At 37.6% G+C, this 115,343-nt stretch carries 118 protein-coding genes and 2 pseudogenes; 50 read left to right on the forward strand and 70 right to left on the reverse strand.

Annotated elements, in window-relative coordinates:
- Positions 1-113, reverse strand: a pseudogene (gene prpB / locus ACK1JC_RS08665) (methylisocitrate lyase); the annotation flags it as partial.
- A 239-nt stretch (positions 114-352) separates the two neighbouring features.
- Between prpB and ACK1JC_RS08670 the strand changes: the two are divergent.
- The 3 genes from ACK1JC_RS08670 (at position 353) to ACK1JC_RS08680 (ending at position 2,873) form a co-directional block, all read left to right on the forward strand.
- Positions 353-1,006 carry a TetR/AcrR family transcriptional regulator gene (locus tag ACK1JC_RS08670; RefSeq protein WP_409511470.1) on the forward strand — a complete coding sequence of 218 codons (654 nt, stop codon included), beginning with the start codon at positions 353-355 and terminating at the stop codon, positions 1,004-1,006.
- Positions 1,007-1,128: 122 nt separating this feature from the next.
- A complete protein-coding gene (gene argF, locus ACK1JC_RS08675) occupies positions 1,129-2,049 on the forward strand; it encodes an ornithine carbamoyltransferase (RefSeq protein WP_409511471.1) in 921 nt (306 codons plus the stop codon).
- Positions 2,050-2,402: 353 nt separating this feature from the next.
- Complete coding sequence (locus tag ACK1JC_RS08680) at positions 2,403-2,873, forward strand: hypothetical protein (RefSeq protein ID WP_409511472.1); 471 nt, start codon at positions 2,403-2,405, stop codon at positions 2,871-2,873.
- A 13-nt stretch (positions 2,874-2,886) separates the two neighbouring features.
- Here ACK1JC_RS08680 and ACK1JC_RS08685 read toward each other — a convergent pair whose 3' ends face one another.
- The 5 genes from ACK1JC_RS08685 to argC all read right to left on the reverse strand — a co-directional run bounded on the left by ACK1JC_RS08685 (position 2,887) and on the right by argC (position 7,918).
- Positions 2,887-3,240 (reverse strand): YnfA family protein, encoded by a 354-nt coding sequence (locus ACK1JC_RS08685; protein WP_409511473.1) that lies wholly within the window; start codon positions 3,238-3,240, stop codon positions 2,887-2,889.
- Positions 3,241-3,329: 89 nt separating this feature from the next.
- Positions 3,330-5,606, reverse strand: coding sequence for an ATP-dependent Clp protease ATP-binding subunit ClpA (gene clpA, locus ACK1JC_RS08690; protein WP_409511474.1), 2,277 nt, complete (start codon positions 5,604-5,606; stop codon positions 3,330-3,332).
- A gap of 12 nt (positions 5,607-5,618) precedes the next feature.
- Complete coding sequence (clpS, locus tag ACK1JC_RS08695; protein WP_409511475.1) at positions 5,619-6,032, reverse strand: ATP-dependent Clp protease adapter ClpS; 414 nt, start codon at positions 6,030-6,032, stop codon at positions 5,619-5,621.
- Between the two features lie 19 nt (positions 6,033-6,051).
- The gene (locus ACK1JC_RS08700) at positions 6,052-6,789 is read right to left on the reverse strand and encodes a DUF6776 family protein (RefSeq protein ID WP_409511476.1); all 738 of its coding nucleotides are present in this window, start codon (positions 6,787-6,789) and stop codon (positions 6,052-6,054) included.
- Between the two features lie 79 nt (positions 6,790-6,868).
- Positions 6,869-7,918: an N-acetyl-gamma-glutamyl-phosphate reductase gene (argC, locus tag ACK1JC_RS08705; RefSeq protein WP_409511477.1), complete on the reverse strand. Its 1,050-nt coding sequence runs from the start codon at positions 7,916-7,918 to the stop codon at positions 6,869-6,871.
- 223 nt (positions 7,919-8,141) lie between these two features.
- On the opposite strand from argC, the gene ACK1JC_RS08710 reads away from it, so the two are divergent.
- Positions 8,142-8,894 carry a hypothetical protein gene (locus ACK1JC_RS08710; RefSeq protein ID WP_409511478.1) on the forward strand — a complete coding sequence of 251 codons (753 nt, stop codon included), beginning with the start codon at positions 8,142-8,144 and terminating at the stop codon, positions 8,892-8,894.
- A 3-nt stretch (positions 8,895-8,897) separates the two neighbouring features.
- Complete coding sequence (locus tag ACK1JC_RS08715; protein ID WP_409511479.1) at positions 8,898-9,713, forward strand: alpha/beta fold hydrolase; 816 nt, start codon at positions 8,898-8,900, stop codon at positions 9,711-9,713.
- A 115-nt stretch (positions 9,714-9,828) separates the two neighbouring features.
- On the opposite strand, the gene ACK1JC_RS08720 is transcribed toward ACK1JC_RS08715, so the two are convergent.
- From ACK1JC_RS08720 to rpiA, 3 genes are all read right to left on the reverse strand, one after another.
- Positions 9,829-10,245, reverse strand: coding sequence for a bleomycin resistance protein (locus tag ACK1JC_RS08720; protein WP_409511480.1), 417 nt, complete (start codon positions 10,243-10,245; stop codon positions 9,829-9,831).
- A 115-nt stretch (positions 10,246-10,360) separates the two neighbouring features.
- On the reverse strand, positions 10,361-11,035 hold the full coding sequence (locus ACK1JC_RS08725; RefSeq protein ID WP_409511481.1) for a SprT family zinc-dependent metalloprotease: 675 nt from the start codon (positions 11,033-11,035) through the stop codon (positions 10,361-10,363).
- Positions 11,036-11,216: 181 nt separating this feature from the next.
- Entirely contained in the window at positions 11,217-11,888 is a 672-nt protein-coding gene (gene rpiA / locus ACK1JC_RS08730) for a ribose-5-phosphate isomerase RpiA (RefSeq protein ID WP_409511482.1), read from the reverse strand.
- Between the two features lie 116 nt (positions 11,889-12,004).
- On the opposite strand from rpiA, the gene ilvA reads away from it, so the two are divergent.
- Positions 12,005-13,543: a threonine ammonia-lyase, biosynthetic gene (gene ilvA / locus ACK1JC_RS08735; RefSeq protein ID WP_409511483.1), complete on the forward strand. Its 1,539-nt coding sequence runs from the start codon at positions 12,005-12,007 to the stop codon at positions 13,541-13,543.
- A gap of 410 nt (positions 13,544-13,953) precedes the next feature.
- Positions 13,954-14,370, forward strand: coding sequence for a hypothetical protein (locus tag ACK1JC_RS08740; protein WP_409511484.1), 417 nt, complete (start codon positions 13,954-13,956; stop codon positions 14,368-14,370).
- 75 nt (positions 14,371-14,445) lie between these two features.
- Here ACK1JC_RS08740 and ACK1JC_RS08745 read toward each other — a convergent pair whose 3' ends face one another.
- Genes ACK1JC_RS08745 through ACK1JC_RS08760 form a run of 4 tightly spaced genes read right to left on the reverse strand, consistent with a single transcriptional unit; the run spans position 14,446 to position 18,221 of the window.
- Positions 14,446-15,474, reverse strand: a complete 1,029-nt coding sequence (locus ACK1JC_RS08745; RefSeq protein ID WP_409511485.1) for an alpha/beta hydrolase — start codon at positions 15,472-15,474, stop codon at positions 14,446-14,448.
- On the reverse strand, positions 15,475-16,653 hold the full coding sequence (locus tag ACK1JC_RS08750; RefSeq protein ID WP_409511486.1) for a YdcF family protein: 1,179 nt from the start codon (positions 16,651-16,653) through the stop codon (positions 15,475-15,477).
- Between the two features lie 9 nt (positions 16,654-16,662).
- A complete protein-coding gene (gene murB / locus ACK1JC_RS08755; protein WP_409511487.1) occupies positions 16,663-17,697 on the reverse strand; it encodes a UDP-N-acetylmuramate dehydrogenase in 1,035 nt (344 codons plus the stop codon).
- Positions 17,697-18,221, reverse strand: coding sequence for a low molecular weight protein-tyrosine-phosphatase (locus ACK1JC_RS08760; RefSeq protein WP_409511488.1), 525 nt, complete (start codon positions 18,219-18,221; stop codon positions 17,697-17,699). Before ACK1JC_RS08760 ends, murB begins: the two co-directional genes overlap by 1 nt.
- 120 nt (positions 18,222-18,341) lie before the next feature.
- On the opposite strand from ACK1JC_RS08760, the gene ACK1JC_RS08765 reads away from it, so the two are divergent.
- Both ACK1JC_RS08765 and ACK1JC_RS08770 read left to right on the forward strand, forming a co-directional pair.
- Entirely contained in the window at positions 18,342-19,499 is a 1,158-nt protein-coding gene (locus ACK1JC_RS08765) for an iron-containing alcohol dehydrogenase (protein WP_409511489.1), read from the forward strand.
- A gap of 264 nt (positions 19,500-19,763) precedes the next feature.
- Positions 19,764-20,201, forward strand: a complete 438-nt coding sequence (locus ACK1JC_RS08770) for an acyl-CoA thioesterase (protein ID WP_409511490.1) — start codon at positions 19,764-19,766, stop codon at positions 20,199-20,201.
- A gap of 18 nt (positions 20,202-20,219) precedes the next feature.
- Here the strand turns inward: ACK1JC_RS08770 and dnaX are convergent, their stop codons facing one another.
- Positions 20,220-22,343 carry a DNA polymerase III subunit gamma/tau gene (dnaX, locus tag ACK1JC_RS08775; RefSeq protein ID WP_409511491.1) on the reverse strand — a complete coding sequence of 708 codons (2,124 nt, stop codon included), beginning with the start codon at positions 22,341-22,343 and terminating at the stop codon, positions 20,220-20,222.
- Positions 22,344-22,573: 230 nt separating this feature from the next.
- Here dnaX and ACK1JC_RS08780 point away from each other — a divergent pair, with 230 nt between their 5' ends.
- The 6 genes from ACK1JC_RS08780 (at position 22,574) to ychF (ending at position 28,614) form a co-directional block, all read left to right on the forward strand.
- Positions 22,574-23,473, forward strand: a complete 900-nt coding sequence (locus tag ACK1JC_RS08780; RefSeq protein ID WP_409511492.1) for a LysR family transcriptional regulator — start codon at positions 22,574-22,576, stop codon at positions 23,471-23,473.
- A 127-nt stretch (positions 23,474-23,600) separates the two neighbouring features.
- Positions 23,601-24,686, forward strand: a complete 1,086-nt coding sequence (trmA, locus tag ACK1JC_RS08785; RefSeq protein WP_409511493.1) for a tRNA (uridine(54)-C5)-methyltransferase TrmA — start codon at positions 23,601-23,603, stop codon at positions 24,684-24,686.
- A gap of 251 nt (positions 24,687-24,937) precedes the next feature.
- Positions 24,938-25,165, forward strand: coding sequence for a hypothetical protein (locus ACK1JC_RS08790; protein ID WP_409511494.1), 228 nt, complete (start codon positions 24,938-24,940; stop codon positions 25,163-25,165).
- Positions 25,166-25,480: 315 nt separating this feature from the next.
- Positions 25,481-26,728, forward strand: a complete 1,248-nt coding sequence (locus tag ACK1JC_RS08795; RefSeq protein WP_409511495.1) for a transporter — start codon at positions 25,481-25,483, stop codon at positions 26,726-26,728.
- 238 nt (positions 26,729-26,966) lie between these two features.
- Entirely contained in the window at positions 26,967-27,212 is a 246-nt protein-coding gene (locus ACK1JC_RS08800) for a hypothetical protein (RefSeq protein ID WP_409511496.1), read from the forward strand.
- Positions 27,213-27,522: 310 nt separating this feature from the next.
- Positions 27,523-28,614 carry a redox-regulated ATPase YchF gene (gene ychF, locus ACK1JC_RS08805; RefSeq protein ID WP_409511497.1) on the forward strand — a complete coding sequence of 364 codons (1,092 nt, stop codon included), beginning with the start codon at positions 27,523-27,525 and terminating at the stop codon, positions 28,612-28,614.
- A gap of 88 nt (positions 28,615-28,702) precedes the next feature.
- Here the strand turns inward: ychF and ACK1JC_RS08810 are convergent, their stop codons facing one another.
- Positions 28,703-29,185, reverse strand: a complete 483-nt coding sequence (locus tag ACK1JC_RS08810; RefSeq protein WP_409511498.1) for a hypothetical protein — start codon at positions 29,183-29,185, stop codon at positions 28,703-28,705.
- A 101-nt stretch (positions 29,186-29,286) separates the two neighbouring features.
- Between ACK1JC_RS08810 and ACK1JC_RS08815 the strand changes: the two genes are divergently transcribed.
- The 6 genes from ACK1JC_RS08815 (at position 29,287) to ACK1JC_RS08840 (ending at position 37,098) form a co-directional block, all read left to right on the forward strand.
- Positions 29,287-30,027, forward strand: coding sequence for an AzlC family ABC transporter permease (locus tag ACK1JC_RS08815; RefSeq protein ID WP_409511499.1), 741 nt, complete (start codon positions 29,287-29,289; stop codon positions 30,025-30,027).
- Positions 30,027-30,368: an L-valine transporter subunit YgaH gene (ygaH, locus tag ACK1JC_RS08820; protein ID WP_409511500.1), complete on the forward strand. Its 342-nt coding sequence runs from the start codon at positions 30,027-30,029 to the stop codon at positions 30,366-30,368. Before ACK1JC_RS08815 ends, ygaH begins: the two co-directional genes overlap by 1 nt.
- Positions 30,369-30,650: 282 nt before the next feature.
- Positions 30,651-31,859, forward strand: coding sequence for a formate-dependent phosphoribosylglycinamide formyltransferase (gene purT, locus ACK1JC_RS08825; protein WP_409511501.1), 1,209 nt, complete (start codon positions 30,651-30,653; stop codon positions 31,857-31,859).
- 26 nt (positions 31,860-31,885) lie between these two features.
- Positions 31,886-34,552, forward strand: coding sequence for a [protein-PII] uridylyltransferase (gene glnD / locus ACK1JC_RS08830; protein WP_409511502.1), 2,667 nt, complete (start codon positions 31,886-31,888; stop codon positions 34,550-34,552).
- Positions 34,553-35,082: 530 nt separating this feature from the next.
- On the forward strand, positions 35,083-35,733 hold the full coding sequence (locus ACK1JC_RS08835; RefSeq protein WP_409511503.1) for a potassium channel family protein: 651 nt from the start codon (positions 35,083-35,085) through the stop codon (positions 35,731-35,733).
- A gap of 12 nt (positions 35,734-35,745) precedes the next feature.
- Positions 35,746-37,098: a TrkH family potassium uptake protein gene (locus ACK1JC_RS08840; RefSeq protein ID WP_409511504.1), complete on the forward strand. Its 1,353-nt coding sequence runs from the start codon at positions 35,746-35,748 to the stop codon at positions 37,096-37,098.
- A gap of 94 nt (positions 37,099-37,192) precedes the next feature.
- Here ACK1JC_RS08840 and ACK1JC_RS08845 read toward each other — a convergent pair whose 3' ends face one another.
- The 4 genes from ACK1JC_RS08845 to ACK1JC_RS08860 all read right to left on the reverse strand — a co-directional run bounded on the left by ACK1JC_RS08845 (position 37,193) and on the right by ACK1JC_RS08860 (position 43,091).
- Positions 37,193-38,347, reverse strand: coding sequence for a phospholipase A (locus ACK1JC_RS08845; protein ID WP_409511505.1), 1,155 nt, complete (start codon positions 38,345-38,347; stop codon positions 37,193-37,195).
- Positions 38,348-38,487: 140 nt separating this feature from the next.
- Positions 38,488-41,427: an insulinase family protein gene (locus ACK1JC_RS08850; RefSeq protein ID WP_409511506.1), complete on the reverse strand. Its 2,940-nt coding sequence runs from the start codon at positions 41,425-41,427 to the stop codon at positions 38,488-38,490.
- A 163-nt stretch (positions 41,428-41,590) separates the two neighbouring features.
- Positions 41,591-42,385 carry a hypothetical protein gene (locus ACK1JC_RS08855; protein ID WP_409511507.1) on the reverse strand — a complete coding sequence of 265 codons (795 nt, stop codon included), beginning with the start codon at positions 42,383-42,385 and terminating at the stop codon, positions 41,591-41,593.
- 253 nt (positions 42,386-42,638) lie between these two features.
- Positions 42,639-43,091: a GNAT family N-acetyltransferase gene (locus ACK1JC_RS08860; RefSeq protein WP_409511508.1), complete on the reverse strand. Its 453-nt coding sequence runs from the start codon at positions 43,089-43,091 to the stop codon at positions 42,639-42,641.
- A 140-nt stretch (positions 43,092-43,231) separates the two neighbouring features.
- Here ACK1JC_RS08860 and ACK1JC_RS08865 point away from each other — a divergent pair, with 140 nt between their 5' ends.
- The 8 genes from ACK1JC_RS08865 to ACK1JC_RS08900 all read left to right on the forward strand — a co-directional run bounded on the left by ACK1JC_RS08865 (position 43,232) and on the right by ACK1JC_RS08900 (position 49,118).
- A complete protein-coding gene (locus tag ACK1JC_RS08865; RefSeq protein WP_409511509.1) occupies positions 43,232-44,236 on the forward strand; it encodes an adenosine kinase in 1,005 nt (334 codons plus the stop codon).
- 15 nt (positions 44,237-44,251) lie between these two features.
- Positions 44,252-44,563, forward strand: a complete 312-nt coding sequence (locus tag ACK1JC_RS08870) for a Rieske (2Fe-2S) protein (RefSeq protein ID WP_409511600.1) — start codon at positions 44,252-44,254, stop codon at positions 44,561-44,563.
- Positions 44,564-44,614: 51 nt separating this feature from the next.
- Positions 44,615-45,229 carry an OB-fold-containig protein gene (locus ACK1JC_RS08875; protein WP_409511510.1) on the forward strand — a complete coding sequence of 205 codons (615 nt, stop codon included), beginning with the start codon at positions 44,615-44,617 and terminating at the stop codon, positions 45,227-45,229.
- Positions 45,230-45,770: 541 nt separating this feature from the next.
- Positions 45,771-45,962, forward strand: a complete 192-nt coding sequence (gene cydP / locus ACK1JC_RS08880; RefSeq protein WP_409511511.1) for a cytochrome oxidase putative small subunit CydP — start codon at positions 45,771-45,773, stop codon at positions 45,960-45,962.
- Positions 45,962-47,551 (forward strand): cytochrome ubiquinol oxidase subunit I, encoded by a 1,590-nt coding sequence (locus ACK1JC_RS08885; RefSeq protein ID WP_409511512.1) that lies wholly within the window; start codon positions 45,962-45,964, stop codon positions 47,549-47,551. Before cydP ends, ACK1JC_RS08885 begins: the two co-directional genes overlap by 1 nt.
- Positions 47,548-48,693, forward strand: coding sequence for a cytochrome d ubiquinol oxidase subunit II (gene cydB / locus ACK1JC_RS08890; RefSeq protein WP_409511513.1), 1,146 nt, complete (start codon positions 47,548-47,550; stop codon positions 48,691-48,693). The genes ACK1JC_RS08885 and cydB overlap by 4 nt, the downstream gene beginning before the upstream one ends.
- Before the next feature lie 23 nt (positions 48,694-48,716).
- Complete coding sequence (gene cydX / locus ACK1JC_RS08895; protein ID WP_004653762.1) at positions 48,717-48,818, forward strand: cytochrome bd-I oxidase subunit CydX; 102 nt, start codon at positions 48,717-48,719, stop codon at positions 48,816-48,818.
- A 3-nt stretch (positions 48,819-48,821) separates the two neighbouring features.
- The gene (locus ACK1JC_RS08900) at positions 48,822-49,118 is read left to right on the forward strand and encodes a cyd operon YbgE family protein (RefSeq protein WP_409511514.1); all 297 of its coding nucleotides are present in this window, start codon (positions 48,822-48,824) and stop codon (positions 49,116-49,118) included.
- Between the two features lie 53 nt (positions 49,119-49,171).
- On the opposite strand, the gene ACK1JC_RS08905 is transcribed toward ACK1JC_RS08900, so the two are convergent.
- The 8 genes from ACK1JC_RS08905 to ACK1JC_RS08940 form a co-directional block, all read right to left on the reverse strand.
- The gene (locus ACK1JC_RS08905; protein ID WP_409511515.1) at positions 49,172-49,519 is read right to left on the reverse strand and encodes a GNAT family N-acetyltransferase; all 348 of its coding nucleotides are present in this window, start codon (positions 49,517-49,519) and stop codon (positions 49,172-49,174) included.
- Positions 49,483-49,704, reverse strand: a complete 222-nt coding sequence (locus tag ACK1JC_RS08910; RefSeq protein ID WP_409511516.1) for a hypothetical protein — start codon at positions 49,702-49,704, stop codon at positions 49,483-49,485. The genes ACK1JC_RS08905 and ACK1JC_RS08910 overlap by 37 nt, the downstream gene beginning before the upstream one ends.
- Before the next feature lie 147 nt (positions 49,705-49,851).
- Positions 49,852-50,547, reverse strand: a complete 696-nt coding sequence (locus ACK1JC_RS08915; protein WP_409511517.1) for a DUF2057 family protein — start codon at positions 50,545-50,547, stop codon at positions 49,852-49,854.
- A 184-nt stretch (positions 50,548-50,731) separates the two neighbouring features.
- Positions 50,732-51,325: a nitroreductase family protein gene (locus ACK1JC_RS08920; RefSeq protein ID WP_409511518.1), complete on the reverse strand. Its 594-nt coding sequence runs from the start codon at positions 51,323-51,325 to the stop codon at positions 50,732-50,734.
- Between the two features lie 227 nt (positions 51,326-51,552).
- Positions 51,553-52,245, reverse strand: a complete 693-nt coding sequence (locus tag ACK1JC_RS08925) for a nitroreductase family protein (RefSeq protein WP_409511519.1) — start codon at positions 52,243-52,245, stop codon at positions 51,553-51,555.
- A 216-nt stretch (positions 52,246-52,461) separates the two neighbouring features.
- The gene (gene ftsY / locus ACK1JC_RS08930; RefSeq protein WP_409511520.1) at positions 52,462-53,559 is read right to left on the reverse strand and encodes a signal recognition particle-docking protein FtsY; all 1,098 of its coding nucleotides are present in this window, start codon (positions 53,557-53,559) and stop codon (positions 52,462-52,464) included.
- Positions 53,560-53,798: 239 nt separating this feature from the next.
- Positions 53,799-54,122: a hypothetical protein gene (locus tag ACK1JC_RS08935; RefSeq protein ID WP_409511521.1), complete on the reverse strand. Its 324-nt coding sequence runs from the start codon at positions 54,120-54,122 to the stop codon at positions 53,799-53,801.
- A 146-nt stretch (positions 54,123-54,268) separates the two neighbouring features.
- Positions 54,269-54,622, reverse strand: a complete 354-nt coding sequence (locus tag ACK1JC_RS08940) for a hypothetical protein (protein WP_409511522.1) — start codon at positions 54,620-54,622, stop codon at positions 54,269-54,271.
- Between the two features lie 243 nt (positions 54,623-54,865).
- Here ACK1JC_RS08940 and ACK1JC_RS08945 point away from each other — a divergent pair, with 243 nt between their 5' ends.
- The 3 genes from ACK1JC_RS08945 (at position 54,866) to ACK1JC_RS08955 (ending at position 56,391) form a co-directional block, all read left to right on the forward strand.
- Positions 54,866-55,099: a hypothetical protein gene (locus tag ACK1JC_RS08945; protein ID WP_409511523.1), complete on the forward strand. Its 234-nt coding sequence runs from the start codon at positions 54,866-54,868 to the stop codon at positions 55,097-55,099.
- A gap of 302 nt (positions 55,100-55,401) precedes the next feature.
- The gene (locus tag ACK1JC_RS08950) at positions 55,402-55,779 is read left to right on the forward strand and encodes a DUF2750 domain-containing protein (protein ID WP_409511524.1); all 378 of its coding nucleotides are present in this window, start codon (positions 55,402-55,404) and stop codon (positions 55,777-55,779) included.
- Positions 55,780-55,959: 180 nt separating this feature from the next.
- Positions 55,960-56,391 carry a CBS domain-containing protein gene (locus tag ACK1JC_RS08955; RefSeq protein WP_409511525.1) on the forward strand — a complete coding sequence of 144 codons (432 nt, stop codon included), beginning with the start codon at positions 55,960-55,962 and terminating at the stop codon, positions 56,389-56,391.
- A gap of 84 nt (positions 56,392-56,475) precedes the next feature.
- Here ACK1JC_RS08955 and trpB read toward each other — a convergent pair whose 3' ends face one another.
- The 9 genes from trpB to ACK1JC_RS09000 all read right to left on the reverse strand — a co-directional run bounded on the left by trpB (position 56,476) and on the right by ACK1JC_RS09000 (position 64,266).
- A complete protein-coding gene (gene trpB / locus ACK1JC_RS08960; RefSeq protein WP_409511526.1) occupies positions 56,476-57,684 on the reverse strand; it encodes a tryptophan synthase subunit beta in 1,209 nt (402 codons plus the stop codon).
- A 55-nt stretch (positions 57,685-57,739) separates the two neighbouring features.
- Positions 57,740-58,927: a vWA domain-containing protein gene (locus tag ACK1JC_RS08965; protein WP_409511527.1), complete on the reverse strand. Its 1,188-nt coding sequence runs from the start codon at positions 58,925-58,927 to the stop codon at positions 57,740-57,742.
- Positions 58,928-58,942: 15 nt separating this feature from the next.
- The gene (locus tag ACK1JC_RS08970; RefSeq protein WP_409511528.1) at positions 58,943-59,794 is read right to left on the reverse strand and encodes an AAA family ATPase; all 852 of its coding nucleotides are present in this window, start codon (positions 59,792-59,794) and stop codon (positions 58,943-58,945) included.
- Positions 59,795-59,814: 20 nt separating this feature from the next.
- Positions 59,815-60,231: a hypothetical protein gene (locus ACK1JC_RS08975; protein WP_409511529.1), complete on the reverse strand. Its 417-nt coding sequence runs from the start codon at positions 60,229-60,231 to the stop codon at positions 59,815-59,817.
- Positions 60,224-60,526, reverse strand: a complete 303-nt coding sequence (locus tag ACK1JC_RS08980) for a YcgL domain-containing protein (protein ID WP_409511530.1) — start codon at positions 60,524-60,526, stop codon at positions 60,224-60,226. Before ACK1JC_RS08980 ends, ACK1JC_RS08975 begins: the two co-directional genes overlap by 8 nt.
- A gap of 153 nt (positions 60,527-60,679) precedes the next feature.
- Complete coding sequence (locus ACK1JC_RS08985) at positions 60,680-61,822, reverse strand: ribonuclease D (protein ID WP_409511531.1); 1,143 nt, start codon at positions 61,820-61,822, stop codon at positions 60,680-60,682.
- Between the two features lie 290 nt (positions 61,823-62,112).
- Positions 62,113-62,709 (reverse strand): recombination mediator RecR, encoded by a 597-nt coding sequence (gene recR / locus ACK1JC_RS08990; RefSeq protein ID WP_409511532.1) that lies wholly within the window; start codon positions 62,707-62,709, stop codon positions 62,113-62,115.
- Positions 62,710-62,721: 12 nt separating this feature from the next.
- Positions 62,722-63,051, reverse strand: a complete 330-nt coding sequence (locus tag ACK1JC_RS08995) for a YbaB/EbfC family nucleoid-associated protein (protein ID WP_409511533.1) — start codon at positions 63,049-63,051, stop codon at positions 62,722-62,724.
- A gap of 27 nt (positions 63,052-63,078) precedes the next feature.
- Positions 63,079-64,266, reverse strand: a complete 1,188-nt coding sequence (locus tag ACK1JC_RS09000) for an O-succinylhomoserine sulfhydrylase (RefSeq protein ID WP_409511534.1) — start codon at positions 64,264-64,266, stop codon at positions 63,079-63,081.
- A gap of 140 nt (positions 64,267-64,406) precedes the next feature.
- Here ACK1JC_RS09000 and ACK1JC_RS09005 point away from each other — a divergent pair, with 140 nt between their 5' ends.
- The 5 genes from ACK1JC_RS09005 (at position 64,407) to ACK1JC_RS09025 (ending at position 68,642) form a co-directional block, all read left to right on the forward strand.
- The gene (locus ACK1JC_RS09005) at positions 64,407-65,498 is read left to right on the forward strand and encodes an alpha/beta fold hydrolase (RefSeq protein WP_409511535.1); all 1,092 of its coding nucleotides are present in this window, start codon (positions 64,407-64,409) and stop codon (positions 65,496-65,498) included.
- 72 nt (positions 65,499-65,570) lie between these two features.
- Entirely contained in the window at positions 65,571-66,446 is an 876-nt protein-coding gene (locus ACK1JC_RS09010; protein ID WP_409511536.1) for an NAD(P)-dependent oxidoreductase, read from the forward strand.
- Between the two features lie 147 nt (positions 66,447-66,593).
- Entirely contained in the window at positions 66,594-66,860 is a 267-nt protein-coding gene (locus tag ACK1JC_RS09015) for a YARHG domain-containing protein (protein ID WP_409511537.1), read from the forward strand.
- 32 nt (positions 66,861-66,892) lie between these two features.
- Positions 66,893-67,306, forward strand: coding sequence for an HIT family protein (locus ACK1JC_RS09020; protein WP_409511538.1), 414 nt, complete (start codon positions 66,893-66,895; stop codon positions 67,304-67,306).
- A 256-nt stretch (positions 67,307-67,562) separates the two neighbouring features.
- Positions 67,563-68,642, forward strand: coding sequence for a porin (locus tag ACK1JC_RS09025; RefSeq protein WP_409511539.1), 1,080 nt, complete (start codon positions 67,563-67,565; stop codon positions 68,640-68,642).
- Between the two features lie 90 nt (positions 68,643-68,732).
- Here ACK1JC_RS09025 and ACK1JC_RS09030 read toward each other — a convergent pair whose 3' ends face one another.
- From ACK1JC_RS09030 to ACK1JC_RS09045, 4 genes are all read right to left on the reverse strand, one after another.
- Positions 68,733-69,074, reverse strand: coding sequence for a hypothetical protein (locus tag ACK1JC_RS09030; protein WP_409511540.1), 342 nt, complete (start codon positions 69,072-69,074; stop codon positions 68,733-68,735).
- A 50-nt stretch (positions 69,075-69,124) separates the two neighbouring features.
- A complete protein-coding gene (locus ACK1JC_RS09035; protein WP_409511541.1) occupies positions 69,125-70,402 on the reverse strand; it encodes a serine hydrolase domain-containing protein in 1,278 nt (425 codons plus the stop codon).
- A gap of 76 nt (positions 70,403-70,478) precedes the next feature.
- Positions 70,479-71,336 carry a MaoC family dehydratase gene (locus ACK1JC_RS09040; RefSeq protein WP_409511542.1) on the reverse strand — a complete coding sequence of 286 codons (858 nt, stop codon included), beginning with the start codon at positions 71,334-71,336 and terminating at the stop codon, positions 70,479-70,481.
- 254 nt (positions 71,337-71,590) lie between these two features.
- Entirely contained in the window at positions 71,591-72,982 is a 1,392-nt protein-coding gene (locus ACK1JC_RS09045; RefSeq protein WP_409511543.1) for a 3-oxoacyl-ACP reductase, read from the reverse strand.
- Between the two features lie 241 nt (positions 72,983-73,223).
- On the opposite strand from ACK1JC_RS09045, the gene ACK1JC_RS09050 reads away from it, so the two are divergent.
- Together ACK1JC_RS09050 and ACK1JC_RS09055 are read left to right on the forward strand one after the other, a co-directional pair.
- A complete protein-coding gene (locus ACK1JC_RS09050; protein ID WP_409511544.1) occupies positions 73,224-74,753 on the forward strand; it encodes an acetyl-CoA C-acetyltransferase in 1,530 nt (509 codons plus the stop codon).
- A 182-nt stretch (positions 74,754-74,935) separates the two neighbouring features.
- A pseudogene (locus tag ACK1JC_RS09055) lies at positions 74,936-75,459 on the forward strand (hydrolase).
- A 115-nt stretch (positions 75,460-75,574) separates the two neighbouring features.
- Here the strand turns inward: ACK1JC_RS09055 and aceI are convergent.
- Positions 75,575-76,006, reverse strand: coding sequence for a chlorhexidine efflux PACE transporter AceI (aceI, locus tag ACK1JC_RS09060; protein ID WP_409511545.1), 432 nt, complete (start codon positions 76,004-76,006; stop codon positions 75,575-75,577).
- Between the two features lie 121 nt (positions 76,007-76,127).
- Here aceI and ACK1JC_RS09065 point away from each other — a divergent pair, with 121 nt between their 5' ends.
- The 4 genes from ACK1JC_RS09065 (at position 76,128) to ACK1JC_RS09080 (ending at position 80,324) form a co-directional block, all read left to right on the forward strand.
- Entirely contained in the window at positions 76,128-77,018 is an 891-nt protein-coding gene (locus ACK1JC_RS09065) for a LysR family transcriptional regulator (RefSeq protein ID WP_409511546.1), read from the forward strand.
- Positions 77,019-77,106: 88 nt separating this feature from the next.
- On the forward strand, positions 77,107-78,096 hold the full coding sequence (gene tal, locus ACK1JC_RS09070) for a transaldolase (protein ID WP_409511547.1): 990 nt from the start codon (positions 77,107-77,109) through the stop codon (positions 78,094-78,096).
- A 156-nt stretch (positions 78,097-78,252) separates the two neighbouring features.
- Entirely contained in the window at positions 78,253-78,912 is a 660-nt protein-coding gene (gene leuE, locus ACK1JC_RS09075; protein ID WP_409511548.1) for a leucine efflux protein LeuE, read from the forward strand.
- Positions 78,913-79,151: 239 nt separating this feature from the next.
- Entirely contained in the window at positions 79,152-80,324 is a 1,173-nt protein-coding gene (locus tag ACK1JC_RS09080; RefSeq protein ID WP_409511549.1) for a benzoate/H(+) symporter BenE family transporter, read from the forward strand.
- Positions 80,325-80,986: 662 nt separating this feature from the next.
- Here the strand turns inward: ACK1JC_RS09080 and map are convergent.
- Positions 80,987-81,781, reverse strand: coding sequence for a type I methionyl aminopeptidase (gene map / locus ACK1JC_RS09085; RefSeq protein ID WP_409511550.1), 795 nt, complete (start codon positions 81,779-81,781; stop codon positions 80,987-80,989).
- Positions 81,782-82,103: 322 nt separating this feature from the next.
- Between map and brnQ the strand changes: the two genes are divergently transcribed.
- Together brnQ and ACK1JC_RS09095 are read left to right on the forward strand one after the other, a co-directional pair.
- Positions 82,104-83,396 carry a branched-chain amino acid transport system II carrier protein gene (gene brnQ / locus ACK1JC_RS09090; RefSeq protein WP_409511551.1) on the forward strand — a complete coding sequence of 431 codons (1,293 nt, stop codon included), beginning with the start codon at positions 82,104-82,106 and terminating at the stop codon, positions 83,394-83,396.
- 422 nt (positions 83,397-83,818) lie between these two features.
- Complete coding sequence (locus ACK1JC_RS09095; protein ID WP_409511552.1) at positions 83,819-84,061, forward strand: hypothetical protein; 243 nt, start codon at positions 83,819-83,821, stop codon at positions 84,059-84,061.
- 108 nt (positions 84,062-84,169) lie between these two features.
- On the opposite strand, the gene ACK1JC_RS09100 is transcribed toward ACK1JC_RS09095, so the two are convergent.
- Positions 84,170-84,628, reverse strand: a complete 459-nt coding sequence (locus ACK1JC_RS09100) for a hypothetical protein (RefSeq protein ID WP_409511553.1) — start codon at positions 84,626-84,628, stop codon at positions 84,170-84,172.
- Between the two features lie 144 nt (positions 84,629-84,772).
- Between ACK1JC_RS09100 and ACK1JC_RS09105 the strand changes: the two genes are divergently transcribed.
- Positions 84,773-85,630, forward strand: coding sequence for an alpha/beta fold hydrolase (locus ACK1JC_RS09105; protein ID WP_409511601.1), 858 nt, complete (start codon positions 84,773-84,775; stop codon positions 85,628-85,630).
- A gap of 131 nt (positions 85,631-85,761) precedes the next feature.
- Here the strand turns inward: ACK1JC_RS09105 and ACK1JC_RS09110 are convergent, their stop codons facing one another.
- Entirely contained in the window at positions 85,762-87,315 is a 1,554-nt protein-coding gene (locus tag ACK1JC_RS09110; RefSeq protein WP_409511554.1) for a TerC family protein, read from the reverse strand.
- Between the two features lie 453 nt (positions 87,316-87,768).
- Between ACK1JC_RS09110 and ACK1JC_RS09115 the strand changes: the two genes are divergently transcribed.
- Both ACK1JC_RS09115 and ACK1JC_RS09120 read left to right on the forward strand, forming a co-directional pair.
- Positions 87,769-88,086: a hypothetical protein gene (locus tag ACK1JC_RS09115; RefSeq protein ID WP_409511555.1), complete on the forward strand. Its 318-nt coding sequence runs from the start codon at positions 87,769-87,771 to the stop codon at positions 88,084-88,086.
- Positions 88,087-88,230: 144 nt separating this feature from the next.
- The gene (locus tag ACK1JC_RS09120; protein ID WP_409511556.1) at positions 88,231-88,695 is read left to right on the forward strand and encodes a MarR family winged helix-turn-helix transcriptional regulator; all 465 of its coding nucleotides are present in this window, start codon (positions 88,231-88,233) and stop codon (positions 88,693-88,695) included.
- Between the two features lie 138 nt (positions 88,696-88,833).
- Here ACK1JC_RS09120 and ACK1JC_RS09125 read toward each other — a convergent pair whose 3' ends face one another.
- The 3 genes from ACK1JC_RS09125 to ACK1JC_RS09135 all read right to left on the reverse strand — a co-directional run bounded on the left by ACK1JC_RS09125 (position 88,834) and on the right by ACK1JC_RS09135 (position 93,656).
- On the reverse strand, positions 88,834-90,996 hold the full coding sequence (locus tag ACK1JC_RS09125) for a malate synthase G (RefSeq protein ID WP_409511557.1): 2,163 nt from the start codon (positions 90,994-90,996) through the stop codon (positions 88,834-88,836).
- A gap of 385 nt (positions 90,997-91,381) precedes the next feature.
- Positions 91,382-92,536, reverse strand: coding sequence for a cell division protein ZapE (gene zapE / locus ACK1JC_RS09130; protein ID WP_409511558.1), 1,155 nt, complete (start codon positions 92,534-92,536; stop codon positions 91,382-91,384).
- Between the two features lie 79 nt (positions 92,537-92,615).
- Positions 92,616-93,656, reverse strand: coding sequence for a helix-turn-helix domain-containing protein (locus tag ACK1JC_RS09135; protein WP_409511559.1), 1,041 nt, complete (start codon positions 93,654-93,656; stop codon positions 92,616-92,618).
- Positions 93,657-93,884: 228 nt separating this feature from the next.
- On the opposite strand from ACK1JC_RS09135, the gene ACK1JC_RS09140 reads away from it, so the two are divergent.
- Together ACK1JC_RS09140 and ACK1JC_RS09145 are read left to right on the forward strand one after the other, a co-directional pair.
- The gene (locus ACK1JC_RS09140) at positions 93,885-95,408 is read left to right on the forward strand and encodes a flavin-containing monooxygenase (protein ID WP_409511560.1); all 1,524 of its coding nucleotides are present in this window, start codon (positions 93,885-93,887) and stop codon (positions 95,406-95,408) included.
- A gap of 42 nt (positions 95,409-95,450) precedes the next feature.
- Positions 95,451-96,359, forward strand: coding sequence for a lysine exporter LysO family protein (locus tag ACK1JC_RS09145; protein WP_409511561.1), 909 nt, complete (start codon positions 95,451-95,453; stop codon positions 96,357-96,359).
- Between the two features lie 685 nt (positions 96,360-97,044).
- Here the strand turns inward: ACK1JC_RS09145 and pyrF are convergent.
- The 23 genes from pyrF to ACK1JC_RS09260 all read right to left on the reverse strand — a co-directional run bounded on the left by pyrF (position 97,045) and on the right by ACK1JC_RS09260 (position 115,328).
- A complete protein-coding gene (pyrF, locus tag ACK1JC_RS09150) occupies positions 97,045-97,725 on the reverse strand; it encodes an orotidine-5'-phosphate decarboxylase (RefSeq protein ID WP_409511562.1) in 681 nt (226 codons plus the stop codon).
- A gap of 180 nt (positions 97,726-97,905) precedes the next feature.
- Entirely contained in the window at positions 97,906-98,271 is a 366-nt protein-coding gene (locus ACK1JC_RS09155; RefSeq protein ID WP_409511563.1) for a lipopolysaccharide assembly protein LapA domain-containing protein, read from the reverse strand.
- Positions 98,272-98,289: 18 nt separating this feature from the next.
- On the reverse strand, positions 98,290-98,595 hold the full coding sequence (locus tag ACK1JC_RS09160; RefSeq protein WP_409511564.1) for an integration host factor subunit beta: 306 nt from the start codon (positions 98,593-98,595) through the stop codon (positions 98,290-98,292).
- A 159-nt stretch (positions 98,596-98,754) separates the two neighbouring features.
- On the reverse strand, positions 98,755-100,437 hold the full coding sequence (gene rpsA / locus ACK1JC_RS09165; protein ID WP_409511565.1) for a 30S ribosomal protein S1: 1,683 nt from the start codon (positions 100,435-100,437) through the stop codon (positions 98,755-98,757).
- Between the two features lie 121 nt (positions 100,438-100,558).
- Positions 100,559-101,248 (reverse strand): (d)CMP kinase, encoded by a 690-nt coding sequence (gene cmk, locus ACK1JC_RS09170; RefSeq protein ID WP_409511566.1) that lies wholly within the window; start codon positions 101,246-101,248, stop codon positions 100,559-100,561.
- Between the two features lie 12 nt (positions 101,249-101,260).
- The gene (locus ACK1JC_RS09175; RefSeq protein WP_409511567.1) at positions 101,261-101,692 is read right to left on the reverse strand and encodes an SRPBCC family protein; all 432 of its coding nucleotides are present in this window, start codon (positions 101,690-101,692) and stop codon (positions 101,261-101,263) included.
- Between the two features lie 69 nt (positions 101,693-101,761).
- Positions 101,762-102,313 (reverse strand): tRNA adenosine(34) deaminase TadA, encoded by a 552-nt coding sequence (gene tadA, locus ACK1JC_RS09180; RefSeq protein WP_409511568.1) that lies wholly within the window; start codon positions 102,311-102,313, stop codon positions 101,762-101,764.
- Between the two features lie 61 nt (positions 102,314-102,374).
- Complete coding sequence (locus tag ACK1JC_RS09185) at positions 102,375-103,496, reverse strand: enoyl-CoA hydratase/isomerase family protein (protein WP_409511569.1); 1,122 nt, start codon at positions 103,494-103,496, stop codon at positions 102,375-102,377.
- On the reverse strand, positions 103,493-104,206 hold the full coding sequence (gene ung, locus ACK1JC_RS09190) for a uracil-DNA glycosylase (protein ID WP_409511570.1): 714 nt from the start codon (positions 104,204-104,206) through the stop codon (positions 103,493-103,495). The genes ACK1JC_RS09185 and ung overlap by 4 nt, the downstream gene beginning before the upstream one ends.
- Positions 104,207-104,343: 137 nt before the next feature.
- The gene (locus ACK1JC_RS09195; protein ID WP_409511571.1) at positions 104,344-104,940 is read right to left on the reverse strand and encodes a 6-pyruvoyl trahydropterin synthase family protein; all 597 of its coding nucleotides are present in this window, start codon (positions 104,938-104,940) and stop codon (positions 104,344-104,346) included.
- A 187-nt stretch (positions 104,941-105,127) separates the two neighbouring features.
- Positions 105,128-106,126 (reverse strand): type II secretion system minor pseudopilin GspK, encoded by a 999-nt coding sequence (gspK, locus tag ACK1JC_RS09200; protein ID WP_409511572.1) that lies wholly within the window; start codon positions 106,124-106,126, stop codon positions 105,128-105,130.
- Positions 106,127-106,867 (reverse strand): type II secretion system minor pseudopilin GspJ, encoded by a 741-nt coding sequence (gene gspJ, locus ACK1JC_RS09205; protein WP_409511573.1) that lies wholly within the window; start codon positions 106,865-106,867, stop codon positions 106,127-106,129.
- A complete protein-coding gene (gspI, locus tag ACK1JC_RS09210; protein ID WP_409511574.1) occupies positions 106,864-107,253 on the reverse strand; it encodes a type II secretion system minor pseudopilin GspI in 390 nt (129 codons plus the stop codon). Before gspI ends, gspJ begins: the two co-directional genes overlap by 4 nt.
- 21 nt (positions 107,254-107,274) lie before the next feature.
- Positions 107,275-107,850, reverse strand: coding sequence for a prepilin-type N-terminal cleavage/methylation domain-containing protein (locus ACK1JC_RS09215; protein ID WP_409511575.1), 576 nt, complete (start codon positions 107,848-107,850; stop codon positions 107,275-107,277).
- A 7-nt stretch (positions 107,851-107,857) separates the two neighbouring features.
- Positions 107,858-108,478: a TetR/AcrR family transcriptional regulator gene (locus ACK1JC_RS09220; RefSeq protein ID WP_409511576.1), complete on the reverse strand. Its 621-nt coding sequence runs from the start codon at positions 108,476-108,478 to the stop codon at positions 107,858-107,860.
- 71 nt (positions 108,479-108,549) lie between these two features.
- A complete protein-coding gene (locus ACK1JC_RS09225; RefSeq protein ID WP_409511577.1) occupies positions 108,550-109,323 on the reverse strand; it encodes a TatD family hydrolase in 774 nt (257 codons plus the stop codon).
- A gap of 30 nt (positions 109,324-109,353) precedes the next feature.
- Complete coding sequence (locus ACK1JC_RS09230) at positions 109,354-109,698, reverse strand: PilZ domain-containing protein (protein ID WP_409511578.1); 345 nt, start codon at positions 109,696-109,698, stop codon at positions 109,354-109,356.
- Between the two features lie 32 nt (positions 109,699-109,730).
- Positions 109,731-110,711: a DNA polymerase III subunit delta' gene (locus ACK1JC_RS09235; protein WP_409511579.1), complete on the reverse strand. Its 981-nt coding sequence runs from the start codon at positions 110,709-110,711 to the stop codon at positions 109,731-109,733.
- A gap of 14 nt (positions 110,712-110,725) precedes the next feature.
- Positions 110,726-111,487, reverse strand: coding sequence for a 3-deoxy-manno-octulosonate cytidylyltransferase (gene kdsB / locus ACK1JC_RS09240; protein WP_409511580.1), 762 nt, complete (start codon positions 111,485-111,487; stop codon positions 110,726-110,728).
- 11 nt (positions 111,488-111,498) lie between these two features.
- Positions 111,499-112,515 carry a tetraacyldisaccharide 4'-kinase gene (lpxK, locus tag ACK1JC_RS09245; protein WP_409511581.1) on the reverse strand — a complete coding sequence of 339 codons (1,017 nt, stop codon included), beginning with the start codon at positions 112,513-112,515 and terminating at the stop codon, positions 111,499-111,501.
- Between the two features lie 6 nt (positions 112,516-112,521).
- Entirely contained in the window at positions 112,522-114,246 is a 1,725-nt protein-coding gene (msbA, locus tag ACK1JC_RS09250) for a lipid A export permease/ATP-binding protein MsbA (RefSeq protein WP_409511582.1), read from the reverse strand.
- 3 nt (positions 114,247-114,249) lie between these two features.
- Positions 114,250-114,675 (reverse strand): ExbD/TolR family protein, encoded by a 426-nt coding sequence (locus ACK1JC_RS09255; protein WP_409511583.1) that lies wholly within the window; start codon positions 114,673-114,675, stop codon positions 114,250-114,252.
- Positions 114,676-114,689: 14 nt separating this feature from the next.
- The gene (locus ACK1JC_RS09260) at positions 114,690-115,328 is read right to left on the reverse strand and encodes a MotA/TolQ/ExbB proton channel family protein (RefSeq protein WP_409511584.1); all 639 of its coding nucleotides are present in this window, start codon (positions 115,326-115,328) and stop codon (positions 114,690-114,692) included.
- Positions 115,329-115,343: the final 15 nt, after the last annotated feature.

The raw sequence follows: 115,343 nt of genomic DNA on the forward strand, positions 1-115,343 counted from the left end.
ATCATGGCTGCATAAGCATTGACCGTTCCAATGATTTGTAATGGTTTTTCTACTTCCAGTGCTTGTCTAAATCTTAAGCCTGCAGATGTTTGTTCTGTCATATCCCTTTCCACAGTAATTACTATATTTATCGAGCTTCGAGTATATCCGTAAGTTTTTCGTCAACGCTATGACCCTTTAGGCAAAATACTCTAAAACTTTAGTCCAAGAAAAATGAATATCAATTCATTTTTTAGACCCTTTGTACAAAAAAAATGCATCCTTTGCAATTCTTTTCTAAACGGAATTTTCTATTGCAATTTGCTATAATCACTGTCACCCAATTATTATTGACGCTAAATACCCCTCATTTATGAATAAGCATTCGGATCAGTTTGAAGCATCAGCTTGTGACACTCCACAGACAAAGAGAGGTCATGAGCGTCGTATTGCCCTTTTACTTAGCGCAAATCAGCTATTTCTTGAGCGTGGTTATGATGCAGTCTCACTTGATGATATTGTTCATCATGCTGGAGGTTCTAAAGCCAGTATTTATAAGTATTTTGGCAGTAAAGATGGTTTATTTACGGCCATTTGTGATTATCGATGTGAAATCTTTTTTAAAGACATTTGCAACCAGTTTGATTGCCAACAAGATCAATTACGTCACTATCTCATTCAAACGCTTAAGAATTTTTACCAACATCTTATTCAGCCCGAAAATGCTGCCTTTTTACGCCTTATTGTTGAACAAGCTCAACGTAGTCCTGAACTTGCTCGTTATATTATGGAGCAAGGACCTCGCCATATTCAAAAAGCTATTGAAAATGCCTTAACCAGAGCACATCAAAATAAGTTAATTCATTGCACACAACCTGAATATTCTGCACAACTTTACTTTGGTATTATTCGTGATCTGGAATGGCATATCATCATGAACACCCCTATTGAAAAAACAGAACAAGAAATAAGCAATTACATTCAATATTGTGTCGATCGCTTTCTAGATGCTCATCAAAAGCACTAGTTTTTTTGCATTTCATTTGACTTATAGTATATTAGACCATTCCCTATCTTTTTTATCTCATCAACCAACAATGAATTGTGAGTCAATTTGTTTATTGACTGAGCAATTATTGTGGAGTAACCATGACTCTACGACATTTTCTAACTTTACGTGATCTTTCTACCGCTGAGTTAAATCGCATTATTGAACGTGCGCAGGAATTAAAACGTAAACAACACAACAATGAAGTGTTCCAACCTTTCGTTGGCAAAGTCATGGGAATGATTTTTGAAAAATCAAGCACTCGTACTCGCGTTTCATTTGAAGCAGGAATGACTCAGTTTGGTGGTAGCGCAATTTTTCTATCTTCGCGCGATACTCAATTAGGGCGTGGCGAGCCAATTGAAGATTCTGCTCGTGTCATTTCAAGCATGCTTGATGTCGTAATGATTCGTACTTTTGGTCATGATATTGTTGAACGTTTTGCAGAATACTCAAGCGTCCCTGTCATCAATGCATTAACTGATGATCATCACCCTTGCCAACTCCTTGCAGATGTACAAACTTTTGTTGAACACCGTGGCTCAATTGAAGGCAAAACAGTGGCTTGGATTGGCGATGGCAACAATATGTGTAATTCATATATTGAAGCAGCACACATGTGGGGCTTCAATCTTAAAATTGCATCACCAAAAGGCTATGAACCAAAACCTGAATTTCTATCTGAATTTGCACACTGTGTAGAATTGGTTGATTCAGCAGAAGATGCTGCCGTAAATGCTGATTTAATCGTGACTGACGTTTGGGCAAGCATGGGGCAAGAAGAAGAGCAAAAAATTCGCGAAAAAGCATTTGCTGATTATCAAGTGAATGAAAAATTAATGGATTTAGCACATGCAGATTGTTTATTTATGCACTGCTTACCTGCACATCGTGGTGAAGAAATTTCAATGAGTTTACTTGATCATAAAAACTCAGTCGTTTGGGATGAAGCTGAAAACCGTTTACATGCTCAAAAAGCATTGGTTGAATTTTTAATCAATGAAAATCTCAAAAAATATTAATATTTTTTAATCAGTTATTAAAAAGGCTTTGTTAATCAAGGCCTTTTTAATAACTAAATATCATGACCAAAGCTAAAAATACAATCTATAATTTTACTAAGTTTAATCATAATATCGATCAAATTCCGAGCCGACCTACAGATCAGTACTCTTAAAAATTATTATTGATAATCAATATAATGGATATTTTTTATCATTCTCTCATCACCCAAAAATATTAGTATCTTCATAATATTTCCCCCAAATATTTCATAAAATAAATAAAATTTTTATATACAAATATATTCCCATAAAGTCAAAAATACTATTTATAATCAAAACATACTCTTAATTTTAATATGTGTATTATTTTTATGAAATTTAAAACAATTCTAGCCATTTCTATATTTTCAATCAGCTCACTTACCACATCATCTTTTGCATCAGAAGTCGATGAATATTTACAACAAAAAAATATAATCGATGCTCAATATAAAATTATCAACAAACAATACTTAAAGGATGTTTTAAGCGCACTGAATGACGAAGACTCTCGCGTTCTCCCTATTCAGGTCGATCAAAATACGATTATTGAAAAAATGCAACTCCATACTGATCACATTGAAATTCAAGGGCTTATTACATCTGAAGATTTTGCACAATTTGCACAATCTACTGGACAAGAAAAAACCAAACAATTACTTACCGAAGGTCTACTCGATAACTGCTCTTCCATTTTCAATCATGAGTTTCAGCGTAAAAATCCATATGCTGCCAATATAACACTCACATCACAGAAAAAAAGCTATCAAATCAATCTTAAAAATACGCAATGTACTTTCTAAATTTGATTTCACATTAACGAATTAAACCTTGGGGTTGCAAAATAATCATTGCAGCTCCAATCAAAACCACAGCCCCACCCAATAAATCCCAACGACTCAGACTCACTTGATCAACAAAACGCAACCACATTAAAGCCGTAAAAATATAAATTCCACCATAGGCTGCATAAATACGCCCCGATGCCGTAGGGTGCAGAGTTAAAAGCCAAACAAAAACTGCCAAACTCAAAACAGTAGGAATCCATAGCCACTGGCTTTTTCCTTGATTTAAAATCAAATATGGAAAATAACATCCTAAAATTTCTGCAATGGCTGTTACAAAGAATAAAAAAAATGTCGTTATTACTTTGGTGATCTGTATATCCATCAATTACGCCACTCTTCCAAAATTCATATATAAATCTCACAACAAAAAACCCGCGATCAACACGGGTTTTTTGTTCTTTTTAAATAACTCTAAGCAGGTTCAGCCGTTTCATCTTCAAATACTTCAAGATTCAAGCCAACCACTTTACCATCTTCTTTCTTAGCAGTAACCGCAACATTACCGCCATGATCAGCCAATTCACCAAATAAAATCATTTCAGCAAGTGGCTTTTTCAAGTGTTCTTGAATCAAGCGTTGCATTGGTCGTGCTCCCATCAATGGGTCATAACCATGCTCAGCCATCCAATCACGAGCAGACTGATCAACCTCAAGAACCACTCTTTTCTCATCAAGTTGTGCTTGAAGTTCAGTCAAGAATTTATCAACTACAGAATCAATAACAGTCGTTGGCAATGACTTAAATTGAATCACGCCATCTAAACGGTTACGGAACTCTGGTGCAAAGGCACGTTTCATTGCTTCTTGATTATCATTACTGTTGTCTTGCTCAGTAAAGCCAATACTTGTACGCGATATACTTTCTGCACCAATATTGGTCGTTAGAACAATAATCACGTTACGGAAATCCGATTTACGACCATTGTTATCAGTTAACGCGCCATGATCCATGACTTGAAGCAATAGATTAAACACATCTGGATGCGCTTTCTCAATTTCATCAAGTAACAAAACACAGTGTGGATTTTTATGGATTGCATCAGTCAACAAACCACCTTGATCATAACCAACATAACCTGGAGGCGCACCAATCAAGCGAGAAACAGCATGACGCTCCATGTACTCTGACATATCGAAACGTACAAGCTCCACACCTAAAATTTTCGCCAATTGCTTCGTAACTTCAGTTTTACCAACACCTGTAGGCCCTGCAAACACAAAACTACCCACTGGCTTATCTGGTGCTTTCAATCCCGCACGAGATAGCTTAATTGCAGATGCCAATGCAGTAATGGCTTCATCTTGCCCAAAAACTACACGTTTTAAATCACGCTCAAGATATTCAAGTACCGACTTATCATCTTTCGACACTGTTTTAGATGGAATACGTGCAATTTTAGAAATAATGTCTTCAATATTTTCTACTGTAATGACCGTATTATCTTGCTCTGCTTTTAAACGACGCTGTGCACCAGCTTCATCAATCACATCAATTGCTTTGTCTGGCAAGAAACGATCATTGATAAACTTAGATGACAACTCAACCGCAGAAACCAACGCACTGTCTTCATATTGCACGTGATGAAATTCTTCAAATCGTGATTTTAAACCACGTAAAATATCTACTGTTTCTGAAATAGATGGCTCATTGACATCCACTTTTTGGAAGCGACGTGACAATGCGTGATCTTTTTCAAAGACTTGGCGATACTCTTGAAATGTGGTTGAACCAATACAGCGCAAAGTTCCATTTGCCAAAGCAGGCTTAATCAAATTCGATGCATCCATGGTACTGCCCATACTTGAGCCCGCACCAATAATCATGTGAATTTCATCAATAAATAAAATTGCTTCAGGTTTTTTCTTTAATGCATTCAACAATTGTTTTAAGCGCTTTTCAAAATCACCACGATATTTTGTCCCTGCAACTAAAGCGCCAATATCTAAGCTAAATACTTCAGCATTCGCGAGTGGTTTCGGTGCTTTACCATTGACGATTAACCATGCCAAACCTTCAGCAATTGAGGTTTTGCCCACACCAGGATCACCAACAAGCAAGGGATTGTTTTTACGGCGACGGCACAAAATTTGTGCTGCACGCTCAATTTCTTTTTCACGACCAATAAGTGGATCGGTTTTACCTTTTTGCGCTTCGAGATTTAAATTTAAGGTATACAGCTCAAGTGGTCCTGCATTGGCAGAAGACGTTGATTCACCGTCAAGCTCCTCAGATTCTTCTTCAACCTGAATTTCTTCTTTACGTCCACCATGTGACAAGTATTGTGTCAATGTTAAACGGTTAATTTGATGGCGTTTAAGTAGATACACTGCAAATGAATCACGTTCAGAATACATTGCAACCAATACATCTGCACCTTCTACTGTACGATCACCACCGCTCGATTGAACATGAAAAATAGCACGCTGTAAAATACGGTCAAAACTTTCAGTCGGATGTGGTGCTTGGTCGCTATTTTCACCAAGCTTTGGCGTATGTTGATCTACATATTCTTCTAGTTCTTTGCGTAAAGTAACAATATCTGCGCCACATGCTTTTAAAGCATTAACTGCTGCGTCATTGTCGAGTAAAGCAAGTAATAAATGTTCAACTGTTAAAAACTCATGTCTCTTTTGACGAGCCATACTAACAGCCAAACGTAAAGAAACTTCTAATTGGCGACTGAGCATAAGACCCCCTTATTATTGTGGCTCGATCTGACAGAGTAAAGGATGTCCTTGTGATCGAGCATAGTTGTTTACTTGGTTTGCCTTCGTCTCTGCGATGTCTCGCGGGTAGATCGCTGCAATACCTTTTCCTTCATAATGTACTGTTAGCATTACTTCGGTCGCTTGGTCAAGATTCAATGCGAAGTATTGTTGTAAAACTTCGATTACAAAGTCCATGGGAGTGTAATCATCATTCATTAAAACAACAGCATACAAAGGTGGACGTTTTAATTCAGGTGGTGCAGTTTGCACGGCTAAATCACCATCACCCTCATGTTCTATCGGGTTTTCAGCCATACGAGGGCTAAGATGCCAATCAATCAAACATGTTTGTTGGAATGATATTTTGACATCATGTAAGTTGGGTTGAGATTTAGAACTATGCATATATTTTATTTTCATAAACTTATTGAACATTCGCTTCCGCTTGCGGAACTTCTGCTGCAAATGCCGCAGATGAATCTACAGCATTCCCTTTTTGCCAACTAAAACGCTTAATTGCAGGTGTTGCACCATTTAAACGAACTTCAATATATTGTGGCGCAAAACCTTTGGGCATTGTCCAACGCCCTGTTAGGCGTTCAAAATTTTCAAAATTAAAGTTACTAACTTCCATTGGAACAACAAGAACTTCAGTCCCATTAATTAGGCGTATTTCAGCGTTTCCTGATGTACGGCGACGTGATGGGCTGACTTGCATCAAATCAAGTTGATATTCAAAAGCATTTTCAGGTAATGCTTTAACTGCCAAATTTTGTACAGTCAAACTTACACCACCACGCTGACGTAGTACTTCACGGTAAATCCCGCTCATACCATCGACCTGCGTTTTTTCAGATTTACTGAGCTCTAAAGCTTTTACAAGATCATTTGAACTGTCTACAGCAACATCACGTTCTTGCACAGCCAAATTGAGATTCTTGTTTAATGTATCGAGTGTAATTTTCTGTTGCTTGACCACTTCAACCAACTGTTCTGCGTCTGCATCAAAACCAACAACCGATAAACCTTGGCGATGTCCAACTGTGTAGCCAAGTAGGATACTGCCTGCACATAATACAACGCCGCCGATCATGATCGGCATATTACCTTTCATAAATGATTTTTTAGGTTGCGACGTTGTTTTGGTTTCTGTGTTCTGCATCGTCATCTCTGAATATTGATAGCGTCAAAACACACATTTAACGCTAAAGTTAAATGTGTGTGAAGTTTTAAAGCGTTTTTTATGGTAATAATCCGATGCCTTGCAAACCAGCATCTTCCGCAAAACCAAACATTAAATTCATATTTTGCACAGCTTGACCTGCCGCACCTTTCACAAGGTTATCTTGTACTGACAATATCACTAAGCGTTTAGGTTGCGGTTTATGCAATGCAATACGTAACTGATTCGCACCACGTACCGAACGTGTTTCAGGTGAACTACCTGCTGGCATCACATCTACAAAAGTTTCATTGGCATAGAATTGCTCATACAAACTTTGTAAATCTGCTGCTTCGCCTGCATCAGTCAAATCGATATAAATTGTACTTAACATACCACGTATCATCGGCACTAAATGCGGCACAAATAAAATATGATCAAATACATTTTTTAAACCTGAAATATTTTCTAAAGCTTCCACAATTTCAGGATGATGGCGATGTCCTGCCACACCATAGGCTTTAAAATTATCTGCATTTTCAGAATAGATCATACCCAAACTTGCTTTACGCCCTGCACCTGAAACACCTGATTTTGCATCAATAATAATGCTTTCTGGTTTAACCAATGTTTCAACGTGTTTAAATAATGGCGCAAGACCCAATTGCACAGTGGTTGGATAGCAACCTGGATTACCAATCACTTTAGCATTTTTAATTTTTTCACGATTCAGCTCAGACAAACCATAAGCTGAATCTTTTAAAATATTTGGGCAAGCATGTTGCATGCCATACCATTTTTCAAACTGTTCTAAATCTTGTAAACGGAAATCTGCAGCTAAATCGATCACTTTAGTATTTGCAGCCAAAAGCTTTTCTGCATGTTTCATCGCCACACCATGTGGGGTTGCAAAGAATACAACATCACATTTTTTTAGTTCATCGATATTTAGATCTGAATATTTGAGGTCTGTATGTCCACGCAAGTTAGGGAACATATCATCAACACGGCGACCGTCTTCAGTACGTGATGTCAGTACAGTTACCTGTACATTTGGATGTCGTAGTAATAGACGCAACAATTCAACGCCTGTATAACCCGTTCCGCCAACAATACCAACTGAAATCACGATTTTAACCTCTAATGCAAAGTATCCATTTTTCAACTATGTAGTATGACAGGAAGTTGTATTTTTCTAAACAGTTTTGATGAATTCAATCTTTTTTGTTCATTTTTAACTTATATGATTGCCATTTTATAGAATTCCAAGACTAAACTTCTTATTGACAAAATATCTACACACTATAAATTAGAGTAATTACTCTAATTTTATTAGTCAGGATAATAAATAGATGATTGGATCTCGGGAATGGATGAATATAAGTCATGGAACATTAAGTTTTAAAGAAAAAATCCAACTAATTAAACAGGTTTTAGTGCCTGCGACGTTAAATTACACTAAAACATTTATTGAAAAGCCATCCACTAAAAATACGTTTCAACTCGCTGATATTCAAATTCCTGATACACCCATTGTTAAAGAAGCTATTGCCGAATTAGAAAATACTGGTAATCAAGCCATAATCAATCATTCATGGCGTAGTTATATTTGGGGTGTTGCTATCGCTCAAAATAAACAATGGCAATTTGATGAAGAAAGTTTACTGATTTCCAGTTTAATGCACGACTTAGGTTTGGTTGACCACCTTACACACTACACTTGCCAATGCTTTACTTTTGAAAGTTCGCTACGATCTGAAATTTTATGTGTAAAGCACCATTATCCTCGAGAAAAAACGGAGAATATTTCCAATGCTATTTGCCTACATATGAATGGCTATTTGGATGAGAATAATCAAAGTATATCGAAAGAAGTTTTATTACTACAAAAAGCAACTTCGTGTGACGTGATTGGAACAGACTTGGCTTTATTTTCAAGCACGTTTAGAGAGGACGTTTTAGGTTTATATCCACGTTATCAATTTAATACTCAATTCAAACAACGATTAAAGACCGAAGCCAAAAGAAATCCTCAATCTCGGACAGCCCTAATGAATAAATTAGGACTACCGATAATGATTGAAATGAACATTTTTCAGGAGTAAATAATGAAAAATATGGCACTTACCCACAAAACAATTCATTTTAATCAATATCCAATTCTGGTAGATATTCACTCACATTCAGAGAATAAACATACGATTATTTTACTTCCTGCACTAGGTATTGCAATGAGTAAATATGAAAAGTTAATTTCCACACTTTCTCAAAATAATTTAAATGTCGTGGTTGCAGATTATCCCAACTGTGGAAGAAATTTACCTCTTGTATCTGCCGATATTGATTTTGGTTATGCCGATTTATTAAATAATTTCATCCCTCAACTTGAAAAACTTGCTTTAGAAACAACACGCCAAAAACCAATCCTATTCGGTCATAGTTTAGGTGGACATTTAGCAACTTTATACACACAGAATCATGATAATAAAGTGATTGGTATAGCAACTGGGAATATTGGTTTCAAAAATTGGGACTTAAAAGGCAAGTTTAATATTTTAAAAGCGGTGACTGTGATTAATACCATGATTCTAAAAGATGGTTATTTTGCAGGTTATAAAATTTCTTTTGGAAACCGTGAAACAAAGTCACTCATGCGAGATTGGTCAAAAGTGGTTTTTACAGGTCATTACAGGCACATCATTGGACTTGAAAATATTGTTAAAAATGATGCTTTATTTATCTCTTTACTGGGTGATGATTTTGCCCCAATGCGTTCAATGCTCGGTTTAAGTTGTTATTTTAAACATCCTCAAATTGAAACTTTAGATTTAACCCGAGAACTCAAAGGTAATCAGCATGCTGTTTGGATTAAACAGCCTAACGAAGTAGTGAAATTAATTCAGGAATGGTTAAATCATGCCTAAATTAATAAATTCCATCTCTTATTTGAACGTCATAAAGATTTATCAATATTTTACAATAAACTATCAAAACTTAGAGTAATTAAAACTCGTACATATAAAGATTTAATTTTAAAATTTAAGATATTGCTCTATCTCCAATGACTGCAATAATTCTCAATAAATAACCGTCAGGATCTTGAACTAAAAATTGTTTTTGCCCATGCTCTACATTTTCCGCACGATACCAACGCTCCTCCAATCCTGAAAATATTGACCACTGAGCTTTGTGTAAGCGATTTAAAATATCATCAAGTTGTTTAACTTCTAATTGAAAATTTATCCCTCTTCCCAATGGATAATTCAATTCTCCTGTTACCCATTGGTCGTCCTGAAGCTCTTCTAACATGAACTGCGCACCATTGAGCTCTAAATACATGAATTTTTCTTCAGTCCGTTGATACTTTACCGAAAATCCAAGAATATTCACCCAAAAATAATAACTTTTCTCTAGATCAGTTACGATTAATTCAGGGACTAACGCATTCCATTTCACTTATAAATCCAACCCTATCAATAAGAAATTTAAAACTCGATATTTTATTTAGATATGACCGTTATATCTTATGGTTATACAGATTTTAACTTAAATTAAAAATTCACATACTCTCTTATGCCCACCACCATGGCATTACACTACTTTTTAAAATTTTCCGATGATGTTTATAATTTGCATCATGCTTTTCAACTTCTGCCCAAAACACAGAACTATGATCAAAATGCTGTGTATGTGCTAACTCATGCACACAGACATAACGTGCCATTGCGACATCACACAAAACCAACGCACTATTGAGCATAATATCATGTTTAGATGTACAACTGCCCCAACGAGTCTTAGGCTGTCGAATAGCACATTCAGCAAAATTTAAACCAATTTCCGAACTAACTTGCTGTAAATAGATGGGTAAATAATGCTTGGCATATGCAATCACAAAGGCTTTTAAATAAAGCGCAGGCTCACGATCACTGATTAATAATTGATGATCTTTCTCATTAAGAATATAAGATTTTTTTTGTGTTTGATAAGTGACTTTTAAAGGTTGCTCTAAATTAAAAAGCTTTAATTCTATTGGTAATACCTTATCAACTTGCCCTGATTTTTCTTGTTGTTTCTGCCATGTTTCAATCATCCACTGTTCAGACTGTTGTAAAAAATCATTAATCTGTCGTTTTGTACAAAATTTCGGTACAGTTAAACGAATTTGAGTGGGTTCAACACGTAAGCGTAAACGAGTCGCTCGTGCATGATGGCTAATTTGAATTTCGGGTAAGTTTGGCGTCATTTTATTCTATAGATTTATAATCAGATTTAGAGTTCCCCCTCCTTTTAGGAGAGGGCTAGAGAAAGGTTTTCTTTTACCCCCTCATCCTAGCTTTCTCTCAAGGGAGAAGGAACTTTCAATACGAATTTAAATGAAGATAAATATTCATTTAAATTTTCAAAAATATTATTGAATCAATAAATTAAACCGCTGTGCGCTCTTCAATACCATTATCGGTCGCAACAACGGCAATATCTGCTTTATTGATTGCAAAAATACCATTACATACAACACCTGGAATGTTATTCAGTGTTTTTTCTAACTCTAATGCATTTAAAATATTTAAATTAAAGACATCTAAAATCACATTACCATTATCTGTCACAACACCTTCACGGTAAACAGGATCACCACCTAGAGAAACGATTTTACGTGCAACAGCAGAACGTGCCATTGGAATAACTTCAACTGGGAGCGGGAAATCACGACCCAACTGATCGACCCATTTTGAATCATCTACGATACATACAAATTTTTTCGCAATAGAAGCTACAATTTTTTCACGCGTCAATGCAGCACCACCACCCTTGATCATATGCATATGACGATCAATTTCATCTGCACCATCCACATAAGCATCTAAACCGCCAACATAGTTCATATCGACTACTTCAATACCCAGTTTTTTCAAGCGTTGTGCTGTTGCTTCAGAACTCGCAACGGCTGCTTCAAGTTGTAATTCAGGCAAAAGTTCAATGAGGAAATTCACAGTACTGCCTGTACCTACGCCTAAAATCCCCCCTTTTGGTAAGTGTTTTAAAGCGGCTTGGGCTGCAGCTTGTTTTTTCTCGTCCTGGGTAGCATAAAGGCTCATGACATCTCTCTATAAATTTTCAGATTCTTTGCACATTTTGCATAATTTTAAAACGCAAATGTACAGGGGTTTGTTACAATGAGCGCTCATTTTAAACTGTTAGATGGAAAATTAACATGCTGTCTCGTTTGGTTCGACAAATATTACAGGCAACGGTCTACGACGTTGCAATCGAAACTCCACTCGAAGCAGCGCCACGAATTAGTGAGAAGCTCAATAATAATATCCGCTTCAAACGTGAAGACTTACAGCCGGTCTTCTCTTTCAAGTTACGTGGGGCATATAATCGTATAAGTCAATTAACAAAATCTCAGCTTGAACGTGGCGTAATTACCGCTTCTGCAGGCAATCATGCACAAGGTGTAGCACTATCGGGTCAAAAGCTAGGTATTACTGCAATTATTGTCATGCCAAAAACCACGCCTGATATTAAAGTACAAGCGGTGAAACGTTTAGGTGGTCAGGTTGTATTACATGGCGATTCTTTTGATGTTGCGAATAAATATGCCATTCAACGTGCTGCTGATGAAGGTATGACCTTCATCCCACCTTATGATGATGAATTGGTCATGGCTGGACAAGGCACCATTGCCAATGAAATTTTACGCCAATGGCGTGATGTCGAATATGTATTCGTTGCAGTCGGCGGTGGCGGTTTAATCGCAGGTGTTGCCGCTTATTTGGGTGATGTTGCACCGCATGTCAAAGTTATTCCTGTGGAATATGATGAATCAGCGTGTTTAAAAGCTGCATTTGAAGCCAATAAGCGTGTGATTTTACCTTCAGTGGGCTTATTTGCCGATGGTACTGCCGTTGCTCAAATTGGTGAGAAACCATTTGAAGTGATTCAACTGCAAAAATCGGATAATTCAGGTCCGATCGTTGAGCGTGATGTCATCCTTGTGAATACCGATGAAATCTGTGCTGCCATTAAAGATACATATGATGAATGCCGTAGTATTGTCGAACCATCTGGTGCAATGGCTTTGGCAGGGATTAAAAAATACGTTGCCGAACATGGCGTAGAAAATAAAAATATGGTCTCCATTGTCTGTGGTGCAAACATGAACTTTGATCGTTTGCGTTATATTGCCGAACGTACAGAGTTGGGAGAGCGTAAAGAAGCCATTTTTGCTGTGACCATTCCTGAAGAAAAAGGCTCATTCCTTAACTTCTGTCGTGCTTTGCAAGGTCGTAACATTACAGAGTTCAACTACCGTGCAAGTAGCTCAAGTGCTGCACAAGTTTTTGTGGGCATTAGCTTAAAAGCTGGTGACAAAGAACGTCAAGATATCTACGACTTACTCAACACCAATTATGATATTGATGATTTGTCTGATGATGAAGTGGCAAAACTCCATATTCGCTACTTAGTTGGCGGACATGCAGATATTGAAAATGAACGTTTATTCCGTGTAGAGTTCCCTGAACGTCCGGGTGCATTACTGACGTTTTTAGAACGTCTTGGTCCTACACATAATATTACTTTGTTCCATTATCGTAATCATGGTGCAGCTGAAGGTCGTGTTTTAGTGGGTTTGGAAGCCGAAGATGCGCAGCAAAATCCTGATGGTTTAATTGAAACATTGGAAAGTATTACTTATCCTTATGAGGAAATTACCAACAACTTGGGCTACCAACGCTTTTTAAAATAAATATTTTAACTTCAATGGATTAAAACACAAATAGCCTGCCTGTCAGGCTATTTTTTTCGACTACTATACTTCATTTTGCACTTTTAATTAAAACTATGCTGACTACATATACCTATTCATCTTCAAATAAAAAATTTATAGCAACTATATGATATTTTTTACTTTAAACATATTTAACAATTTTTATAAAACTTAAATACATAAAAGTATTTCTATTATTCTTTCTTTACATATTCTAAGTGACTTTTCTTGGTCTTACCGCTCTCAAACCTTACAAAAATTGTCACATATTCATCATTTATCGTCATTTTTAACCCAAACCCACCCATTCCGATTTATATACATAATTTAACCCTAAGTTCAAAACTATATTGATTATAATTAAGCCAAGCTTAAATAAGGGTGTGAATATGAAAAGTTGGAGAAATTTTTTAATCTTTCCATTGATTTTACTGCTCATTATCAATACTTTTTTTAGTTTGGTGAATATTTCTTATTCTACCAATTCTTGGTTAAGCATCACCGCTGTGGTCTTTCAATGCCTAAGCTTCATTATTGTACCATTTTCGATGTTACGCCTCGCACCAGCACATCCCTATATTGCAACGACATGCTATATGAGTCTCTTATGGGCGCTGATGTATATTGCACGTATTTATCTAAACAATGAAACTTTTGCACAACAAGGTCTTTCATTAGTTTGGAGTGGTGTATTTTGGACCATTTCAGCAATGAGTATTTACTTCTTTTATATCGATCCACACTTTCAACATCATGTTATTGAGCATAATACACACACATCTAGAAACCAAAAGTTAAAGTCATAAAGTTATGTCATTACTCTTAAACTCATTTAATGCGAATAATAGTCAGGTTTATACAAATAATTTAGTAAACATAAATTAATAAATTTCAGCTGTTGAATGCGCGTGTAAAAAAGCAGGAATCAACCCTGTTAATGCAGCCCGAATACTTGCCCTCTCATTAATGAGTTGATGAGAACCCTCTTCAAGCATTAGAAGTGTTTGTAAACGGAATTTACGACGAATAAATTCAATATTATAGCGCCAATCTACGGTTTGATCTTGTGCACCTTGTGCAAGCCAAACTGGAATTCGACATGCGGGTCGAGCTTCCATTTCTTGCATCCATTTTGACATTGCTAAAATCCAATCCATACCCATCATTCGTGGTTGTAGAGGATCTTTTAAGCGCACAAAACGCAAAAACTCAGGATTATGATTATTACGGCGGAAATGACGAGGTACTTCACGTTTAATACGGCGGATAATACCTAAGCCAATCGAGTTATGCCACCATGCTGACTTCGCAGGACGAATCAAAGGTGATAACAATAAAACACGTTGCACAATCGGGTTTTCACGGCGCTGAGCATACTCAAGTAAATGGTGCATCCAAATTGCACCACCAGTACTTTGCCCAATGCCCAACCAAGGTTTAGGTAATTGATCTGCACTTTTTACATACTGATATACTGCATGTAAAACATCTTGATAATGATCAAAATTTTTAATATTGGCAGGTGAACCATCACTTAATCCATGCCCTGGCAAATCATAGGTTAGAACACTAAAACCTTGTTCTAACAACTCACGAATAATCGGTTGATAAATACCGCTATGCTCTAAATAACCATGCAATAAACATACTGTACCTTTAACATTCTCAATCTGTGGCTTAAAAACCTGAACATGCAATTTAAATAGCGGCATTTGAATATAGCCTTGCCAATAATCGCATTCTAACTGATCAAAACCATATAAGCGGCTATATGCCTGTAATTCACGTGATGGATGATAAGAACGGTTTAAATTTAATGCTTCAAGTAAATGAGGTGTTTCGTCACGACTTGGTACGGGTAAATCAAGCTGTTTAAGCACAGTTGGATTTAAAAATGGCATATCTGACATTTATGGAACCTCCCTACAGCCACTTGAACCAAATAACATATCTCGAATGGTCGCCAACAATTCATAATTAGCACGGCGACTATGATCATAGTTTTGTTTAGCCGGTTGCCATTGGGTTAATGTCGTTGGCATCGGTGCTTCCACAGGAATAGTGGCAATTCCATTTAAGGCAAATAAGCGTCGTGTTCTTGGCATATGATAACGATCTGTAATTAATAACACAGTCGGTGCACCCCCTTTTTTTTGTAATAATAATGAGCTAAAACGGGTATTTTCACAGGTATTCATACTACGATTTTCAAGTAATTTTGCTTTTATACCACGTTGTTCAAGCCAACGTTGCATATAGGGTGCTTCTACACCACTCAGTACAATAGGTAAACTAAATTGTTTTTCCAAGGCTAATGTGGTTTCCAATCTTAAGCGGGTATATTTATTAATCACGATATCTTTCTGATTATCGGCAAGGGTTAAACCTCCACCTAAAATCACAATGGCATAAGGTCGATTTGCTACATTATTGTCTTCCGAACCTTTTTGCGTCTCATTATTTTGAGTATTTAAATAAGCAATATCTTGATTGACTTGCTGATTCACTGCTTCTTGTTCAGCTTCAGTTTCAATTTTAACGTCATGTGATGTTAAATATTGCTCATATTCCTCCATCAGAGCTTTATTATCGGCATTATTCAGTGTAAGCAACTCAGCAATTGGGTCTTTTTGCTGTTCCAATTGAACAGCGCTCGCCTCTGATGACGCTTGCTCTAGAAGCGGTATAATGAGCGGAATGGATATTTGCTCTTTTTTATCTTTTTCTTCAGCTTGTTTTTTTTCACTGTCCTGACGAATTTCATTTTGCAATTGCTGATATCGTGCCTGCAGCACACTTAAATCTTGTGGATCTTTACTTTTTAATGCTGTTTCAACCAATTTTAAATAGACCTGACGTGCAACCCAAAGTCTAGAACCTGGCTCTAAAGTTTCATCGGTTGAAAGGCTTGCTTGTTGTTGACTTTTTGCTGCAACCTGATTAACTTCCACAGGAACAATTGCATTGAGCAATTTGACCATCATATTTGAATAAAATGGCGTGTAAAGGAAAACAATGAAACAGCCGAATAACACGAAAAATATCGAGAGAAAACGTACAAGTCGAATCATCCAATGCTGTTTCTGCATAGTTTTCAATTAACCCACATGTGGCTGAATTAAGCCCTGATCATTAAACATTACGGGTTCAGGTTCAAGTCGTACAGTAAATTTCTGCAACACGTCATGCTGCACTGCCCAATACGTTTCTTGGACATCGGTCAATGAAGCATTTGCATAATTCACTAAAACTAAGGCTTGTTGAGCAAACATACCCACCTGACCAAGCTGTTTGCCCTTCCATCCCGTTTGATCAATCAACCAACCTGCAGCAACTTTGACCTGATTATTTTTTTGTGGGTAGTGCGGAATATTGGGAAACTTATCCAACAAAGGTGCAAACTCTTGCTGTGTAATGACTGGATTTTTAAAGAAACTTCCTGCATTTGGATAATCTTTCGGATCAGGCAGTTTACTTTGACGAATATAAATTACTTGCTGTTGCAAATTTTCAGGTGTTAAATCATTTTGCATTGCTGTTTTTAAATCGCCATAATCTATTTTCAAATTTGGCTGCTTGAGTAGTTTAAAAACAACATGAGTAATAATATAGCGATTCGGATCATCTTTAAAAATACTATGACGATAAGCAAAATTACAGTCTTGTGCCAAAATACTCGCTGTTTGATTTAAAACACGATCATACACTTCAACCGATTGAATAAAATCACCAACCTCTACGCCATAAGCACCAATATTTTGTACAGGTGCAGCCCCAACTAAACCTGGAATTAAGGCTAAATTTTGTAAGCCATAGATTTTTTGAGTCGTTGTCCATAGTACAAAATCATGCCAATTTTGCCCTGCACCAACACGAAGCGTTTGAGTATCTTGATCATCTGCCAATACATCAATACCCTGAATATTCATATGCATCACCAATGCATGAATCTTTTCAGGCAATAACATATTGCTTCCACCTGATAGAATCAGAATATTCAACTGCTGTTCTTTTGCATAAGCAAGCGCCAGCTCAAGATCAGCCATTTCATTAATTTCAACATAATGTGAAGCGATTGAATTAAGGCTTAAAGTATTAAAAGGTTTGAGCTGAATTTGAGATTGAATATTCATCAAACTACTCCTTTAACTTCGGATTTCGCCTTTTGAAAGACTTCTACCCATGCTTGACTGCTCGACTCACACTGATCAAGTACAAGCTCAAAATCACTTGCATCTCCATAATATGGGTCTGGCACAGCTTGTTTTGGGTAAATCGTGTCATGTTCACTCATTAGTGCGACTTCTGCACGAATTTTTACCACTCCATATTCAGTCATTGCAGTTTTTTTTAAGCGTTGAATATTATTATAATTTTCTGAATCCATCGCTAAAATTAAATCAAAATCAAGAAAATCAGATATTAATAATTGTCTTGCACGCAAGTTAGATAAATCATAACCACGCTTTAGCGCATGTTGTTGACTACGCAAATCAGGCGCTTTGCCTGGATGGTAATTACTTGTTCCAGCTGAGTCGATAATCACATTCAGTTGTCCACTGTCACAGTAATGTCTGAGCACCACTTCTGCAGTGGGTGAACGACAGATATTTCCAAGACATACACATAACACCTTATAGGGCGTTCTGAACGACATAACAACCTCAAAAATACATTTATTTTATAGATGCCTATGTTAAGTTATTTATAGGGTGAATCCTATAGAATCGTAAGACAATAATGTTTAATTTATGATGACAGATTAAGGAAAATACGTATGAACCAATTTCAGTTTCAGACCACGGCAAATATTATTTCTGGAATTGGCTCTATCCAACAACTAGCAACACTAATCAAAGATGCACAGTACAAAAAAATCCTACTTGTGACTGATCCCGGTATGTTGCAGCATCAACTGCATGTCCCTATTTTAGATATTTTCAAAGATGTTTTAGTTGAATATGCAATTTATGCCGATGTCCAAGCCGACCCACCTGAATACATCATGCTTGAAGCCGTCTCTTTTGCTAAACAACATCAGGTCGATGCCATTATTGGTTTTGGGGGCGGAAGCTCACTGGATGTTGCCAAAGTTATTGCATTGTTAGCAGATCCTCGTCAAAACCAATCTATTCAAGATATCTATGGCGTAAATAATGCAAAAGCACCTCGTTTACCATTGATCTTAATTCCTACCACAGCAGGTACAGGTTCAGAAGTTACACATATTTCGATTGTCACCACAGGTGAAACCACAAAAACAGGCATTGTTTCTCCAATTTTTTATGCCGATACTGCCATTTTAGATGCCACATTTACCACAGGCTTACCTGCACATATTACCGCTGCCACAGGTATAGATGCGATGGTGCATGCTATTGAGGCTTACACTTCTAAAATCAAAAAGAATTTTTATGCCGATATGCTGGCAAAACAAGCCTTAAAACTACTCAACAAAAATCTCACACCCGTTTTAGTCAATGGACAAGACCTTGAAGCACGACAAAATATGCTTCTCGGTTCAATGCTTGCTGGGCAGGCTTTTGCCAATGCACCCGTTGGAGCTGTACATGCACTCGCCTATCCATTGGGTGGACATTTCCATCTTTCACATGGGCATACCAATGCATTGGTTTTACTTGAAGTCCTAAAGTTTAATGCACCCAATGCCAAACATTTATATGCGGAACTGATGCAATGGCTTGACCCATATAGCAAAGGCAGTATTGATGGTTTATGTGATTTATTTATTGATCACATTCAAAGGCATTTGGATGGCAGTGGACTCACATTAAAACTACGAGATTTAGGCGTTCCTGAACATATGCTCGAAACTCTCGCACACGATGCTATGTTGCAAACACGATTATTACAAAATAATCCAAGAGAAATGACTTATGAGCATGCATTGAAAATATATCAAGCCATTTACTAATGGCTGAAATGGAGTATTAAATGCTTCTCTTCTAATAGCATTTTTGCAAAAGTCAAAAACTGAACATTTTTTCATTATTTAAATTTTAAGTTAAAAATTCCTTTCTCCTGAAAGAGAGAGAACTAGAATGAGGGGAATATAAATAAATATCTCTCCCGCCCCCTCTCCTAAAGGAACAGGGAACTCATATCTAAACTTTGAATTTGTTCGATGAATAACTGATGCAAGAGATCCGATATTGACTGAATCAAGAATAGAACTTATATGAAACCAACCATCAAAAAACGCCAAGATTATGCTTTCTTTTTACCCATCCAGACCCGTTGGGCAGACAATGATATTTATGGGCACGTCAATAATGTAACCTATTATAGTTACTTTGACACCGCAGCCAATTCATTGCTGATTCAGCATGCAGGTTTTGACATTCACCATTCACCTAATATTGGTTTAGTGGTCAATTCTTCCTGTAATTTTATGCAAGAACTGACTTATCCAGAAATTATTGAGGTTGCAGTCGGTATTAGTAAATTGGGCAATAGTTCAGTTACTTACGATCTTGCCATTTTTAAACAGGGACAAGATCAGGCTGCGGCTCAAGGCAGTTTTGTGCATGTTTTTGTCGAACGTGAAACGAAAAAAAGCACCCCGATTTCGCCTGAAATGCGCAGTGCTCTAGAAAAATTTCTCGTCCAAGCCTAATGCAAGGACGTTTTCCTTTTAAGGTTTCAGTTGAATGTTCTGAATTTCACCATTGAAAGCATTCATTAAATTTTTAACCACCGATTCATCGTGCAACATTTCTGCCGCACGATCAAAGGCTCTGATTTTACGCTCGTTTTGTAGCTCAAAAGGTGTGGTTTCTTGGCTTTCACGATAAGTAAAACTCAAACGTGTATGTGACCACTGTTCATTCAATGCATTTTCAAGGGTGTGCTGAAACTGTACCAATAAGTTCTCGTACTGCTGCGGAATAGAAAATGTAGACTGACCATTAATCTGTCCTGTCATCACACCATGTTGCGCAAGCTCTTGTACCGCAGGTGATAATTGACTATTGCGGAACCAATATTCCCACTTTTTAACATCCCACTGGCCTTCTAGATTTTGCGGTGTCAGTTGTAAAATTTGTTGTGGCGTTTGCGTTGAACCTGTCAATTGAACAGCTATTGATGGTGCAACGGTACTATTTTGTGAACTAGAATTAGGTATTCTTCTGTCATTAGATTCTGGTTCAATATTTATATCTTGTGCTGCCTGCTCAGTCTCAGGTGCAAGGAAGAAAATATCTTCTGTCTCTACAGTCGACTGTACATTTTGAGGTGTACTTGTTGAAATTGTATTGCCACCAAAAAGTGTTAAATCAGGTATTTCTTGTATCTCTATTGATTCTGTTGAAAGCTCATTTTGCTGAGCGACAGGTTCTAAATCAGCAGTAGATGTTTCTATAGCTGTCTGTATATCGACCTTTTCAACTATTTGTGTCTGTGCTTCAACTAACTCCATAGTTTCAGTCAATACGGTATTGGCATTTTTCGGTGAAGACACAACTTCATCTAAAGGTTGACTAAAAGCTTCATCCACACGATGTAAACTCGGATTTCCTTCCAATTCTTCTATTGTTGATGGTTGAGTCTGTTGCTCTACAGGCGCTTCGATCTGCTGTGTATGTTGTGGTTGTGAAGTCGCTTGTGAATGATTTTGCTCAATCACCTGTGTTTGCACAGATTGATTGGTGCTTACTGTTATTTCATTGGCTTGTAACGGTCTAAATGCAAGTAAACGCAACACCGTCATTTCAAAACCTTGCTCTTGCGTCACGGAAATTTGTAAGTCAGCACGACCTTTACATGCAATTTGATAATACAACTGCAAATCTTGTGCGGAAACAACTTGCGCCAATTGAGTAATTTTTTGATTGATTTCAGCGCTATATTTTAAGCTTAAATCAGGTAGATATTGCATGAGTGCCAATTCATGCAAGGTCGAAATCAATTGATCAAGCACCAAAGAAACATCTAAGGCTTGCTGACGGAACTGACGCAACAATTGGCTCATGCGTTCACGCTGATTTTGATGAATCGCCAAAATCAAATCATAAATAATCGTACGATCAATCAACCCTAACATTTCTTTGACATCTTGATGATGTACTTCGCCTTGACCATAGGCAATCGCTTGATCGGTCAGTGATAAGGCATCACGCAATGAACCTTGTGCAGATTCAGCAATTTGCCAAATGGCATCAGACTCAGCTGCAATCTCTTCTTTACCCAAAATATCGCTTAAATGATGAGTAATTTCATCGACAGCCAAAGGACGCAAGGTAAATTGCAAACAACGTGAAATTACAGTAATCGGTAATTTTTGCGGATCAGTTGTGGCGAATAAAAATTTAACGTGCTCAGGTGGTTCTTCTAGCGTTTTCAATAAGGCATTAAATGAATGTGTCGACAACATATGCACTTCATCAATCAAATAAACCTTGAAACGCCCTTGTGTCGGTGCGTAAGGTACATTATCGAGTAATTCACGAGTATCTTCTACTTTAGTACGTGATGCTGCATCAATCTCGATCAGATCAATAAAACGCCCTTCGTTCACAGCTTTACATGTTGCACAAACTTCACACGGCGTTGATGTCACACCTGTTTCGCAATTCAGACATTTTGCCAAAATACGGGCAATCGTGGTTTTTCCGACTCCACGTGTTCCTGTAAACAAATACGCATGGTGTAAACGACCTCGGTCTAACGCACTCGTCAAAGCACGGGAAACATGATTTTGCCCGACAAGTTCATTAAAATTACGTGGACGATATTTACGTGCAAGTACCTGATACATGAAAACTCCTGATTTCAAAGCTAAGGATACTGTGTTTTTAACGATTAGTGAACGCACTTATTGAAGTGATCATTTTGATCTGTGATTATTCGACCATTTTCACTCAATTTATAACACCAATAATGCATGGAGCATTTACATTTTTTACACATAGTCACGATAGCTTAGATTGACTTTTTGCAACGAAATACATTTAAATAATTAGATTGTTGCACAAATGGAATGCTTTTATGCTCTCGGATTTAGATGATTTTTATTGTTTTTCCCTTGTTGTTGAACATGGCGGATTTAGTGCAGCCGAACGCGCAACAGATATCCCTAAATCAAAACTCAGCAGGCGCGTCTATAATCTCGAAGAAAATTTAGGTGTCAGACTGATTCAACGAAGTTCACGCCATTTTGCAGTGACCGATATTGGAATGAATATTTTCCGTCATGCCCAAGTGATGGTTAATGCTGCACGTTCAGCGCATGACTTAGTCGATCATTTGAGTGAAGAACCCCGTGGAGTCATTAAAGTCAGCATTCCAGTCAGCATTGCACAAAATGAAATGTCAAAATTACTACCTGACTTTATGAAAATGTATCCTGAAATCAAAATACAATTTCTTGTCAGTAACCGCCGTGTTGAAGTAATCAATGAAGGCTTTGATGTTGCTTTACGTGTGCGTGCAAATTTAGATGATGATCCTAATTTAGTCATTCGCAAGTTTGAAAATATTGAGCAACATCTATTTGCAAGCCAAGCCTATTTAAATGAATACGGTATGCTTAAACAACCTGAAGAATTAGCTGAACATCGGATTCTCAGTATGGTGGAAGAACATTTAGACCAACAATTATCTCTGCATGATAAAGATAATCAGCAGAAAAAAGTCAAAATCAATCCCATTGTGATGGGTTCAGATTTAATTATGATAGCCAAACTTGCAAGCCAAAATTGTGGTATTGCACTTTTACCCGATACAGTTGCCGAAGACTTTATTCGTACTGGTAAACTCGTTCGTGTTCTTCCTGAATGGAAAGCCTCACATGGTATTCTCCATGCAGTTTATCCATCACGCCGTGGACAACTCCCTGCTGTGCGGGTGTTTATTGACTATTTAGTTGAGCATTTGACCAAACGCTAAATTTGTCCAAGTCGTATACATTTATATTAAATCCTTGATCGCAAATATTTGCAGTCAAATTAAAGAAATTGACTGCATTTTTTGATACCATCGCTACTGCTTTGTCTCAGTATGAATCTAAATTTTTATGACTTCAGTTTATCAGCAACAGCTTGATGCCAAAATCGACCGTATCCGTAATCAATTCAGTGCGTTCAATCCACCTACATTAGAGGTATTTGAATCTCCTGAACAACATTTCCGTATGCGTGCCGAATTCCGCATTTGGCATACTGATGATGACATGTTTTATGCCATGTTCGAGCGCAGTGAAGATAATCAGCAAAAAACTGTGGTGCGTATTGATGAATTCCCCATTGCAGATCAAAGCATTAACACCTTAATGCCAATTTTATTGGCTGCACTGAAAGCCAACCCACTCTTATCTAAAAAATTATTTGAAGTACATTTCCTTGCGACACTCAAAGGTGAAATGTTGGTGTCTTTGGTTTATCGTGCGCCACTCACTGATGAATGGGATACTTTAGCCAAGCAGTTGGCAGAACAACTTAATATTAAAATCATTGGTCGTAGCCGTGGTGTTAAACGTGTTTTAACTGAAGAATATGTAGTTGAAGAACTTCAAGTTTTTGACCGTACTTTCCAATATCAACAAATTGAAAGCAGTTTCACACAACCGAATGCGCAAGTGTGCCAAAAAATGTTGCAATGGGCATGCACAGCTGCTGAAGGTTCAAGCAAAGATCTACTTGAATTATACTGTGGCAATGGTAATTTCACCCTACCTATGTCTTTAAAATTCAACCGCGTACTCGCAACTGAATTGGCTAAATCATCAGTTTATGCAGCACAGTGGAATATTGAAAAAAATAACATTGAAAATATTCAAGTTGCACGCTTATCTGCGGAAGAATTTACCCAAGCTTATAATGCAGAACGTGAATTCCGCCGTTTACAAGAAGCTAATATTGATATTCAAAGTTATGATTTTGATACTGTCTTTGTCGATCCACCACGTGCGGGTATTGATGATGACACCTTAAAATTATTGCAAGGCTTCGAACGTATTATCTATATCTCATGTAACCCAGATACTTTACATGACAACTTAAAAACATTAGCGCAAACCCATAAAATCAGTAAATTTGCCATGTTTGATCAATTTCCATATACCCATCATGTTGAATCAGGTGTATTACTCGAAAAGATTTAAACAATTTATTTCAAAATCAAATCATGAAAAAAAGGTGTTGTTTCTATAGCACCTTTTTTTCTTATATTTATTTCATTGATAATCATCATTATAAATTAAATATTACAAAACTCCTGTCAACTTTCATTCTTTTGTCACAATTATTCCATCATTTTTACGTTCAATTTATGACGGATGGTTCAGTTACAAACTTGCATTTATATTTAAACTCGCTATATTTCAAATCATGTTAGGTTGCGAATGAATGCTCTATGAGTTTTTGGCATACGTTGTTCTCTCCAAATGAACAACAAAATGAACATAAGAATCAAGTTGCTTGTATTGAAAATGATTGTTCATGTAAAACAAATGATCAGCTGTTATCTCTGTTAACCCAAGCCACCGATGAAGATGTCATTGCTGGAATTAAAAAAGTTTTAGTCTCTCGAGGCTATAGCAAAAAAGAGTTAAATCAACTACAGCATCCACCGATTCAATAGTCATGGATGACAACAGTCGATGAAAAAAGGCATTCAGTTTACTGAATGCCTTTTTAATAACAGAAATAATCAAGTAAATACATTTTCAATAGACAATACTTCAGTAAGCCAAAAATACCGATACACGATATTAAAATCTAAAAACAATTCTATGACCGATGCGCCCCCCATTAAATGGTCAATCTCCCCCTTTCGTATGATAATTAAAAATGATTCACTTTGTTTTATAAGATTTTTTCAAATTTCTTAAAAGATATTAAAACTAAGAATATATAAGTTTCTGCATAACAACAGCATGATACAAGGAAGAACATCATGAAAATAAAACCACTACTACTCGGTATGCTCTATATCATGCCCGCAATATACAGCGCGACAAGCCACGCATCTGCAATGGATCAATCGGGTCAGTCTATTTTGGCTTTTCTTGAAGATAAAAATTATTTTGAAGCGAATATTACAGTCGCGGATCCTGATGTTTCAGGGAAGGTCCGCAGTAATCGCCCAGATTTGGTCAATAGCACCGACCTCAACACAGGTGATATGGCAGAGTCATTTCAGTATTACAATGCTGCCTTAAAATTACAAATTGCACCACAATTTTCATTTGGTCTGATTTACGATCAGCCTTTTGGTGCAGATGCTGCCTATCCCTTACGTAGTAACAATACTTTGTCCGATAATGAAATAACGATGCAAGGTACATCTGCTGATGTCGATAGCCAAAATATCAGTATGCTTTTTGGTTTCCAACCCCACCCATCTTTTAACCTCTATGCAGGTGGTGTATACCAAGCAGTCAAGGGAAAAGTTTCTCTTCGGGGTAACTCAATGAGTATTTTTAACGGTTATGATGCTAGTTTTAAAGAAGATAGCTCTGTTGGTTGGTTAGCAGGTATGGCTTTTCAAAGCCCCGAGATTGCACTCAAAGCAGCAGTTACCTATCGTTCTGGAATCAAACATCAACTTGATGCCAATGAAACCATTTTTGGACAACCTCTTGAGTTAACGGGTTTATCCACCACTGATATTACTACCCCTCAATCGGTCAATATCGACTTTCAAACAGGAGTTTTTAAAGACACTATTGCCTACTTAAATGCACGTTGGGTCAATTGGAAAGATTTCACCATTCGTCCAACACAGTTTGGTGCTCTTAGCGAGCTTGCAACAACTGAAATGAGTCAAGGCACTTATACAGGCGGTTTTAATTTAGACGATCACCAAAAAGATCAATGGAACGCAACACTTGGTATCGGTCATCAATTTACTGAGAAATGGAGTGCATCCACTGATGTGAGCTGGGATTCAGGAACAGGAAATCCGTCTAGTGTGCTGAATCCAACTGAGGGCGGTTGGGGTGTGGGCTTAGGCATACAATATAACCCCGCACCAAACTACTTTATAGCAGGTGGCATAAAATATTTTTGGATTGGTGATGCTGTTGCACAAGATGGTACGTATCACATACCTGTAGCAGGTGCTGCTGAAATGGCTGAACATGCGGATTTTAATAAGAATAACGCAATGGGGTATGGCTTAAAAATTGGCTATCGCTTTTAAGGCTAATGACATTTTCACTTTTCTATAAAAAGAAATATTCAAAAAATTGTTTAATCAAAACAATATGGGCAGCTCACTGAATTACTCATATTGTTTCCGATGAAATTCAATTTTTTTATCAAATTCATAAAAATAGCTAAAATCTTCTGTTATGATCGACGCATACATTGAACGAACTTATCTCAATAATAAAATCAAAGATTTAAATGAAATAAACACTAAAGACAAGGAAAATTAAATGAAAAAGTCTGCCGTTATACTACTTACAGGCTTAAGTATTCTACTGACAGCCTGTAGTAAAATGCCTAAAGAATGTGAACAATCTTGGGAACATATTGCTGTTATAGCAAAAAAAAGTGGTATTCCAGATGATGCCATTGAAACACAAAAGAAAGAATTTGAACGTAATGTTCAAGAGATGCCAAAAGATAAAGCCATTGAAGTATGTAATGCTCAAAATTCTATTTTTGGTTTGGTTAAATAATTTAAGATACTTAATTTAGGCATGTATTTAGATACTATTCGATACATGCCTAAATTCCTCACTACTCACTAAAATAAATCACCAATCCATGACTGTTATGAATATCCCCAATATTGTCGCAACAATTTTTCTTCATCTTTTCAATTTAACACTAATATTTAGCCATATTTTAGCCTATTGAACCCTCATAAAAATTAAGTCAATTAAGTACTATTTTATAAATTTTCAATCTTCATACTTTCACCTGACTTTATCACGGCTTTCATGTAAAATCGTGGGCAATTTTTATAGAACACTTTGTGAGTTTTTCATGGGTTTTAATTGCGGTATTGTCGGCTTGCCGAACGTTGGTAAATCTACTCTTTTCAATGCATTGACTAAAGCTGCTATTGCTGCAGAAAACTTCCCATTCTGTACGATTGAACCTAATACAGGCATTGTACCTGTACCTGACCAACGTCTAGACAAACTTACTGCCATTGTAAAACCACAAAAAGTTATTCCAACAGCAATGGAATTTGTTGATATTGCAGGTTTAGTTGCAGGAGCATCTAAAGGTGAAGGCTTGGGTAACCAATTCCTTGCAAACATCCGTGAAACTGATGCGATTGCGCACGTAGTTCGTTGTTTCGAAGATGAAAATGTCATTCACGTCAATGGTAAAATTGATCCCTTAGATGACATTGCAACTATCAATACAGAACTTGCACTTGCCGATTTAGACACAATTACTAAAGCTATTACACGCTTAGCAAAATCTGCAAAAGGTGGCGATAAAGATGCCATTGCAACCAAAGCTGTTTTAGAAAAAATCTTACCTTTACTTGAAGAAGGTAAACCTGCTCGTGCAGCGGATTTAGATGATGATGAACGTAAATCGGTACGTGGTTTTGGTTTAATGACTTTAAAACCAACCATGTACATTGCCAACGTAGCCGAAGATGGTTTTGAAAACAATCCACACTTGGATGCTGTTAAAAAATTAGCGGCTGAAGAAAATGCAATTGTTGTTCCACTTTGCAACCAAATTGAAGCTGAAATTTCATTGCTTGAAGATGAAGACCGTGCCGAATTCCTTGATGCTTTAGGCATGGAAGAACCTGGTCTAAACGTCGTAATCCGTGCAGGTTATAGCCTTCTTGGTCTTCAAACTTATTTTACAGCAGGCGTCCAAGAAGTCCGTGCTTGGACAGTTAAAGTCGGTGCAACTGCGCCACAGGCAGCAGGTGTAATTCACACTGACTTTGAAAAAGGCTTTATCCGTGCTGAATGTATTGCCTATGATGACTTCATTCAATACAACGGTGAAGCAGGTGCAAAAGAAGCAGGTAAATGGCGTTTAGAAGGTAAAACTTACATCGTTCAAGACGGTGATGTTCTACACTTCCGTTTTAACGTATAAGCCCTCTTAAACACCATATAAATACGATAAAAAATGCCCTGATTCTTCAGGGCATTTTTTTAGGTAATGATCTTCTAAAATCGTGGATTTAAAAAAGATTGTTATACGCTTTGGTATTCCCTTGGCTCGGATTATCAATTGCATCTTTACACTGTGCTTTATCACGTTCATATTCTTGTTGTTTTTGCACAAGTGAACCATCTTTTTGCAATGTTGAACGTGCAAAATTATCAAGAGATGTTAAAGCTTTACGACATAAAGCATATTTCCCCTCTGTCACTGAATCTGTCATTTTTACATTAATGCGCCAATCTGTACTAAGCTTACGAATAGGTTTACGGACATTTTCTTCAATTAAATTCAATTGCTTACGATAGACAAAGGGTTCAACCTGATTAATCAATTTCCATGCTTCTTTAGCATAAGTCGTTGCATCATTGGTCAGTTTCGGTGCAGTTTTAATTTCAACCTGCTGTTTTGGTTGTTCAGATGATTGACCACAACCTTGCAGTAAAAATACTATTGAAATTAAGCCCATCATCAAGATGGACGGTAACTTAATCACAGACATATATGCGCCTAATGGATGAAAACGATTCGCTAATATGCTAATAAATTCGGGTACAATACTCAACTTCATTTTATCCTTTGATCAATTCTTCATGGTGTACCGTGTCTGAGCACAAAACTCCTCCAGTCGATCCTGCTGGTTTTTGGCAAGGCGCTAAAGATAGTCAAGCCATTATCTTTACTTACCTCCCAGTGTCATTTGCCTTTGGCGTATCTGCAACCCAATTTGGTTTTAGTGCTTGGGAAGCTCTATTTTTATCCTGTTCTATGTATGCTGGTGCAAGTCAATTTCTTGTTGTTGCATTACTTGGCAGTGGAACCTCCATTTGGATGACCGCTTTAACTGTCATCGCTTTAGATATTCGACATGTTCTATATGGCCCTGCTCTACAAAATCTCATTCAAGATCGTTTGAATATGAAAAAAACTGCAGTTTGGGCGTGGGGCTTGACCGATGAAGTGTTTGCAGCAGGCATGATTAAACTGTCACAACGTCGTCAGGAATGGTCTGAATCTTGGATGTTAGGCTTAAGTTTATGTAGTTGGCTCTCGTGGGCATTAGGTTCTTTTCTTGGTGGTTTATTTGCCGATCAGGTCAGTAATATGCCTCAATTTTTACAGGCCGCACTCGACTTTTTACTTCCTGCACTGTTTTTGAGTTTCTTACTTGCAGCCTTTGAAAAGAAACATACTTTTGTCGTTGCTGTATGTCTTATTGTTTCTGCTATTGCGTGTTATTTCATCAATATGTCTGTCGCTATTTTTATTGGTATTACATCGGGAATTTTAGCAGGCTTATTTAAACATTATGTTTTAAAGCATCATAATGAGGTTAATATCTAATGGATTTACAGATTATTTTAGTCGGTATTTTGGTGGGTATTGCCAACTTTGCATCCCGTTTTGGTCCCTTTTACGTGATTCAAAACAGTCAAAAAACTTCTCAAAATCGTGGTTCAACTTGGCTCAAAATTGCATTAGGTAGTATCGGAATTTCAGCAATTAGTTCTATGCTCATTGTCGCAACACTGCCACCACTCATTGAAACACCGAATAAAAGTTTTGCCATGTTGGTCGGTTTTGTTGTACTGATAGGGTTATATTTTAAATTTAAACGGATTGTTTTGGCGACGTTAACGGCAGCTTTGGCATATGGCTTGGTTTATACTTATTTGCCTCTTTAAATGATGATATGCCAATAAAATCGTAAAACCGAATACACAATAATAGGCTAAATATCCAATAATTTTTAGCCTATATTTTTCCGAATCATAAAATAACAAATTAAATCAAATAATTAATTAACATTCATAAATATTTACTTATGAATGATGTTGTAACTCAAAGTCAGATTCATAACCATTGGTTGTCTAACAAAATCTATTATTTTATGTGAATCTGCCCTTAACACAGCGATCAGTTCTGCTATGCTTAAAGCCCCTAGAAATCAGGCATGGAAGAATAACATGAGCGTCACTTTGGGTACTCCACTTCAATCATCAGCATTTAAAGTTCTACTTCTTGGCTCTGGTGAGCTTGGTAAAGAAGTGGTCATTTCACTACAACGACTTGGTGTGGAAGTCCATGCTGCTGACCGCTATGAAAATGCCCCTGCCATGCAAGTTGCTCATTTTTCTTATGCCTTAAATATGGCAGATCCTACAGAACTCAAAGCACTGATTGAAAAAGTAAAACCTAATCTTATTGTTCCTGAAATTGAAGCAATTGCAACCGAAGTTCTTATTGAGATTGAACAACAAAATATTGCAACTGTTATTCCTTCTGCAAAAGCGGTCAACTTGACCATGAACCGTGAAGGCATTCGTCGTTTAGCTGCAGAAGAACTTGGTTTACCGACCTCAGCTTATCGTTTTGCAGATTCATTAGAAAGTTTCCGTGCTGCGTGTGATGACATTGGTTATCCAAATTTTGTTAAACCAGTGATGTCATCTTCAGGCAAAGGACAATCTCGTGTTAAAGAATATGCCGAAGTTGATGCAGCTTGGGAATATGCGCAAACAGGTGGCCGTGTCAATCAAGGTACAGTCATTGTTGAATCGCAAATTGATTTTGATTTTGAAATTACCTTACTCACAGTTCGCGCTAAAAACGCACATACGGGTGACATTGAAACCCATTTCTGTGATGCCATTGGACACCGTCAAAATACTGGTGATTATGTTGAAAGCTGGCAACCACAACCGATGAGCGATGCTGCACTGACTGAAGCAAAACGGATTGCCAATAAAGTCACTGTTGCACTTGGTGGTTGTGGCATCTTTGGTGTTGAACTGTTTGTCAAAGGCGATAAAGTATGGTTTAGTGAAGTTTCACCACGCCCACATGATACGGGACTTGTGACACTTGCATCTCAATTTCAGAGTGAATTTGAACTACATGCTCGTGCCATTTTAGGTTTACCAGTCAATACTGAGCGTCATAGTATCGCAGCAAGTGCCGTAATCTATGCTGGTGTGGATGCAAGTAATTTGTCTTACAGTGGTCTAAATCTTGCTTTAACAAATCCTGCGACCGATTTACGTTTATTCGGTAAACCCGAAGGATTTAAACGTCGTCGTATGGGCGTAGCAACTGCGCGTGCAGAAACCATAGAACAGGCACGTCAACTAGCTCAGGAAGCAGCCGATGCTGTCACTGTCAACTTGAACAACTAATTGATAAATTTGCGGACAATTTTTTCATGATCGATACTATTCCACTGTTATCCTGCGTTGCAGACATTCACGATATCAAAGCCATTAACCAATGGCGCACAGATGTCGAAAAGCAATTACAGGAAAGCTTTGAGTCGGGTCACTCTATTCGAGAAATTGTCCGTAGCCGTTCAGACATTATTGATGAAGCACTGATTTTTTTGTGGAATCATGCTGAACTTGATCAAACTGACTTAAGCCTCTTTGCAGTCGGTGGTTATGGTCGTCGGGAAATGTTGCCTTATTCTGATGTCGATATCATGGTCTTATCGGAAGATGAACTCACACCTGAACAAGAAGAACAAGTCACTGCCTTTATTGCGTCACTTTGGGATGTTGGTAATTTTAAACCAGGAATTAGTGTACGTACCATTAAGAGTTGTTTTGAACAAGCCACCAATGATTTAACGGTTGCTACGGCATTAATTGAAGCACGAACAATTATTGGCAATCCGCACCTTGCCAAATGGCCACGTCGTATTGTGTCGCAAACATGGACAGATAAAACCTTCTTTGATGCAAAAATAGCTGAACAAGCGCATCGCTATGCGCAGCATAACCATACCGAAAGTAATTTAGAACCTGACATTAAAAATGCACCCGGCGGTATTCGAGATATCAACCAAATTGGTTGGATTGCAAAACGTCATTTCCGAGTCAATCGTATTTATGACTTGGTGCATTTGGGTTTTATTTCTGAATTTGAATTGCGTGTTTTAGAAGAAGCTGAAAACTTTTTATGGGAAATTCGCCACCATTTGCATCGCATTACAAAACGTGACGAAAACCGTTTATTATTTGATTATCAACGTGAAATTGCAGCAAAATTTGGATATACCCGCACTGAAGATCAACATCCAAATTATCCTATTGAACAATTTATGAAGTGTTACTACCGTACTGCACAGTCGGTTTCGACACTCAATGAAATGTTATTGGCGTATTTTAATGAGTCCGTCATTACCCCTCGCCTTCCTAATTATGAACGTAAAATTGAAAACATCAATGAGCGCTTCAAAGTTGTCGATGGCAAACTTGCCGTACAACATCATAAAGTTTTTTCAGAAAAACCAAGTGCGATTTTAGAAATTTTCTATTTGCTTGCTAATACACCGAATGTTGAAGGTATACGCGCCCGTACTTTACGTTTACTGATTTTAGCCGCTAAACGCATTGATATTAATTACCGTAATCATCCTGACAATCAGGCATTGTTTATGGCAATTTTACGTTCCCCACAGCGTCTATATGAAACATTAGTCGCCATGAAACGCTATAGCGTTTTGGGTAATTATATTCCCGCATTCGGTCAAATTATGGGACTCATGCAATATGATCTATTCCATATTTATACCGTTGATGCACATACATTGCTTTTATTGCGCAATTTAAGTCGCTTCAAAGAACCTGAATTTGCTAAAGATTATCCTGTAGTCAGTTCTGTGTATCAGCGTTTACAACGTCGTGATTTAGTCCTTCTCGCTGCACTATTCCATGATATTGCCAAAGGTCGTGGTGGAGATCATAGTGAACTCGGAGCTGCCGATGCCATTGAATTTTGTCGTGCACATGGTTTGACTGAACGTGAATGTAATCTTGTCGCATGGCTCATTCAAAATCATTTACTGATGTCCATAACTGCACAAAAAAAAGATATATCAGACCCTGATGTGGTAAAAACATTTGCTGAAAAATTAGGTGATATGGAGCATCTCGATCATCTATATACACTGACTGTTGCTGACATTAATGCCACCAATCCAAAGTTATGGAATACATGGCGTTCTTCACTGATGCGTCAACTGTATACACATGCACGTGACATCATCCGTTCAGGTTTAGATCGTCCTGTGGATTATCAAATGCTGATTGAAGATACTAAATTTGCAGCAAGTGAAAGTTTAGTGAATGAATTTTCATTTGATCAAGTCCAAAGTGTGTGGAAAGAACTCGGTGATGAGTACTTCATTAAAGAATCTGCCGATGAAATTGCATGGCACACACGCGCCATTTTACAACACGGTGATAATCCTGCACCTTTAGTGCTCATGCGTGCGCACCGAAAAGCAGCACAAGATGCCGTTCAACTATTCATTTATACCCGTGACCAACCCAATTTATTTGCAACCACTGTCGCTGTACTCGACAAAATGAATCTTGATGTTCAAGATGCACGTATTATTACTGCAAGTACGTCATTTAGCCTAGACACCTATGTGGTTCTTGATCGTTTTGGCACTTTACTGACCGATCCTGATCGTGAATTAACCGTTAAAGAAGCACTCGTCAAGGCATTGAGTAATTCCGATGTTTATCCGGGCTTAATGCAACGACGTATACCCCGTCAGCTACGTCACTTCGAAATCGAAAATACAGTTGATGTCACGCTCAACGAAGTATTACAACAAAATATGGTCGAAATTTCTACGCTTGACCAACCCGGTTTACTTGCAAAAATAGGCGGGATCTTTATGATGCAAGGGCTTGATATTCATTCTGCACGTATTGCGACACTCGGAGAAAAAGCCGAAGATATTTTCTTTGTGACCAAAAAAGATGGCATACCACTTAATGCAGAAGAAGCACAAATTTTTGCTGAGCAACTAAAGTCTGCACTCGATGAAGCATCGAGTCAGGTCTTTAGTCAGCACTAAGACTTTGGCTTGAATATTCAAGCTAAATAAAATGACTTAAGTATTGTTCATAAAAAAGCGAGTCAATTAAAATGCCTCGCTTTAATTTTCTAAACTTTATATCAAGGCACTTTTATTGATTCCGACACTTGTATTCATTCCAATGTAACTTGCCATCAAACTTCACGCTATCAATGCCTATCCAACCATTTGATTCGTTGCATCCTTAACCATCTTCATACCAAGATAGACCGCAGAATATAGGGTTATGAAATGGATATCGTTTAAGGTTTTAATAAATATCAGGTTTAAATTTTTTTAGAATCAGGTGATTGGAATTCACGAGACCAAGTCGCATTACTAATTATAGGAATAATAATCAATACCTAAAATCCTATACGACCTCATCCAATCTCTATCCACATCTATTTCTCTGTGTCAATTGATTCCAATTGCACTGAAAAATACTTAAAATGCCAACAATTGTTAAAACATTAACGCATTGATATACAATTCAACAGAGTATGGCGTGAGTAAGGATTATTAAGTATATGGCATTATTTGCAGTCATTGGTTTAGGTAGTTTCGGGGAAGCGGTTGCACTCGAACTCACAAACTTAAATCACGATGTCATCGGAATTGATACACTCAAAAAAAATGTAGAAAATATTGCCGATAGAATCAGTCATGCCGTCATTGCTGATGCAACTGATGAGCACGTGCTGGACGAACTGAATATCAAAAATTGTGATGCCGTTGTGGTCGCGATTGGTGAGGACATTGAAGCAAGTATTTTATGTGTATTACATTTAAAAAATCTTGGTATTGAAAAGATTTTTGTAAAAGCCAAATCAAAATCTCATCACATGATTTTATCGCATTTAGGTATTACTAAAATTATTCATCCTGAAGAAGATATGGGAATCCGTATTGCGCAGAACCTGAGTTATCCGATGGTTCGACGCTATATGGCGCTCAACAATGAACACTATATTGTGAAAATTGAAATTGGAATCAGTTTACAAGGTGCTCAATTTGCAACACTAATGGAAGAAGCTGACGGACTTAAAACATTATTATTACAACGTGGCTCGCATGTACTATATGAAATTGCACCAGGAACAATTTTGCAGGAAAAAGATATTCTGATTATTGAAGGGCCTGTCGAAATGCTCCGTAAACTCTCCACACGTTTCCTGTAAATAAGGAAGACTATGAGATTATCTAAACATGAGTTGATCGATAAAAAACAAAACCGCATCAATCTCAGCCCACCGAGTCTACTTGCACTCGGCTTTTTAAGTTTTATCATTGTTGGAACAATTTTACTCAAATTGCCTTTTGCCAATCACGGCGATGTCGATTGGATGGAAGCCCTTTTTACAGCGACTTCTGCAACGACAATTACAGGCTTGTCAGTAGTCAATGTAGGTGATGCTTATACCTTGTTTGGCAAAATTATCATCATGCTACTCATTCAATGCGGTGGCTTAGGTTTTATGACTTTTGCCATTTTAGCAGCACTTAGTTTGTCGCCTAAAGTGGGCTTAAAACAACAAATTATGGCGCAAGAAACCATTGGGCAGACAAGTCTTGCTCGAGCAACCTTCACTGCAAAAGGCGTACTCATCTATTCTTTATTTTTTGAATGCGTAGGGACGATTATTCTCACCATGGCATGGATGGAACATTATGATTTTAAGCATGCTTTCTTCTATGCCTTGTTTTACAGTATTTCAGCTTTTAATAATGGTGGATTTTCCCTTTTCCCCAATAGCTTGATGAGCTTCTCCGATCAATATATGGTCACATTTACCATCAGTATGCTTTATATGGTGGGTGGTTTAGGCTTTCTTGTTCTCATGGATATTAAGCGTGCTAAACGATGGAAAACGCTTTCCACCAACAGTAAACTCATTTTATCGACCATTGCAGGACTTAATCTCTTTGCATTTATCACCATTTGGGCTCTTGAAGCAGGAAATCCACTGACGCTTGCTCCAATGTCGATTGGCGACCAAGCTTTAAATGCATGGTTCCATGCCACAGTACCACGCTCTTCAGGTTTTAACAGTCTAGAAGTCAGTAGCATGACCGATGCTTCAACGCTCGTTACCATGATGCTGATGTTTATTGGTGGTGGTTCACTCAGTACCGCAGGTGGGATTAAAGTCGGTACATTTATTATTATGGTACTCAGCGTAATCACCTTTTTAAGGCGTTCAGATGAGTTAACTGTCTTTAAGCACAGTATTCCCCATCATACAACCTTTAAAGCCTTAGCTGTAATTGCCATTACGTCTACACTTATTTTGATTGGCTTTTTTACTCTACTCATTCTTGAACCCAATAAACGTTTTTTAGACCTATTGTTTGAGGCTGTTTCCGCTGCCTGTACTGTTGGTTTATCTCGTGGTGTGACCGAAGATTTAGGACATGCCAGTCAATTTGCCTTAATTCTACTCATGTTTGCAGGACGACTTGGACCGCTTACCCTTGCCTATCTAATTGCAACACCGAAAAAGAGTCGAGTCAGCCATCCTTCGACAGAAATTCAGATTGGTTAATCATCTAACTATTCACCTAATCAAAATTAAAGATATAAAAATACCGCTACAAGACTTTTTCTTATAGCGGTATTTTTATGCAATATAATTCAGATTAATAAGCATTCATCAAAGAAACACCCAACCCGACATAAGTCGCACGATGGTTATAATCAATTAGACTTTCACCATATCCATCAAAGATTTGGAAGTTACCACGCAGTTTACCTTTAATTGGGAATGTCCAATCAAATTGCACTGCACCATGTGAGTCATCACCACCTTTAAGTGAATGACGTAACATCAAGGAGAAATCATGTTCATTCCAACGGTAGAATCCAGTGATATCACCACGCCCGACATAATCTTTAATATCAGGATTATTATCATCCTTAAAGTCTTCATCAAGACGGTACCAAGGACGCACCATTAAGGCAAAATTATCTTTTTCAAAACCGAGATTTAACATTACACGGTTCCAACTACGTGACAGTGGATCTGAACGACCATTAGATTGATGGTTCAATGTCAAACCAAGTAAGCGACCATTTAAACCCAAAAGATTATAATTTGTACGGAAAATTAAGCTTGCTTCAGGTTCATAATTGGTTTCACGAAATGGACGAGATTCGTCTTCATTATAAACTTGCCAACGTGATGACTGGGTATAACCAATCCACAAATCACCATTATCTCCAATCAAATTTTCAACCGCTTTAGTTTTCAAAGAAATTTGAAACTTTGCCTCAGTCGATTTTAAATCTTGATCTTCTGTCACCGTATTGTCAGGGTTTGGGCTATGTGGAAATTCATTTTTATTGCTCGTCCAAAACGCAGGCAATAAATAAACAGGTTGATTAGCCCGAATATTCCATGTCCCCAATTTACTATCTGCTGCAAGCTCCCATCGTTTATCCAATAGCGATGAGTTAGGATCTAACCGATCACCATGAATGGCGAATAAGTTTTCAACCTTCTGTCCAATTTTACCTTTCAAAGTATCTGGTTCTGACTTCACAACTTCAGTTGCTAACACTTCAGCTGCACGCTGTTCAGATACAATCACGGGGGCAACAACATTCGGGGTACGAAATATTTTATCGTAACACACTAAACGATCTGCATTTGACTCCAAAGCAGCACATGCTTGGCTACTCGCTGGGTTAATCAATATAGAATCATCTGCATGTGTTGCAGTCACAAAACCAAAACTGAGCATCATTAAGACGCTCAGATTTAATGGTGTGCGTTCAAAAGTGCTGAACGACATAAGGCTCTCCTGATATAAATATCAAAGAATAGGCACACTCTGTTCCATCCTCTATTTTCTTCATGTTGCTTTGAAAATTTTCCAAAGCAGCATCAAGAAAAATAGAGCAACGATTAACCCTGATGGATGGTGCCTAATAATTAATTTACTTTTTTAATTTCAAAGCCAAGTTGTTCCAGTGTTTCTTTGCGAGCAACGGGAGCAACCACAGCTTTTACCGGTTTTTGTTCTACTAAATACGTCTGTGTAACACGCTTTAAATCTTCTAACGTTACATTCAACAAGCGAGCACGTAAGGTTCTACGGAAAGCTGGCGTTCGACCATGTAGTAATGCATAACATGCTGTAATTGCCTCACCTGCAGGCGAACCTGGTTTATCCATACTTGAAACAAGACCCAAAATTGCTTCTTCAAGCTGATGTGGTTTCTGTTCTGTATTGAGCAGCCAATGAACACTTGCTTCAAAATCTGCAAATGTTTCTGCTAAACGTGGATCACGGTAGCTATAAAAACGGAAAGCACAAGCATTGCCGTCATAGCTTGCACCACCGCCATAAGCACCACCTTTTTCACGAATGGCACTATGCAAGAATCCATTACGTAAATAACCTGCTAAAACCATCAGAGGTGCAGCATCTGCATGTGCAACTTCCACAGCAGGATATGCCGATGCACAAAATTGCACATTGGCTTGAATCAACCATGCTTGGTCATTCTGACTAACTTCAGGCTCAACTTCAGTCAATAATACAGGCGAACGATCCACCGCTAATTTATTCCAAACTTCCTGAACTTCTTCAACAAGATGTTCAGACTGATGTTCTTCACAAACGAGTAAAAATTGCTTTGGTGCAAGAAGTAAAGCACGGTGAATGGCTTGTAACTCATTGATCAAGTTTTGATAAGCCGATTCATCTTGCTCAATATTGGTCACTAATTGGGTGAACCAATTTAAAGCACCCAAACCCGTATTATCATAATCACGCTTTGCGAGCGCACTCATATTACGCGAGGCAATTTGCATCGCATAACTATGTCCTGAATCTGACAAACGTGATGCCCAACGTGTTTTACGTTGCTGCAATAGTTCAACTATACGATCTTTCTCATCAAAACGTAGTTGCTCAAATGCCAATTTCAACAGTTGAATGGCATCCAACTTCCCTGTCAATGATTTTGTGGTTAAGGTCAACCAAGCGGTAATTTTACCTTTATCATCAACTTTTGAACGCAGTGATGCGCCCATGCCTAAACCACCACTCACTGCAGTTTGTCGTTGTTGGAATTCTAAATAACCATATTCACCTGCTCCCACTTCTCCCATCAAAATAGACAGTAAATTGAAATATGGTGACAATACAATTTGCTCAGGAATCTGTACCAAAACTTGTTGATAATAGATACCGTTAGTTCCCGCATGATACAAATTCAGTGGAAAATCTGTGCCATTAGAAATAATTTCACGCAATTGACCTGAAACAATTGCCAATTCAGCAGGAATATCATCTAAACCCACTTTAGGCAATAAATCTAAATCATCAGGCGTTTCTTGACGAATTTTCAATGCTTCAGTCTGTTTAATGATTTCAGCTTTTTCTTGCTCTGTTAACTTTTGACCCAGTTCAGCTAAACGCGCTTTTTCAGCAGCAGCTTCTATTGCCGATTTTTCAGCATCAGGCACTAAAGTCATTTGTACACGGTGAGGATTATCTAACAAATAGGTTTGTATCAAATTTGACAACCACATTGGGTCTTTCAACTCTTCTTTCACACTCGCAATTGCGGTATCAACATCCCACACATCTACAGGATCATTGTGGTGAATTGCACTACCTAAACCATTCAGAATTAGGCTTAAACCATATGGAGTACCATCACCATTAATTTCACGTTGATGTAATTCTATTTGATGTAAAATTGCGTCAACCATTGCAGGGTCGGCAGGTTTTGATGCCATATCTTTAAGGACATCTAACACACCATTTTTAAAGGTTTCAGCATGTTCAGGGTTAGAACCTTGTACAGCACAATAGAACGTCATTTCAAAGTTGGAATCATCCACACCCATGAAAGGTCCTGTCGACTGTGCATAACCACATGTTTCTAAATAATGACGCAGTGGTGAAGCTGAATCTTCAAGTAGAATACCTTCCACCAAACGCATACCTAAACGCAATTTGATTTCACTCGCCTTAGGTAATAACCATGCAAGTACATGATAGGTTTTGTCTGTTAAATCTTCGGCATCAACTGCATAATTTTCAGTGACTTCAATTGGTGCAACCAGACGTTGTTCTTCAACCGAATAAAGCGTTTCACCTTTTTCAAAACGTGACAATGCCAACTGTTCAAACTGATCTTGCAAATGATATGCCGTTTGATTACCAAAAGTCATAAACACCGCATTGCTTGGGTGATAATGCGATTTGTAAAAATCCACCAATTCCTCATAAGTTAAATCAGGAATGTCTTTTGGATCACCACCTGAATTGTAGTGATAAGTCGTTTTAGGAAATAAATGATGCGCCAATTGATGATACAACTGATCTGAAGGTGAGCTCATTGCCCCTTTCATTTCATTGAATACGACACCTTTATATACAGGCTCGCCATTTTCAAGTTCAACACGAATGCCTTCTTGAGCAAAATCAAGCGGATTTAAATTGGCTGCAAATGCTGCATCCATATACACTTCAAGTAAGTTTTGAAAGTCTTTTTTATTCTGCGTTGCAAATGGATACGCAGTCCAATCTGCTGCAGTAAATGCATTCATAAACGTATTAAGTGAACGACGAATCATTAAAAAGAATGGATCACGTACGGGAAACTTTGCTGAACCACACAATGCTGTATGTTCTAAAATGTGCGCTGCACCCTTAGAATCCATAGGTTGCGTGCGAAACGCAACAAGAAAAACATTTTCATCGTGCTCAGTCGCCAAATGAAAATGCATTGCACCAGTCACTTTATGTTTATATTCGGACACCAATATGTCTAAAGCGTCTACATGGTGTTGACGTACCAGCTGAAACGCAGGATGAACAGTTTGAGTTAAGGTTTCAGTGACATCTACAGTCATGCGATCTCCAATAGGAATGATTATTTATTATCGATCAGTATACCTTAAACTCTAATTATTGGGCTTCATTGTTATGATTAATTCATAGTTGAATTGTCAAGATTTAATCTAGATAATTTAATCTGTCTAAATCTTACGATTACTGAGATTTCAAGATCACAGTTTAACCCGCAGATTCTCGTAAATCTGGGTTGGGATTAAACTTTTCAGCCATCCAAATACACAGTAAAATTGCCAATAAAAGTACTGCTGATGCAGTGAAGCGGCTTAAAGCCAAACCACCATGATCAATCGGCTTATCAAGAAAGTCCCCAACTACTGCACCAAGTGGACGAGTCAATACAAATGCACTCCAAAACAACAAGGTCCGTGAAATACTCGTCCAAAAATATAATGCAAGAATAACTAAAATGAGCCCTGTATATAAGAAGATTCCGCCACTATATCCCAAACCTGCAGTATCAGCAGACCAATCACCCAAGGCTGTACCGAGCGTTTGTGAAAAAGTAATAGTTAACCAATAAAATAATTCTGCTCGTGGATAATTGACACTATGCGGTGAAATACTGCCTTCGACTTTGTACCATATAAACAATGATATCAGCACTAGACTGAGTAAAAGTGAACTTCCTCCAACATAACCAATGCCGAGCGAACGATCGACCAAATCTGCCAAAGTTGTACCCACAGTGGTACTTGCGATAATGGTGAACCAATACAAATACGGATGATAGCGTTTCGAGCGGATTTGTAAAAAGACCAGTCCAATAAAAATCACTGCGAATATCAGTGTCCCGACCAAATACCCCAAATTTAACGACATCGATACCGCATCACCTGCGGTTTCACCGAAAGTAGTAGCAAAAATTTTGGTCACCCAAAACAAAGCGGTAATTTGCGGGACTTTACTCAACAGATTTGAAAAATCGTGTTGATTTAAAACAGTTGTATTATTCATTTTTCTAACCACTGCATACATCATTATAAATTATAATTATTTTGATCTACTTTGCTTAAACGAATATGAAGCTATCATGAAAGCCACATGAATAACGGTCATTGCTCAATATTCACAATCAAACCAAAAAGTGAACTATAAAAACAAAAAAATCAGCCTCATAATAATGAAACTGATTTTATGAATGAACCTTTAATAGGCTTAAATATTAGCCTAAAATCATTGAATAAACTCAATATACTTTGAATTAAAATTACTGAATTAAGTACTTGAAATAATTATAGTTTGAGTGATTTTCCACATAAACATAATTTTGCTTTTGATAAAAAATTTCCGCTTGCTTGGTGTGGGTATTTAAACACAAAGCTGAAAACTGCGGTTTTGCCATACTTTCAAGTTTTAACAATAACTGTTTACCAATGCCATGCTTACGATACTCAGGCAATACATAGAACAAGCGCACACGACCAATACGGCTTGGCTCACCATTATCGCTGTGTTGAATGTTTAAACCACCACATGCCACTAATTTTTCATCATCATATGCCGTTAAAAAAAATTCACCCGTCTCTGTAAAACGATTTTTACCATTTGTATAATCTTCAATTAAACGATGTAAAAACTGAAAACCATCCTGTGCAGCACTGTCCGCAAGTACTTGCATTTGTGTAGGTAAAGTTTCAGCTTTTTCAATCACGATATTCATTTGCCTATATCCCTAAAGACTTCCGTCGCCTAGATTACTCAAAAAAACAAAAGCAGTGCTGAATTTTATTCAGCAAACTACAGTAAAAGTTAGCATTAGTGTAAACTTTGCTTTTTTAACATTATTGTGTGATGACGAACATGGCTACAGTTGACTTTTTTGCAATTGGTAACGCGCTTATCGATCAGGAATTTCGAGTATCTGACGACTTTTTAAATCAACAGAACTTGCAAAAAGGTACAATGCAACTGACAGATGGTGATACACAGGCAACCTTATACCAACTATTACAAGCAAACCAACAATACAAAGGACAAGCCTCAGGTGGTTCTGCTGCTAATACAACCGTAGCATTTAGTGCGCTTGGCGGTTCAGCATTTTACGCATGTCGTGTCGGTAATGATGACTTGGGCACTTTATACTTAGATGGTTTGAATGAAGCAAAGATTCAAACAACTGAAAAATCAATCAGCGAAGGTGTTACAGGTACTTGTATGGTACTCGTAAGTGATGATTCTGAACGTACAATGCATACTTATTTGGGTATTACTGCAGAACTCAGCGCAGATCAAATTGATTTTGAACCACTCAAAACTGCAAAATGGCTCTACATTGAAGGATACCTTGCAACGAGTGATACTGCTCGTTTAGCAGTAAAACAAGCGCGTCAAATTGCTCGTGAATGTGGCGTCAAAATTGCATTAACACTGTCTGACCCTGCTATGGTGCAATATGCACGTCAAGGCTTAGATGAGTTGCTAGATGATGGGGTTGATCTAATTTTCTGTAATGAAAATGAAGCTTTATTGTACACAGAAACTGACCATATTGATGTTGCTCTAGAAAAATTAAAATTACTAAGTAATGATGTTGTCATTACACTAGGTAGTAAAGGAGCTTTAGTGGCCAATACTGAACAGCACCTTCAAGTTGCTGGTCGTAAAGTAATAGCTGTCGATACCAATGGTGCTGGTGATGCATTTTCAGGTGCTTTCCTTTATGCTCTAAACAATGGCGAAGATATTCAAACTGCTGCTGAATTAGCGATTCTAATTTCAAGCGAAGTTGTTTCTCAGTTTGGTCCACGCCTTGATATTCAAGACTATGCCAAGTTACAGGCAACACTTAAAAGAGAAGCTGTATAAATGAATAAGATTGCCATGACAGAAGAAATTCCAGAGCGTGAAGCACGTGCATTTGATACAGATGATGGTAGAACTATTTTCATCACACAACGCGATGGTGCGTACTATGCCTATAATAATTTATGTCCGCATTTACAAACTGAATTGGAATTTCTCGAAAACCAATTTTTAGATCGTGATGGTGAATATATCGAATGCTCAACTCACGGCGCACTCTTTGATGTCGAAAGTGGTGAATGTATTTCAGGGCCATGTCAGGGTGATTTCCTTGAAAAAGTCAAAATTGATGTACATTCTGATGGCGGTATTTATATCGTTAAAGACTAAGTCTAAACTAGCCCATTTCATATAATGGGCTTTCATTTATATAGGACAGCCATGCTTGAATTCTTTTTAGAACCAGACTTAATGCCTTTTCATATCAGTGTATTGGTATTAATTCTACTTAGCATGGCAGAAACCTTTGGTTATTATATTGGATTACGTCCAAGCACATTCCTCAAGCGAATTTTACCCGATTGGCTCACCCACTCCCCCCTGATTCAGGTCAAATTTGCCAGAGTACTGATTTTTGTTTTCTTACTCATCAATTTCAGTTTTGCTGGCTACTTTTTACAACTAAGCCTTTATGCCATACAAAATCAATTTTCGACTTGGTACTACGTCATTTTACCTGCATTATTGATTGCCATTTTCTTTACTGTTTTTATGATCCACTGCCTAGATCAGGTTATTAAGCCTAAGCTATATGCTACCCAGACTAACCTACTCGGTCGCTTAGCCACAGTATCGAGTGGCAATGCCCGACCGGGCTTTTCTGCTCAAGCACGCGTCCGAGATGAATTTGGACAACTGCATTACATTCAAGTTGAACCTGAATTTGGGGAACTTGAATTTCAATCTCAAATCATTTTAATTCGCTTTAAGAAATCACATTACATTGCGAAAAAAATCTCACATTCAAATGAACTTTCAAACCTAGACCAGTTCTAAATGTTTTGTCATTTTTATAAAACAATACTATGCATATCAGCACATCTATCTTTTTCAGCACCACAATTGTATAAGTTTTAAACATATAGCAGTGGGTTTTGGCTCCGATTCAATAACCTCAAAGCATAAATTTGTTTAAAATACAAACAAATTTTAAATTACTGATACTAAAGACAATAAAAATAATTCATTCAAATTATTATTTAATGTGTCTAATTTTATATTTTAACTTACATTCAACCTTCCTCAATTTAAATAGAAAAATGCGCTCTGAGTGTGCAAAAAAATCACATATCAAACTATTTTGGTTGGTTTTAATTTTTTAAATATAAGTATTTTAGTCGGGTTTATATTCATTAATTCCAAGCAATTCAATCAACTTTAAAAACAAATACTTATAGTATATTTTTTATTTAAAAAAATCATAACACATTGAATTAAATAACAAAAATAATATAATTTTATTTTAATTATTTTATCTATTTATTTTACATCTCATTTCGTTTAATAATATAAATATATTCAGACAGTAGGCTTAATCATGAGCTTAAAATCCCCTGATTTAAATCGCCAATTAGTCAAAGAAATTACAATCATTTTAATAATTAAGATTGTTCTTTTAATGACTATCAAACACATTTGGTTTGATGCACCGACGATTCCAAAAAATTTTGATAACCAAGTTGCTGAGCGTATTGCTGGCAGTCCTTCCCAAATCAAGGAGACACGTTGATGATTTCTGAAAGCGTGGTCGATCTTTCGCGGTTCCAATTCGCAATGACCGCAATGTATCATTTTATTTTTGTACCTCTGACTCTAGGCCTAGCTTTCCTGCTTGCCATTATGGAAACGACTTATGTCATTTCTGGCAAAGAAATTTACAGGGATATGACTAAGTTTTGGGGCAAACTCTTCGGTATTAACTTTGCCTTAGGTGTGACGACTGGTTTAACCATGGAATTCCAGTTCGGTACAAACTGGGCGTACTATTCCCACTATGTAGGGGATATTTTCGGTGCGCCACTTGCTATTGAAGGATTAATGGCATTCTTTTTAGAATCAACTTTTATTGGTTTATTCTTCTTTGGCTGGGATCGCCTGTCTAAAGTTCAACATTTAGCGGTAACTTGGCTTGTTGCATTAGGTTCAAATTTATCTGCATTATGGATTTTAGTTGCCAATGGTTGGATGCAAAATCCTGTCGGTTCAGAATTCAATTTTGAAACCATGCGTATGGAACTGGTAGATTTTGGTGCACTGATTTTCAACCCTGTTGCCCAAGTAAAATTTGTTCATACAGTTTCTGCGGGTTATGTCACGGGTGCAATTTTTGTATTGGCTATTTCAAGCTATTACATGTTGAAAAAACGTGATTTACCCTTTGCTCGTCGCTCTTTTGCAATTGCCGCAATCTTTGGTTTAGCGTCGACACTTTCTGTCATTTTGCTCGGTGATGAATCTGGCTACGAGTTAGGTGATGTACAAAAAACAAAATTGGCTGCAATTGAATCTGAATGGGAAACACATCCAGCACCTGCACCATTTACATTGTTTGGTATTCCAAATCAGGAAGAACAACGTACTGACTATGCTATAAAAATACCTTATGCAATGGGGATTATTGCCACTCGTTCACTTGACAAAGAAGTGACCGGTCTGAAAGATTTGATGGTTCAACATGAAGTCCGTATCCGCAATGGTATGATTGCATACAGTGAACTTGAACAGCTTCGTGCTGGCGATCGCTCTCCTGAGCTGATGGCTTCTTTTAAAGAAAATCAAAAAGATTTAGGCTATGGCTTACTTCTGAAAAAATATACTGACAAAGTAACTGATGCTTCTGAAGATCATATCAAAGCAGCAACAAAAGATACGATTCCAAATGTGACTGCATTGTTCTTCTCTTTCCGTGCCATGGTTGCTTCTGGTTTCCTTATGCTTTTACTGTTTATCCTTGCAACCTATGCAGTGGCAAAACGTAATGCAGAAAATAAACCCTGGTTACTCAAATTTGCTTTGTTTGCCCTACCACTTCCTTGGATTGCAGCACAAACAGGTTGGTATGTGGCCGAAGGTGGTCGTCAACCGTGGACGATTGGTGAAGTACTCCCTACACACTTATCAGCCTCTAGCTTAAGTACGGGTGATGTATGGGGCTCAATCATCGCATTGGCAGCGTTCTATACCGTGTTACTGATTATCGAAATGTATTTGATGATTAAGTTCTCACGCCTTGGACCAAGTTCGCTACATACAGGAAAATATCACTTCGAAAAACTTGAAGCGGCACAACAAGAAAAAGTTGAAGGAGCGCAATCATGATCGAATATGAACTGCTCAAAATAATTTGGTGGGTGTTGGTTGGTGTATTGCTTATTGGTTTTGCGCTTACTGATGGCTTTGATATGGGCTCAATGGCACTTATGCCATTTGTCGGTAAAAATGATGAAGAACGCCGTGCTGCAATCAATACGATTGCACCACACTGGGAAGGCAACCAAGTTTGGTTTGTGACTGCAGGTGGTGCTCTCTTTGCTGCATGGCCAATGGTTTATGCAACAGCCTTTTCTGGGATGTATTGGGCGCTGTTATTGGTTTTATTTGCACTGTTCTTACGACCAGTCGGTTTTGACTACAGATCTAAACTCCACAATACACAATGGCGCACATCTTGGGATTGGGGTTTATGTGTAGGTGGTGCAGTACCCGCTTTAGTCTTCGGTGTAGCCTTCGGCAATATGTTCTTGGGCGTTCCATTTACTCTAGATGAAACTGTTCGCTCAACCTATACTGGTAGTTTCTTTGCACTCCTCAATCCATTTGCATTGGTCTGTGGTCTAGTCAGCTTATCTATGCTGTGTGCACATGGTGGTGCGTGGCTCATGCTTCGTACAGATGGTGATTTACGTAAACGCTCTGCGAAAGCAACACAATTGATGGGTATCATCTTTCTTGTTTGCTTCTTAGGTGCAGGCGCATGGTTATACTTCGGTAATATCGAAGGTTATACTTTAGCGCAACCCTTCAACACCAACGGTGTCGCAAACCCACTTGCAAAAGAAGTATTAACAACAGGCAACCATGGTTGGATGAATAACTACACACTCTATCCAATCACTATGCTTGCTCCTCTTGCTGCAATTCTAGGTGGAATTCTCATCGTCCTAGCTGCAGGTAAAGACAAAGCAGGCTTGAGCTTTATGGGTTCAACATTAGCAGTGACTGGTTCTATTTTAACAGCAGGTTTTGCTTTATTCCCATTCCTCATGCCTTCGAGTATTAATCCGACTGCAAGTTTAACCATGTGGGATGCTGTTTCTAGTAAAAATACACTCACTGTAATGACCGTAGTTGCAGGTATTTTTGTTCCACTGATCTTGCTCTATACAACTTGGTGCTATTATAAGATGTGGGGCGTAATCACAAATAAACATATTCAAGAAAATACACACACCCTCTATTAAGGCTGTGTTCAAGGAGAATAAATATGTGGTATTTCGCTTGGATTCTTGGAGTTTTGATGGCATGTTTCGCAGGTGTATTGAGTGCACTATATATCGAGCATCATCAAGACTTAGATGAGGAATAAAATATGACTGAAGTGACAATGACAACTGAAGAAAAAAAGCCGAATAAGATCGCAATGGCCGTTTCATTTTTGTTGGCATTGCCTCTTGCAGCTGTATTATTAATACATCCAGGTGCCATGTTGGATGCGAATGGTGAATATAGCCACAGTGCGATGATGTATATCATGATCGGCATTTCAGGTGGCTTTATTCATGGTGTTGGTTTTATTCCTAGGTTTTGGCTTTGGAAATGGTTATTTAGCCCATTTGTTGCATGGCCACTCATGTTATGGGGCTATTACACTTGGTTCTTTGCCTAGTAGTACATTAAATAGAAAAACCCTGATAATTCAGGGTTTTTTTACAGTCTATTTTAAATTCTATTTTTTGAAATCACTTTTTTCATCTCAACCAAATATAAATCTACAATTGGAGTTCCAACATTAGCATTTAAAGGATACTCATCCACCACACCTGTTAATACATAACCACGGCGTTCATAATAGGATATCAACTCAGAACGTACACTAAGCACCCACATTACCAATACGTTTATATATTGATGCTCATTCGAAACATAATCTTCTACAAATGCCAGTACTTTTCTACCTAAACCTAGGTTTTGATGATTTGGCGAAATAGCAAAAGTACCTATTTCCACATCTACTTGGTCAAATGTCAGACCTATACAAGCAACAATTTCATTAAATGACTCGACCACCCATAACTGAAAATGCTCCTGTTTAGTGACTGCTTCAATTGCACAAAGTTAATTCTCTCTCCAACAACAATATCAGCCTCACTCGTCCAGTTATGACCTTCAGTCTGCCGATAAGCCAAATTAATCAGCTTAACCAGATGATTTAAATCGGATGATTGTGCAATGCGGAATTTTAGTTCGCTCATATTAAATCTTTATTTTTTGCAAAATTTAAGAATAAATATCACAACTTCATAACTAATCAAAAAGAATGAGAAAAACTAAATACTGTTCTTCAACTTATCGAAAAGAAAAAAAGACCATGTTCATGGTCTCAAAACTTTATTCAATTGTTATTGGGTTGCAAGCCAACTCATAAATTTCTGGCGTTCAACTTTGGAAGCTTTTTGCCAAATCTGAATCAATTGCTGATCTGCAGTAGAAATTGCACTACGTGAACCACCTACTACCACTGGGGTCCCTGTTTCTACAGCAACAGGTACATTCGCATTAACTGTATTATTTGCATATATGGGTGCAGGTTGATTATTGGCTGTTTTATTTGTTCCTGTTAAGTCTACAACTTTAGCAAAGATACCCGAGCTGAGCCATGACTTTGCTTCATTATTCACACCTGTTTGCTGCACGATCATTTTTTTATTTTTATCATAAATTGCAACTGTAGGTTGTATTGCAAAAGCCTTGCCTTCATCAAAATTACGAGGTGCATTAACCAACGCCAATTGATAAGTCTGCCCATCTTTTAAATCTGGCGCAGTTACTGTGACGATACCTGATTTCAAAATATCGTGCTCGCCACTTAAATGTTCAAAATACTGCTGATAACGTACACTCAGTGCAACCTGTCCAGCATCTACCTTATATTCATTTTTTTTTGAACGAAATAATCCCGTATTCACTTCTTGATCATTCACTGCCAATAATACAATTTCTTCAGGTGCAGAAATCGTCACTGCTGCAAAAACCGATCCACTCAGTAGCGAACCACAAACTAAACCTAACGCTGCAATGCCGTATTTAAAACCCATATCATTTTTCTCTTTTGTCAAAAAACTGTAAAAATCACATCATGCATGGCACTATGCCTCGTCTGAATGACAGTTTTATGACAATCTTAAAATCTGAAACAGCTAGATAAAATAATCTATACTTTTTAAATACATAAAAAAAGAGTGCCTAGGCACTCTTTGAAATTCATAACATCAAACTAAATTAGTTAAATGTTTTAAAACGATGTTCATCATTAATAAAGGCTTTTTCACCTGCAGGTGCTTCAATTGAACCAAATACTAATTGTGCACGAAGTTTCCAATCCGCAGGAACATTAAATGTCGTAGCAACTTCAGCATCAACAATTGGATTGTAATGTTGTAAAGATGCACCAACGCCTGCTTCAGACAATGCTGTCCATGCTGCAAATTGTGCAATTGCTGTTGAATGCTCAGACCAAACTGGGAAGTTATCTGCATAAAGTGCAAACTGTTCTTGTAAGTTTTTAATCACACTTGTATCTTCATAAAATAAGACTGTGCCAGCGCCTGCAATAAAGCTATTAATTTTTGCACTTGTACTTGGAAAAGCAGTCTCAGGAACCATTTTACGTAAAGTTTCTAAAACGATTGTCCAAAATTTAACGTGAGAGTCACCAAATAAAATTACAGCACGAGAAGACTGCGAGTTAAATGCTGATGGGCTTTGTTTAATTGCCTCTTTTACTATAGTTTCAATTTTTGCATGATCAATTGGAACATTTTTACCAATTGCATAGATTGTACGACGTGCTGTAATTTGATCGATAAATGACATTGGTTGCTTCCTATTTTATAACCTTATTTCGGTGTTCGTTTTTAAGATGAAGTCAGTGTATGCGATGTTAATGACACCGTCAGCAGTATTCAAATAACAAAGTGTTCTATTTATGCAACAATATTGTTATCGCTTACAATGTAATCGGCTCAATTTATTTAAAAGCAAATACTATATACGTGACTATTTATACTATTCATTTGAAATATAAATTATCATCTTCCAAATTAAACTGAATCACTAAAGACTTTAAATAAGCAATCATCCTCAAATTCAGATTTAGCAATAGCAGGTTTTACAATTGAGCCAAAAACCAACTGTGATTTAAACTGCCAACTATCAGGCAAATCAAACATTTTTGCCGTTTCATGATTAATATTAGGATTGTAATGATGTAGTGATGCACCTAATCCTGTACTTGATAATGCTGTCCATACTGCAAATTGCACCATGCCTGAGGTTTGTTCAGACCAAATTTCGAAATTATGTGCTTGTAGAGGCTTCTGTTTTTGTAATGTTTGAATGACCGCCTGATCTTCAAAAAAGAGTACCGTCCCATATGCCGAACTACAACGATCCAATTTCACCGATGCGCCTTCAAATATACGTTCAGGTAATTGGTTACGTTGAATATTACGTACCATTTCCCAAAATTTATAATGTGCATGTTCAAGTAATATAACAACACGCGCACTCTGTGCATTTTGTGCCGAAGGACAACAGCGTACAGCTTGCTTAATTAATTCAGTTAAATATTCAGGACTATGACTCACACGATTACTTAAGGCATAAATACTGCGACGCTTACGCATATCAGCTAATAAATCATATTCTTTTTCTTCGATATTTTTCTTTTTAAAAATCACATCGGTCGATATATCAGTTTTGAGTACTTGCCCCAAGCGCGTTAAAATTGTCATTTAGAATCCCTCTCAGTCAGGCAAATAAACCCATAAATTTTATATGGATATATTAGCTTGAATGTGAATATTCAACTAATTAAAGCACAATCTAATGTATATTTTTAAAGCAGTTAAATCACTCAAAAACAAAAAACCCCACTATTTGTAGGGTTTTTCATCAATCAACTATTTTATTTATCTTTTAATGCATTAAGCACCATTCAAAACAATCAATTATTTATCCGTTTCAAATAATGCAGCAACAAATGCTTTTGCTGAGAATGGGCGTAAATCATCAATTTTTTCACCTACACCAATGAAACGAATAGGTACATGTGTACGACTTGCAATATTAAATAACACACCACCTTTTGCTGTACCATCCAACTTAGTAATGGTTAAACCCGTCAAACCGACCGCCTCATCAAATGTTTCCACTTGATTTATGGCGTTTTGACCTGTTCCAGCATCAACAACGAGCATTATTTCATGTGGCGCAGTCGCATCAATTTTTTGCATCACACGTTTCACTTTAGTCAATTCTGACATTAAGTTACTTTTGTTATGTAAACGCCCTGCTGTATCGGCAATAAGAACATCAACACCCTTAGCACGCGCGCTTTCAAATGCATCAAAGATTACAGAAGCTGAGTCAGAACCATGTCCCTGCGCAACCACAGCAATGTTGTTACGCTCACCCCAGATTTGTAATTGTTCAGTTGCTGCAGCACGGAATGTATCACCTGCTGCTAACATAACTGTTTTACCTTCACCTTGTAGGCGTTTCGCAAGTTTACCAATAGTCGTAGTTTTACCTACACCATTTACACCTACCACCAAAATCACATATGGACCTTTATTTGGATCAATATGTAAAGGTTTCACACGTGGTGCAAGTAATGCAACCAATTCTTCTTGCAGTGCTTTATATAAAGAATGCGAATAAATCAAATCACCACGCGCAGTACGCTCAGTCAAATTGGCAATAATCGTTTTGGTTGCTTCAACACCAATATCAGCAACCAATAATTGCTCTTCAACTTCTTCAAGCAATTCGTCATCAATCTCTTTACCACCAATCAGGATATTGACCATGCCATCAGCAAGATTTTTACGGGATTTCGTTAACCCTTCTTTCATACGGCTAAAGAAACCACCTTTAGATGAACTGTCTACCTCAGCTTCAGCCCTCACCTCGGTTGTTGCTTGTATTGCAGTTTCTACCGTTTTATTTTCAATAATTGGCACATTTACAGCGGGTAAACCTGGTAAAGTGACATCTTCATCACCCATGTCCGCATCTATCAAAAACTTATTTTGCTGTTCTTGCATGCCGAATCCTTGAAAAGCATTATGATCAAAAAATTGATTTTAACATAAATCAAAGGCTTTTTAATTGACGTAAAGGATTAAAGCGCATCACATAAATAAACACGTTTATATTATAGACATAAAGAACTTAAACATTTGTTTATCATGCTGATTTAAATACATTTGAAATAGATTAAACTATAACTCAAACTTTACATTGCGTTTTCATTTTTTACTTAAAATATAAAGATATCCAAATACTATTGATCTTCACTTTCTATGGCTGGATATTGTTTAACGCGCATTTCTTCACGTTGGTAGGCATGCATTAAACGGAAATAATCTGCAGCACAAATATCAGGAGTTTTCATTAAATTTTGTGCCATTTTCTGTGTGTATGGATAAGTCGCCTGCTCTGAAAGTTGTTTAATTTTTTGAAAGTGCACAACACTCACAGGACGTACCAATGCGAGCCCTGCAATGATCAATATTGCAAGAATCATCGCTAAAACTACGCCATTTAACACAGTTTCTAGCTTAAATTGAGTTTTGAATTTTGAATAAATATCTTTAAAAATGAACATGAACTACCTCGAACACTCGGTAGTCTAATCGTGCGAGCACTAAAAATATAGTACTGAATGAATTGATGAGCCTAAAAACTTAGACTCATCAGGCAGATTTAAATTTTGTACCTGTACTCTATATCGTTTATAGATCATTGATTAGATCAATGAATCACCGTTTGAGCAAATAGATATAAAACAACTGCAAGTGCAATAATACAAACTGTAACTGCAAACATTGACATTGGATTGTCATATGAGTCTGCATGTAAAGTGGGATCGTTTAAGCCTCGCATCTGATCGTCATAAACATGTTCCAAAGCTAGCCGTTGTGTTGGTTGTAAATTTCGTGTATAATCGTGCAGTATTTTGCGCTGTTCGATGCCTAAGTTACCCAAATGGACGCCCTGATGGAAGACCGCATCGTGAAGCTGCTGATGATGGTACTGAGCTAAAGCATTTATTTGCAACTCAGTCGGAGGTACTTCAAAATTAAAACCGTTTAATGTGTTTTTCATATTGTTCTCCTTTTATTTGTATGTCCCATCTTTATTTTAATAAAAATTACGACCGATTAATGTTTAATCATGTAATCTTGAAATATTTCAGCCCAGCCCACATATTAGTTGACAAGTTAAGCAATTTGTCATATTAGTTTAATATAACTTGTTTATATTTTTGAAAAGACTTGTAGATCAGTCTTTAAAATTAAACAGTTTTGCAAACAAAGTAGCAATCATAATTACAATAAGGAGTTATCTATGATTCATCAATTTTCTCAACATGATCTCGAGCATGTTTATGCAACAGCGGTAAACACAATTCAATGTGAAATGAATTTTACCAACGCTGTAGAACAACTCGAAGATGTTGCTCGTGCAGGTCACGGCAAATCAGCTACGTTCTTAGCTGAACTTTACTTTCAAGGTTTCCGTGTAGAACGGGACTCAATGAAAGCACAATATTGGCAGAACATGGCAACCATGCAAGCATAAAAAAACGTCACTCAGGTGGCGTTTTTATTCCCCTTTTAACTGTAGTTTCAATTTTATTATTAATCAAACCAACACAACATTTACTCATCCCATCTCAAACAAACACATAACACTTAAATACTTTCTTCAATTTTAATTTATTGCGTTATGCAAACCACCAAATCGGTGGTTTTTTTGCATTTTAATCAGAATTAACTTTGTTAAAATATATTTACTTACGATTCGATACCACTTTGTCACTGTCTTTTTCATATGAATCGCTATCCTGTAACAATCCAGTCAACATTGGAGCAAGACCGAACATGAAAAAGTACACTGCAATCCCGCCTGTATCACGAGAAGCCTATATCAAAATCTCAATTTTCAAATCTATGATGTATTGTGGTGTTTTATGGGGACTTTACAACGAAGGATGGGCTATTACGTCTGACCAAGACAACAATATCTTTCCATTTTGGTTCAATTCAGTACAAGCACTACAATATGCAAAACAACATTGGCCACAATATACCCCACGTAAAATCAGCTCAAAGGATTTTAAAGACTCACTACTTCCACTGCTTCTAAAAATGGAGGTCGTACCTGTGTTGTATAATGCATCTAACCAAAAATTTAAACTTTCTACACCACAGTTTCGACATTTCTTTTTCAAACAGAATATTGCTTTCATGACAGCTTAATATCTTTCTAAATCAAAGCATTAAGTATATTTCAACACTAAGCTTTAAAATAATGACTGCAAAGTATTTGCAAAATTTTAAAATCGAGCTAATTTAAAAGAGGTAATACACAAAAAATACCAAAATAAGTAGCATAATAAGCCACATTATTTAGCATCAAACAAAAGAAGGACACATAAGATGACCACAGTCGCACAAGTCATTCAAAATAAATTAGGTCAAGAAATCCACACGATTTCACCTGATTCTACCGTATTACAAGCCATTACACTCATGGCTAATAAAGGCATTGGTGCTGTTGTGGTCACTGAAAATGATAAGGTGGTTGGCATACTTTCTGAACGTGACTACACGCGTAAGATTGCTTTAATGCAACGAACATCAGACCATACGACCGTCGCAGAGATTATGACACCCAAAGTTATTTCGGTTACACGCCACAACACTGTAGATGAATGTTTAGGTTTAATGACCGATCGTCATTTGCGCCATCTTCCTGTAATGGATGGAGAAACCTTAATTGGATTTATTTCAATTGGTGATCTTGTGAAAGCTGCAATGGAAGATCAACACAAACTCATTGAACAATTACAGCAATACATTTCAGGCTAAGGCTGGAAATACAAAATATAAAAGTCAGACATATAAAAAAACTGCTCAATTGAGCAGTTTTTTTATGATCAAATTTTTGAAAAATTAATTCAAACCCAACTTAGCAGCAACATAATCTGAATCTTTATCACCGCGACCTGATAAATTCACGACTACTCTAATCTCTTTTGCCATTTTTGGTGCTTCACGCAATGCCCAAGCAACTGCATGTGAACTTTCAAGCGCAGGTACAATACCCTCCACACGTGACAACGTCATAAATGCATTCAAACACTCTTCATCTGTCGCCGTTGAATATTCCACACGACCCAAATCTTTCAAGAAGCTGTGTTGCGGTCCCACACCAGGATAATCCAACCCTGATGCAATCGAATGCACAGGCAAAGGTTCGCCCCGCTCATCCTCAAGCACATAACACGCCATACCATGCAATTGACCAGGTTTACCAAGTGTTAACGTTGCAGAATGCATGGCTGTATCCAAACCCAAACCTGCCGGCTCTACACCCACAAGTTTAACTTCAGGCTCATTCAAGAATGCTGTAAACGCACCCATCGCATTTGAACCACCACCAACACATGCCACAATATAATCAGGTGCAGAACCAAAACGATCTTGAGTCTGAATTTTAATTTCATCACCAATAATCGACTGGAAATCACGAACCATTTTTGGGAACGGATGTGGTCCAACCACAGACCCAATCGCATAAATAAAGTTTTTTGGATCTTTCAAATATTCTTCAAAAGCACTATCTACAGCGTCTTTAAGTGTTGCTGTACCACGTGTCACCGAAATTAAATGCGCGCCCAAAATTTTCATTTTTACAACATTGGGATGCTCTTTTTCAATATCAACTTGACCCATATGAATTTCACATGGAATACCGACCAATGCACACGCTGTCGCCAAAGCCACTCCATGCTGACCCGCACCTGTTTCTGCAATCACTTTACTTTTGCCCATATACTTTGCAAGTAAAGCCTCACCCAAACAGTGATTGATTTTATGTGCACCAGTATGGTTTAAATCTTCACGCTTCAAATAAATTTGTGCACCACCCAATTGTTCAGACAACCGTTTCGCATGAAATAATGGACTTGGACGACCGACATAATGAGTGAATAAATCATTCAATTCATCTTTAAACTCAGCAGTGTGGCGAATTTCCTCATAAGCCACATTAATTTCATCCATCGCTTCTTTTAAGTGCGGTGGAATAAATTGACCGCCATATTCACCAAAGAAACCTGCTTCGTTTGGTAATGCAATTCCATTAATTTGATGATCCATGTCAGCCTCTGTACTGCGTTTACTGAAAAAAATTAACGAACTTAAATCTATCCGATCAACGTGCCAAAAGTTTGGTTAAATCTTCAATTCCCTTCAAGGTCATTGGATACATATGATCTTCAAAAATCTGTTTAATCTGGTTAATAGTCTGCGTATAGTGCCAATAGTTCTGTTCTTCAGGATTCAGCCAAGCTGTTTTTTCAAAATGATTTCGCAAACGACGTAGCCACACTTCGCCTGGCTCTTCATTCATATATTCCACTGAACCACCAACAGACTTCAACTCATACGGCGCCATACTCGCATCACCGACCACAATCACACGGTAATCACGACCATAAGAATTCAACAAATCCCATGTGTTCATTTTGGTTGATGAACGGCGAAAATTATCTTTCCACACATAGTCATACAAACAATTATGAAAATAAAAATATTCAAGGGTTTTAAATTCAGTCTTAGCTGCACTAAAAAGCTTTTCACACTGTGCAATGTGTGAATCCATTGACCCACCAACATCAAATAACATCAGCACTTTGACACGATTACGACGCTCAGGCACCATCTGTACATCTAAAATGCCCTGCTTCGCCGTTTCATAAATCGTGCTGTTAATATCGAGTTCTTCTGCAGCACCTTGACGGGCAAACTTGCGTAAACGGCGTAAAGCCATTTGCATTTGCCGTGTTCCCAAAATTTGTTCATCATCTAAATTTTGATAATTACGCTGTTCCCAAACTTTAACCGCAGACTTTTTACGGCTCGGCCCACCAATGCGCACACCCTCTGGATGATCACCAAATGCACCAAATGGCGATGTGCCACCTGTGCCAATCATTTTATTGCCACCTTGATGCTTTTTATGCTGCTCACGCAATCTCTCTTCAAGCATTTTCATTAGTTCTTCAAGCGAACCTGCTTTAAGTAATTCAGCACGTTGCTCAGGTGTCAAATGTTTTTCAAGTAGCTCAAGATCAAACCAATCTTTTGGCAATTGATGAACTTTTTTCAGTAAATCATCCAAATCAAACGTTTGGATACCATCAAAGTAGTCTTTCATGGCACGGTCAAATTTATCAAAAAAACGCTCATCTTTAACCATGACCGTTTTAACAAGCTGATAAAAATCGTTTTGATCTGCAAAGACCAAACCCTCACTGACCGCTTGATTTAGGTCGATCAGTTCACGTGTCGATACAGGAATGCCATATTTTCTAAGGGTATAAAATAATCGCACAAACATGTTGCGATCTCCCCATTAACGACGCGACATAAAGGCTAAACGTTCAAGTAATTGAACATCTTGCTCATTTTTAATCAAAGCACCATATAAAGGTGGAATCGCTTTTGATTTGTCATGGTTACGTAATACATCTTCAGGCATATCATCTGCCATCAACAAACTCAACCAATCAATCAACTCAGATGTTGAAGGTGGTTTTTTCAAGCCAGGTACTTGACGCAATTTGAAAAATACTTGTAAAGCTTCATTGACCAATGTACTAGCTATATTAGGGAAATGAACCGCAATAATTTCTCGCATCGTCGCTTCATCAGGGAATTCAATATAATGAAAGAAACAACGACGTAAAAATGCGTCAGGTAACTCTTTTTCATTATTTGAGGTAATGATCACGATTGGACGTTGAGTCGCTGTGATTGTTTCACCTGTTTCATAGACAAAGAATGACATTTTATCGAGTTCATGAAGTAAGTCATTTGGAAATTCGATGTCCGCTTTGTCAATTTCATCAATCAACAATACACAACGCTCTTCACTTGTAAATGCTTCCCACAATTTACCCGGTTTAATATAATTTTTAATATCATAAACACGGTCATCACCCAACTGACTATCACGTAAACGTGATACCGCATCGTACTCATATAAGCCTTGCTGAGCTTTGGTAGTCGACTTGATGTGCCATGTGATGAGTTTTAAACCTAAACTTTCTGCAACCTGTTCAGCCAACAGGGTTTTACCCGTTCCCGGCTCACCTTTAACCAATAATGGTTTTTGCAGTGCACGTGCAGCTTTAACTGCAAGTTTTAGACTATCCGTCGCAATATATTGCGCCGTACCAATAAATTGTTGTACATCAACAGACATAAATAACCTTTATTTTTAATTTAAAGTGGTGAAATATTTTTCGCTGTGCTGCTTTTTTCTAGTGTGGTTTTATTAGATTTGTATTTTGACCAACAATAGCCAATGAGCAAGCCTAAGCCAATGACAAAGCTAATTAATGCTAAATTAGACCAAATGAGTGGTGAGTCTTTGGTTAAAACCCCAAAGAGCAAGCCAAAAGTTGCTGGTGCTAACGCAGAGTTTGGTCCTTCAGAAATCGTAGGGGTTGCAATCACTGCAAATACAATAATCCATGTAATACCACCTAATGGTGCGGGTAAGCGCTTACAAATACCCGCCCAACACCATAGAATTATCAATGCCCCAAGAATATATACAGTGACAGCGATACTGTCTTCTGGAATGGTATCTAACAATTCCAAAAAATTTGCCCATATTCCGGATAATTGATCAAGCACCGCGTAATCCTTCTGGCTCTACCGCGTTTGGATTGATTAATCCTTCTGGCGGTACTTGGATAAAGAAACCTTTGGTTTGCAATGAGTCCATCACATGCAGGACATTGACTCGTGCAAGTTTTCGAGTTTCGCTGAGTTCTAAATGCATCACGAATGTTGCACGACCAAATGCCGTACGTAAAGCATCAGAAAGAACATCTAAAGGATCTGAGTTGTCATCTTCTAAAATTGCCGGGCGGGCAACGTAAAGATACATCTCATCCTTCTTACTCGACTTATAAATATTACAATGCATATCAAAAAACAGCGTCTACAAAATCAACGAACAGCATACATCAAAACAGCACAGGATTCATTAGCGTTTGTTAACCTAAGTGTCGAGTTTTTTGCTAGTTGATAATTGTTTAATCAATTTAGCATGCTATTTATTTTGTAACATCCATCTCATTTATTCAATTACTTGCATTTGTGTTGTCAAATATAAGGCATCCTTTTTAAGTAATTCAATCAGTGGCTTGGTCAATATTTCATAACGCCAACCGAGCAAATATGCTGGTAAATTTTGCTCATCACCATGAAAAACCACATGCTGATATAAAGTATTTAACCACTTTTTACGTATTAATACTTCTTTTGGAACAATGCATTGTTGCGCAATTTGTTCAATCAACTCATCGACCGCTTGCGTAATCCCTTGTGATGAATGACGAATTGGACGTGCTAAACGCAGTGGCCAACTTTCAGCTTCTGGTATAAATTTGAGTAAATCTAAAATAGTCTTGCCATGCTCACGAATAACATTTTGGCGAATATCTTTAATACCTGACAATTGAAAAATATTTTTGGGATTTTTTTCAACCAAATCAATCATTGTCGAATTTTTTAAAATAAAGCTACGAGGCTGATTAACCGCTTTGACCATTTCTTCACGCCATACCGACAATTGTTGCAATTGCATCAATTGTTTACGTGAATGACGATAATTTCCAACATCGGTATATAATTTTTCTTGCGGGGTTTCAAGCGCAATTTCTTGAGTTAAATGCTGACAATCTTCAAGCACACATGTATAAAGATTTTTAGCTTCAAGTTCAGCTTTCAGCTTATCTGCCAACTGCATAATATATAGCACATCATTGGCTGCATATTTCATTTGTGCAACACTCAAAGGACGAGCAAGCCAATCTGAACGTGTCTGATCTTTATCAATTTCAATATCTAAAACGAGTTTAAGTGCATTTTGATAACTCACTTGTAAGCCATGCCCTAAAAATGACAATGCAACTTGCGTATCAAAGACATTGATAAGCGGTTGTTTGTCGGCATAGTGATAAATGAGATCAATGTCCTCACCACAGGCATGAAAAATATTTTGTTGTGCTGCAAAAATTTTTTGCCAAAAACAAGATAAATCTAAGGTTGTGCCATCCAATAAAAAAACATGATCATTCACATTAATTTGAAATACACCAAGTTTCGGCCAAAATGTATCCACTTTAATAAATTCTGTATCGAGCCCATACACACACCCCTGCGCCATTAAAGCGATTACAGTGTCAAGGTCAGCCTGTTCGGTGATAAATTTGGACATATCAGGTTCTATCAAAATCTTACATTTAAACTATGTTTATTTTACAACATTATATAAAATATGAATATATTTTTTTGGGCAAATTACTGGTCAAACATAGCTTATAAACACCTTATTGATCGCTATCATCTATAATAAAAAATAAACAAAGCAGGCTTTTTATTTCAAAATTAATTGCTTTTTCTCTTTAAGATATTTCAAGTAATCTTTAAATCAAAATACAGCGCTCTCATCATTGCCAATTTAAAAAATGAATACAAGTTATTTATAAAAAAAGCACTTTACAGTGCTTATTTCATTTTCATCCGATTATGCAGTGCCTGGCTAAGTGTATGACTATCAACATATTCAAGCTCTCCACCTTGTGGAACACCTTGTGCAATCCGTGTCATTTGAATATTCAAATGTTTGGTAGCTTCCACCAAATAGTGCGCAGTTGCTTGTCCTTCAACAGTAGCATTGGTTGCAAGAATAACTTCATCCACCTGTCCTGAACTTAAGCGTTGTAACAAATATGGAATACCAATTTCCTCAGGTCCAATCCCATCTAAAGGTGATAAATGTCCACCCAATACATGATATTTCCCACGAAAACTGCCACTTTGTTCAATCGCCATGACATCTGCAGGTGATTCAACCACACATAACACTTGTTCGTCACGATCTTTGGAAGCACAGATATCACAGACTTCATTTTCAGTCAGTGAATGGCATAGTGTACATTCATGAATATATGAGGTTGCTTCATTGAGTGCATGCGCCAAAGCAACAGCACCTTCACGATTTTTCATGATCAAATGCAATGCCATGCGTTGAGCCGATTTTGGCCCAACACTTGGCAAAATACGCAAGGCTTGTACAAGTTGATCAAAACGATCACTAAACACTAAGCGTATTCCTTAGAACATACCTGCAAGACCTGGTGGCAAGCCCATACCTGAGTTTGCGCCTTTCATTTTTTCTTCAGTGATCGCTTCTACTTGACGAGCAGCATCATTCATTGCCGCAGCAATCAAATCTTCAACCATGTCCGCATCATCTTGAAGTAATTCAGGGTTAATTTCGATACGCTTAACCACGTTACGGCAAGTCATCGTCACTTTCACTAAACCACCACCAGCTTCTGCATGCACTTCTGTTTGCGCAAGCTCTTCTTTGGCTTTTTTAACATTGCCTTCCATGTCTTTTTGCATACGTTGTGCTTGTTGCATTAACATATTGATGTTCATAAAATTCTCCGAACATAAATTAAATAATTAGATAAGGTCTAAACCACGTTTAATATCACGAATAATATCATCAATATCTTCAAGACCAACAGAAATACGAATTAAACCGTCAACAATTCCTGCGGCTTGTTTAGCTTCGGCTGACATTCTGCCATGCGATGTCGTTGCTGGATGGGTAATGGTTGATTTTACATCACCTAAATTACTCGTAATAGATAAGAAGCGTGTATTATCAATCACAGTCCAAGCCGCTGTACGTTCACCTTTTACGATAAACGAAACAACTCCACCAAAACCACTTTGTTGTTTTTTTGCCAATTCATGACCTTCATGATTTGGTAAACCTGCATAATAAACTTTTTCAACTTTCTCATGTTGATCAAGCCATTCCGCAAGTTTTTGCGCGCCAATACAATGTGCTTTCATACGTAGGCTTAACGTTTCTAAACCTTTCAAGAAAATCCAAGCGTTAAACGGACTCATAGAATTACCAAGTGTGCGAATCACACCATTAATTTCTTCTACAAGTTTATCTTTACCAACAACCGCACCACCTAAAGCACGACCTTGACCATCAATATATTTAGTTGATGAGTAGATAATCAAGTCCGCACCAAATTTAATTGGTTGCTGTAAAATAGATGTACAGAATGTATTATCAACTGCAAATAATGCATCATTCGCATGAGCAATATCTGCAATTGCTTGCATATCACCTACTTGTGCCAATGGATTTGATGGGGTTTCAATAAAAAGTAATTTTGTATTTGGACGGACTGCTTGTTTCCAAGCATCCAAATTTTCTAATTCAACAAATGTAACGTCAACACCAAATTTCACAACATATTTTTCAAAGAGTGAAATAATCGAACCAAATACAGCACGTGAACAAATAACATGATCACCGGCTTTAAGGTAAGCCAAACAGATCGCATGCACAGCCGCCATACCTGAACTTGTTGCAACGGCACGTTCTGCACCATCCAATACAGCTAAGCGTTTTTCGAAAGCCTGCACCGTTGGATTGGTATAGCGTGAATAGGTATTTCCTGCGATTTCACCTGAAAATTTAGCAGCGGCATCGGCAGCATTTTCACAGACAAAAGAAGAGGTCAAGAAAATAGGTTCACTATGCTCACCCTCGAAAGTGCGATCATGCCCCGTACGAATGGCTAAAGTATCCAGTTGATATTCAATTTCGTCGTGTTGGCTCATCTCTAAACTCAGTCCGAAAACTGCCTTTGTAAATTATTGCCAATATTTTGAGCGTCTAATGTATTTAAGGTCAAGGTAAAAACGTAAATTATCGCTTAGACTTCGAACAAACTTCCACTCATCTGAGTTCAAAATTCATTATGGAACAACTCAAAAGTAAATTTCAGGAACGTAAGGCAAAAATTAAAAATTTGTCGACTCGAATTTTCAATGGAAAATCATTAGTTTTATCACAAAGTACACCTTATGAAGTGATTGCAGAACGTCATCAAACACGTGTACGCTACTACGCATCAGCAAATAAAAAATATAAAGAACCTTTAGTTTTTGTTGCACCTCTTGCAATTAGTATGGCGATCTATGACCTTTATCCGTATCGCTCATTGGTCAAATATTTTTCTGAACAAGGCTTTGATGTCTACCTGATCGATTGGGGAAAACTCACCTACAATGACCGTAACTTAACCTTCCTCGATTTTATTAAAACATCAATTCCATACTGCATCGAACACATTCGCAATCATTCTAAAAGTGAGCAAATTTCACTTCATGGTTGGAGTATGGCGGGTATTTTTGTATTGCTTTATACCGCACTCCATCAACCGAGTTATATTAAAAATCTTATTGTTTTAGGTAGCCCTATCGATAGTTATAAATCTGGTGGTATTGGACGTTTATACCGTAAAATCAATGCGTATTTAGCATATAATCAAAAACTTAAACACACACTTTATAACGGTGGTATTCCTCGAACATTCTTGCATACCCCTGGTATTATCAATGCGATTGGTTTTAAAGTTTTAGACCCTAAAGGTTGGTATGATGGTCACAAGAACCTATTGCAAAATTTGGATGATCAAAAAACCTTAATTGAACACGCCACACTTGGACATTTTCTCAATCATATGATTGATTACCCAGGTGGTGTAAACCAAGATATGCTATTTAATGTTTGGCTACAAAATCCACTCAAAGATGGAAAAATCACACTCGGTAAAACCATAATTGAGCTCAATAAAATTGATTGTTCACTCATGATTGGTGCTGGTAAAGGCGATCAAATGGTCACTGTAGCTTCTGTTCAACCCTTAGTCCAATTGACAAATAGCCAAGATGTCACGTTTACTCTCATCCCTGGTGGACACTTGGGTCTGATGTCGAATCAGAAAAGCGCTGATGAATTTTGGCCAACACTCTCAACGTGGCTATCGAAACGATCAAGTCCAATTTAAACAATCACTTCTCAGTTTAAATTGCGCTGATGATTTATTTAAATAATTTTAATTCCTGATTCGGGTGATGTCATGACGCAAACAGTTGCATTTATTGGTCTAGGCGCTATGGGTTGGCGTATGGCTGCGCACTTACCTCAACATTTCGATAGTGTTTATGTATGGAATCGAAATTTTAGCAAAGCTGAGCAACATGCTGAACAGTTTGGCACCATTGCGGTAAAACTAGAGCAAGCAGTACAAGCCGACATTATTTTTTCTTGCTTACCAACGAGTCAGGATGTTGAAGATTTGATTCAGCCTCTCAAGCTAAAAGCAGACTCTATTTGGGTCGACTGCACAAGTGGCGTACCCGAATCTGCCAAAAAACTACAAACAACACTCGCAACACAACAGGTGCAGTTCCTTGATGCACCAGTCAGTGGACAAACCATTGGTGCTGAAAATGCAACCCTCACTTTTATGGTGGGTGGCCATCAAGATGCATTTAATCAAGCACTTCCTGCTATGCAAACGATGGGTAAATTAATTAAACGTGTGGGTGATGCAGGTGCAGGTTTTGCAGTCAAAGCTGTCAATAATATGATGATGGCAATTCATTTATGCGCAGCAGCCGAGGGCTTTACCACACTAAAAGCACACGGCGTAAATCTTAATGAAGCACTCGACTGTATTAATGCTTCAAGTGGTAAAAGTGGCGTGACCGAATCTGCATTACCACAGCGCATTTTAAACCGTAGTTTCCCTTTGACATTTGCTCTACCACTTCTCGCTAAAGATACAGGTATTGCGATTGACTTGATTCGTGAAGCACGTTTATCTGCACCTGTGACGGGCTTAACTTACAGTTTAATCCAATCTGCGAATGCACTTGCCGAACCTAACAGTGATTTTTCTACAGCAGTCAAACTTTATGAATCTTGGAACAATATTATTTTAGAATCATAATCTTAGAACTTTAAGTATAGAATTATCTTACTTATATCTATAAAACTCATCAAAACAACATAAGGATAATTTTTCACCATTGTATTCAGAAGAATCATCCTTATAATAAGATGAGACAATGTAATATGTCAGTTTTGAGGGAAACTCATGAAAAAAATTTCAATTGCATTACTAAGCATGGCAACTTTATGTGCCAGTTCAGTCTATGCTGCGGATGCAGCACAAGAATGTAAGAAATTACAAGATGACTCAAATGTCATTTATGCAGCAAAAGGTTTTTGTTTTAAAGACCCAGAGGCTAAAGCTAAGTACGGCAATGATAATTGCTTTACAAGCAAACCAAAATTTTCTGAAAAAGAGCAACAACGACTTGACGCGATCAAGGAACGTCAGAAAGAATTGAACTGTAAATAATTACAGCACAATTCAACTTTTAAGGAAAAAACATGTCATACGATGATCAGAATATTTTTGCCCGCATTCTTCGTGGTGAACTTCCTGCAATCAAGGTCTATGAAGATGATCAAGTTTTGGCATTTATGGATATTATGCCTCAAGCCGAAGGTCATACTTTGGTGATTCCAAAATTACCTGCGGTTACATTACTTGACCTTACCCCTGAGGCAGCAGCATATACCATTCAAATTGTACAGAAGGTTGCGAAGGCAATGGAGACTGCACTTGATGCAAAAGGTATTGTCTTAATGCAATTATCAGGTGTTGCGGCAGGTCAAACTGTTCCGCATGTTCATTTCCACTTAATCCCTTCTTCGATTCATGAGTTGGGACGCCATGCAGCTCAAATGGGTGATCAAGAGAAAATTGCATCGCTTGCAGAGAAAATTAAAGCAGCGCTCTAAGTACCTTATCTGATTCATAAAAAATGAGGCTCAATGCCTCATTTTTTATGTTCAAAAATCATCAAACGTCTTTTTATTTTAAAGTTTAAAAAATCTTCCATGCAATCAACGTCATCAAACTGTCATTGAACTTTCACTTTTTAGTAACACTGTTTGCAGATACTGCATGCACGTTAGTCAGTACCCACCTGCTGATCAACGCCATAAAAAGCGAAATAAATAAATGCCGTTTTGAACATGTTTTGGAGAATTTTGAATGAAAAAAATGCTACTCGCTGCAACAATTGCATCACTAGGCTTAAACGCAGCGCAAGCAGCGCCAACCATCTACGGTAAGCTCAACGTATCTTTAAACCAAGTAGACAATAAAGACTACAAAGGCACAGATGAAACTCAATTAAATTCAAATGCTTCTCGTATTGGGATCAAAGGCGAAGAAAAGCTGACTGATAATGTCGGTGTGGTCTATCAAGCAGAATGGGCTATTTCTACGGATGGTTCTGGTTCTGATACAGACCTCAGTGCACGTAACCGCTTCCTTGGCTTAAAATTTAAAGATATTGGTACAGTAAAAGCAGGTCAATATGACTCATATTTCAAGACCTCTGCTGGTAAATATCAAGATATTTTCAATGATGACACTAACCTTGATATCACCAAAACCATGTATGGCGAAGAACGTTTAAAAAATGTTGTCGGTTTTGAAACTGATAAAAATCTCATCGTTCCAGGTTTACAATTTAATGTTCAAGCACAAATGGGTGAGAATAATAACTCAGTATACTCAAGCAAAGAACGTGACAGCATTAATGGTGTTTCTACATCGTTAACCTATGAAAATAAAGACTATGGTATTGCGGCTGGTCTAGCAGGTAATTTTGCAGTTGCAGGTGCATATAATGCCCTGAGTCTAAAAGATATTGAATCGGATGCTTACCGTATCACGGGTTCCATTGATTTAAGTACAATTGGCGCAAAAGGTCTAGTTTTCGGCGCATTATATCAATTTGCAGAGCCTTCTAACTCTCCTTCTGCAGATGCCCTTACAGCTGCAAAACTTGATACTCGCGTTGCTACACTCGAAGAAAAAGCTTGGTTGATTTCTGCTGGTTACACCATTCCAGAAACACCTTGGACAGTAAAAGGTCAATATCAATCTGCTGAAACACAATGGTCAGGTGGCGACCGTACTATTGACCAATATGGTCTTGGTGTTGACTATAACTTTAACAAACAAGCGCGTTTCTACGGTGTAGTTGCACAACAAAAACGCGATTGGCAAACTGATGATGACAAGAAAACGGTGTTTGGTTTAGGTATGGAATACAATTTCTAAATCAACCATTCCATTTAAAAAAAGGAACTCACCATAAGTAAGTTCCTTTTTTATATTCAGCTAGTAACTAAAAAATAACTCAAAAATGAATTAAGCATCAATCGCTGTTGCTGAAATACCAATATAACGCGACATGTCTGCAGCACCTAAATCTGACTGATAAACCACATAATCCGAATAAGTTGCTTGTTTTAAATCTTCCAATATATTGATTTGAATATCATGTGCGTGAACATCATCAACCGAGCGTTGCATAGTCGATTCATAAGCATCCGATATATATTCAAAACCTAAATCAAATGCAACAAATAAGGTATGTGGGCACGGCTGTACGTACTGCTCTTCTGCCCAATTGATAATATTTTGTTGGCAATGTGGACAGGCAATATTGCTATCTGCCTGAATGTCGAGCTTGATTAATTGAAAACTCATCGCAATATCATCAAAATTTAAAAATGCATTGTAAAAGATTCAATCGGTGATTAAAACCAACCTTTATGTCCTTTAATTACTGCATCTGCACAACGTAACGTTTCCTGTGTTAAACCCCACAAACGATAATCCCCTGTAATTGAACCTGTCATAAAGTTATGCGTATAAGCAAAACTTAATTGACGCTGTGGATCACACCATGCACCTGAACCGTTATAGCCAATATGCCCAAAACCTTGTTTGGCTCGTTTCCCCATACTAATCACACGGTGATAACCCAAACGCCATTTCATTGGAATTGGCATCACACGGTCACGGCGGATACTTTGAATCTTACTCAACTCTGAAAATACGTGCGGTTGTATGAGTTGTTCCCCTTGCCACTCCCCACCGTTTGCCAACATGGCATACATTTTCGCAAGACTGTGCGCATTAAATACACCATTGGCAGCAGGAATAATCGCTTGTAAGCCTTGATCACTAAAAAAACTAAAATCTTTCATGCCTTTCGGCACCATTGCATCTAAAAAATCTTGCGGATTTTGTCCACTAAACTCCGCCAATCTATCTGAAAAACTTGCTTTATGATGCTTTTTGACTTTATTTTTCGTTGTTTGCTTTGCACTTTGAGCAGCGTGCTGTTCAGACGATTTTTCTTTAGGCAATATTCGAGCAACTCGACTTAATTGATCTTGAGGCACACCAAAATATGCACCATCCAACGCTAAAGGCTCAACCAAATAATGTTGCATCAAACCCTGTAAAGACTGACCTGTAGCCTTTTCCAATACTCCCCCGACTAACCATCCAAAAGTTAATGCTTGATAGGCGATATCCTGCCCCACAGCAAAACGAGGTGTTGCATGCTCCATTACATGTAGCATATGTGCCCAATCAGCCATTTCTACAGCACTTTGAATCACATTACGGATATCATATAAACCCGATTGATGACTCAAAATATGACGCAAGGTCATCTCAGCTTTACCATTTTGAGCAAACTCAGGCCAATAGTGACTGACAGGAGTATCATAATTGAGTAAACCTTCACTTACGATAATATGTGCAAGCGTTGCAAGTACACCTTTACCAGTGGAATAACATACAGATAAAGTATCACTGCTCCACTGTTCAGTCAGAGATTTACGACCCGTGCAAATATCGACAACCTTTTCACCCTGAAAATACACCGCCAATGCAGCACCACCGTGCATCGTTCGACTGTCCTGCAAACGACTAAATTGCTCAGCAAGATCTTTAAAACGGTCATCTACAGTCCCTGTATAGTTGTTTTTGACTGCAAATAAAATATCCGTTAAACCACTCATGCCCTTTCACCTTTTGTTTTATGTTGATTATCCATTCAATTGAAAAAGCCTGCATTTCACAACGCAGGCTCTTGTCTTATAATTCTTTTACAATACCACTGACATGTGGTTTTTGCGATGACTGATTTCGAATCAAAAAGGCTGTTTCGGTTTTTCGATTTTCGGTGAGTAGCTCAACTGTCGATGGTAAATAAATTGGCAACTTAAAAGACACATCAGCTTCATAAGCATCAGGTAAAGTTAGACTTGCTAAAGCCCGTGCTTTACTCCACATACCATGCGCAATGGCTTGTTTAAAGCCAAAAGCTTTTGCTGTTAATGCATGAATATGAATTAAATTATAATCGCCCGAAATACGTGCATAACGGCGACCTGTATCTTCTGAAATATTCCAACTTGTTAACACTTCATATACAGGTGTAGATGCTTCTTGTTTATTTTTTGATACACTTGAACCATCGGTTTTTTGACGAATTAAATAAGTGGTTACGCCTTTCATCACCACATCACCTGAAACTTTTGCTGTGGTTAAGAAGTCAAACTGTACACCTTTGTCATGTGGCTTCAACTCACCAAATGTACATGTAAGCGTCAATTGCTCATTAACACCTACTTTACGGTATTGTTTTACAGTATTACGAATATGCACCAAGCCTAAAATTGCAAATGGAAATGGCTCTGAAGTCATCATATGCATTTGTAAACTTTGCGATAACACTGCCAAATAAATTGCAGGAATATAGCCATTATTTTTAAAACCACAAACTTCGTTATACGATTTTAAATGATCGGTATCAATTTTGAATGAATCCACCACATACTCAACCTGTGGCAAAACTTTTTCACCTTTAGGCTTTTTAAAAATCAAACCTTGAATGACTTTTGGATATGCTAAGTAAGGCTTAGGCAATTGATTAAAGTGACGGCTATTCATATTTTACCTTTCTAATATTTGATCTATTTTGATTCTATTAAATAAAAAAATCAGGGATGTTTCAAGCACAGCCCTGACTCTTCTAACATTTAATGTGATGGTGTGGATAGGTTAAAATACTATATTCGCGAAAATACGATCTAACCACTATTCTAATGACCATCACCACTAAAAATTTCTAATCTGATATTTCATGATCTATGAAAACAAACAATCACATGAAATATCATAGGACTTTAAATCTTTATATAGAATTATGCGCCCAATAAGCTCTGACCGCACACACGAACTACGTTACCATTTAAACCAGTAGATGCTGATGATGCGAACAATGCAATCGTTTCAGCAACATCGACAGGCAAACCACCCTGACTCATCGAGTTCATACGACGACCCGCTTCACGAATGGCAAAAGGAATCGCTGCAGTCATTTGAGTTTCAATGAAACCAGGTGCAACTGCATTGATCGTAACGCCTTTTTTCAGAAGTGGTGCAGTAAATTTAACTAAACCAATGACACCAGCTTTCGATGCTGCATAGTTCGTTTGACCTAAGTTACCCGCAATACCTGAGATAGAAGATACACAAACAATACGACCATTTTCGTTCAGACCACTGTTATTTAACAAGTAATCATTAATACGTTCTGCCGCAGACAAGTTAATATTGATCACGAGATCCCACATGTCTTGTTTCATATTGGCAAGGGTTTTATCACGTGTAATACCCGCATTATGCACAATAATATCGAGTCCACCTTGTGCTACCGCAGCGGCTTTAATTTGTTCACCTGCATCTGCTGCTGTAATATCAAGAGCCACAGCAGAACCACCAATTTCACTAGCAACACGATCAAGATCAGCTTGTTGTGGTGGAACATCTAAACAAATCACATGCGCACCATCACGTGCCAATACATGGGCAATCGCTTCACCAATACCACGGCTTGCACCTGTTACCAATGCTGTTTTTCCTGCTAATGGTTTTGCCCAATCGACATTCACTACAGCCGCTTTAGATACACGAATCACTTGACCTGAAACATATGCAGAACGCGGTGAAAGTGCAAAGCGTAAAGACGATTCAAGGTTTGCAGCCGCATCTGCATCGACATGAATGAGATGTGCAGCAATGCCTTTTTTAAACTCTTTACCGACTGATTTAACAAAACCTTCTAAAGCACGTTGTGCAATAGCTTGCTTAATGGTTGATGCTGTTTCAGGTGTTAAACCGACAACAATAACACGACCTGAAGATGCAATTTGACGTGCTATCGGGCTAAAGAACTTGTGTAATTCATTCAACTGTTCAGAATTTTGAATACCTGATGCATCAAAAATAACCGCTTTAAATTTTGACTCTTTATCGCCTTCATTGAACGCATTTAAAGTTAAACCTGATTTTGCTGCTGCTTGTTGCAGTTCAACATTATTCCCTGCATAACTATTTGCATGCACATTGCTAAGTACTTGAGAAATTGAATCAGACAACATACCACCTGGCGCAGCACCAACAAGTACAGCACCTTTAATTACAGGTGTTGCAGATTCAAAACGATCTAGCGCAAGTGGTGATGGCAAACCTAAATTTTTAATGACAAATTTACCAATTGGAGATTTTGCAAATACTTGGTATTGGTCAGACATGTTTATTATCTCTCTGAAAATTAATTTTTGAATGAATCTGTTTATATGTCCGAACTTCAATGTAATGTCAGATACTTATATTTCAACAGATGCATGATGCTTGTTCTGAATCATACTTGACTCAGCTACTATATGTCTTGACCTGAAAGCATCCGTAAATGTCATTTCAGTCAATACGACCCTCTCAACAATATGCTAATGTACGTCTTAAGAATAGCGTAAACATGCTTGGAAAAGCCTTATGAGCAAAACAACTCAAGAAAATCCAACAGTCGAGGATTCTGCTGCGGAAGCGGTGTCAAAACCATCAAAACAGCGTACGAGTGCCAACAAAAGTACCACAGTTGCTTCTAAATCAGAAAGTACTTCACGGACACCACGTACCCGTGCTGCTACATCGACTCGAAAATCCACAGCTTCAGATACCAATAAAGTAAAAGTAGATGCGCCTTCAGCACCTACAAAACAAACATCCACATCTCAGGGAAAAACCATGACTCAAACTGTTCGTCGTGTAGCCATTCTTGGCGGTAACCGTATTCCATTCGCTCGTTCAAATGGTCCATATTTCCAAGCATCCAATACGGATATGTTTACTGCGGCGTTAAATGGCTTAATTGAGCGTTTTAACCTTCAAGGTCAATGTCTTGGTGAAGTTGTTGCAGGTGCAGTATTGAAGCACAGCCGTGATTTCAACATGACCCGTGAATGTGTTTTAAATACTCAACTTGCACCTGAAACACCTGCTTATGACATTCAACAAGCATGTGGTACGGGTTTACAAGCAGCATTCCTTGTTGCCAATAAAATTGCTTTAGGTCAAATTGAAGTGGGTGTTGCAGGCGGTGTAGATACCACGTCTGATGCGCCTATTGCATTTGGTGATGGCTTACGTAAAGCAATGCTTGAACTAAATATTGCTAAAACTGCAAAAGACCGTTTAAAAGCATTGTCAAAAATCAATGTTAAAGATTTACTTGATGCTCCTAAAAATGGTGAGCCACGTACAGGTTTATCAATGGGCGAGCACCAAGCCATTACAACGCTTGAATGGGGTATTTCTCGTGAAGCGCAAGATGAACTTGCAGCAACTTCACATCAAAAAATGGCAAAAGCCTATGATGCTGGTTTCTTTGATGACCTCATGACACCATTTTTAGGTTTAAGCAAAGACAATAACTTACGTCCTGATTCTTCAGTTGAAAAATTAGCTAAACTAAAACCAGCGTTTGGTAAAGGCGAAAATGCAACCATGACTGCGGGTAACTCTACTCCGTTAACCGATGGTGCATCGACTGTATTACTTGCTTCTGAAGAATGGGCAAAAGCCAATGGTCATGAAGTTTTAGCGTATTTGACTTTCACAGAAACTGCTGCTGTTGACTTTGTAGGTAAAAAAGAAGGTCTATTGATGGCACCTGCTTATGCTGTTCCGCGTATGCTTGATCGTGCAGGCATTACGCTGCAAGATTTTGATTATTACGAAATTCATGAAGCATTTGCAGCACAAGTATTGTCTACACTCAAAGCATGGGAAGACACAACTTTCTGTAAAGAGCGTTTAGGTCGTGATGCACCATTGGGTTCAATCGATCGTAGCAAACTGAATGTCAATGGTTCTTCTTTAGCAGCAGGTCATCCATTTGCTGCAACAGGCGGTCGTATCCTTGCAAGTGCTGCAAAACTACTTAACCAAAAAGGTTCAGGTCGTATCCTTATTTCGATTTGTGCTGCTGGTGGTCAAGGTGTAACAGCAATTATTGAAAAATAATTCGATCATTACACAGCGAAAAATATTAAACACCTCTCAGTTCTCTTAGAGGTGTTTTTGTTTTAAAACATTCATGCAAAATAGTTACCGTTTTGTAGTATTAAATACCCAATTATTTTATTTATCTATAGCGATTGCTAAGGTCAATATTCCAATAACACTCACTCACAATAGGATATAAAATGACAAGTGAAGCTATTCGTAATCAGAAAGATGATTTTTATTAACTCTCCCAAATTCAGTATTTATTTGTACCGACTATCAAACCTGTTGAAGTCAATTCGATTGCTTCAATTGATCGCCAATTACTTATCAATAACATTGTTGGTGAAGTAAAGGCAGCACTTGTATAAGATTTATCAATCACTCATTCTACGTTAATGTTTCAACCAGTTTAAATAAACCACCGATTCCGCAATTACGTAAAGTATTAAAAGGTATTCCAACCTATGACTGCACTTTAAACAGAGGCATGTTTAATCTTCCATGCACTTGATTCACTCAAAAGGTTTGAAGTATATGTTGTTGTCGATGCTGGAGGTGGCACATCTGTTGCGACAAATTAAGCAGCATTACGCCGAATTGAATTATTCTGTGAATTACAACGTGATTGGAAACGTGCTAAAACCGTTACACAATTTATGGATCTACTCATCAAAATAGATACACGGCGGGTATTCAATTTGTATCTAAAAAACCAGATTAATTTCCCTTTAATTGCTGTAAAAAAACCGTATCAATGCCTATCGATACGGCTTTTAGCGAAAGATTATCTATAAATTTTAAAATAAATACATTCATTTTTCTAATATGACAATTTCTTATTTCATAGTCACCATAGAACTAACTCCCAAACGTGCCTCAATGTAGTCATAACACCATTGGAAAATAAAGGTATATACCAAAATACACATCGTCATACTAAAATCGAGCAAAATAGCTTCAAGTAGACTCATATTCAAAGCATAAGCAACCATTGGAATAGTCGCCAACATTAAACCACCTTCAAAACCAATCGCATGCATAATACGAACAGGCACAGTACGTTTAAGCTGATGCTTCTTTTCATACTTTTCAAAAAAATGATTGAAAATCATATTCCAAATCACAGAAGTGACCGCCATAGCGATACCTAAAGTTCCTGTAATTTCCATTGGTACTTCAAAAATAAAACTTAATGCAATTGCGATGATCACTAGAAGAATAATCTCATAAGTCAACGCATGCACGACTCTTCTTTTTGAAATCATCATAAATCATTTCCTCTAAACTACAGATGGAATCATTTTATGTGCTTATTATTGATTAATCGAGTTAGATTCTTTCATTTTTTTTGATAGGATAGATGTTAATATTTTTACTCACTTACGACCAATGAACATCAACCAAGAACAATTAATCATTTTCAAAACGGTAATGGAAACAGGTTCATTCTCTGCAGCGGCACGTAAGCTCGGTAAAGTTCCCTCTGCCGTAAGTATGTCAATTGCGAATATGGAAATTGATCTCGATTTAAAATTATTTAGCCGTGAAGGTCGTGAGCCACTGCCTACAGCACAAGCACAAACTTTGTTTGAACGTACCGAACAGCTACTCACAGAAATGAATCAATGGAAACAACATGCCTATGCGCTAAGTGTTGGGCTTGAATCGGCATTAAATATTGTGGTGGTATCTGAGTTACTACATACTGATTGGACAAGTTATATTGCACTGCTTGAACAACAATTTCCCGAATTACAGATCAATATTTTTTCTGCACCGCAAGAAGATGCTATTAAAATGCTGATGAATAAATCAGCTCAACTTGCGCTAATGTTTGAGCGAGAGCAACTTGAAACAAGTGAGCAATTTGTTGAATTAAAACGTGAAGCTCTGGTTCCTGTCGCATCAATACAACATCCTCTTGCCCAATTGGAATATATTGCATTTGAAAAAATTCTGAAAAATCGTCAAATAGTAGTGGCAAGCCGTGACCGCACGATTAAACCCGAACTGCTCTACTCACAAAAATATTGGCGCACTGACAATCACCATTCAGCTTGCGTGATGATTTGCCAAGGTCTCGGTTGGGGTGTTCTCCCTCTGGAAATGCTGAATGAAAACCCACTGTTACAGCAACAATTAAAAATTTTAAACTTTTCCGATTTCACACCGAAATTTGAATATTATGTCGATTTGGTTTGGAGTCGTGAAAGTGAACTCGGGGCTGCTGCTCGTTTTTTGATTGATTACATCCGAAATCAAAGAATTCAAGCAAATTAAAAGCCGTTTCAAGACTTTTTTACTTTTGCTCAAAGCACAATGTGCTATAAATAAATACACAAGTATTTTAACCAAGAATTAAATCGTAATGACACAGTCCTCTTTAGCACAATTAAAAGCATTTACAACTATTGTTGCCGACACAGGTGATTTAGCTGCAATTGAACAATTTCGTCCATTGGATGCTACCACCAATCCATCTCTGATTACGGTTGCAGCCAATCAACCTGAAAACCGTGTACTCATTGAAGATGCATATACACAAGCCAAAGCAGAAGGTTATCTGCATGATGAACTTATTGAACGCACCATCGATATACTTACGGTTAAACTTGGCGTTGAAATTTTAAAGATTGTTTCAGGGCGTGTTTCAACTGAAGTCGATGCCTCTTTATCTTATGATACAGATGCAACGGTTGCCAAAGCACATGAGTTATTAAAACTATATAAAGATTATGGCGTTGAACAAGATCGTATTTTAATTAAAATTGCTTCTACTTGGGAAGGTATTCAAGCAGCAAAAATCTTAGAAGCTGAAGGTATTCATTGTAATTTGACATTACTCTTTGGTTTACATCAAGCCAAAGCCTGTGCAGATGCAGGTGTAACCCTAATTTCACCGTTTGTGGGACGTATTCTAGATTGGTATAAAAAAGCTGAAAATGTTGATCATTACCCTATCGAAAAAGACCCTGGTGTTTTATCAGTTAAACAAATTTATCATTACTACAAACAGCACAGCATTAAAACAGAAGTGATGGGTGCAAGCTTCCGCAGTGTCGATCAAGTCCTTGGACTTGCAGGTTGTGACTTATTAACCGTTGCACCGAATCTGTTGGCAGACTTGAACAATGAGCAACGTGTAGTCACAGCACAATTGACTGTTGATCATGTCCACTCAAATCATGAGGAAACACATCAAGCAATTCAAAAAGATGATTTTAAGTCACAACTTGAACATGACTTAATGGCATTTCAACTGCTTCAAGGTGGGATTGATGGTTTTATTCGTGCTCGTGATCAATTGAGTACCTTATTGCGTCAATCTTTTGGTATTGATGCAACAATTCACCACTAAACAACCATGTAAAATATTGATATAAAATTACGTTATAAATACCCTAAAAATGTACGCTTTATGTGTACAAGTTAGCCGAGTTTGTTATGATGCTTCTCGGCTTTTTTATTGAATGAGCCAATAGCTTTCCAATATTTTATCAAAAGGTGAGACATAGTGTTTGGCGTTATAGATTATTGGACCTATATCATTGGAACCATTTTCATTGTTATTTTACCAGGTCCAAATTCATTGTATGTCATGTCCATCGCCTCACGCTTTGGTGTGAAAACTGGCTATATTGGGGCGCTCGGTGTTTTTACAGGCGACTTAATTTTAATTTTATGCACTATTTTAGGTGCAGCATCACTATTGCATGCATTTCCTTGGCTCTTTATTTTACTTAAAGTCGTTGGTGCAAGTTATTTGGCATATTTAGGTATACGCCTTTTAATTGCAGGTTATCAGACATGGTTCAAAAAAGCCGAAAAGATCGTGGCTTCCACGATAACAAATCAAACTGAACAACAAGACTTTCATCCCTACCGTACAGCGCTGACTATTAGTGTGTTGAATCCGAAAGCTATCTTTTTCTATTTATCGTTTTTCGTACAATTTGTTGATCCAAACTATCCGTATCCTGCAATGAGTTTTGCAGTACTGTCTGTCAGTTTACAAATCATTAGTATGGGCTATTTGACTCTGCTCATTTTTTCAGGTGTGAAACTCGCAAACTTTTTTAATACCCGTTATAAAATTGCAGCTATTGGTGTTGCCTGTGTCGGAATCTTATTCTGTGGCTTTGGTCTAAAACTTGCAACCTCGACTATGGTTTAATTTTTTGTTTCTATTTCCACCAATATTCCGATGATAATCAAAAAATATCATCCTGCTCATTTTTATGTATATTTCCAATGATGACTTTTACATATTTTGCGCATATGCGTGATGTTCATCGGTTATGCTTTCGCTCAGTACTATATTTTGGCATCGCTGAAAGTAAGTGAATATCAAGCTTGATTAAATCTAAAAATTGAATATTTGTTAAAATTTAAACATGTAAGCAGAAAGGAATCATGCAAAAAATCATTCAAGACTTCTCCATCCCCGCCGTATTTGCAGGTTTTATTACTTTTCTAATTGGCATTAGTGTTTCCGCAGTATTGGTCATTCAAGCGGCACAAATTTTAGGTGCATCTGCGGAGCAAATTACTTCTTGGTTTTGGGCTTTAGGCTTAGGCATTGGTCTTAGTGGACTCATTCTCTCTTGGAAATTTAAATACCCCGTTGCAACAGCATGGTCAACCGCAGGTCTTGCCCTCATTATGGCAACAGGCAGTGGCTACAGCTTATATGAAGCTATTGGCGCATTTTTAGTCTGTGGATTATTAACTGCTATACTCGGTTTCATGGGTATTTTTGAAAAAGTCCTCTCTTATATTCCGCAAAGCCTCACGAGTGCTATGCTTGCAGGTGTATTGCTCAAATTCGGCATCGCACTTTTTACAAGCATGCAAACCGATTGGGCTTTTATTTTATCTCTCTTAGCCGTTTATATTATCTCGAAACGCTTATGGGCACGTTATTGCATTGTTATTACCGTCATTGCAGGGCTGATACTCTGTCCAATATTTATGGAATTCCATATGCCTATTGTACATTGGTCATTGGCAAAACCTGTATGGATTAGCCCTGAATTTACATGGTCGGCTATTCTTGGACTTGCTCTACCTTTATTTGTCATCAATATGGCTTCTCAGTACCTTCCAGGGATTGCAATGATTAAAAGCTATGGTTATCAACCGCATGTTAAACACCTCATTGGCTGGACAGGTCTGACCCAAGCTTTACTTGCACCTTTTGGTTGTTATAGCGTAAATATTGCTGCCATTAGTGCAGCAGTTAGTCTTGATGATCAAGTCCACCCTGATCCAAGCAAACGCTATATTGCAGGTATCAGTTGTGGATTTTTTTATATTATCATGGGCTTATTTGCAGCAACACTAACTAGTTTGTTGATGTCATTCCCTAAATTATTTATTATTGTACTTGCAGGAATCGCACTTTTTGGCACCATTAGCCACAATATTGCCATTGCCTTTCAAGATGTCGCAGATCGCGAAGCGGCATTACTGACCTTTTTATTTTGCGCGTCAGGTGTACAGTTTTTCGGTATCGGTTCCGCATTTTGGGGACTATTGTTTGGATTTTTGGTTTCATTCATTCTGAAATTTAAAAATAAAACCTAACAAATTCTCAATACGCTTAACAACGGCATATTCATCACATAAATTTTGAATATAAGATAATCAAGATTCAGGTAAATCATCTTCACAATTTTAGTTGAAAATGACTGCCTGATCTTGTAGTTACGAACATCCAAGCAAGGTTATTGTGCGTGATTAGGCTCAATTGGCAATACATTCTATAAGCTACTACAATAATTACTTAAATTAATATCTACATGGTTCAAAGCACATATGTAAAATAATAAATATAGATTCAAATTTGAACACACAATGGATTGATCTATCTGTTCAGGAGAAACCTGATTTAAAAAATCTTATCATATTGGACAAATAATCTAATTCATTTTTATTATGTAACTTTATTCATTATGATTTTTATAATAGAAAAATAAAAATATCGCCTAAATTTAGGTCAAAAAAAAGCTTATCCAGTGATGGATAAGCTATAAAACTTGAATACAATAAAAAGAAACTACAGCTAGATTCTTGAGATAATTATATAAAATTTAAACTATATTGCCAATATTTAAAAACTATAAAATGAGATAGATTGGATATTAAAAAGTAAAATAATCCAAAATAATGTGATGCAAATCACATTATAGTAGCTTTGGATTTTAAAAATACAATTACATAGACTAAAGTCTAGTTAAAGTAATAATCTAAATCGCTGGATAAATTCCTGTACCTTCAGGCCAAGGTGATAACAATTCAAAACCATCGTCTGTGACCAAAACCATGTGCTCCCATTGTGCAGACCATGATTTATCTTTGGTAACCACTGTCCAACCATCATTGAGCTCTTTCACAGCCGCCTTGCCCATATTGACCATAGGTTCAATGGTAAAAACCATACCTTTTTTCAAGACCATACCCTGTCCTGCTTGACCATAATGCAAAACATTCGGCTGTTCATGATAAACCTTACCAATACCATGACCACAATATTCACGTACAATGGTATAACCATCTCTCTGTGCAACTTGCTGAATTGCATGACCTACATCACCCAACGTTGCTCCTGGTTTTACCGCATGAATCCCTGCAACCATTGCTTCGTATGTTGTATTAATGAGTTTTTTTGCTTCAGGTTTGACATTCCCAACACAGTACATACGGCTGGTATCACCAAAATAACCATCTTTAATAATCGCAACATCAATATTAATAATATCGCCATCTTGTAAAACAATTTTTGCCGATGGTATACCGTGACACACGACCTCATTTGGCGAAATACAAGTCGTTTTGGTATAACCGTAATAACCAATATTGGCAGGTATGACTTTCAATTCATTGACAATAAAGTCATGGCACAAGTCGTCTAAATATTCTGTCGTCACACCAGGTTTGACATAAGCTCCGATCATTTCTAGTACCTGAGCAGCAAGACGCCCCGATATACGAAGTTTTTCAATATCCTGTTCAGTTTTAATAGTGACTGCAGAAGCTTTCATGACTTAACCCTCTTTTTTGAGAAACATAAGTATACGCTTTCCTATCCAATAGGGCGAACCGAATATATAAAGTACATATTAAATGGGAAATAGTATGTATTAGTCTAATTTGTCCAAACAAAGTACATACAAAAATAAATTCGCATATTCAATAATCACTCATTTTCAACTTCAAATATCATATTTTTAGCTTAGATATCATTTGTTTATTTAGAATTTAATGGAATAATACATAACTAAATTATATGTGATTGATAAAATAAAATACAAAAGTAGTTGTATTTACTCTAAAATTATTTCCTTTTGCAATATCTTTCCTTTTATGACTAGTCTCCGCACACGGGATATTATTGCATTAGGGTTCATGACCTTCGCCTTATTTATTGGGGCAGGCAATATTATCTTTCCACCGATTGTTGCTCAGCAAGCCGGTGAACATGTTTGGTTAGCTGCTTTTGGTTTCTTAATCACAGCCGTTGGCTTACCCGTTTTAACGATTATGGCGCTGTCTAAAACAGAAGGTTCCATCGCTATTCTAAGTTCTCCGCTTGGAAAAGTGGCAAGTCTACTCTTGACTGTAGTTTGCTATCTTTCTGTTGGGCCATTATTTGCAACACCACGAACAGCCACTGTTTCTTATGAGATTGGTTTTTCTTCGTATTTTGGTGATTCAGCAAGCAGCTTATTCATTTATAGTGTTATTTATTTTGCGATTGTCACAGTCGTATCGCTATATCCAAATAAATTACTCGATACTGTTGGACATTTTCTTGCACCGCTTAAAATTATCTCCCTTGCGATTTTAGGTATTGCTGCATTTATTATTCCAGCAGGATTAGTCCCACCAGCAATTAACAACTATGTTACAAGCCCGGTATCTGAAGGTTTCGTCAATGGTTATTTAACCATGGATACTTTAGGTGCATTGGTTTTCGGTATTGTGATTATTCATGCCATCCATTCACGTGGCGTTACTGATCCTAAACTCGTGACTAAATATGCCATTATTGCAAGTTTAATTTCAGGTGTAGGCCTAACCCTTGTTTACTTAAGTTTATTTAAACTTGGGCTTGGAAGCCATGAAGCCGCACCAAATGCCGCTAATGGTGCCATAATTTTACATGCTTATGTACAGCATGCTTTTGGTGATATGGGATCAATCTTCCTCACCATTCTTATTGCTCTTGCCTGTATGGTCACTGCAATTGGCTTAACCTGTGCTTGTGCTGAATACTTTTCGGAACTTACTAAAATTCCCTATAAAATTTTAGTTTTCATTCTCGTATTATTCTCATTAATTATTTCAAATCTTGGTTTGACTAAATTAATTGCGGTATCTGTACCTGTACTTAGTGCAATTTACCCGCCAGCAATTGTGGTTATTATTTTAAGTTTCTTTTGGAAATTCTGGAAAAAACCATCACACGTTGTTGCACCTGTAACAGCTATTGCATTTGCATTTGGAATTATTGAAGGCATTAAAGTCACTGCTTTTGCAGATATTTTACCCGATGCTTTACAACATCTACCACTTAATGCACAAAATCTCGCATGGTTATTACCTTCAATTGCTGTATTGATCGTTTGTATTGTGATTGACAAAATTCGAAATTAAGACATTTCTTATTTTTATGCCGTAAAGTTAAATCTTACCCCGATTTAATTTGATTTGTGACCAATACTTGCCATTTTACCCAAATGTGCAACTATTGCTTACACTCGGTGCAAGTGCTACGATCCAAATATCAGATGAAAATACCCCCGAATATCGAGATCAACCCATTTAGGATTGATGCTTTGGTATTTCTCTTTTTCAGTGATTTTGTTTTAACTTAACTTGTTGTGTAATTTTCAATCAAAATAATACTAATTTAGTAAATAAATAAGCTATTCCATTTTTGTCATAAATATGTCACAATTAATTCACATAATAGTAGTATTTTCTCTTGAAATATTCCCATATTGTGGTAAAACTAGAATACAAATCAGACTAAAACACATGGTTTTTAGTCAAACATAACAATAGGAGGTATGGAGATGTTATCAATACATTTCAACAAGCAATTCTTCATTAATTCTTTAAAGACCAATAGCAAATTGGTCATTTATATAAGTACGACGCTTGCCATTTTTTTAATGATTCTTATGCATGGTTTAATTCAAGGCAATTTACAACCTGAATTCTTTGGTTATGCACTTATTGTAACTGCTGTCTTTTATATTTGGGACATCATTGACCACAGCCAGCGTAAACAACGTCGCATCAGTCCTTCTGATTAAAAAAGGGATGACTTTGTCATCCCTTTTTTGTAGCACAAATTGAATAATAAAAATTCAAATACTTTTTTCATCTATTTAATTTTCAATCTTTTTTTCTTAGCTTTACATTTAAATCAAAGCCAATGCTGCACCCCACAATAAACCACCTGTTGCAACAATCTCTCCAATGACCAATAACAACATCGCACAGCGCATCAACCATACAGGTAAACTTAATTTTCCTAATTTATGCGGTTGACGAAATTGGTTTGTCGTATCTTGTAAAAAGCCATGCACAATATAGCTTAAGATTGAAAAGCTAAAAAACAGGACATTAATCAATACAAAAGCAAGATTAAGTTCTGCCGACCATACTGAAAAATAAGCTAAAACCGCTAAAATTAATGTCGCAGGTGCATACAGCAGACTACTTCTATGTGCAATATCGACATAATAATGTGCCTTAGCATGTACAGAACGACTGATCTGCCAATACTTCCAAACTCCTGTGAGCATACCGACCCACAAATATAGACCACTAAAAATAATGGCAATCTTAACGGCAAAGCTCAATTGTTCAACATCCATATCATTTTCCTCTTTATTTTTTATGCCCCATCTTAACAAGCTCTGCAAATATTTTATGACTTTTCGGTCACACTCAAACCTCAGTTTCTTTTTAGAACTCATGTATGTTTAAGCTATCTTCTCTAGAACAATACGATGATTATTATGAGCAGTTGTGAAAACATGACCATTACTTGTAAAGATGGTTATACCCTAAATGCAAAATTTTACCCATCACAAGGTGACACAACCCAACTGCCTATTCTACTTTGTCCCGCCACAGGTATCACAATGGGTTTTTACCACTCATTCTGCGAGTGGTTAGCAACACAAAATTATCATGTTATGGTGTTCGACTTTCGTGGCATTGGACAATCTTTATATACGGAATTAAAAAAGAGTGACGCGAGCATTCAAGATTGGGGAATTTTAGATATTCCGGCTGCCATTGATAGCTTACTGAACAAGACACAACAACAAAAAGTTATTTTGATTGGACACAGTGCAGGTGGACAGTTACTCGGAATTACACCTAATTTTCAGAAAGTTGCTCGATTAATTGCAATTGCAGGTTCAACAGGTCATGTTAAAGGACTCAAAGGGCGTACCAAAAAAATGGCGCCTGTGATGTTTAATGTTGTGTTCCCCGTATCGATTGCGCTGAAAGGTTATGGCGCAACTCAAATGCTAGGCATGGGCGAAAATTTACCAAAGAATGTTGCACGCCAATGGGCACAGTTCTGTAGTAAGCCTGGTTATGTAATCAATGCTATTGGTAAAACCATTTTTAATGATTATCATCAGCAAATTCAATGCCCTATCACAGCTATTTATGCTTCGGATGATGAAATTGCTACCGAAGCTAATGTCAATGATTTACTGCGTTTATATCCAAATGCGAAAACAAATAAAATTGAACTTCAACCAACTCAGTATGATCAAAAAGCCATTGGTCATATGTTGATGTTTAAAAAATCACATCACCATATTTGGGCTGTTATTGCTGAACAAATTGCAGCCTAAGTTTTCTATAGTTTTCTTTAAATCGACTTTAAAATAGTCTTCTACATATTTCTAAATAAAAAAATGCCTCAAATTTTGAGGCATTTTTAATATCAATTTTAAAATTAAATTATTTCAATGAGTTTAATACCTTAACCTCTAGATTCAGGCTTAGTGATTTTTACCCATTTAATACGATTTTCATCCATTTCCAGAACTTCAAACCAAATACCATCGTGTTCAATCTGTGTGCCTTGTTTTACTTCACCTTGAGTTTTATCCAAGATTAGACCTGCAACACTAAAGTATCCTGAATCTTCATGTACCAGATCTAAATCAAGCATACCCATTTCAAGCTCAAGCTGATACAGATCAAGCATTCCCGATGCTTTCCATGTATTTTCATCAATTTTCGTGAGTTCAAGCTGCTCATCGGCATCAGGAAATTCACCTGCAATTGCTTCAAAAACATCGAGCGGTGAAATCAAACCTTGGATATTACCAAATTCATTACTAACTAGAACCAGTGAACCTTTTGAACTACGCAATGTATTAATCGCATCAATCACTTTCATTTTTTCAAAAATGAAAATCGGACGACTGCGTTTTAACAGTTTTTGCAATTGCTCTTCGTCATCCAAAGCATCAATCAATTCTTTAGCACGCGCAATAGTCACAACTTTATCTAATTGACCACGACATACAGGAAATAGACTGTGCGGAACGGCTAGAATTTGCTCACGAATTTTTTCATGATCATCATCAAGATTAATCCATGAAATTTGCAGACGAGGTGTCATAATTGAAGCTACGCTTCGTTCAGCAAGTGTTAAAACACCACCAACCATATAGCGCTCTTCATCACCAAAGGCTTTTTGTGCAGCCAATGATTCACCTGTTTGCAACATCAAATCATCATCTAGCTTACTTCCCATCAATTTCAAGATGGAGTCTGCAGTACGGTGACGCAGTGGAATTTTAGACTGATGCTTTTCTACATTTCGGCTTGTAAATTGGTTAAATGCTTCAATCACAATCGCAACCCCAATACCTGAGTAGATATACCCTTTCGGAATATGGAAGCCAAAGCCTTCAGCGATTAAACTAATACCAATCAATAATAAGAAACTTAAACATAGAATAATGACGGTCGGATGACGATTTACAAAGTTGGTTAATGGTTTCGATGCAACTAACATAACAACCATTGCGACAATCATCGCAACCATCATTACATAGATATTGTCGACCATACCAATTGCAGTAATCACTGAATCTAAAGAAAAAACAGCATCAAGCACGACAATTTGAGCAACAACAGCAGCAAAGCCTGCATAGACAACATTATTTGTTGTTACCTGAACTTCAATTTTACCTTCCATTCGCTCATGCAATTCACTAACTGCTTTATAGAGTAAGAATAAACCACCAAATAGAAGAATTAAATCACGCCCAGAGAAGGTCAAGTTAAAGACCGTGATTAACGGCTTTGTAAGCGTAACAAGCCAAGAAATGGCAAACAATAAGCCCAAACGCATAATTAATGCGAGGCTGAGACCCAAAATACGTGCTTTATCACGTTGTTCTGGAGGAAGTTTATCTGCCAAGATGGCAATAAAAACAAGATTATCAATACCAAGTACAATCTCTAACACAATCAGCGTTAACAGACCAACCCAAATACCGGGATCCATTAAAAATTCCATTGATTAGAACCCCTGCACTGTATTTATTTTACAGCTAAAACAATTTAACCCACACGGCGATGGATCCATGAAAGATACCTTTTTCAATAAAGTGACTTTTATTATGCATAAATGGATACATTTGTAATTCTTTTTTTTTGAAATGTTACATTCTGAAATAATAATATTTTAACCTAGACCCAATCTGAGCTTTACACGCCATCTTCATGTTGTTTTTAAATGAAATATCACTGTACAAATCGATAATATTTAAACATCTGATCATTCATCCATTTTTTAAATCTTTTTTCATTTTGATTAATACATAAATGACTTTTTTATTTATATAAAAATATCCTATAAATATTTTTGATATTTCATTTATGTATATGACTTTTTAGACATCATTTCACTTAAAGTTCTTAATTTACTTTTAACTTTAAATTAATCATAAACTTAATGGAATTTTCAGCCATGACAATTGCTCATGCCTTAACGTTCAAACGCATATCAAAGGACATTACACATACATGTTATGAAGGCACCTATCTCAATCATGATGAGGTTTTAGAACAACATCAGATCAACATTAGGGTAATGCACAAGGATCAACAACAAGAACTTACGTATCAGGTTATTCTTGAAAATACACAACCGACAGCACAACTGACGCAAGTGAATATTATAAATTCTCAAATACTTATAGAAGCAACACGATTTGCGCAAAGTATTATCGCATTCCATCAAAATCATGACAGTTATGCCTTGTCATTACTGAATGAACATGTGTAGTTTAATGCCTAGGAGAAATCTTTATAGTGGATTTCTCCTGTTTTTTCAGATAAATGACTGAACAATTATTGATACATCTATCTAATTTCAAATAATATAAGTAATATAGCGATCAGACGATAATTAAAAAAATGGGATTTAAGAATGTCTAAGAAGTACTCGAAATTTTTACCTACATCAGACGAATTTAATTTGGAAGAATTTCCATTTTATTGGGTAACGCAAGTGCATGCACAATACGTTTTAAATGTAGATCATGCTTTGAAAAAATATGGCGTTGATAACTCTCGCCGTCGCTTGCTACTTGCTCTCAATGCAAAGCCACATGCGAGTGTTTCCGATCTTTCAGATATGATTGTGTCTAAAATGTCGACCACTACAAAAATCGTGTATCGTTTGAAAGATGAAGGTTTTGTTGACACCTATTCATGCACCGAAGATGCACGTATTACTCGTGTACATTTGACAGATTCAGGCAAAAAAATGACTGAGAAAATCAATGATCTCATGAGTGTTGTACTTGAACAATCATTTGAAGGCTTAACACCATTACAAATTGAAAAAATGATGGAATCGTTAAAACATATTTTTAAAAATCTTGCACATTAAAACAAGCATATAAATGTTTGACCAAAACTGCTTTAAATCAACCAGGATTAAAAGCAGTTTTTTATTTCCTTTAATGTAAACGAAATAAAAAAACCTCCGAAGAGGTTTTTTTATTTATTAAAGATACAACAACTCAAATTAGTCGCCTGTATACCCTTTTAACTTTAAACGGTAAGCATGTAACAATGGCTCTGTATAACCTGATGGCTGCTCTGCACCTTTGAATACTAAATCATAAGCTGCATCATAAGCATAACAATTAAATGCTGGACCCATTGGTGTATATAAAGGATCATCCGCATTTTGACCATCAACAATAGTCGCCATACGTTGCATTACTTCTTCTACTTGTTCTTTGGTTACAATACCGTGACGCAACCAGTTTGCAACATGCTGAGAAGAAATACGTAATGTTGCACGATCTTCCATTAAACCAACATTATTGATATCTGGAACTTTAGAACAACCTACACCTAAATCTACCCAACGAACAACATAACCTAAGATACCTTGAAGATTATTTTCAAGCTCTTTAGTTTTTTCTTCATCAGACCAATTTGTATCGGTCGCCAATGGCGGTGTTAATAAGTCATCTAAAGGTAAAGCTTCTGTTTGTAAAAGCTCTTTTTGGCGCTCAGAAACATTACATTGATGGTAATGAATCGCATGAATCACTGCACCTGATGGTGATGGCACCCAAGCACAGCTTGCACCCGCTTCAGGATGTTCAATTTTGGTATTATACATATCAAGCAATAAATCTGGTTTTGGCCACATGCCTTTACCAATTTGCGCTTTACCACGTAAACCAGCTTTAAGACCAATCATTACGTTACGGTTTTCGTACGCTGGGAACCAAGTTTGCGCTTTCACTTCGCCTTTACGAACGAATGGACCTGCTTCCATAAAGGTATGAATTTCGTCACCAGTACGATCCATGAAACCAGTATTAATGAAGATAGTACGGTCTTTCGCTTGCGCGATACAATTTTTCAAGTTTACAGATGTACGACGCTCTTCATCCATAATACCGATTTTAAGTGTCTTCGCAGGTAAACCAAGAGCGTGCTCAGAACGCTCAAACAATTCAACAGCAAAAGCAACTTCTTCAGGGCCATGCATTTTCGGTTTAACGATATACATCGAACCTTTACGAGAGTTATGATTTTCGTTCTGACCTTTAATGTCAGCGAAAGACAATAACGGTGTAATTAACGCATCCATGATTCCTTCGTAGATTTCAGCACCATCTACAAGAATCGCAGGATTCGTCATCAAATGACCTACATTACGAAGAAGCATCAATGAACGACCATGAAGTTTCGTTTCACCGCCAATAAGGTTTTTGTGCGTACGGTCTTTGTTTAAAGTACGCGTAACTGTTTTACCGTTTTTCACGATAGACTCAGTTAAATCACCTTTCATTAGACCTAACCAGTTACGGTAGCCTTCAACTTTCTCTTCTGCATCTACTGCTGCAATTGAATCTTCTAAATCTTGAATAGTCGTTACAGCGGCTTCAAGAACCAAGTCTTTAACGCCTGCAGCATCAGTTTGACCAATCGGGCTTGTTGCATCCACTTCAATGATAACGTGCAAACCATTGTTCAATAGAACAATTTCAACAGGTGCAGCTTCATCACCATTAAAGCCAACAAATTGTGCTTCTTTTGCAAGTGTTGTTGTAGAGCCATCTTTCAAGCTTACAACTAATTTTTTACTTTCCACCGCATATTTGGTCGCATCTGCATGCGAACCTGCGACAAGTGGGAATGTTCCATTTAAGAAATTTTTAGCAAATGCAATAACTTTTTCGCCACGTACAGGGTTATAACCTTTACCTTTTTCTGCACCACCCTCTTCTGGGATCACGTCAAAACCGTAAAGTGCATCGTAGAGTGATCCCCAACGCGCGTTTGCAGCATTCAAGCAATAACGTGCATTACGCACAGGTACTACAAGTTGCGCACCAGCAAGCAATGAAATTTCTTCATCTACATTTTCTGTGCTGATTTGGAAATCTTCTACTTCAGGTAGTAAGTAGCCAATTTCAATAAGGAAAGCTTTGTAAGCTTGAAGTTCAAATTTATTATTACGGTGCCATTCATCAATTTTAGCCTGAAGATCATCACGCTTCGCAAGTAATGTCTTGTTCTTAGGACTAAGATCGACAACAACCTGTTCAAAGTTTTTCCAGTAGGTATCACTGTTTAAACCTGAACCCGGTAAAGCTTCATTTTCTATGAAATCATAGAGTTCTTTAGCAATCGCTAACTTACCTTTTTGAATACGTACAGTCATTGTCTTTCCTGATATTGCTATTTTTTATAACAAGAGTTTCTAGTATACCGAATTATATTTAGCTGAATAGTACTATAACTTTCCTAAATAGTGATCATTTTAAATAAAGTAAATGTACTCATATATTTAAAAAATGACACTCAGAAAAGCAACATTATCACCAAGCTAAATACTCTTTTACAGTGTATAAAGTTTTTAAAATGTCCATATTAGACTTAAGTGCTGAAATGAATAATTTTCACGCTTTTTTCATTTCATTTTCCACTCAACGCTCAAAGATTAAGCCATGAATGCAACAAAAAGTCGACCTATCTACTGAATTATTCTATTAAATTTTACAATCAAAAAAGCACTCCGAAGAGTGCTATCGTTTTACATCTAAATATTATGATTCAACTTGAAGTTCGCTGTTATCGTTAATCAAACGATGTGCTTCTTGCAAGTATTCATCTGACTGCATTTCCAAAAGTCGAGAACGAGTTCGTTCAATCTCAAAAGCAAGTCGCTCACCTTCATAAATATTAATAATCGAATCTTCCGAAGTAAGTAATAATTTAACACCTCGGTCATAAAACTCATCTACCATATAAATAAAACGGCGTGTCCCTTCTGATAGTAAGTCCGTGAGATGTGGAACATTACTCACCAAAATCGTATTATAAATATTTGCAATTTCAATAAAATCGGATGGGCTACGCGGCTTCATACATAACTCACGGAAATCACACCATAGAATATCTTCTGTATGTCCTAATGTTTCAACCACACGATTATTAATCATAATTGGTTCTTCAGAAACTTTTTGTGATGCAGTTAATGCTGAAAAACGTTGTGCCATCCACACTTTATTATCATCACTAAGTGGAGTCTTAAACAATTGTGCCTGTTTTAACACACGTAAGCGATAATCAACACCTGCATCTACATTTAAAACAACGCAGTTTTTCTTCACCAATTCAATGGTTGGAATAAAGCGATCACGATGGATTCCATCTCGATACAAACCATCTGGTGCAATATTTGATGTCGCAATGAGCGTGATGCCACGATCAAATAATTTCTGGAATAAATCGCTTAAAATCATTGCATCTGTGACGTTTGAAACAAAAAATTCATCGAAACAAATGACAACGGCTTCTTTATAAATCTGATCCGCAACCAAATCTAATGGATTTCGCTGACCTGAAAGCTTATTTAACTCACGATGAACATACTGCATAAAGTGATGAAAATGCATCCTTGTTTTACGGCGAAATGGAACAGAATCATAAAATTGATCCATTAACCATGTTTTACCACGCCCAACACCACCCCACATATACACACCACGTGGTGCAGTTTGACGGCGAAAACGGCGAAAGGCTTTTTTAGAAGCTTTATAGCGGTTAAGGAGTTCCTGCCAAACTCTCTCCAACTCATGCACTGCCTGTGCCTGTGCATCATCAGGCATAAACTGCCCCGAAGACAATGCCTGAGCATAACGCTCACCAGGTGATAATGGAGTAAATGAGGTGCTGTGTGTCGTGTTCTGATCTAACATATGGCTTAGGTACTTTTTCTGGTCCAAGTGGAGTATATCGGATATTGAACAGCTATAAATAAAACTTTAGACGATCATTTTATTTTTTCAGCTTAGGCTGTTTTGCATACTGCCGTGGGCTGTGTCCAAACCATCGTTTAAATGCATGATTGAATGCAGCAGGTTCAGAATAACCCAATAAGTCTGCAATTGCTTCAATCGAATATTCGTTGTATTCCATCAACTTCAGTGCTTTATGTTTAATCAATTGCTCACGAATTTCTTTATAACTTGTGCCCAATTGTTGCAACTGATAACGCAATGTTCGTTCTGCAAGATCCAAAGCATGTGCCGTTTCTGCCATACTTGGAATTACACCTTGCTGTAATTCTAAATAATCCATTACATGCTGAATTAGTGAATGCGGATGTGACACATCATTGTTTAAACGCTCCAATTCAGCAATACATTTATCTTCATACACTCGAAATGTCATCAAATCTGCCGATGGAATTCGCACATTCAATACATCTTGATTCAGCTGAAAAACTGCGTAGTCAGCTGAAAAATGCAAATCATGCCCATAGTAGGCATAATATTCCTCAAGTGTAGTCGTATCTTTTGGTGCAGAAAATGGTAATTCCACACGAATTTCAGGTGCAGATAAACCCATCATCCGATAAATATCGAGAATAAATTTATATGTTCCCGATATTTCACATTGTGCCCGAAGCAATCCCATATCCGTTTCAAGATCAACAGGTACATAAGTCAAAGCAACCCGCCCACCCTGTGTTTGATTTTTTTCAAGCAAAGCCAATTGACCAAACAAATGTGTCAAACCTTGAAAACGAATACCACTTTTCAAGGCATCTTGAATCGTACCGCAAGTCACCAACAACATGAGTAAAGGACCGTAACCGGCCAGTGCGTAATGCTGTCCAATGAATAATCCAATCTCTGGACGTACATCATGCCCAATTGCTTTAAGAATATCCCACTCTAGGTCGGCATGAATAATCGTACCCATATCAATCGCATCGGCTTGAATACCAATATTTGCTAAACGTGCATCGACATCAATGCCTGCATTACGCATACCTTGAATCAAATACATCAAACCGAGAATGGATCGTTTCATTAAATTTCAAGCAACTCTTGAATCTACGCTGAACTGTATTCCAATTAATGACATTCTATTAGACATAGAATTCATCAAAATAAATTGTTAGCTCATATTTTTACCCGAAAGTAGCCTCATTGCAAATTGCCGAATATATCAATTTTTACGTCTTTACAATCATATTCATTTTTGACCAACCACATTATGCTACGCAATAAGTACAATAAATGTTCAGGATGAAAATTAATGTCGCGCCAAACTCAAAACAAAGATCTATCACAAAAAATACGTGTCGCCATTATTGGTGCAGGTTTTGGTGGCATAGCCATGGCAATTCGCTTACTCCAAGCAGGAATTCAAGATTTTATTATTCTCGAAAAAGCCAATGATGTCGGTGGTACATGGCGTGAAAATCAATATCCAGGTGCAGCATGCGATGTGCAATCACATATGTACTCCCTCTCATTTGCAGCAAAAACCAATTGGTCTAAACGCTATGCTGAGGCTCCTGAAATTTTTGACTACATCCAAGATTTAATTGAACAATTTAATCTTAAAAAATATATTCAATTCAATCAAGAAGTCATCTCAACCACCTATAGTGAAACGAATTTTAACTGGGCTATTCAACTTAAAGATGGCTCAAGCATTGAATCACAATTTGTTATTTTTGCATCAGGCCCACTGCATGTTCCACAAATACCAAATATTAAAGGCATCGAAAAATTTAAAGGTGAAGTCTTCCATTCTTCACATTGGAACCATACATATAACTTAAATGATAAAAATGTTGCCTCAATTGGTACTGGTGGTAGTGCGATCCAGTACATTCCTGAAATTGCACCTAAAGTTAAAAATTTGTATGTCTTACAAAGAACTGCTGCTTGGGTCATTCCAAGAGATGAACGCACATATAACGATTTAAATAAAAAACTTTTCGAAAAATTTGAATGGTTCCGCAAACTACATCGTGCACGTTTATATTGGTCAAATGAATCTCGTGTTGTTCCAATTGTTCAACCACAAATGATGAAATACGGTCAAAAACTTGCCGAAATATTTATTAAATATCAGGTTAAAAATAAAAAAATTGCCAAAAAACTCACCCCTGATTACATTATGGGCTGTAAACGTATTTTGATTTCGAATAAATATTTTCCAACATTCAACCGTACCAATGTTGAGCTAGTCACAGAGCAAATTCAGGAAATTACTGAAAATAGCATCATATTCAAAGATGGACAAAAACGTGAAATTGACTGTCTTATTTACGGTACAGGCTTTATTACAGACCCTCGTATCTATTTAAAATCATTTGAATGTTATGGTGAAAATGGTCTTGAACTTAAAGAAGCATGGAAAGATGGTGCAGAAAGTTATTATGGTATCACCACTAAAAATTTTCCAAACTTATTTCAGCTATTGGGACCAAATACTGTACTTGGACATAATTCAGTGATTTTCATGATTGAATCACAAGTGAATTATATTTTACAATTGATTCAAATGGTTGAAAGAACACATATTCAAGCAGTTACGATTAAACCTGAGGTTCAAGATCAATTTAATACATCTATACAACAACAACTCCAAGGTACGGTATGGCAATCAGGCTGTGTCAGTTGGTATCAACAAGATGGCGGTAAAAACTTTTCACTTTGGCCAACCTATACATGGAAATTTTGGCTTAAAACACGTAAAGCCAACCTGAATGATTATCAGCTTTTAGGCAATCAAAAACAGCCCGTAAAAGGCTCACAAGCAGCTTAAATAATGACTATAATAGGCAAATAATTTTATTTGCCTATTTTCATGCAATCACTTTGGCTTATTTTCCAACTTCTTTTTTGTTTATTTCTTGGATTTATTTTTGCACGCCGTGTACCTCAATGGCTCGAAAAAATTGCGTTTAAAATCCTACCTTATTTTACCTATATTTTACTCATTGCAATCGCAATAGAGTTTTCGCAAACAATGCATAGTATTGCGAGCCCTGCACAAATTTTAGGTAATGCTATCAGTATTGCACTTGCAACATCAATTGGTGCTTTTTTATGTTGCTATATTTTATTTAAAGCTATTGGCTATAAGCCAACGCAAGGTAAAGTTTCTGCCGAATTACTAGTCGGCTCGTTACTTAATATTAGCTATGCATTCATTGCCCTTGCCATTGGTTATGGAATAGCAGAGCTTGCCAATCATCATCAATATGCACTACATGTCAGTACATGGAATTTATTGTTAATTTACATGATCTTAATTGGTCTTGATTTAGCCTATTCTCCACTTGATCGCTCATGGCTCAATTGGAAAATTATGCTCGTGCCTGTGGGCTGTATTATTGGTTCAATTCTAGGTGCTATTGCTGTTTCATTCATGACCAAAGACATTAGCCTCAAAGATTTAATTATGCTTTCTCAAGGTTATGGTTTTTATTCTATGACTGGCATTGTAGTGACAGAGCTCAAAAATTCTCAACTTGGTAGTATTGCCTTAATCAATGATTTATTTAGAGAAATTTTTGCCATTTTATTTATGTATATAATTGGTTGGCGCTATCCTCGTTCTGCTATTTCATCTGCAGGTGCAACTGCAATGGATGTCACATTACCCATGGTCAAACAAGCTTGTGGGAATGATTTTATTCCTCATGCCATGGTCAGTGGATTTATACTTTCGGTACTTGCTCCAATTGCAGTCAGTGTATTGGCGGCTCTTTAAAAATTTTAAATGTCAAAAGTTATATTTTTTTAGTGACCATACATTCAGCCTAATGCAGAATTTTTATTCCCACGACTGGTCGTGTTACGGTGTTTCTGGTAAAGCTCATATACCATACGTTCAGGTTCATTCAGTCTGGGAATCGTGTTTATAAACTCATTTCTCATAAATAGATTGCACCTAAAGACATTTTATCCTCCTAAAATTTAATATTTACTGAAACGACAAATACCAACTTATAAATTTATGTTTGACTTTGCTTTAAAATTTTTTAATTTTATGAAACTTTCAATTTAAACACTTTTTACCACGTAATCACATATAAAGAAAAGTAGCTTTAAATCATTCATACATTGAAATACTACCCTCAAATTGACTAAAAGTTAATTTCAATTCCACTCAGCAAATCACCCAAAAAATCTAAAATTGAACTACCTAGATCTATAGTATCTGAAATACCTATTTGGATAATGACTTCGAAAGCAATATCGGAAGCTATACCATGTTGATTCTGTTAGCTCTCTTAATTTTCTTACGCTTCTAATTGCCCTAGACTTGCATTCAAATCAAGACGATCTAGTCGCATAGTCATACCTTTTCAGTGGAATGTAAAACGCATCCATAAGGTATAAAAAAACCTTTCGATTGAAAGGTTTTTTACGTAGATTCTACACAATTGCTTAAATTATAGCGTTGCAAGAATATCTTTTAATGTTTGTGCAGGATTAGCCGACTGTGTAATTGGACGACCAATAACTAAATGAGTTGAACCATCGAGCATAGCTTGCTTTGGTGTCACAATACGTTTTTGATCATCCGCACTTGAACCCGCTGGACGAATACCTGGTGTCACTAAAGCAAAATCTTGTCCTAGAGTTTCACGCAACATTTTCGCTTCTTGCGCTGAACACACTACACCATCTAAACCACTGTCTTGAGTCAGTTTTGCAAGACGCTGAACCTGTTCAAAAGGCTCTATATCTAAACCAATATCGCGTAAATCTTCACGACCCATTGAAGTTAAAACAGTTACTGCAATCAATTGAGTTGCATAGTTTCCTGCTTTTAAACGCTCTACACATGTTTCCATCATCTTGCGACCACCAGAAGCATGAACATTAACCATCCATACCCCCATATCTGCCGATGCACATACTGCTTGAGCAGTTGTATTTGGAATATCATGGAATTTAAGATCTAGAAAAACCTCAAAACCTCGATCATGCAGTGCCTTAACGACAGATGAACCTTCGTGCGTAAAAAGTTCTTTACCCACTTTTAAACGACATAAGGATGGATCAAGTTGTTCAGCAATTGCTAAGGCGTCATATTGGCTTTTTGCATCAAGAGCAACAATAACACTCATGTTTCTTAATTCCATCACTTAAAAATTACCGCATTATAAATGCGTATGACAAGCACTGCAAAACATGGATGAATCTTTTCAGCTTTTCCGATTATTTACACAGCATATTTCCACTCATTTAATATGCACAAAAAAGACCTTACCTATAAGGTAAAGTCTCTTTTGAAATAGCAAGGCGTATTATAGAGGATTTGAACTCTTACTTTCAGGGTTTACATCCAATACGGTCTTTTCATGGCGTACATTTGCAGCAGCTTCAGCAGCAGCCTGTTGTGCACTTTGAATCTGCTCTTTACGTAAATGCTCAATATCTTTGCGCAAACGCTTAATTTCCCAACTGTTTTGAAAAACACGGAAAACCTGAACACCCAACAACAGACCAAGAACAATGCCAATCACTAAGGTAAATAATAACAATAAACCTAAGCGCATAGCAGGAACTTGTGTAAACCACAAATCTACAGCTAGTTCAGTACCATTAAGTAAAACCAAAGCTAAAGCATAGCCAAAAATTGCTATCAGCAGTAACACCAAGACATAGCGCATAGACACCCCATTCGAATTTTATTTATCGGCAGATTCGTTTACTGCATCACGTAGTGCTTTACCAGGCTTAAAATGTGGAACTGCTTTTGCAGCAACTTCAACAGATTTACCTGTTTTAGGATTACGACCAACACGTGGGTCACGGTGGTGTAATGCAAAGCTACCAAATCCGCGAATCTCAATACGATCATCGCCAGATAATGATGCAATCATTTGATCGATCATAATTTTAACAGCTTCTTCAACTAAAGGCTCTGCTAAATGTGGGTTTTTCAACGCAATGCGTTCTATTAAGTCAGACTTATTAAGTGCTTCATTTGTCATAGGTAACCTCATAAATTTTAATGCTATTTATCAACCTACAAATAATATCCTTTTTAAATACAAAAAGGTAGCGCAGTCATCGAATACTACGCTACCTTTTACAGTATTTGTATAAAAAGTATTAATTAATTACATTAAATAATACTTCTTTACAACACCTTAGTTACCCATTTGCGCTTTGATCAAGTCACCAATAGTTTTTGGACCATTGTCTTGACCATTTGCAGCAACTGGAGCTTTCAAGTTAGCAACTGCTTCTTTTTCTTCAGCTTCGTCTTTCGCTTTGATAGACAAGTTGATAGAACGAGATTTACGATCAACGTTGATGATTTTCGCTTCAACTTCTTGACCAACTTCTAAGAATTTAGTTGCATCTTCAACGCGATCGCGATTGATTTCAGATGCTTTCAAAGAAGCTTCAACTTCGTCAGCCAACTTAATAGTTGCGCCTTTAGCGTCAACTGCAGTTACTGTACCTTTAACCAACGCACCACGTTCGTTAGTTGCAAGGAAGTCATTGAACGGATCGTTGTTCATTTGCTTGATACCAAGGCTGATACGGTTGCCTTCAGCATCTACTGAAAGGATAACCGCTTCAACTGTGTCACCTTTCTTGTAACGACGGATAGCTTCTTCGCCTTGTTCGTTCCAAGAAATATCAGACAAGTGAACTAGACCATCAATACCGCCTGGTAAACCGATAAAGATACCGAAGTCAGTGATAGATTTGATCGTACCAGAAACTTTTTCGCCTTTATCGTGGTCTTTAGAGAACTCTTCCCATGGGTTAGCACGAGTTTGTTTAATACCAAGAGAAATACGACGACGCTCTTCATCAACTTCAAGAACCATAACATCAACTTCATCACCAATCTGAACAACTTTAGATGGGTGGATGTTTTTGTTAGTGTGATCCATTTCTGAAACGTGTACTAAGCCTTCAACGCCTTCAGCGATTTCAGCAAAACAACCGTAATCAGTTAAGTTCGTTACACGAGCTTTAACGATAGAACCTTTAGGATAACGGTTCATGATCGCTAACCATGGATCTTCGCCAAGTTGTTTAAGACCTAGTGAAACACGGTTACGTTCTTTGTCAAATTTAAGTACTTTAACAGTAACTTCTTGACCAACTTCAACAACTTCTGAAGGGTGCTTGATGCGTTTCCAAGCCATATCAGTAATGTGAAGAAGACCATCAATACCGCCAAGATCAACGAATGCGCCGTAGTCAGTAAGGTTTTTAATTGTACCAGTAACAGTTTGACCTTCTTCCAATTGAGAAAGAAGAGCTTCACGGTCAGCTGATGATTCAGCTTCCATAACTGCACGACGAGATACAACAACATTGTTACGTTTAGCATCAAGTTTGATAACTTTAAATTCTAACTCTTTACCTTCAAGGTGAGTTGTATCACGGATCGGACGAGTGTCTACAAGTGAACCAGGAAGGAACGCACGTACTGGACCGATGTCAACAGTGAAACCGCCTTTAACCTTACCAGAAATAATACCAGTAACGATTTCGCCGTCTTCAAAGATTTTTTCAAGCTTAGTCCAAGTTTCAGCACGTTTCGCTTTTTCACGAGAAAGAACTGTTTGACCCATACCGTTGTCAAGCGCTTCAACAACTACATCAACTGTGTCGCCAACCTGAACTTCAAGCTCACGCTGTTCATTTAAGAATTCAGCACGTGAAACAACGCCTTCAGATTTAAGGCCAGTGTCAACAGTAACCCAATCAGAGTCGATGCTAACAACGATACCTTGGATAACGGCACCCTTTTCAACGTTGAGGTTTAATTCGCTTTCTTCAAAGAGGGCTGCAAAAGATTCGGTCATGATATACCTAGTAAGTCTTCAGTCTTGGATCAGACAAGGCTGGTTTAGTTAAGCGTCCACATAGTCCCTATAAGAACTGATCAAGCTATGCATCTGCTGATTTTAAAAATTGAAAAACAGTTTATTTAGAAAATTTTGAATCGGCATACTCAGTCATCATTTTAAAGACTTCTTCAATGCCAATTTCGGAACTGTCAATGATGTATGCATCTGACGCAGGTTTCAATGGAGCGACTGTGCGTTCCATATCCCGCTTATCCCGAGTTTGTATATTTTCTAAAATATCGTTTATTTTAACATTCAGCCCCATGCCCTGCAACTGTTTTACTCGTCGCGCTGCACGAGACTCCGCAGAAGCAGTCAAATAAATCTTCACTTGTGCATGTGGAAAAATCGCTGTAGCCATATCACGACCATCTGCAACTAAACCTGGCGCTTGTGCAAAAGCCAATTGGCGTTCAACTAGAGCCGCTCTAAGTTCAGGAATAGCAGCGACTTTTGATGCATACTCACCAACTTGTTCAGTGCGAATGATTTGACTTACATCTTGACCATCTAGTAATGTTACGATACCTGATTCTGTTGTTTCAAAGATGATGTCAAGTTTTGTTGCAATTGTAACGCATTGTTTGAGTACATCTGCATCATCTAGCGATTCAAGTAAACCTTGTTGGTGTAATGACAATCCAAGTAGACGATATAAAGCACCCGAATCCAATAAATGAAACTGATAATGCGCTGCCAATCGTGCCGCCAATGTTCCCTTTCCTGAACCACTTGGACCATCGATGGTAATAATTTGAATTGTCATTGAATTTCCTGTTTATACAGACTTTGCAAGTTTTCTAAAACCTAGTGTAATCGCTACTTTTAACTGTGCAAGTATTAATTTGCTGACAAATGGCGCACGTGCTTGCAATTCAATCGTATAATCAACACGGGTTTTATGATCACCTAATGGCGTAAATTCAATAATCCCAATATGATGTTTAATTAGTGGATTTTTAATTATTTTATATTCAATGCGATTGTTCACATCAACAAAGGTAATTTGCTCTTGAATCGGTTTGATCGGTCCTAAACCCATACGACGAATTGAACCTAAACCATCAGGACGTTCAGGATCAGTTGAATCCTTCACACGCACCACTTGAATTGGTGCAAATGCCACATTATAAGTTGCATGTTTAGATAGTAAATCGAAAACCTGTTCTACAGGCGCATTAAACTCTTGTTTTACTTGAATCGAATTCATTGTTATTTCCATTGTTGTGTAAGTTTAGAACACTATGACAACACTCATTGTCAATTTCAATATAATAAATTATTCAGTAGCGTCATTTAATGACTTTTTTAGCTGTATGGCTTGTTTTTTTTGTTCACGGCGCATTTTAAAGAAATTTGAAAGTTGTTCGGAACACTGGTCCTGCATACAACCACCTTCAAATTCAAATACATGATTGTAATAGCCTGAATTAAGCAATTGACGTGCGCTGACCAATGAACCTGCTTTCGGTTCAGTTGCAGAAAAAACAACACGTTGAATGCGAGAGTGAATAAGCGCACCGACACACATGGTACACGGTTCAAGAGTTACGTAGAGTGTAGCATCATTAGGTAAACGGTAGTTTTTAATGCTTTGACATGCTTGGCGAATTGCCAAAATTTCCGCATGTGCTGTAGCATCATGAGTCGAAATGGAGCTATTAAACCCCTGTCCAATGATCTGTCCTTGACTAACAATCACTGCACCAACAGGAATTTCTCCCGATTCAGCAGCCTCAGCAGCTTGCACATAAGCAAGCTGCATCCACTGTAAATCTATTTTTTGCTGATCACTTAATGCTTCATTGAGTGAGTCATGCAATTTAGACATAAAACTTTCCATAACATATATAATAAATTTGACTACTTATGAGTAATCAAATTTATAATCATCAAATAATTTCGTACTGCTTTAACAGTGCATTCCAACTTTCAATATTGGTCACAGGTGGGTTTTTACTCAGAATCCCTTTTAAGGTCATTGACTCTGCCTCCTCCCATTCAGGTGAAAGGTCTTTATCAACAAGACGTGCGCGCACACCTTCAACAAAATCAGGATGTCGAATTTTCCAATCTGAAATTTGTACCTCAAGATCAAAAACTTCATTCCAAGCATGTACTTGGCGACCCCACTGCCACAACAACCAAGTAATGGCGGCGGTACTTGGCGATCCTTTTTGTAAGTTTTCACTCGCTTGACGCAACCAATCACTACGCGCATCACTTAAACCAATAATCGCAGCATAATCACTTTCAAAGTTCACACCACGACATACGCTATGAATCACGTCCAATGAGTTTTGTAGTGGTCCTGGTGAAACAGGACGATGCATACCATTTAACGTGTCATCTAGCGCACGGAAATCACCCGCAGGGTAATGCCCCCAATCAATATCAATTAATTTTTGTAATACAATATCACGCTGTGCATCACAAATATGCGTCGCCCAACCAATGCCATAACCGCCAGCAGCAGTCATAATTGAACCTGTCAAACCCGTAAATAAGCCAATCGGACCACGATCTGCAAGAAAACGTGTTGCACCAACATCAGGATATAAACCAATATTCACTTCAGGCATTGCCAGACGGGAGTAAGGTGTCACTAAGCGGAATGGTGCAGCCATAAATAGACCTAAACCACCACCCATGACATAACCTTCACCCCAGACTACAATTGGCTTCGCATAGTTATGTAACAATAAATCAAGTGCATATTCAGTTTTAAAAAATTGATTTGCAACATCAACTTCATTATTAATCACAAGTTGACGTAATTTACGTACATCCCCCCCCGCACAAAATGCCTTCGGTGTCGTCGAATCTAACCAGATCGCTTTAACTGTCGGATCGACATGATAGTCCTCAAACAGTTTAAGCAATGCTGCAACAATGGATTCATCCAAAGCATGCAACGATTTTGGGCGGTTCAGGCGAACAATGCGCCATCCATTTTTAGATTCCTCAATAATCAAATCGGGATGATAAGCGTTCATTTCGGGAGTGTTAGTCATGCGTCCAGCTGCCAGTCAATTGGCTCAATGCCATGTTGTTTCAGATAATTATTTGATTTTGAGAATGGTTTACAACCAAAAAAACCACCACGGTTTGCAGCCAAAGGAGATGGATGCGCTGCTTTTAACACTAAGTGTTTATTTTGATTGATGCGTTGTCCTTTACGCTGAGCATATGCGCCCCATAAAATAAAGACTATATTCTCTCTTTGCTCATTTAGTACATCAATTACAGTATCGGTAAAATCTTCCCAACCTTGTTTTTGATGTGATGTTGGCTGCCCTGCTTCAACGGTTAATACACTATTTAGCAATAAAACACCCTGTTGTGCCCACTTGCTCAAATCACCATTTTTATATACAGGAATACCCAAATCGGTATGTAATTCGTGAAAGATATTACGTAAAGATGGTGGTAAAGCAAGTCCTTTTTGTACAGAAAAACTTAAACCTTGCGCCTGATTCGGACCATGATACGGATCTTGTCCCAAAATCACCACTTTTACTTGCTCTAAAGGTGTAGTATTAAATGCATTAAAAATCAATGCATTTGGTGGGTAAATCGTTTTCTCTGCAGTTTTCTCCGCAAGCAGAAATTCACGCAACTGATCCATTTTCGGACTCAACAAAAACTCTGTTAGACTGATTTTCCAACTTTCATTCAATCGAATCTGTCTTAATTTGTTCAGCTCCTGCTCGGTGTGCAGCATTAATCTTTCATCCTAAATCTATCGCTCGACAACGCAATGTGTCTACTCTATACCACTATTACTTTTACAATATTTGTGAATTATCTTCACAATCGACAGTTTGACTAAAGCTCAAGCCCTTCTCAATCAAACCATTTTTAAATTTTTACTTGCAAATCTACTTCAGGGTTTTGAAATTGAATCCCTTGTTGTAATTTTCCATACATTTCAGGATCAGCCCATTCGTTCTGTACCTGTTCTGAAAATACAATTTGATCCAATGTCAAAATACCCATTTGCTCATTTTCAATATCTTCTTGAAAACTTTGTGCATAGCCTGTATCCGTTTCATGCACAATGACCGAATACACCTCAACATCGCCTTCACCATTTTGGGTAATGGTCGATTTCATCACTTCTTGTGCAAGAAAGAAGAAAATCCGTGAAAACTGTTCTGCCGATGGTGATACAGGCAAAGCCACCCAACGCGCACTGAATGTTTTACATGCCTGAATATATTCAGGATCATCATTTTGCCAAAAACAAATGGCATGATCAAAACTGTCAAAAATATCCTTAATAACACCTTTCAACAAACCAAAATCGTACACCATCTGACCATGATCGAGCTTCGAAGCTTTTAGCAACAATTCAACCTTATAGCTATGCCCATGAATCGAGCGCTTACAGCGGTCAGAAGTACAATTACGAACAATGTGTGCATTTTCAAACTTAAATAACTTTCGAATTAACATATGCCAGTACATTCAACAAAACGTTAAGAAATTTAATTATAAAGCAAAATGCTGAGCCTGAGCATTAATTTTACCGTTCAGCACTATAGGTCAAATACATCATGAAGATATACATACCATATTCCAACCTTTGAGAGAAAAACCTACAGATTCATAAGAAAGTAAAATCGTTTGTGAATGGGTTAGTTTAAGGCTGAAAAATAAAAGGTGCCATACTTCGTGCATAAATAGTCACCTGTTTATCTTTACGAAAAACATGGCTACTGAGCTGTCGTTTTCGATTACTCAATATCACCTCAACTTGAATTTTAAAATAATCCGATTTTACATCGAGCATTTTATTGGCAAGATTTTTACCTTCATCACTCATGCTATCAAAAGGCTGTACAGCAAGTAACTCACCGACATTGGCAAAGTGTTCCATCTTTTTTTGTTTTTCTTGCAATACCGTTGCAACTGTATTGACGTCCAATTTTTCATCTAAACTTGCAAGCAATAATGATGGTGCAGTATTAATATTAATTTTAACTGTTGTTGCAGGCAATGCCGAAAGATAAGGTGCAATCAAATCATAATTTCCACCTTCAAATCCACGAACTTGCTTCAGATCTTCAATTGCATTAAAGGGTGCGTTAGCAGAGGTATAACCCGGTGATAACCCTTGATAATAATTACTTTCTGCCCCCATCGAACCAACAGTCAAATCATCACTATCTATCCAATCTATTGTCGATTGACTCAATTCTACTGGTAGACCAACACGGCGTAACAATTGTTCAAATAGTTTTTTTGCATCATCATTTACCGTTGTACCATCAGCCCCTACAAGGTCATTGAGATTAAATTTTCCAGATTCATCTTCAATCCGACCCGATACCATACCATCATCAACAGGAAATGGCGGCATCGGTTGTGCCCATGTTTCTTGTAGATAGTCCGCACCACCACTGCTATCACTGTCTTGTACTAATAATTCAGATGCAAAGGCTTCGGCACTTTTGGCATACAGTAATGCCTGATTTTGTCGAATCAAATAAGCGGTATTTTCAGCCGTATGCTTTTGACGTTTAGCGATGGTTGCCGCCAAAATCGTTGCAATTGCCACCATAACTAAAATGGTAATCAGCGCAACACCACGTTGTGAATGACTTAAAGTATATATTGGAGGAGTGCGTTTTAAGTTCATTTACTCACTCTCATTCTGCATATTATTTTGCTGCACGTTTCCTTGTTGGGAATTATTCCCATTTTGACTATTTGACTGATTGCCTGAGCCTCCTCCATTCTGATTATTTTGGGCTTGCTGAAGAATGAAGTCAGTATTAAGTAAACTAAATAACCATTCATATTCAATCTCACGAATGGTAAAACGTACCCGAACTCCCCGAGGAAGTAATCGTTGATATTGTAAATTTTCGGCATCAATTGCTGTTGCAGGCCATTGATTAATTTCCGTCGGATTCATAGCCATGACTTCAAACTGATCAACATCACTCAGCAATACTGCTGATAGTGGCTGTTCAGCTCGAAGCATATTCAAGTTATTATATTTTAAACGATATATTTTTTTATCTTGTGCATTGTATTGGTATTCAATACGTTCAAAAGCAGATCGACCTTGTTTTAATGGATCAGTAACACCTGCTTTACTAAAAGTGAATTGTTGATTAGACAAACTAAGCGCAGGTTGTACATCGCCTGCAATATTTGCCGTCACAGGCATAAGTTGCAAAGTATCGCGTTGCATTTGCTGATAGGCTTGCTGTAATTGACCAACATTAGCTTCATGCACAGCATTACGATCTTTAACTTGAATCAAATAATCAAAAACTTTCCACCCCAATGCAGAAAGCACCGCAAAAATAGCAATGGCAACCAACAATTCAACAAGGGTAAAGCCCTTTCGTGACGTAGCGTAAATTTTCACGATTGTTTTTCTTTTGCAGGGTGGTTAAAAAAAATCAATGTTGTGACACCTGTTTCAACTTTACCCTGATCGGTATTAAAAAGGCTGACTTGTAATTCGATACGCTGAACATCAGGACTAATGGTCGATTCAGCCTTTTTGTCGACTTGCCATGTTTCACCCTGCGCTGTGATTTGCTTGGATGCGGTTCCCTGCAACCATTCTCTATTAATTTCCATGAGAGCAATTTCATTTTGTGCAACGAATTGCGCTTTGGTACGTAAAATAGCATTTGATGTGGCTTGAGTATATTGCATTGCCACCTTGGTTAGCGCCATAGCCGCTATTGCAAAAATTGCGAGTGCAACCACAACTTCAATCAGGGTAAAGCCTGTCTTTTTTTTCATGGCATCGACTCAATTGAGTTGTTATTGTTGCTCATCACTGACTTGCCCCAAATAATCGAGACGAATCAACTCACCGACAGGTTTTTGATCATAATACATTTGTATGGCAACAGGTTTGGTTTCACCATTGCCAAGCCAAATTAAATCGGGCGCATTGCGTCCAATTAAATCGGTATTCGTAGCATTATTAAATTGATGCTCTTGCGCCGTAATGTTAAATGACACACGACTAGGTAAAGTTCGCACTGAAAAATCCTGTACTTCAGTCCATTTTTTTTCATTTGCCATACGTTTGTTTGGATTCGCCAAATCAACAGTCTTGTCGTGATATTCTACCAATGCGTATTTAAAATCGGAAACATCGCTAGCAGGACTGATTTTTAAAGCATAAATGCGTCCTTGATCACTCGATTCACGCTGAATCTGTTTTAAATCAAGCATCAACACTTCTCTAGCTTGCATGGCTTTACGCTGATCGACACCTTCAACATTAAACACGACCAATGAAGCAACCACTGCAATGATCACAATCACCACCATCAACTCAATGAGGGTAAAACCTGACTGCAACTGAGATAATGATGTCTTTTGTTTCATGATGACCTTACATTGTTTGTACTGAAGCCATTCGCACTTGATGTTTTGGCAAGGACAAGGCCTGATCAATCAGTGCAACCCGAAGAGTATCTCGACAGCCCAAATAACGTTGATAGAAACTTGAGTTTAAAATCGATGCACCACCTTGCGTAATTGACCAAATAGATGCCAAATAATCGCGCACCATCATATTGCTGTGAATTGACTCTAAATAACTTTCTGTCATACGAATAATTAAGCGTAAGCGCTGTTTACGAACTTGATAAAGCTCTGTAAACAAATGATAAATACCTACACCTGTAGTAGATAGCCGTTCTTCAATTTGATGGAATAAAACCGCACGTTCGGGGTGATGTAGATGGTGCAGCATAAAAAATGCCAAATGCTCAGGAAATGCCTTCTCTGTATCTTTAATCATTTCCAATAACATGCGCTCGTTACGCACAATGAGCAACATATATAGCTCATCTTTACTTTGAAAATGTTTATAGAGCGTCCCTTTAGCAAGATCAAGCTCAGCTGCGAGTGCATCCAAAGTCATTCCTGCTTCACCATTTTCCAAAAGCAACTGCTCAGCGACTTGAAAAATTAATGCTTCTCTTGCTCTAAACTGAGCCTGACGATCCATCTTCACCCTGTACTCTCTTCTTTCGCTGTTATTGGTTTACTCTGTTACTTGCTCTCATCACTGAGCAATCCTTATTTGCCTCGCAAAAGATTTTCAAAATTTTGTGTTGTAATCATGGCAATCTCTTCGAGTGGTTTATCATATACATCACTCAAGGCTTTGGCTACATAGGGCACGTATTTTGGTTCATTAGACTTTCCTCTATACGGCATAGGCGCAAGATAAGGACTGTCTGTTTCAATCAATAAGCGATCAAGTGGTACTTGTTTTGCCACATCACGCAAATCCTGTGCATTTTTAAAAGAAACAATACCTGAGAAAGAAATATAGTAACCACAATCTAAAACAGCCTTTGCCGTTTCCAAATCCTCAGTAAAGCAATGCAAAATACCGTGTGTTGATTTTTCTGCACGAATAATATCAATGGTGTCATGCTTGGCAGCACGGGTATGCACTACCACAGGCTTTCCCACTTGCTGTGATGCATGAATATGTCGAGCAAAACAACGCTTTTGTTCATCGACAAATTCGGTACTATGAAAATAATCTAGACCTGTTTCACCCAAAGCCCAAACATTGTCCGGTTGTGCCAACTCAACCAAGCATTCAACAGTGGCTTGTTGCATTACTGCTTCATCTTCGCAAGGATGTACACCCACGCTATAGCCAACATCGGCATGGCGGGCAGCAATTTCAGACAACGCAATATGATCAGCTAAATCAACCGATATCCCCATAAAACGAATTACACCCGCTTCACGTGCCTGTTGCAATGCTACATCCAAATCTCCGCCATAGGGTGCAAGATCAAGCATAGTTAAATGACAATGTGTATCTACAAACACGGCGTTACCTGTGATTTCAATTTGAATAGCTTACATTGTAAAGCTAGGACGGTCTAAAGACATACTCCCTGCGAGTAATTTTTCAGCTTCCATTTTGTAATAAACGCCTTTTTCACCAGTTAATTGAATTGCAAAACCCTGTGGTTTCAATCCTGTTTGCTTTTGTGAAATCCACACCACTTTACCCGTTAACGGTGTTTTTTGTGATTGGTCAGGCAGACCCGCAAGTACAAAAACCTCATCACCCATTTTAACTTGTTGTTTTGATGGTACAAATAATCCACCACCTTTAATATATGGCATATAACTTGCCTGCAAGGTTGCACGGTCATTAATATTGACCTGAATTAAACCGCCCATACGTGGTGGCTGCATTGTCTTCCCCTTATCATTTTACAATTTTGTCGTTAAGCGACATTCATTAGTTTTATAAAAATTTGATCCAACACCAAATTGGTCTGGACATTTTGATCGACCATTTTTTTAAAGTCATGTAAGTCTTGATACAGTGCAAATAAAGCTTCAAGCGAATATTGCTCTGCCAAAGCATCTAACTTTAAATCGGAATTTTTCACATCTTGATTCAGCTTGACACAAATTAAATCAGACAACAAGTATTCAAAAAGTTGAACAAAATCTGGAAATATCAGTGCCTTCTGCCATTTACTCGCATAAAGTAGTGGCATATTTTTATCCATCACTAATTTTTGCCAATCTTGCATAAATACTTGTCGCTGATCAATCCATGTAGATTGTGCCAATTGTATGGCTTGTAGTGGCATTTGCCCTGATAAATTCATCAACAATTGTGTTTTAACTTGATCAATTTCAGGCAAATGGGTATGTAAAAATTGTTCTGCAATAGTAGTTTCAATACGGTCTAAAGCAAAATGCTGTAAACGACTACGAATAGTTGCAGGCAGTTTTTGTGGATGCTGTGCCAATAAAATAATGATCACACGCTCACCGGGTTCTTCAAGCGTTTTCAGCAAAGCATTCGCTGATGCAATATTTAACGCTTCGGCAGGCTCAATCACCACCACCCGCCAACCTTCTACTGTTTGTTGAACAAAAGGCAATAAATCACGAATTTTTTCAATCTTAATTCGTGCATTACTTTTTTTATTATCTTCATCTGTACTGATGTATACATAATTTGGATGTGTGCCTGATTTCAACCACAAACAACTACTACATTCACCACATGCCCCTTGAGGCTGGCGTTTTTGGCACAAAATCCACGCCAAAAAATGTTGTGCAAACGCATGCTTACCACAGCCTTTTTTGCCATAAAATAATAAGGCGTGACCAATTTGTGGAAAACGCCCCGTCAGCGTACTCCACATCTGTTGTTGCCACGGATAAACCTGAGAGGTTGATGCATCCATAAATCCTGCTCTACTTATTCAAAGGTCGAAACAGGCAAAGTATTTAAACGATCTAAATCGACTTGTGTATCTACACCTGGTGGTAAATTCACTTGTGCAACAGCAATGGCAATACGGTGCCCATTTTCAAGAACTCGTAACTGCTCTAAACTCTCAAGCTGCTCAAGCACCCCCATATCCCACTGCACATATTCTTGTAGCAACTGCACACGATAGGCATATAATCCCAAATGACGATAAGCTTGTGAGTGTAATTTCGGCTCAGTCACTTTCGCGCCATCACGATCATAGGGAATCGGTGAACGACTAAAATACAACGCTTGATTAAGCTTAGACATCACTACTTTGACAATACTATCACGCTGAAATTCTTCGAGAGAATGAATCGGTTCGCATAAAGTTGACATAGAACAATCTGTACGCTGAATCAATAAATCAGCGACTTGGCGTACCAATAGTGCAGGAACTAATGGCTCATCTCCTTGAACATTGACAATAATGTCATCACTTGCCCAACCTTTTATACGTGCAACTTCACTCAAACGATCTGTACCCGATGGATGATTTGGATTAGTCATCACAACATCGACACCTTCAGCAAGACAAACATCTGCAATACGAGGATCATCGGTTGCCACACACAAATCATCAAAACCTTGAACCTTTTTGGCTTGATCAACCACACGTAAAATCATGGGACGACCATGAATTTGCAATAAAGGCTTACCAGGCAGTCGAGAACTTGCGAAACGCGCAGGAATGACGATATGTTTCATTCAATTAACCTTTAAACTTCATCTACAACAATACCCACTTGCATGAGTTGCTGATCGAGTAATGTATAACACTGTTCAGAAAGCACCGCTTCAACTGGAATAACCCATATTTCACGGTGAAAAAGCGGATTTTTTTTCAATAATGGTAAAAGTTTAACAGCATCTTTTTCAGTAGTCACAATCGGATTACTATCTTCAAACTGCAAATCATCAATTTCATAATCATAGTGATCTGCAAATTCATGACACTGAAACTGTTGCACGCCTATCGACTCAAGCGTGTTATAAAACCGTTGTGGAAAACCAATTCCAACCACAGCGTAATAATTTTGTGTTGGATCAAAATCAACTGCTTGATCATACAATGGATTGAGTAAATATGGCTCACCGACATCCAAATGCATATTTAAATCTGAATTAGGCTGTGTTGCATGCTCAATGACTGTCCCTATTTCAAGCCGAGAAATAGGTTCGCGTAAATAGCCTTCGGGTAGGAGTTTTTGATTACCTAAACCACGATTTTGATCAAGTACAATCCACTCAATTTGCCGTGCCAATGCCCAATGCTGTAAACCATCATCACTAATAATGAGGTCAAGCTCATGTTGCTCAAGCAACAATTCAATCGTCTGTTGACGATTTGAGCCGACCGCCATCGGCACACCTGTAGACTGCACGATCAAACACGGTTCATCACCGACAAAATCTGGTGTTGCATCTAAGCCCACCAATGCAGGGAATGGTCCTTGACCACCATAGCCCCGACTAATCACACCCACTCGAATTTCATTTTGCTGTAAATACTTCACCAATTGAATCAGCAATGGTGTTTTCCCACTACCACCAACTGTAATATTACCAATCACCATCACAGGGACAGGCGCTTGGTAAACTTCTTTCAACCCAAGCGTATATAATTTTTTATTAAATGCAAATGCACCACCATACAACCAAGACAGAGGTCGCAATAAAACCAACCACTTCGCCTGACGATTCCAAGCATCCTGAATGGTCTGTGCAATTGACATAACAGATTATTCCTCAAAATTGCGTGCATGCAGTTGATAATAAGCTCCATGCGTGGCCAATAACTCACTATGAGTACCTTGCTCAATGATACGCCCTTTATCCATAACCACAATTACGTCTGCATTTTCAATGGTCGATAATCGGTGTGCAATCACAATCGTCGTACGATGTTGCATCGCCTCATCAAAAGCTTTTTGAATATAATGCTCAGACTCATTATCGAGCGCACTTGTAGCTTCATCCAAAATCAAAATTGGTGCATTCTTCAAAATTGCACGCGCAATTGCAATACGCTGACGTTGTCCACCAGATAAGCTTAAACCTTGTGCACCGACTTCGGTGTCATAACCATTGGGTAAACTCATAATAAAGTCATGTGCATAAGCGGCTTTTGCTGCTGCAATCACTTCTTCATCCGTTGCAGACTCTAACTGACCATAAGCAATATTTTCACGAATGGTTCGATTAAACAGCACGACCTGTTGATTCACCATTGCAATTTGTGTACGTAGACTACTGACTTCAATATCTTGAATGGCAATACCATCAAACAATAGACTACCTGAATTAATCTCTTGAAAACGCATAAGTAAATTAACGAGCGAGCTTTTACCTGCACCCGAACGTCCGACCAAAGCAACCGTCTGCCCTGCTTCAATTTTTAAGGTGAAATCTTGGATGGCATGATAACCATCTGCATACATCATATTGACGTTTTTAAATTCAACATTACCTTTTAATACTGGAGTGAGTGTTCCATTATTTTTTTCTTCTGGTAAATCGAGCAATTCAAAAACTGAATGTGCTGCTGCCATGCCTCGTTGTAATTTTTCATTCACATCTGTCAGGGTTTTAATCGGCTTACTCAGCATACCCGCAGCGGTAATATAGGCAATAAATTGACCTGCTGATGTATCTTGTAAAATTTCAGGACGTAGCGCAATGTACATAATAATACTCAGCGCAATGGACATAATCAGTTGAACAATCGGGCTATTCAATTGTTGTACTATGACCATTTTCAGACCACGTTTTAAATTTTCCAACGAATGTTGTTTAAAACGCTCTTGCTCATAAGGCTGTCCACCAAAGCCTTTAACAACCAACTGTCCACCCACGGCTTCTTGCACCACATGGTTTACATCCCCCATGGTGTCTTGCACTTGCACTGACAGTTTACGCATTCGCTTAGATGCTTTGCGAATAATGATCCCAATCAGTGGGCCAAAAATAAGAATTACGGCTGTTAAACGCCAATTGGTATAAAGCAGATAACCTAACAAGGCAATGGTAATCATCCCCTGTTGCAAAACTGTTTTTAATGACTCTGTTGACGCTGCGGTAAGCTGTTCAACGTTGTACATAATTTTTGCCGTAATATGCCCACTACTATTATCTAGATAATACTGCGCAGGCAAACGCAATAACTTTGCAAATACTTCCTGACGAATATTAAAAATTAAATTGCGTGAAATGACGGCAGTAAAATAACCACCAATAAACAATCCGACACCGCGGAAAAACATCAGTAAAACAACAAGAATTGGAAATAAGGTCGTAAAACTTTGATCTCGAGTTTGAATGGCATTAATGATTTTTTCCAACAATTTAGCGACTGAAACTTCAGTCGCTGCATTGAGAGCAAAACCCACCACAACCAAGACCATAATCCCAACAAAGGGCTTTAAATAACTTAAAAGGCGCAGATAGACCTTAAAATCCTGCTTCACTGATTAATAACCTCGGGAGGGAACTTTGGTGCTGATATTGATATTAACAAAGCCAAGCTGACCCGCAACATCCATCACACGAATGACATCTTGATGGGTTGCTTTAGCGTCTGCGGCAATAATAAACATTAAATCACGTTTATCGTGTGCCGTCTGTTTAATTGCTGCACTTAAATCGGCAACTTCTTTACTCGAAAGAGCTTGACCATTGACTGCATAATGTCCAGATGCATCAACCATCACCTCAATTTTATGCTGAAAGTCCTTCGGTGGAACACCCTGTGCATCGGGTAAAGATAAATTAATTCGACTTTGTTGATTGAATGTTGTCGTAAGCAACAAAATAACCAATATAAATAATAGACAATCGATCATGGGTGTTAGATTGATATGAATATCTTCAACAGTATTCGATCTTTTAAATTTCATCTGCCTATCCCCAATCAGCTCGCTTGTTTTTGTTCAACGTCTTGTGGCTGCTGTTTACGATAGAACAATGCTGCATGAAATAGTGTCGATTGTTGTTCTAGCTCAGATATATATTCTTGTACCAAGCGCTGAAAATAACGGTAGGCAAATAGTGCAGGAATTGCAATCACCATACCCGCAGCAGTGGTAATTAATGCTTTGGAAATACCTGGAATCATCATAGTTGGATTACTATTACTACCAAAGTCCAAAACTAAAAATGATTCAATAATCCCAAGTACAGTCCCCAATAAACCAAGCAATGGCGCAACAGCACTCAGTGTGCCTAAAAAGTTAACATTCTTTTCCAAATATCCAATTTCACGCGATGCAGTCGCTTCCATTTGTGCACGCGCATAGGCTTCACCTTGTGGAAATGCATCTATGCCTTCACGCAAGATATAACCCAAAGTTGAATTTGCCACGACTTTATCTTGCTCAAGCGTATCAAGCACTGAATCGAGTGGACGACCTTTTTGCAATAATAAATTTTTGGGTAATACATTCGCCCGCTTCAAACGAATTAAGCGTTCAAGCGTAATAGCCAAAGTAAAGATCGAACACAACACCAACGGCAGCATTAACCAACCGCCCGCTTTCACCAATTCCCACATAAACCTATTCCCCAA

Origin of the sequence: Acinetobacter sp. TY2 (assembly GCF_046269225.1) — a bacterium.
Classification (GTDB): Bacteria; Pseudomonadota; Gammaproteobacteria; order Pseudomonadales; family Moraxellaceae; genus Acinetobacter.

Bases quoted from the DNA above. Each gene is read 5' to 3' on its own strand.
- ACK1JC_RS08985 (WP_409511531.1), bottom strand. From the start codon at position 61,822: ATGTCCAAATTTATCACCGAACAGGCTGACCTTGACACTGTAATCGCT.
- ACK1JC_RS09185 (WP_409511569.1), bottom strand. From the start codon at position 103,496: ATGACTAACACTCCCGAAATGAACGCTTATCATCCCGATTTGATTATT.
- ACK1JC_RS08955 (WP_409511525.1), top strand. From the start codon at position 55,960: ATGACCACAGTCGCACAAGTCATTCAAAATAAATTAGGTCAAGAAATC.
- glnD (WP_409511502.1), top strand. From the start codon at position 31,886: ATGATCGATACTATTCCACTGTTATCCTGCGTTGCAGACATTCACGAT.
- ACK1JC_RS09020 (WP_409511538.1), top strand. From the start codon at position 66,893: ATGTCATACGATGATCAGAATATTTTTGCCCGCATTCTTCGTGGTGAA.
- ACK1JC_RS08685 (WP_409511473.1), bottom strand. From the start codon at position 3,240: ATGGATATACAGATCACCAAAGTAATAACGACATTTTTTTTATTCTTT.
- ACK1JC_RS09175 (WP_409511567.1), bottom strand. From the start codon at position 101,692: ATGAATTCGATTCAAGTAAAACAAGAGTTTAATGCGCCTGTAGAACAG.
- ACK1JC_RS09080 (WP_409511549.1), top strand. From the start codon at position 79,152: ATGCAAAAAATCATTCAAGACTTCTCCATCCCCGCCGTATTTGCAGGT.
- ACK1JC_RS09135 (WP_409511559.1), bottom strand. From the start codon at position 93,656: ATGAAACGATCCATTCTCGGTTTGATGTATTTGATTCAAGGTATGCGT.
- ACK1JC_RS08745 (WP_409511485.1), bottom strand. From the start codon at position 15,474: ATGTCAGATATGCCATTTTTAAATCCAACTGTGCTTAAACAGCTTGAT.
- ACK1JC_RS08800 (WP_409511496.1), top strand. From the start codon at position 26,967: ATGAAAAAGTCTGCCGTTATACTACTTACAGGCTTAAGTATTCTACTG.
- ACK1JC_RS08740 (WP_409511484.1), top strand. From the start codon at position 13,954: ATGAAAAGTTGGAGAAATTTTTTAATCTTTCCATTGATTTTACTGCTC.
- ACK1JC_RS08910 (WP_409511516.1), bottom strand. From the start codon at position 49,704: ATGAGCGAACTAAAATTCCGCATTGCACAATCATCCGATTTAAATCAT.
- tadA (WP_409511568.1), bottom strand. From the start codon at position 102,313: ATGTCTAAATTGCATGACTCACTCAATGAAGCATTAAGTGATCAGCAA.
- ACK1JC_RS09220 (WP_409511576.1), bottom strand. From the start codon at position 108,478: ATGGATCGTCAGGCTCAGTTTAGAGCAAGAGAAGCATTAATTTTTCAA.
- cydX (WP_004653762.1), top strand. From the start codon at position 48,717: ATGTGGTATTTCGCTTGGATTCTTGGAGTTTTGATGGCATGTTTCGCA.
- ACK1JC_RS08900 (WP_409511514.1), top strand. From the start codon at position 48,822: ATGACTGAAGTGACAATGACAACTGAAGAAAAAAAGCCGAATAAGATC.
- rpsA (WP_409511565.1), bottom strand. From the start codon at position 100,437: ATGACCGAATCTTTTGCAGCCCTCTTTGAAGAAAGCGAATTAAACCTC.
- ACK1JC_RS08870 (WP_409511600.1), top strand. From the start codon at position 44,252: ATGACAGAAGAAATTCCAGAGCGTGAAGCACGTGCATTTGATACAGAT.
- ACK1JC_RS09065 (WP_409511546.1), top strand. From the start codon at position 76,128: ATGAACATCAACCAAGAACAATTAATCATTTTCAAAACGGTAATGGAA.
- ACK1JC_RS09000 (WP_409511534.1), bottom strand. From the start codon at position 64,266: ATGAGCCAACACGACGAAATTGAATATCAACTGGATACTTTAGCCATT.
- ACK1JC_RS08920 (WP_409511518.1), bottom strand. From the start codon at position 51,325: ATGTCATTTATCGATCAAATTACAGCACGTCGTACAATCTATGCAATT.
- ung (WP_409511570.1), bottom strand. From the start codon at position 104,206: ATGCTGCACACCGAGCAGGAGCTGAACAAATTAAGACAGATTCGATTG.
- ACK1JC_RS09140 (WP_409511560.1), top strand. From the start codon at position 93,885: ATGTCGCGCCAAACTCAAAACAAAGATCTATCACAAAAAATACGTGTC.
- ACK1JC_RS08845 (WP_409511505.1), bottom strand. From the start codon at position 38,347: ATGTCGTTCAGCACTTTTGAACGCACACCATTAAATCTGAGCGTCTTA.
- cydB (WP_409511513.1), top strand. From the start codon at position 47,548: ATGATCGAATATGAACTGCTCAAAATAATTTGGTGGGTGTTGGTTGGT.
- ACK1JC_RS09100 (WP_409511553.1), bottom strand. From the start codon at position 84,628: ATGGATGTTGAACAATTGAGCTTTGCCGTTAAGATTGCCATTATTTTT.
- ACK1JC_RS09010 (WP_409511536.1), top strand. From the start codon at position 65,571: ATGACGCAAACAGTTGCATTTATTGGTCTAGGCGCTATGGGTTGGCGT.
- purT (WP_409511501.1), top strand. From the start codon at position 30,651: ATGAGCGTCACTTTGGGTACTCCACTTCAATCATCAGCATTTAAAGTT.
- ACK1JC_RS09105 (WP_409511601.1), top strand. From the start codon at position 84,773: ATGAGCAGTTGTGAAAACATGACCATTACTTGTAAAGATGGTTATACC.
- ACK1JC_RS08995 (WP_409511533.1), bottom strand. From the start codon at position 63,051: ATGAACATCAATATGTTAATGCAACAAGCACAACGTATGCAAAAAGAC.
- ACK1JC_RS08795 (WP_409511495.1), top strand. From the start codon at position 25,481: ATGAAAATAAAACCACTACTACTCGGTATGCTCTATATCATGCCCGCA.
- murB (WP_409511487.1), bottom strand. From the start codon at position 17,697: ATGAATATTCAATCTCAAATTCAGCTCAAACCTTTTAATACTTTAAGC.
- trpB (WP_409511526.1), bottom strand. From the start codon at position 57,684: ATGGATCATCAAATTAATGGAATTGCATTACCAAACGAAGCAGGTTTC.
- gspI (WP_409511574.1), bottom strand. From the start codon at position 107,253: ATGAAAAAAAAGACAGGCTTTACCCTGATTGAAGTTGTGGTTGCACTC.
- kdsB (WP_409511580.1), bottom strand. From the start codon at position 111,487: ATGAAACATATCGTCATTCCTGCGCGTTTCGCAAGTTCTCGACTGCCT.
- ACK1JC_RS08915 (WP_409511517.1), bottom strand. From the start codon at position 50,547: ATGGGTTTTAAATACGGCATTGCAGCGTTAGGTTTAGTTTGTGGTTCG.
- trmA (WP_409511493.1), top strand. From the start codon at position 23,601: ATGACTTCAGTTTATCAGCAACAGCTTGATGCCAAAATCGACCGTATC.
- ACK1JC_RS09040 (WP_409511542.1), bottom strand. From the start codon at position 71,336: ATGAATAGCCGTCACTTTAATCAATTGCCTAAGCCTTACTTAGCATAT.
- ACK1JC_RS09045 (WP_409511543.1), bottom strand. From the start codon at position 72,982: ATGTCTGACCAATACCAAGTATTTGCAAAATCTCCAATTGGTAAATTT.
- ACK1JC_RS09155 (WP_409511563.1), bottom strand. From the start codon at position 98,271: ATGCGCTATGTCTTGGTGTTACTGCTGATAGCAATTTTTGGCTATGCT.
- ftsY (WP_409511520.1), bottom strand. From the start codon at position 53,559: ATGCAAGAACAGCAAAATAAGTTTTTGATAGATGCGGACATGGGTGAT.
- ychF (WP_409511497.1), top strand. From the start codon at position 27,523: ATGGGTTTTAATTGCGGTATTGTCGGCTTGCCGAACGTTGGTAAATCT.
- ACK1JC_RS09195 (WP_409511571.1), bottom strand. From the start codon at position 104,940: ATGTTAATTCGAAAGTTATTTAAGTTTGAAAATGCACACATTGTTCGT.
- ACK1JC_RS08980 (WP_409511530.1), bottom strand. From the start codon at position 60,526: ATGCATTGTAATATTTATAAGTCGAGTAAGAAGGATGAGATGTATCTT.
- ACK1JC_RS09030 (WP_409511540.1), bottom strand. From the start codon at position 69,074: ATGAGTTTTCAATTAATCAAGCTCGACATTCAGGCAGATAGCAATATT.
- ACK1JC_RS08970 (WP_409511528.1), bottom strand. From the start codon at position 59,794: ATGTCTGTTGATGTACAACAATTTATTGGTACGGCGCAATATATTGCG.
- ACK1JC_RS08855 (WP_409511507.1), bottom strand. From the start codon at position 42,385: ATGAATAATACAACTGTTTTAAATCAACACGATTTTTCAAATCTGTTG.
- ACK1JC_RS08950 (WP_409511524.1), top strand. From the start codon at position 55,402: ATGAAAAAGTACACTGCAATCCCGCCTGTATCACGAGAAGCCTATATC.
- ACK1JC_RS09015 (WP_409511537.1), top strand. From the start codon at position 66,594: ATGAAAAAAATTTCAATTGCATTACTAAGCATGGCAACTTTATGTGCC.
- ACK1JC_RS09120 (WP_409511556.1), top strand. From the start codon at position 88,231: ATGTCTAAGAAGTACTCGAAATTTTTACCTACATCAGACGAATTTAAT.
- map (WP_409511550.1), bottom strand. From the start codon at position 81,781: ATGAAAGCTTCTGCAGTCACTATTAAAACTGAACAGGATATTGAAAAA.
- cmk (WP_409511566.1), bottom strand. From the start codon at position 101,248: ATGACAATTCAAATTATTACCATCGATGGTCCAAGTGGTTCAGGAAAG.
- ACK1JC_RS08850 (WP_409511506.1), bottom strand. From the start codon at position 41,427: ATGACTGTAGATGTCACTGAAACCTTAACTCAAACTGTTCATCCTGCG.
- ACK1JC_RS09035 (WP_409511541.1), bottom strand. From the start codon at position 70,402: ATGAGTGGTTTAACGGATATTTTATTTGCAGTCAAAAACAACTATACA.
- gspK (WP_409511572.1), bottom strand. From the start codon at position 106,126: ATGAACTTAAAACGCACTCCTCCAATATATACTTTAAGTCATTCACAA.
- ACK1JC_RS09235 (WP_409511579.1), bottom strand. From the start codon at position 110,711: ATGGATGCATCAACCTCTCAGGTTTATCCGTGGCAACAACAGATGTGG.
- clpA (WP_409511474.1), bottom strand. From the start codon at position 5,606: ATGCTCAGTCGCCAATTAGAAGTTTCTTTACGTTTGGCTGTTAGTATG.
- ACK1JC_RS09145 (WP_409511561.1), top strand. From the start codon at position 95,451: ATGCAATCACTTTGGCTTATTTTCCAACTTCTTTTTTGTTTATTTCTT.
- tal (WP_409511547.1), top strand. From the start codon at position 77,107: ATGACACAGTCCTCTTTAGCACAATTAAAAGCATTTACAACTATTGTT.
- ACK1JC_RS09255 (WP_409511583.1), bottom strand. From the start codon at position 114,675: ATGAAATTTAAAAGATCGAATACTGTTGAAGATATTCATATCAATCTA.
- ACK1JC_RS08760 (WP_409511488.1), bottom strand. From the start codon at position 18,221: ATGTCGTTCAGAACGCCCTATAAGGTGTTATGTGTATGTCTTGGAAAT.
- ACK1JC_RS08875 (WP_409511510.1), top strand. From the start codon at position 44,615: ATGCTTGAATTCTTTTTAGAACCAGACTTAATGCCTTTTCATATCAGT.
- ACK1JC_RS08865 (WP_409511509.1), top strand. From the start codon at position 43,232: ATGGCTACAGTTGACTTTTTTGCAATTGGTAACGCGCTTATCGATCAG.
- ygaH (WP_409511500.1), top strand. From the start codon at position 30,027: ATGGATTTACAGATTATTTTAGTCGGTATTTTGGTGGGTATTGCCAAC.
- ACK1JC_RS08790 (WP_409511494.1), top strand. From the start codon at position 24,938: ATGAGTTTTTGGCATACGTTGTTCTCTCCAAATGAACAACAAAATGAA.
- ACK1JC_RS08965 (WP_409511527.1), bottom strand. From the start codon at position 58,927: ATGTTTGTGCGATTATTTTATACCCTTAGAAAATATGGCATTCCTGTA.
- ACK1JC_RS08810 (WP_409511498.1), bottom strand. From the start codon at position 29,185: ATGTCTGTGATTAAGTTACCGTCCATCTTGATGATGGGCTTAATTTCA.
- ACK1JC_RS09095 (WP_409511552.1), top strand. From the start codon at position 83,819: ATGTTATCAATACATTTCAACAAGCAATTCTTCATTAATTCTTTAAAG.
- clpS (WP_409511475.1), bottom strand. From the start codon at position 6,032: ATGCATAGTTCTAAATCTCAACCCAACTTACATGATGTCAAAATATCA.
- ACK1JC_RS08765 (WP_409511489.1), top strand. From the start codon at position 18,342: ATGAACCAATTTCAGTTTCAGACCACGGCAAATATTATTTCTGGAATT.
- ACK1JC_RS09160 (WP_409511564.1), bottom strand. From the start codon at position 98,595: ATGACAAATGAAGCACTTAATAAGTCTGACTTAATAGAACGCATTGCG.
- ACK1JC_RS08750 (WP_409511486.1), bottom strand. From the start codon at position 16,653: ATGCAGAAACAGCATTGGATGATTCGACTTGTACGTTTTCTCTCGATA.
- ACK1JC_RS08835 (WP_409511503.1), top strand. From the start codon at position 35,083: ATGGCATTATTTGCAGTCATTGGTTTAGGTAGTTTCGGGGAAGCGGTT.
- ACK1JC_RS08715 (WP_409511479.1), top strand. From the start codon at position 8,898: ATGAAAAATATGGCACTTACCCACAAAACAATTCATTTTAATCAATAT.
- brnQ (WP_409511551.1), top strand. From the start codon at position 82,104: ATGACTAGTCTCCGCACACGGGATATTATTGCATTAGGGTTCATGACC.
- ACK1JC_RS09215 (WP_409511575.1), bottom strand. From the start codon at position 107,850: ATGAAACAAAAGACATCATTATCTCAGTTGCAGTCAGGTTTTACCCTC.
- lpxK (WP_409511581.1), bottom strand. From the start codon at position 112,515: ATGTCAATTGCACAGACCATTCAGGATGCTTGGAATCGTCAGGCGAAG.
- rpiA (WP_409511482.1), bottom strand. From the start codon at position 11,888: ATGAGCCTTTATGCTACCCAGGACGAGAAAAAACAAGCTGCAGCCCAA.
- cydP (WP_409511511.1), top strand. From the start codon at position 45,771: ATGAGCTTAAAATCCCCTGATTTAAATCGCCAATTAGTCAAAGAAATT.
- ACK1JC_RS08725 (WP_409511481.1), bottom strand. From the start codon at position 11,035: ATGACGCCAAACTTACCCGAAATTCAAATTAGCCATCATGCACGAGCG.
- ACK1JC_RS09230 (WP_409511578.1), bottom strand. From the start codon at position 109,698: ATGCAGCCACCACGTATGGGCGGTTTAATTCAGGTCAATATTAATGAC.
- dnaX (WP_409511491.1), bottom strand. From the start codon at position 22,343: ATGTATCAGGTACTTGCACGTAAATATCGTCCACGTAATTTTAATGAA.
- ACK1JC_RS08770 (WP_409511490.1), top strand. From the start codon at position 19,764: ATGAAACCAACCATCAAAAAACGCCAAGATTATGCTTTCTTTTTACCC.
- ACK1JC_RS09260 (WP_409511584.1), bottom strand. From the start codon at position 115,328: ATGTGGGAATTGGTGAAAGCGGGCGGTTGGTTAATGCTGCCGTTGGTG.
- ACK1JC_RS09110 (WP_409511554.1), bottom strand. From the start codon at position 87,315: ATGGAATTTTTAATGGATCCCGGTATTTGGGTTGGTCTGTTAACGCTG.
- ilvA (WP_409511483.1), top strand. From the start codon at position 12,005: ATGCTGTCTCGTTTGGTTCGACAAATATTACAGGCAACGGTCTACGAC.
- ACK1JC_RS09125 (WP_409511557.1), bottom strand. From the start codon at position 90,996: ATGACTGTACGTATTCAAAAAGGTAAGTTAGCGATTGCTAAAGAACTC.
- ACK1JC_RS08945 (WP_409511523.1), top strand. From the start codon at position 54,866: ATGATTCATCAATTTTCTCAACATGATCTCGAGCATGTTTATGCAACA.
- ACK1JC_RS09115 (WP_409511555.1), top strand. From the start codon at position 87,769: ATGACAATTGCTCATGCCTTAACGTTCAAACGCATATCAAAGGACATT.
- ACK1JC_RS08860 (WP_409511508.1), bottom strand. From the start codon at position 43,091: ATGAATATCGTGATTGAAAAAGCTGAAACTTTACCTACACAAATGCAA.
- zapE (WP_409511558.1), bottom strand. From the start codon at position 92,536: ATGTTAGATCAGAACACGACACACAGCACCTCATTTACTCCATTATCA.
- ACK1JC_RS08680 (WP_409511472.1), top strand. From the start codon at position 2,403: ATGAAATTTAAAACAATTCTAGCCATTTCTATATTTTCAATCAGCTCA.
- ACK1JC_RS09050 (WP_409511544.1), top strand. From the start codon at position 73,224: ATGAGCAAAACAACTCAAGAAAATCCAACAGTCGAGGATTCTGCTGCG.
- ACK1JC_RS09025 (WP_409511539.1), top strand. From the start codon at position 67,563: ATGAAAAAAATGCTACTCGCTGCAACAATTGCATCACTAGGCTTAAAC.
- ACK1JC_RS08780 (WP_409511492.1), top strand. From the start codon at position 22,574: ATGCTCTCGGATTTAGATGATTTTTATTGTTTTTCCCTTGTTGTTGAA.
- ACK1JC_RS08840 (WP_409511504.1), top strand. From the start codon at position 35,746: ATGAGATTATCTAAACATGAGTTGATCGATAAAAAACAAAACCGCATC.
- ACK1JC_RS08710 (WP_409511478.1), top strand. From the start codon at position 8,142: ATGATTGGATCTCGGGAATGGATGAATATAAGTCATGGAACATTAAGT.
- ACK1JC_RS09005 (WP_409511535.1), top strand. From the start codon at position 64,407: ATGGAACAACTCAAAAGTAAATTTCAGGAACGTAAGGCAAAAATTAAA.
- ACK1JC_RS08885 (WP_409511512.1), top strand. From the start codon at position 45,962: ATGATTTCTGAAAGCGTGGTCGATCTTTCGCGGTTCCAATTCGCAATG.
- ACK1JC_RS08670 (WP_409511470.1), top strand. From the start codon at position 353: ATGAATAAGCATTCGGATCAGTTTGAAGCATCAGCTTGTGACACTCCA.
- argF (WP_409511471.1), top strand. From the start codon at position 1,129: ATGACTCTACGACATTTTCTAACTTTACGTGATCTTTCTACCGCTGAG.
- ACK1JC_RS08925 (WP_409511519.1), bottom strand. From the start codon at position 52,245: ATGACAATTTTAACGCGCTTGGGGCAAGTACTCAAAACTGATATATCG.
- ACK1JC_RS08700 (WP_409511476.1), bottom strand. From the start codon at position 6,789: ATGCAGAACACAGAAACCAAAACAACGTCGCAACCTAAAAAATCATTT.
- ACK1JC_RS08935 (WP_409511521.1), bottom strand. From the start codon at position 54,122: ATGTTCATTTTTAAAGATATTTATTCAAAATTCAAAACTCAATTTAAG.
- ACK1JC_RS08940 (WP_409511522.1), bottom strand. From the start codon at position 54,622: ATGAAAAACACATTAAACGGTTTTAATTTTGAAGTACCTCCGACTGAG.
- pyrF (WP_409511562.1), bottom strand. From the start codon at position 97,725: ATGAGTGTTATTGTTGCTCTTGATGCAAAAAGCCAATATGACGCCTTA.
- aceI (WP_409511545.1), bottom strand. From the start codon at position 76,006: ATGATGATTTCAAAAAGAAGAGTCGTGCATGCGTTGACTTATGAGATT.